107 protein-coding genes, 8 tRNA genes, 1 pseudogene and 1 riboswitch (2 of these 117 running past the window's edge) are annotated in these 115,343 nt (G+C 40.1%); of the genes and pseudogenes, 73 read left to right on the plus strand and 43 right to left on the minus strand.

The genetic code is table 11. The annotated features are described in order from the left end of the window. The 4 genes from thrC to xerD form a co-directional block, all read right to left on the minus strand. Nucleotides 1-253 carry the 5' portion of a threonine synthase gene (thrC, locus tag ACS125_RS05205; RefSeq protein ID WP_004795157.1) on the minus strand. The gene continues 887 nt to the left of window position 1, outside the view, so only the first 253 of its 1,140 coding nucleotides appear in the window; the start codon lies at nucleotides 251-253; its stop codon lies off the left edge, out of view. Between the two features lie 54 nt (nucleotides 254-307). Then, entirely contained in the window at nucleotides 308-1,609 is a 1,302-nt protein-coding gene (locus tag ACS125_RS05210) for a homoserine dehydrogenase (protein WP_443270919.1), read from the minus strand. Between the two features lie 243 nt (nucleotides 1,610-1,852). Further along, nucleotides 1,853-2,665, minus strand: a complete 813-nt coding sequence (locus tag ACS125_RS05215) for a DsbC family protein (RefSeq protein ID WP_004795153.1) — start codon at nucleotides 2,663-2,665, stop codon at nucleotides 1,853-1,855. Nucleotides 2,666-2,811: 146 nt separating this feature from the next. Next, entirely contained in the window at nucleotides 2,812-3,732 is a 921-nt protein-coding gene (xerD, locus tag ACS125_RS05220; protein ID WP_151964605.1) for a site-specific tyrosine recombinase XerD, read from the minus strand. Between the two features lie 143 nt (nucleotides 3,733-3,875). Between xerD and ACS125_RS05225 the strand changes: the two genes are divergently transcribed. The 5 genes from ACS125_RS05225 (at nucleotide 3,876) to ftsW (ending at nucleotide 8,989) form a co-directional block, all read left to right on the plus strand. Then, on the plus strand, nucleotides 3,876-4,139 hold the full coding sequence (locus ACS125_RS05225) for a FeoA family protein (RefSeq protein ID WP_013199126.1): 264 nt from the start codon (nucleotides 3,876-3,878) through the stop codon (nucleotides 4,137-4,139). Next, a complete protein-coding gene (gene feoB, locus ACS125_RS05230; protein WP_443270922.1) occupies nucleotides 4,136-5,989 on the plus strand; it encodes a ferrous iron transporter B in 1,854 nt (617 codons plus the stop codon). Before ACS125_RS05225 ends, feoB begins: the two co-directional genes overlap by 4 nt. Nucleotides 5,990-6,009: 20 nt before the next feature. Then, complete coding sequence (locus ACS125_RS05235; protein ID WP_443270924.1) at nucleotides 6,010-6,261, plus strand: DUF6587 family protein; 252 nt, start codon at nucleotides 6,010-6,012, stop codon at nucleotides 6,259-6,261. A gap of 160 nt (nucleotides 6,262-6,421) precedes the next feature. Next, nucleotides 6,422-7,768 (plus strand): UDP-N-acetylmuramoyl-L-alanine--D-glutamate ligase, encoded by a 1,347-nt coding sequence (gene murD / locus ACS125_RS05240; RefSeq protein ID WP_443270926.1) that lies wholly within the window; start codon nucleotides 6,422-6,424, stop codon nucleotides 7,766-7,768. 24 nt (nucleotides 7,769-7,792) lie between these two features. After that, the gene (gene ftsW / locus ACS125_RS05245) at nucleotides 7,793-8,989 is read left to right on the plus strand and encodes a putative lipid II flippase FtsW (protein WP_004795141.1); all 1,197 of its coding nucleotides are present in this window, start codon (nucleotides 7,793-7,795) and stop codon (nucleotides 8,987-8,989) included. A gap of 49 nt (nucleotides 8,990-9,038) precedes the next feature. Here the strand turns inward: ftsW and gluQRS are convergent, their stop codons facing one another. The 6 genes from gluQRS to ACS125_RS05275 form a co-directional block, all read right to left on the minus strand. Further along, complete coding sequence (gluQRS, locus tag ACS125_RS05250; RefSeq protein ID WP_443270929.1) at nucleotides 9,039-9,935, minus strand: tRNA glutamyl-Q(34) synthetase GluQRS; 897 nt, start codon at nucleotides 9,933-9,935, stop codon at nucleotides 9,039-9,041. Between the two features lies 1 nt (nucleotide 9,936). Next, entirely contained in the window at nucleotides 9,937-10,473 is a 537-nt protein-coding gene (gene dksA / locus ACS125_RS05255) for an RNA polymerase-binding protein DksA (protein WP_002121205.1), read from the minus strand. Between the two features lie 211 nt (nucleotides 10,474-10,684). Then, on the minus strand, nucleotides 10,685-11,497 hold the full coding sequence (cpdA, locus tag ACS125_RS05260) for a 3',5'-cyclic-AMP phosphodiesterase (protein ID WP_353157602.1): 813 nt from the start codon (nucleotides 11,495-11,497) through the stop codon (nucleotides 10,685-10,687). 4 nt (nucleotides 11,498-11,501) lie between these two features. Then, nucleotides 11,502-12,128, minus strand: a complete 627-nt coding sequence (locus tag ACS125_RS05265; RefSeq protein ID WP_004795135.1) for an NUDIX domain-containing protein — start codon at nucleotides 12,126-12,128, stop codon at nucleotides 11,502-11,504. 75 nt (nucleotides 12,129-12,203) lie between these two features. Further along, a complete protein-coding gene (thiC, locus tag ACS125_RS05270; RefSeq protein ID WP_443270932.1) occupies nucleotides 12,204-14,081 on the minus strand; it encodes a phosphomethylpyrimidine synthase ThiC in 1,878 nt (625 codons plus the stop codon). Nucleotides 14,082-14,169: 88 nt separating this feature from the next. Beyond that, nucleotides 14,170-14,304: riboswitch (TPP riboswitch) on the minus strand. 34 nt (nucleotides 14,305-14,338) lie between these two features. Continuing rightward, the gene (locus ACS125_RS05275) at nucleotides 14,339-15,424 is read right to left on the minus strand and encodes a hypothetical protein (protein WP_443270934.1); all 1,086 of its coding nucleotides are present in this window, start codon (nucleotides 15,422-15,424) and stop codon (nucleotides 14,339-14,341) included. A 107-nt stretch (nucleotides 15,425-15,531) separates the two neighbouring features. Between ACS125_RS05275 and ACS125_RS05280 the strand changes: the two genes are divergently transcribed. From ACS125_RS05280 to phoU, 4 genes are all read left to right on the plus strand, one after another. Next, nucleotides 15,532-16,113 carry a TetR/AcrR family transcriptional regulator gene (locus ACS125_RS05280; RefSeq protein WP_443270936.1) on the plus strand — a complete coding sequence of 194 codons (582 nt, stop codon included), beginning with the start codon at nucleotides 15,532-15,534 and terminating at the stop codon, nucleotides 16,111-16,113. After that, nucleotides 16,106-17,011 (plus strand): DMT family transporter, encoded by a 906-nt coding sequence (locus tag ACS125_RS05285; protein WP_443270938.1) that lies wholly within the window; start codon nucleotides 16,106-16,108, stop codon nucleotides 17,009-17,011. The genes ACS125_RS05280 and ACS125_RS05285 overlap by 8 nt, the downstream gene beginning before the upstream one ends. A 96-nt stretch (nucleotides 17,012-17,107) precedes the next feature. Further along, nucleotides 17,108-18,439, plus strand: a complete 1,332-nt coding sequence (locus ACS125_RS05290; protein WP_443273918.1) for a TolC family outer membrane protein — start codon at nucleotides 17,108-17,110, stop codon at nucleotides 18,437-18,439. A 105-nt stretch (nucleotides 18,440-18,544) separates the two neighbouring features. Then, complete coding sequence (phoU, locus tag ACS125_RS05295; protein WP_151964613.1) at nucleotides 18,545-19,267, plus strand: phosphate signaling complex protein PhoU; 723 nt, start codon at nucleotides 18,545-18,547, stop codon at nucleotides 19,265-19,267. Between the two features lie 306 nt (nucleotides 19,268-19,573). On the opposite strand, the gene ACS125_RS05300 is transcribed toward phoU, so the two are convergent. Beyond that, on the minus strand, nucleotides 19,574-19,843 hold the full coding sequence (locus ACS125_RS05300) for an oxidative damage protection protein (protein WP_004795121.1): 270 nt from the start codon (nucleotides 19,841-19,843) through the stop codon (nucleotides 19,574-19,576). A gap of 9 nt (nucleotides 19,844-19,852) precedes the next feature. Then, nucleotides 19,853-21,286, minus strand: a complete 1,434-nt coding sequence (gene argH, locus ACS125_RS05305) for an argininosuccinate lyase (RefSeq protein ID WP_034590825.1) — start codon at nucleotides 21,284-21,286, stop codon at nucleotides 19,853-19,855. Here argH and ACS125_RS05310 point away from each other — a divergent pair. From ACS125_RS05310 to ACS125_RS05455, 30 genes are all read left to right on the plus strand, one after another. Next, nucleotides 21,277-22,416 (plus strand): sensor histidine kinase, encoded by a 1,140-nt coding sequence (locus tag ACS125_RS05310; RefSeq protein ID WP_443270941.1) that lies wholly within the window; start codon nucleotides 21,277-21,279, stop codon nucleotides 22,414-22,416. The genes argH and ACS125_RS05310 overlap by 10 nt on opposite strands. A 60-nt stretch (nucleotides 22,417-22,476) precedes the next feature. Then, entirely contained in the window at nucleotides 22,477-23,217 is a 741-nt protein-coding gene (locus ACS125_RS05315) for a LytR/AlgR family response regulator transcription factor (RefSeq protein ID WP_443270944.1), read from the plus strand. 101 nt (nucleotides 23,218-23,318) lie between these two features. Continuing rightward, nucleotides 23,319-24,236, plus strand: coding sequence for a hydroxymethylbilane synthase (hemC, locus tag ACS125_RS05320; protein WP_035366533.1), 918 nt, complete (start codon nucleotides 23,319-23,321; stop codon nucleotides 24,234-24,236). A gap of 3 nt (nucleotides 24,237-24,239) precedes the next feature. Continuing rightward, nucleotides 24,240-25,007, plus strand: coding sequence for a uroporphyrinogen-III synthase (locus ACS125_RS05325; RefSeq protein ID WP_443270946.1), 768 nt, complete (start codon nucleotides 24,240-24,242; stop codon nucleotides 25,005-25,007). Between the two features lie 8 nt (nucleotides 25,008-25,015). Beyond that, the gene (locus ACS125_RS05330) at nucleotides 25,016-25,858 is read left to right on the plus strand and encodes a hypothetical protein (protein ID WP_004795115.1); all 843 of its coding nucleotides are present in this window, start codon (nucleotides 25,016-25,018) and stop codon (nucleotides 25,856-25,858) included. Between the two features lie 9 nt (nucleotides 25,859-25,867). Then, on the plus strand, nucleotides 25,868-27,061 hold the full coding sequence (locus tag ACS125_RS05335) for a heme biosynthesis protein HemY (protein ID WP_443270949.1): 1,194 nt from the start codon (nucleotides 25,868-25,870) through the stop codon (nucleotides 27,059-27,061). Nucleotides 27,062-27,068: 7 nt separating this feature from the next. Next, a complete protein-coding gene (locus tag ACS125_RS05340; protein ID WP_174759469.1) occupies nucleotides 27,069-27,509 on the plus strand; it encodes an acyl-CoA thioesterase in 441 nt (146 codons plus the stop codon). Nucleotides 27,510-27,703: 194 nt separating this feature from the next. Further along, nucleotides 27,704-28,030, plus strand: coding sequence for an H-NS histone family protein (locus ACS125_RS05345; RefSeq protein ID WP_002053185.1), 327 nt, complete (start codon nucleotides 27,704-27,706; stop codon nucleotides 28,028-28,030). Between the two features lie 331 nt (nucleotides 28,031-28,361). Next, on the plus strand, nucleotides 28,362-29,105 hold the full coding sequence (gene gspN / locus ACS125_RS05350; protein ID WP_151964617.1) for a type II secretion system protein N: 744 nt from the start codon (nucleotides 28,362-28,364) through the stop codon (nucleotides 29,103-29,105). Then, nucleotides 29,105-29,941, plus strand: a complete 837-nt coding sequence (locus tag ACS125_RS05355) for a type II secretion system protein N (RefSeq protein WP_004795111.1) — start codon at nucleotides 29,105-29,107, stop codon at nucleotides 29,939-29,941. The genes gspN and ACS125_RS05355 overlap by 1 nt, the downstream gene beginning before the upstream one ends. Before the next feature lie 41 nt (nucleotides 29,942-29,982). Beyond that, entirely contained in the window at nucleotides 29,983-32,253 is a 2,271-nt protein-coding gene (gene gspD / locus ACS125_RS05360; RefSeq protein WP_443270953.1) for a type II secretion system secretin GspD, read from the plus strand. A 40-nt stretch (nucleotides 32,254-32,293) separates the two neighbouring features. Next, entirely contained in the window at nucleotides 32,294-32,923 is a 630-nt protein-coding gene (locus ACS125_RS05365) for an FHA domain-containing protein (protein WP_443270955.1), read from the plus strand. 65 nt (nucleotides 32,924-32,988) lie between these two features. Then, nucleotides 32,989-33,657, plus strand: a complete 669-nt coding sequence (locus ACS125_RS05370) for a phosphoglycolate phosphatase (protein ID WP_151964621.1) — start codon at nucleotides 32,989-32,991, stop codon at nucleotides 33,655-33,657. Between the two features lie 109 nt (nucleotides 33,658-33,766). Further along, on the plus strand, nucleotides 33,767-35,260 hold the full coding sequence (trpE, locus tag ACS125_RS05375) for an anthranilate synthase component I (RefSeq protein WP_174731723.1): 1,494 nt from the start codon (nucleotides 33,767-33,769) through the stop codon (nucleotides 35,258-35,260). 98 nt (nucleotides 35,261-35,358) lie between these two features. After that, nucleotides 35,359-35,434, plus strand: a tRNA-Thr gene (locus tag ACS125_RS05380). Between the two features lie 52 nt (nucleotides 35,435-35,486). Then, a tRNA-Tyr gene (locus ACS125_RS05385) sits at nucleotides 35,487-35,570 on the plus strand. A gap of 37 nt (nucleotides 35,571-35,607) precedes the next feature. Then, nucleotides 35,608-35,683 (plus strand) — tRNA-Gly (locus ACS125_RS05390). Nucleotides 35,684-35,696: 13 nt separating this feature from the next. Next, nucleotides 35,697-35,771 (plus strand) — tRNA-Thr (locus tag ACS125_RS05395). A gap of 146 nt (nucleotides 35,772-35,917) precedes the next feature. After that, nucleotides 35,918-37,108 (plus strand): elongation factor Tu, encoded by a 1,191-nt coding sequence (gene tuf, locus ACS125_RS05400; protein WP_004794160.1) that lies wholly within the window; start codon nucleotides 35,918-35,920, stop codon nucleotides 37,106-37,108. Between the two features lie 60 nt (nucleotides 37,109-37,168). Continuing rightward, nucleotides 37,169-37,244, plus strand: a tRNA-Trp gene (locus ACS125_RS05405). Between the two features lie 75 nt (nucleotides 37,245-37,319). Beyond that, complete coding sequence (gene secE, locus ACS125_RS05410) at nucleotides 37,320-37,760, plus strand: preprotein translocase subunit SecE (RefSeq protein ID WP_004795106.1); 441 nt, start codon at nucleotides 37,320-37,322, stop codon at nucleotides 37,758-37,760. Between the two features lie 7 nt (nucleotides 37,761-37,767). Next, nucleotides 37,768-38,301 carry a transcription termination/antitermination protein NusG gene (gene nusG, locus ACS125_RS05415; protein ID WP_003654499.1) on the plus strand — a complete coding sequence of 178 codons (534 nt, stop codon included), beginning with the start codon at nucleotides 37,768-37,770 and terminating at the stop codon, nucleotides 38,299-38,301. A gap of 109 nt (nucleotides 38,302-38,410) precedes the next feature. Further along, the gene (gene rplK, locus ACS125_RS05420; RefSeq protein WP_001074682.1) at nucleotides 38,411-38,839 is read left to right on the plus strand and encodes a 50S ribosomal protein L11; all 429 of its coding nucleotides are present in this window, start codon (nucleotides 38,411-38,413) and stop codon (nucleotides 38,837-38,839) included. Between the two features lie 3 nt (nucleotides 38,840-38,842). Beyond that, nucleotides 38,843-39,538: a 50S ribosomal protein L1 gene (rplA, locus tag ACS125_RS05425; protein ID WP_004795104.1), complete on the plus strand. Its 696-nt coding sequence runs from the start codon at nucleotides 38,843-38,845 to the stop codon at nucleotides 39,536-39,538. 313 nt (nucleotides 39,539-39,851) lie between these two features. Then, entirely contained in the window at nucleotides 39,852-40,358 is a 507-nt protein-coding gene (gene rplJ / locus ACS125_RS05430) for a 50S ribosomal protein L10 (RefSeq protein ID WP_004699170.1), read from the plus strand. Nucleotides 40,359-40,406: 48 nt separating this feature from the next. Further along, nucleotides 40,407-40,772: a 50S ribosomal protein L7/L12 gene (gene rplL, locus ACS125_RS05435; RefSeq protein WP_004795102.1), complete on the plus strand. Its 366-nt coding sequence runs from the start codon at nucleotides 40,407-40,409 to the stop codon at nucleotides 40,770-40,772. Between the two features lie 305 nt (nucleotides 40,773-41,077). Further along, a complete protein-coding gene (gene rpoB, locus ACS125_RS05440) occupies nucleotides 41,078-45,166 on the plus strand; it encodes a DNA-directed RNA polymerase subunit beta (protein WP_004795100.1) in 4,089 nt (1,362 codons plus the stop codon). A gap of 86 nt (nucleotides 45,167-45,252) precedes the next feature. Beyond that, nucleotides 45,253-49,446: a DNA-directed RNA polymerase subunit beta' gene (gene rpoC, locus ACS125_RS05445; protein WP_013199106.1), complete on the plus strand. Its 4,194-nt coding sequence runs from the start codon at nucleotides 45,253-45,255 to the stop codon at nucleotides 49,444-49,446. Nucleotides 49,447-49,626: 180 nt separating this feature from the next. Continuing rightward, nucleotides 49,627-49,992 (plus strand): DNA transfer protein p32, encoded by a 366-nt coding sequence (locus tag ACS125_RS05450; RefSeq protein WP_151964102.1) that lies wholly within the window; start codon nucleotides 49,627-49,629, stop codon nucleotides 49,990-49,992. Nucleotides 49,993-50,207: 215 nt separating this feature from the next. Further along, nucleotides 50,208-50,564 (plus strand): hypothetical protein, encoded by a 357-nt coding sequence (locus ACS125_RS05455; protein ID WP_004795095.1) that lies wholly within the window; start codon nucleotides 50,208-50,210, stop codon nucleotides 50,562-50,564. A 44-nt stretch (nucleotides 50,565-50,608) separates the two neighbouring features. Here ACS125_RS05455 and ACS125_RS05460 read toward each other — a convergent pair whose 3' ends face one another. Beyond that, nucleotides 50,609-51,094: a DUF4442 domain-containing protein gene (locus ACS125_RS05460; protein WP_005301740.1), complete on the minus strand. Its 486-nt coding sequence runs from the start codon at nucleotides 51,092-51,094 to the stop codon at nucleotides 50,609-50,611. Between the two features lie 117 nt (nucleotides 51,095-51,211). Here ACS125_RS05460 and ACS125_RS05465 point away from each other — a divergent pair, with 117 nt between their 5' ends. From ACS125_RS05465 to htpG, 5 genes are all read left to right on the plus strand, one after another. Beyond that, on the plus strand, nucleotides 51,212-52,090 hold the full coding sequence (locus ACS125_RS05465) for an alpha/beta fold hydrolase (RefSeq protein WP_107880609.1): 879 nt from the start codon (nucleotides 51,212-51,214) through the stop codon (nucleotides 52,088-52,090). A 101-nt stretch (nucleotides 52,091-52,191) separates the two neighbouring features. Beyond that, nucleotides 52,192-53,616 (plus strand): Na+/H+ antiporter family protein, encoded by a 1,425-nt coding sequence (locus ACS125_RS05470; protein WP_312824180.1) that lies wholly within the window; start codon nucleotides 52,192-52,194, stop codon nucleotides 53,614-53,616. A 329-nt stretch (nucleotides 53,617-53,945) separates the two neighbouring features. Next, nucleotides 53,946-54,536 (plus strand): OmpW/AlkL family protein, encoded by a 591-nt coding sequence (locus ACS125_RS05475; protein ID WP_443270964.1) that lies wholly within the window; start codon nucleotides 53,946-53,948, stop codon nucleotides 54,534-54,536. A 189-nt stretch (nucleotides 54,537-54,725) separates the two neighbouring features. Beyond that, nucleotides 54,726-55,079, plus strand: coding sequence for a lysozyme inhibitor LprI family protein (locus ACS125_RS05480; RefSeq protein WP_174730281.1), 354 nt, complete (start codon nucleotides 54,726-54,728; stop codon nucleotides 55,077-55,079). A gap of 102 nt (nucleotides 55,080-55,181) precedes the next feature. Beyond that, on the plus strand, nucleotides 55,182-57,101 hold the full coding sequence (htpG, locus tag ACS125_RS05485; protein WP_443270966.1) for a molecular chaperone HtpG: 1,920 nt from the start codon (nucleotides 55,182-55,184) through the stop codon (nucleotides 57,099-57,101). Nucleotides 57,102-57,184: 83 nt separating this feature from the next. Here htpG and ACS125_RS05490 read toward each other — a convergent pair whose 3' ends face one another. The 3 genes from ACS125_RS05490 to ACS125_RS05500 all read right to left on the minus strand — a co-directional run bounded on the left by ACS125_RS05490 (nucleotide 57,185) and on the right by ACS125_RS05500 (nucleotide 60,414). Beyond that, nucleotides 57,185-58,087 (minus strand): selenocysteine synthase, encoded by a 903-nt coding sequence (locus ACS125_RS05490; protein WP_443270968.1) that lies wholly within the window; start codon nucleotides 58,085-58,087, stop codon nucleotides 57,185-57,187. Between the two features lie 122 nt (nucleotides 58,088-58,209). Continuing rightward, entirely contained in the window at nucleotides 58,210-59,352 is a 1,143-nt protein-coding gene (locus ACS125_RS05495; protein ID WP_443270970.1) for a hypothetical protein, read from the minus strand. Between the two features lie 360 nt (nucleotides 59,353-59,712). Beyond that, a complete protein-coding gene (locus ACS125_RS05500) occupies nucleotides 59,713-60,414 on the minus strand; it encodes a DsbA family oxidoreductase (protein WP_004795074.1) in 702 nt (233 codons plus the stop codon). A gap of 177 nt (nucleotides 60,415-60,591) precedes the next feature. On the opposite strand from ACS125_RS05500, the gene ACS125_RS05505 reads away from it, so the two are divergent. After that, on the plus strand, nucleotides 60,592-61,350 hold the full coding sequence (locus ACS125_RS05505) for a hypothetical protein (RefSeq protein ID WP_443270972.1): 759 nt from the start codon (nucleotides 60,592-60,594) through the stop codon (nucleotides 61,348-61,350). Nucleotides 61,351-61,371: 21 nt separating this feature from the next. On the opposite strand, the gene ACS125_RS05510 is transcribed toward ACS125_RS05505, so the two are convergent. Continuing rightward, nucleotides 61,372-61,737 (minus strand): MerR family transcriptional regulator, encoded by a 366-nt coding sequence (locus ACS125_RS05510; protein ID WP_443270974.1) that lies wholly within the window; start codon nucleotides 61,735-61,737, stop codon nucleotides 61,372-61,374. Between the two features lie 71 nt (nucleotides 61,738-61,808). Here ACS125_RS05510 and ACS125_RS05515 point away from each other — a divergent pair, with 71 nt between their 5' ends. Further along, nucleotides 61,809-62,453 carry an RBBP9/YdeN family alpha/beta hydrolase gene (locus ACS125_RS05515; RefSeq protein WP_443270976.1) on the plus strand — a complete coding sequence of 215 codons (645 nt, stop codon included), beginning with the start codon at nucleotides 61,809-61,811 and terminating at the stop codon, nucleotides 62,451-62,453. Between the two features lie 69 nt (nucleotides 62,454-62,522). On the opposite strand, the gene ACS125_RS05520 is transcribed toward ACS125_RS05515, so the two are convergent. Continuing rightward, nucleotides 62,523-63,239: a hypothetical protein gene (locus tag ACS125_RS05520; protein ID WP_174730305.1), complete on the minus strand. Its 717-nt coding sequence runs from the start codon at nucleotides 63,237-63,239 to the stop codon at nucleotides 62,523-62,525. A gap of 279 nt (nucleotides 63,240-63,518) precedes the next feature. On the opposite strand from ACS125_RS05520, the gene ACS125_RS05525 reads away from it, so the two are divergent. Continuing rightward, nucleotides 63,519-64,010: a hypothetical protein gene (locus tag ACS125_RS05525; protein WP_217487664.1), complete on the plus strand. Its 492-nt coding sequence runs from the start codon at nucleotides 63,519-63,521 to the stop codon at nucleotides 64,008-64,010. A gap of 44 nt (nucleotides 64,011-64,054) precedes the next feature. Here the strand turns inward: ACS125_RS05525 and fadA are convergent, their stop codons facing one another. Further along, nucleotides 64,055-65,227, minus strand: a complete 1,173-nt coding sequence (gene fadA, locus ACS125_RS05530; RefSeq protein ID WP_004795064.1) for an acetyl-CoA C-acyltransferase FadA — start codon at nucleotides 65,225-65,227, stop codon at nucleotides 64,055-64,057. Between the two features lie 12 nt (nucleotides 65,228-65,239). After that, nucleotides 65,240-67,393: a fatty acid oxidation complex subunit alpha FadB gene (gene fadB, locus ACS125_RS05535; protein ID WP_443270979.1), complete on the minus strand. Its 2,154-nt coding sequence runs from the start codon at nucleotides 67,391-67,393 to the stop codon at nucleotides 65,240-65,242. 572 nt (nucleotides 67,394-67,965) lie between these two features. On the opposite strand from fadB, the gene lpxO reads away from it, so the two are divergent. The 9 genes from lpxO to ACS125_RS05580 all read left to right on the plus strand — a co-directional run bounded on the left by lpxO (nucleotide 67,966) and on the right by ACS125_RS05580 (nucleotide 76,096). After that, entirely contained in the window at nucleotides 67,966-68,880 is a 915-nt protein-coding gene (lpxO, locus tag ACS125_RS05540; RefSeq protein ID WP_004795061.1) for a lipid A hydroxylase LpxO, read from the plus strand. Nucleotides 68,881-68,969: 89 nt separating this feature from the next. Continuing rightward, the gene (locus ACS125_RS05545) at nucleotides 68,970-69,092 is read left to right on the plus strand and encodes a hypothetical protein (RefSeq protein ID WP_080645777.1); all 123 of its coding nucleotides are present in this window, start codon (nucleotides 68,970-68,972) and stop codon (nucleotides 69,090-69,092) included. Next, entirely contained in the window at nucleotides 69,089-70,132 is a 1,044-nt protein-coding gene (locus ACS125_RS05550) for a DUF1311 domain-containing protein (RefSeq protein ID WP_151964092.1), read from the plus strand. Before ACS125_RS05545 ends, ACS125_RS05550 begins: the two co-directional genes overlap by 4 nt. A 293-nt stretch (nucleotides 70,133-70,425) precedes the next feature. Then, nucleotides 70,426-70,956, plus strand: a complete 531-nt coding sequence (locus tag ACS125_RS05555; protein WP_443273920.1) for a CHAP domain-containing protein — start codon at nucleotides 70,426-70,428, stop codon at nucleotides 70,954-70,956. 133 nt (nucleotides 70,957-71,089) lie between these two features. Beyond that, nucleotides 71,090-72,889, plus strand: coding sequence for an excinuclease ABC subunit UvrC (gene uvrC, locus ACS125_RS05560; protein WP_443270981.1), 1,800 nt, complete (start codon nucleotides 71,090-71,092; stop codon nucleotides 72,887-72,889). A 118-nt stretch (nucleotides 72,890-73,007) separates the two neighbouring features. After that, nucleotides 73,008-73,802 carry a thioesterase family protein gene (locus ACS125_RS05565; protein ID WP_443270983.1) on the plus strand — a complete coding sequence of 265 codons (795 nt, stop codon included), beginning with the start codon at nucleotides 73,008-73,010 and terminating at the stop codon, nucleotides 73,800-73,802. A gap of 118 nt (nucleotides 73,803-73,920) precedes the next feature. Continuing rightward, nucleotides 73,921-74,508, plus strand: a complete 588-nt coding sequence (pgsA, locus tag ACS125_RS05570) for a CDP-diacylglycerol--glycerol-3-phosphate 3-phosphatidyltransferase (protein WP_004795051.1) — start codon at nucleotides 73,921-73,923, stop codon at nucleotides 74,506-74,508. A 125-nt stretch (nucleotides 74,509-74,633) separates the two neighbouring features. Then, nucleotides 74,634-75,488 carry a methylated-DNA--[protein]-cysteine S-methyltransferase gene (locus ACS125_RS05575; RefSeq protein ID WP_144733872.1) on the plus strand — a complete coding sequence of 285 codons (855 nt, stop codon included), beginning with the start codon at nucleotides 74,634-74,636 and terminating at the stop codon, nucleotides 75,486-75,488. Then, nucleotides 75,485-76,096 (plus strand): alpha-ketoglutarate-dependent dioxygenase AlkB family protein, encoded by a 612-nt coding sequence (locus ACS125_RS05580; RefSeq protein ID WP_004795047.1) that lies wholly within the window; start codon nucleotides 75,485-75,487, stop codon nucleotides 76,094-76,096. The genes ACS125_RS05575 and ACS125_RS05580 overlap by 4 nt, the downstream gene beginning before the upstream one ends. Nucleotides 76,097-76,280: 184 nt before the next feature. Here ACS125_RS05580 and ACS125_RS05585 read toward each other — a convergent pair whose 3' ends face one another. Continuing rightward, the gene (locus tag ACS125_RS05585) at nucleotides 76,281-77,054 is read right to left on the minus strand and encodes an IclR family transcriptional regulator (RefSeq protein ID WP_004795045.1); all 774 of its coding nucleotides are present in this window, start codon (nucleotides 77,052-77,054) and stop codon (nucleotides 76,281-76,283) included. Nucleotides 77,055-77,421: 367 nt separating this feature from the next. Here ACS125_RS05585 and ACS125_RS05590 point away from each other — a divergent pair. The 4 genes and pseudogenes from ACS125_RS05590 to ACS125_RS05605 all read left to right on the plus strand — a co-directional run bounded on the left by ACS125_RS05590 (nucleotide 77,422) and on the right by ACS125_RS05605 (nucleotide 80,884). Next, a pseudogene (locus ACS125_RS05590) lies at nucleotides 77,422-77,554 on the plus strand (hypothetical protein). Then, on the plus strand, nucleotides 77,545-79,644 hold the full coding sequence (locus ACS125_RS05595) for an FUSC family protein (protein WP_443270987.1): 2,100 nt from the start codon (nucleotides 77,545-77,547) through the stop codon (nucleotides 79,642-79,644). Before ACS125_RS05590 ends, ACS125_RS05595 begins: the two are co-directional and overlap by 10 nt. Further along, complete coding sequence (locus ACS125_RS05600; protein WP_004795042.1) at nucleotides 79,637-79,843, plus strand: DUF1656 domain-containing protein; 207 nt, start codon at nucleotides 79,637-79,639, stop codon at nucleotides 79,841-79,843. Before ACS125_RS05595 ends, ACS125_RS05600 begins: the two co-directional genes overlap by 8 nt. A gap of 39 nt (nucleotides 79,844-79,882) precedes the next feature. Next, nucleotides 79,883-80,884 carry an HlyD family secretion protein gene (locus ACS125_RS05605; RefSeq protein ID WP_443270989.1) on the plus strand — a complete coding sequence of 334 codons (1,002 nt, stop codon included), beginning with the start codon at nucleotides 79,883-79,885 and terminating at the stop codon, nucleotides 80,882-80,884. Between the two features lie 56 nt (nucleotides 80,885-80,940). On the opposite strand, the gene ruvX is transcribed toward ACS125_RS05605, so the two are convergent. The 3 genes from ruvX to recN all read right to left on the minus strand — a co-directional run bounded on the left by ruvX (nucleotide 80,941) and on the right by recN (nucleotide 83,728). Beyond that, a complete protein-coding gene (gene ruvX / locus ACS125_RS05610; RefSeq protein ID WP_004795038.1) occupies nucleotides 80,941-81,381 on the minus strand; it encodes a Holliday junction resolvase RuvX in 441 nt (146 codons plus the stop codon). Then, nucleotides 81,381-81,935: a YqgE/AlgH family protein gene (locus ACS125_RS05615; protein WP_003654562.1), complete on the minus strand. Its 555-nt coding sequence runs from the start codon at nucleotides 81,933-81,935 to the stop codon at nucleotides 81,381-81,383. Before ACS125_RS05615 ends, ruvX begins: the two co-directional genes overlap by 1 nt. A 125-nt stretch (nucleotides 81,936-82,060) precedes the next feature. Further along, nucleotides 82,061-83,728 (minus strand): DNA repair protein RecN, encoded by a 1,668-nt coding sequence (gene recN, locus ACS125_RS05620; protein WP_111855652.1) that lies wholly within the window; start codon nucleotides 83,726-83,728, stop codon nucleotides 82,061-82,063. A 114-nt stretch (nucleotides 83,729-83,842) separates the two neighbouring features. On the opposite strand from recN, the gene ACS125_RS05625 reads away from it, so the two are divergent. From ACS125_RS05625 to ACS125_RS05640, 4 genes are all read left to right on the plus strand, one after another. Continuing rightward, entirely contained in the window at nucleotides 83,843-85,153 is a 1,311-nt protein-coding gene (locus tag ACS125_RS05625; RefSeq protein WP_443270992.1) for a tetratricopeptide repeat protein, read from the plus strand. 76 nt (nucleotides 85,154-85,229) lie between these two features. Beyond that, entirely contained in the window at nucleotides 85,230-85,556 is a 327-nt protein-coding gene (gene ppnP, locus ACS125_RS05630) for a pyrimidine/purine nucleoside phosphorylase (protein WP_004795031.1), read from the plus strand. A 102-nt stretch (nucleotides 85,557-85,658) separates the two neighbouring features. Further along, entirely contained in the window at nucleotides 85,659-86,408 is a 750-nt protein-coding gene (gene rlmB / locus ACS125_RS05635; protein ID WP_004795029.1) for a 23S rRNA (guanosine(2251)-2'-O)-methyltransferase RlmB, read from the plus strand. 35 nt (nucleotides 86,409-86,443) lie between these two features. Continuing rightward, nucleotides 86,444-87,358 carry a DMT family transporter gene (locus ACS125_RS05640; RefSeq protein WP_004795027.1) on the plus strand — a complete coding sequence of 305 codons (915 nt, stop codon included), beginning with the start codon at nucleotides 86,444-86,446 and terminating at the stop codon, nucleotides 87,356-87,358. Here the strand turns inward: ACS125_RS05640 and coaE are convergent. Genes coaE through pilB form a run of 4 tightly spaced genes read right to left on the minus strand, consistent with a single transcriptional unit; the run spans nucleotide 87,355 to nucleotide 91,779 of the window. Next, on the minus strand, nucleotides 87,355-87,951 hold the full coding sequence (coaE, locus tag ACS125_RS05645; protein WP_151964083.1) for a dephospho-CoA kinase: 597 nt from the start codon (nucleotides 87,949-87,951) through the stop codon (nucleotides 87,355-87,357). The genes ACS125_RS05640 and coaE overlap by 4 nt on opposite strands. A gap of 1 nt (nucleotide 87,952) precedes the next feature. Next, entirely contained in the window at nucleotides 87,953-88,813 is an 861-nt protein-coding gene (locus ACS125_RS05650; protein WP_443270996.1) for a prepilin peptidase, read from the minus strand. Then, nucleotides 88,813-90,039: a type II secretion system F family protein gene (locus tag ACS125_RS05655; RefSeq protein WP_151964081.1), complete on the minus strand. Its 1,227-nt coding sequence runs from the start codon at nucleotides 90,037-90,039 to the stop codon at nucleotides 88,813-88,815. Before ACS125_RS05655 ends, ACS125_RS05650 begins: the two co-directional genes overlap by 1 nt. 27 nt (nucleotides 90,040-90,066) lie before the next feature. Continuing rightward, nucleotides 90,067-91,779, minus strand: a complete 1,713-nt coding sequence (gene pilB, locus ACS125_RS05660) for a type IV-A pilus assembly ATPase PilB (RefSeq protein ID WP_174726996.1) — start codon at nucleotides 91,777-91,779, stop codon at nucleotides 90,067-90,069. 291 nt (nucleotides 91,780-92,070) lie between these two features. Between pilB and tpiA the strand changes: the two genes are divergently transcribed. From tpiA to ACS125_RS05705, 9 genes are all read left to right on the plus strand, one after another. Then, nucleotides 92,071-92,865, plus strand: coding sequence for a triose-phosphate isomerase (tpiA, locus tag ACS125_RS05665; protein ID WP_312824127.1), 795 nt, complete (start codon nucleotides 92,071-92,073; stop codon nucleotides 92,863-92,865). A gap of 12 nt (nucleotides 92,866-92,877) precedes the next feature. Beyond that, entirely contained in the window at nucleotides 92,878-93,207 is a 330-nt protein-coding gene (gene secG / locus ACS125_RS05670) for a preprotein translocase subunit SecG (RefSeq protein WP_004795012.1), read from the plus strand. Nucleotides 93,208-93,263: 56 nt separating this feature from the next. Next, a tRNA-Leu gene (locus ACS125_RS05675) sits at nucleotides 93,264-93,348 on the plus strand. A gap of 38 nt (nucleotides 93,349-93,386) precedes the next feature. Beyond that, nucleotides 93,387-93,463: transfer RNA gene (locus ACS125_RS05680), tRNA-Met, on the plus strand. Between the two features lie 88 nt (nucleotides 93,464-93,551). Further along, nucleotides 93,552-93,628: transfer RNA gene (locus ACS125_RS05685), tRNA-Met, on the plus strand. A gap of 215 nt (nucleotides 93,629-93,843) precedes the next feature. Next, complete coding sequence (rimP, locus tag ACS125_RS05690; RefSeq protein WP_004795010.1) at nucleotides 93,844-94,371, plus strand: ribosome maturation factor RimP; 528 nt, start codon at nucleotides 93,844-93,846, stop codon at nucleotides 94,369-94,371. A 36-nt stretch (nucleotides 94,372-94,407) separates the two neighbouring features. Then, nucleotides 94,408-95,892: a transcription termination factor NusA gene (gene nusA / locus ACS125_RS05695; RefSeq protein WP_003654584.1), complete on the plus strand. Its 1,485-nt coding sequence runs from the start codon at nucleotides 94,408-94,410 to the stop codon at nucleotides 95,890-95,892. Nucleotides 95,893-95,902: 10 nt separating this feature from the next. Beyond that, entirely contained in the window at nucleotides 95,903-98,602 is a 2,700-nt protein-coding gene (gene infB, locus ACS125_RS05700) for a translation initiation factor IF-2 (protein ID WP_005301836.1), read from the plus strand. Next, entirely contained in the window at nucleotides 98,602-99,003 is a 402-nt protein-coding gene (locus ACS125_RS05705; protein ID WP_004795004.1) for a ribosome-binding factor A, read from the plus strand. The genes infB and ACS125_RS05705 overlap by 1 nt, the downstream gene beginning before the upstream one ends. 54 nt (nucleotides 99,004-99,057) lie before the next feature. Here the strand turns inward: ACS125_RS05705 and ACS125_RS05710 are convergent, their stop codons facing one another. The 15 genes from ACS125_RS05710 to ACS125_RS05780 form a co-directional block, all read right to left on the minus strand. Beyond that, a complete protein-coding gene (locus ACS125_RS05710; RefSeq protein WP_004795003.1) occupies nucleotides 99,058-99,462 on the minus strand; it encodes a Na+/H+ antiporter subunit G in 405 nt (134 codons plus the stop codon). Between the two features lie 12 nt (nucleotides 99,463-99,474). Then, nucleotides 99,475-99,750, minus strand: a complete 276-nt coding sequence (locus tag ACS125_RS05715; protein ID WP_004795001.1) for a monovalent cation/H+ antiporter subunit F — start codon at nucleotides 99,748-99,750, stop codon at nucleotides 99,475-99,477. Further along, on the minus strand, nucleotides 99,747-100,274 hold the full coding sequence (locus ACS125_RS05720) for a Na+/H+ antiporter subunit E (protein WP_004794999.1): 528 nt from the start codon (nucleotides 100,272-100,274) through the stop codon (nucleotides 99,747-99,749). The genes ACS125_RS05715 and ACS125_RS05720 overlap by 4 nt, the downstream gene beginning before the upstream one ends. A 2-nt stretch (nucleotides 100,275-100,276) precedes the next feature. Continuing rightward, a complete protein-coding gene (locus ACS125_RS05725; RefSeq protein WP_238612043.1) occupies nucleotides 100,277-102,088 on the minus strand; it encodes a monovalent cation/H+ antiporter subunit D in 1,812 nt (603 codons plus the stop codon). Next, complete coding sequence (locus ACS125_RS05730; RefSeq protein WP_003654595.1) at nucleotides 102,088-102,456, minus strand: Na+/H+ antiporter subunit C; 369 nt, start codon at nucleotides 102,454-102,456, stop codon at nucleotides 102,088-102,090. Before ACS125_RS05730 ends, ACS125_RS05725 begins: the two co-directional genes overlap by 1 nt. Next, nucleotides 102,453-105,305 carry a monovalent cation/H+ antiporter subunit A gene (locus ACS125_RS05735; protein WP_174727008.1) on the minus strand — a complete coding sequence of 951 codons (2,853 nt, stop codon included), beginning with the start codon at nucleotides 105,303-105,305 and terminating at the stop codon, nucleotides 102,453-102,455. Before ACS125_RS05735 ends, ACS125_RS05730 begins: the two co-directional genes overlap by 4 nt. Nucleotides 105,306-105,622: 317 nt before the next feature. Next, nucleotides 105,623-107,014 carry an AAA family ATPase gene (locus ACS125_RS05740; RefSeq protein ID WP_443271003.1) on the minus strand — a complete coding sequence of 464 codons (1,392 nt, stop codon included), beginning with the start codon at nucleotides 107,012-107,014 and terminating at the stop codon, nucleotides 105,623-105,625. A 23-nt stretch (nucleotides 107,015-107,037) separates the two neighbouring features. Further along, complete coding sequence (locus ACS125_RS05745; protein WP_005301860.1) at nucleotides 107,038-108,540, minus strand: UvrD-helicase domain-containing protein; 1,503 nt, start codon at nucleotides 108,538-108,540, stop codon at nucleotides 107,038-107,040. A 9-nt stretch (nucleotides 108,541-108,549) separates the two neighbouring features. Further along, nucleotides 108,550-109,323, minus strand: a complete 774-nt coding sequence (hisIE, locus tag ACS125_RS05750; protein WP_107880640.1) for a bifunctional phosphoribosyl-AMP cyclohydrolase/phosphoribosyl-ATP diphosphatase HisIE — start codon at nucleotides 109,321-109,323, stop codon at nucleotides 108,550-108,552. Between the two features lie 174 nt (nucleotides 109,324-109,497). Then, a complete protein-coding gene (locus tag ACS125_RS05755; protein ID WP_443271005.1) occupies nucleotides 109,498-109,884 on the minus strand; it encodes a VOC family protein in 387 nt (128 codons plus the stop codon). Nucleotides 109,885-109,910: 26 nt separating this feature from the next. Beyond that, entirely contained in the window at nucleotides 109,911-111,224 is a 1,314-nt protein-coding gene (locus ACS125_RS05760) for an FAD-dependent oxidoreductase (protein ID WP_443271007.1), read from the minus strand. 122 nt (nucleotides 111,225-111,346) lie between these two features. Further along, entirely contained in the window at nucleotides 111,347-112,966 is a 1,620-nt protein-coding gene (locus tag ACS125_RS05765) for an ABC1 kinase family protein (RefSeq protein ID WP_443271009.1), read from the minus strand. Between the two features lie 12 nt (nucleotides 112,967-112,978). Next, the gene (locus ACS125_RS05770) at nucleotides 112,979-113,647 is read right to left on the minus strand and encodes a ubiquinone biosynthesis accessory factor UbiJ (protein ID WP_005065906.1); all 669 of its coding nucleotides are present in this window, start codon (nucleotides 113,645-113,647) and stop codon (nucleotides 112,979-112,981) included. Between the two features lie 11 nt (nucleotides 113,648-113,658). Beyond that, nucleotides 113,659-114,606: a bifunctional demethylmenaquinone methyltransferase/2-methoxy-6-polyprenyl-1,4-benzoquinol methylase UbiE gene (gene ubiE, locus ACS125_RS05775; RefSeq protein ID WP_174727016.1), complete on the minus strand. Its 948-nt coding sequence runs from the start codon at nucleotides 114,604-114,606 to the stop codon at nucleotides 113,659-113,661. Between the two features lie 147 nt (nucleotides 114,607-114,753). After that, nucleotides 114,754-115,343, minus strand: the 3' portion of a protein-coding gene (locus tag ACS125_RS05780) for an FFLEELY motif protein (protein ID WP_151964069.1). It continues 118 nt past the right edge of the window; 590 of the gene's 708 nt are visible here — the last part of the coding sequence; the start codon falls outside the window, past its right edge — the gene reads right to left on this strand; its stop codon occupies nucleotides 114,754-114,756.

A 115,343-nucleotide genomic window follows, 5' to 3' on the forward strand; every position in this document is an offset into this window, starting at 1 on the left:
TCGCTTTAGAGCCTTCTTCAACCGCTTTGGTTACAGCCATGGTCATACCACGGTCTTTAAATGAACCAGTTGGGTTTAAGCCCTCATATTTCACATAAATTTCAACATCTTTGCCAATAATACGTGGAATATTCTCAAGTTTAATGAGTGGGGTGTTGCCTTCACCCAAAGAGATAGCACGAGTAGTTGCCGAAACTGGCAAACGGTCACGATAACGATCTACAAGACCAGTATAACGATTGGCATTAGACATGATGGTGTTCCAATTAGAGGTGAAGCGGGAGAGGGAATCTTTCCCTCAACCTGATTAACTATCGAGCGATTCTAAACGAATTCTTACGATTTCGCCACGAATTGCAGGTAATGCTTGGATTTGTGCAAGAGCATCATCCATTTTAGATTCAACGATTGGATCAGTTAGAATCACGATTGGAATAAGGTCTTTTAAACGGGATTGTTGCATGATGGCATCAATACTAATTCCAGCGCGGCTTAAGATGGTAGTAACATCTGCAAGTACGCCAGTTTGATCTTCTGCATTTAAGCGGATGTAATAACCGGTAGTCATTTCTTCACGGCTTAAAATTGGCACATTTGTTAATGCTTCAAAAGCCAACTGAGGAATTGTTCCTGCACCGTCTTCGGTATAAGAGATGTCACGAACAATATCAATAACGTCGGCAACAACCGCAGAAGCTGTTGGACCAGCACCAGCACCAGCACCGTAATAAAGTGTAGGGCCTACAGCATGCGCTTGAACTAAAACAGCATTTTTAACGCCGTTTACATTCGCAATAAGCTGCTCATCTGGAATGAGCGTTGGGTGAACACGTAGTTCAATACCCTTTTCAGCGCGACGTGCAATTCCTAGGTGTTTAATGCGGAAACCAAGTTCTTCTGCATATTTCACATCTTGTGCAGTGATTTTACTGATACCTTCGGTATAGACCTTATCAAACTGAAGAGGAATACCAAACGCACAAGACGCTAAAATTGTAAGCTTGTGCGCAGCATCAATACCTTCAACGTCAAAAGTTGGATCTGCTTCTGCATAACCGAGTTGTTGAGCTTCTTTTAATACATCATCAAATGCACGACCTTTTTCACGCATTTCAGTCAGAATAAAGTTACCTGTACCATTAATAATGCCAGCCAACCATTCGATATGGTTTGCAGCAAGACCTTCACGGATCACTTTAATAATTGGAATACCGCCAGCAACTGCTGCTTCATAAGCAATTTGCACAGCATTGTCTTCTGCTGCTTTAAATAGTTCATTGCCATGTTCAGCGAGTAACGCTTTGTTTGCAGTCACGACTTGTTTGCCGTGTTTGATCGCTTCCATGATAACTTCGTAAGCAGGGTGGATCCCACCCATAACTTCTACAACTACATCAACGTCTGGTTGACGAACGATGTCAAGTAAATCGGCGCTTTGTTTAATCCCTTCCAATTCAAGATCTGGACGAGGGCGGCGTGTTCCAACGTGGGTAATTTGAATTTCTCGACCGGTGCGACGTTTAATTTCAGCGGCATTTTCTTGTAGTAGTTTAAGGGCTCCTCCACCTACGGTTCCTAGACCGAGTATTGCCAGGCGAACTGGTTTCACGTCACACTCCATTCATCATTTAATCATTTAGTTGAAGCTAGATCATAGCTAAAAAAAACGCCAGACTCTAGCGCTTTTAGTGCTTGTTCAATGAATTAGAGTGCGATGTTTGGAAAAGAAGAGTAGATCAGTCTTTAAACGGAGGTTGTTTAAATATTAATTATTGAAAAAACAAAGCGCTGCAATGAGAGCAGCGCTTTTTGTAAGAGATAGATGATTAATCATTCATCAACTTTAAGTGGATTATTTATTCAGACGTTTAATTAATTCATCAGGTGTTAGATATCCACCTAAGTACTCGCCATCAACACTATAAATAGCAGGGGTACCATTTACACCCATGTTTAAGCCAAGTTGATATTGTTCACGAACAGGGTTTTTACATTGAGCAGGCGGAATATTGACGCCTTGTACTGCTTGGCTAAAGGCAGCTTTACGATCTGCACTACACCATACAGCTTCCATGGTCGGCATAAATTGCTCACCACGTGGCCAAGCGATATAGCGTACTTCAATACCCTTTTCATTAATTTCAGGAATGTGTTCATGTAGTTTATGGCAATAAGGACAACTTGCATCAGTAAACACATAAATCACATGTTTAGCCTTACCTTTTGCAGGGTAGACAATGAGATCTTCATTTTTTAAAGCAGCAAGATGCTTTTTATTTTCCGAAGCTTGAAGATTATCTCCAATATTATGAAGCTCTTTGCCTCCTAATCGGATTACATCACCCTGAATTAAATATTTTCCATCACTGGTTGTATAAATTGATGTCATTCCTTCGAGATTTACCCAATACAAATTAGGAACTTCTGTCGGCTTGATATCTAAAATTTTGGCGTTGATGTTTGCATTTTTAAATTGTTTCTGCAAAGTTTCGATCAAACGTTGCTTATCATTACGTTCGATAATGGTTGAAGCTTCCCCAGTAGCAGGTGCAGTCGCTGTGAGCGCATCTTCTTTTTGTGGTTTGTTTTCTTTAGAACAAGCACTGAACAAAAGGCTAGATGCCAGAGCGCAGGCAAGAAAAATTTGAGAGCGGGTAAAAGACATAGATAACCCTTATTTCATCAGTATTTATAGTCAGAAGCTGCTAAGCATAACAAAAAATCTAATGTGTATTGTTAAAACTTTCTTAACCTTTGTGAACGAAATCAAACGATTGATATGAAATGCTTGCTTGGGGCTTTAAAGCTTTATCACCCTCTAGGGTGATGTTTTTCATGTAATTGTTGCATTCGTACTTGTGCAACATGCGTATAGATTTGTGTAGTAGATAAATCGCTATGACCCAGTAACATTTGTACTACGCGTAAATCAGCGCCATGATTGAGCAGATGCGTTGCAAAGGCGTGACGTAAGGTGTGAGGTGAGAGTTCGGCTTGAATATTGGCTTGAAGCGCATAGCGTTTAATGGCATACCAAAAGTTCTGCCGGCTCATAATTCCGCCATGTTGGGTCAAAAAAAGATAGTCAGTCGAGCTTTTGTAGAGCTGAGGCCGAGCATTACTCAAATAGCGTTCTACCCATTCACAGGCGAATTGTCCTAACGGAACTAAACGTTCTTTATTGCCTTTACCTGTAACACGTAAATAGCCTTGTTTTAAATTAATAAGCTCTAATCGCAAGTTAAGTAGTTCTGAAACACGTAAACCGCACGCGTAAAGTACTTCAAACATTGCCCGATCACGTAAGCCAAGTGCCGTATTGATATCAGGTGCTTGAATCAGTGCTTCAACATCCTCTTCAGATAGATCTTTAGGTAAGGCTCGTCCAATTTTTGGAGAATGGTGGGTTGCTACAGGATTATCACTTCGTAATTTCTGTTCACGTAAAAATTTGTAAAACTGGCGTAGAGCAGATAAGCAACGGGCAATCGAGCGGGGGCTTTTCCCAACTTTGGTCAACTCAATCAAAACATCAGCAATATCATCACTTGTCCACTGTGGAAGGGCTGTTTTTTTATGAAGTTCACTGCATTGAATAAGGTCTGATAAATAAGCATTTCGTGTATGAGGACTTACTGTCTGTGCAACTAAATAGTCGCGAAAACCTTGTAAAAAGCTTAAATGTTCAGGAATTTGAACTGGGCTTGGAATACGCGGTTTTTTATTCAACATACACTAGATCCTCTAAACCTCTGTACTGTAAAAGAAACTTTAAGGTTTGTCGATTAAACTGAATAAGAAGTGAAATTTAACCTTATTTGGTAATTATTCTCATTTATATGTATACTAGAAAAAAAGGTTTAGGATCGGATGCGGTGCGTTTATCAGCTTTAAAAGTGAAGCAAGCGGCGACCATCACCAAAGTGAATCGGATAGAAGTAGAGTCCGAGCAGCAAGATTTGGTCGCAATTCGTTTGGAAAGTCTGGGCTTTGTACCAGGCACACGAGTGGAAGTGATTACCAAAGGTATTTTTGGTGGTGATCCGATCTTGATCCAAATTGGCTTTACTCGTTTCGCTTTACGTAAAGCAGAAGCGGAAAAAATTGAAATTCTAGTAGAAGAAGGAGTACCCGCATGAGTGATGCGTTACGTATTGCCCTTGTGGGAAACCCTAACTGCGGTAAAACCTCTCTTTTCAACCATTTAACTGGAACTCGACAAAAAGTTGCAAACTATGCGGGCGTAACTGTTGAGCGTAAAGTAGGTCATTTTCAGTTACCGTCAGGTCGAGCAGTGCGTGTACTCGATTTACCGGGTACATATAGTCTAAATGCAACTAGTCCTGATGAAGTTATTACCCGGGATGTTTGCTTAGGTAAGATTGCCGAAGAGGGTCAGCAAGATGCCTTTTTGTGTGTGGTTGATGCGACTAACTTAAAATTGCATTTAGGACTAGTGCTCGAAATGATCGGGCTAGGCCGTCCGATTTTACTTGTACTGAATATGATGGATGAAGCGCGTCGTCGTGGCATTCAAATCAATACTCAAAAGTTGTCTCAACGTTTGGGCGTACCCGTTGTTGAAACAGTTGCTGTCCGTAATGCGGGTATTGAAAATCTATTACATGCTCTTGATCAAGAAAAATACAGTGTGCCACAGACAGAACTGAGTGGTTTAACTGGAACTCATCATCAAAAAATCGATATGATTTTTAAAGATGTTGTTCAATATGTCGATCAGGGAGATAAGCGTACTGATTTTCTAGATCGAATTTTCTTACACCCAGTTCTAGGCCTGCTTAGCCTTGCACTCATGATGTTTATTGTGTTTCAGGCAGTTTTTGCTTGGGCAGCTCCGTTCATGGATGGCATTGAAGGCTTCTTTGGCTGGTTAGGTGAAGTCGTGGGAACTGTGATTACACAGCCTCTAATGCATAGTTTGGTTGTTGACGGAATTATTGCAGGTGCAGGTAGCGTAGTTGTGTTCTTGCCACAAATTCTTATCTTGTTCTTCTTCATTTTAGTATTGGAAGAATCTGGCTATTTACCGCGTGCAGCATTTTTGCTTGATAAATTAATGTTTCAAGCTGGTTTAAGCGGCCGTGCCTTCATTCCTTTACTGTCAAGCTTTGCTTGTGCAGTACCGGGAATCATGGCAACGCGTAGTATTAGTGACCCTCGTGATCGCTTTACAACCATTATGGTTGCGCCGTTAATGACGTGTTCGGCACGTTTACCTGTATATGCCTTGCTGATTGCTGCATTTATTCCAGAGAAAATGGTCTGGGGGCTTTTCAACTTACAAGGTCTGGTGTTATTTGGTCTGTATATGGCTGGTATTGTGAGCGCTCTTTGTGTTTCATTTTTAATGAAATTTTTGCAAAAAGATAAGTCACAGCATGCTTTATTGCTAGAGCTGCCAAGTTATCGTTTTCCTGATTTAAAAAGTGTGGGAATCGGTTTGCTCGACCGTGCAAAAATCTTCTTAAAACGCGTCGGCGGAATCATTTTTGCGCTCTCTATTTTGCTCTGGTTTTTGTGTACTTTCCCACAACCACCAGAAGGGGCGACATTACCTGCTATAGATTATAGTTTTGCCGGTATGCTCGGACACCTTATTCAACCTTTATTTGCTCCAATCGGATTTAACTGGCAAATCTGTATTGCTTTAATTCCAGCAATGGCAGCGCGTGAAGTTGTGGTTGCAGCATTAGGTACGGTTTATGCCTTGTCTGCAACGAGTGACGATGCTGTAGCTCAAGGTTTGTCACATCTGATTAGTGCAGATGGCACAGGTTGGTCTTTGGCAACAGGATTGTCGCTTTTAGTGTGGTTCATTTATGCCCCACATTGTTTGGCTACGTTGGCAACAGTACGACGTGAAACAGGTTCATGGAAACATGTTGCTGCCATGACTGCATATCTGTTCGGTTTGGCTTATTTGGCATCGTTTGTTACCTATCAAATTGCTTCCCACTATTGGGGTTAAAGCAAGAAAGGAGGTTGTATATGATTCAATATCTGATTATTGCGGTTTTAGTGAGTTGGAGTGCAGTTGTTGTTTTTAAGAAAGTATTTCCAAAAACAGCAAATTCAGTCTTTTCTTCACTCTCTGTATTTTGTGAAAAGCAGGGTTGGACAACCTTGGCAAAATGGCTTAAACCAAAAATAACCTTTGGTTGTGCTGGTGGTTGTGGTTGTTCAAGCGAAGATAAACCTACCAATACAGTTCAAGAAATCAAGCCGATTAAATGGCAATAAATTTAGTATTTCCTGTTTCGTTTAAAAAGCCATCATATTGATGGCTTTTTTACGCACTGACACAAAAAAAGATGAATAAAGTTCAAACTGAAAAAGCATTCAAAACAGCAAAGTGCTAACATTTTTGCCATTCTGTCGATTGATAAATTGTGGGGCAAAAATGTTAATACAACGTGGTGGATTAAAAGTTGTCGCAGGCTTAGGAATATCAGGCGTTTCTGCTGTTAATTTCCTGTATGAACAAGGCTACCAAGTTGCAGTAACGGACTCTCGTCCAACCCCTCCTGGTTATGACCAGATTCCAGCCGGCGTTAAAACCAGTTTTGGTCAACTTGACCAGGAATTATTATTACAAGCAGAAGAAATTATTTTAAGCCCAGGCCTAGCACCACAATTACCAGAAATTCAGGCAGCTATTGCTCAAGGGATTTCAGTGGTAGGCGACATTCAACTATTACGCCGTGCGACCGAAGTGCCTATTGTGGCTATTACAGGTTCTAATGCCAAAAGTACAGTAACGACTCTAATTGGTTTAATGGCTAAAGATGCAGGTAAAAAAGTTGCTGTGGGTGGAAACCTAGGACGCCCAGCTCTAGATTTACTAAAAGACCAACCAGAGTTGCTTGTACTTGAGCTATCAAGTTTTCAGTTGGAAACTACCTCACATTTAAATGCTGAGGTTGCTGTAGTTCTTAACATGAGTGAAGATCACCTAGATCGTCATGGCGATATGTGGGGTTATCACCAAGCAAAACACCGTATTTTCCAAGGCGTTAAAAAAGTAATATTTAACCGTGATGATGCTTTAAGTCGCCCTCTTGTTCCAGATACAACACCAATGCAGAGCTTTGGTCTAAATGCACCAGACTTAAACCAGTATGGTGTTTTAAGAGATGGTGATGGCACGCTTTGGCTTGCACGTGGTTTGCAGCGTTTAATTAAAAGCTCAGATTTGTATATTCAAGGCATGCACAACGTAGCCAATGCTTTAGCGTGTTTGGCATTAGGTGAAGCAATTGGTTTGCCTATGGAATCTATGCTTGAAACGTTAAAACAATTTAAAGGATTAGAGCACCGCTGTGAGTATGTGAGAACGGTACATGATGTACGTTATTATAATGACTCTAAAGGGACTAACGTTGGTGCTACACTTGCAGCAATTGATGGTTTAGGTGCTGCAATTGAGGTTAAAAAAGGTAAGGTTGCCTTGATTTTAGGTGGGCAGGGTAAAGGTCAAGATTTTGCTCCATTACGTTCTTCTATCGAAAAATATGCCAAAGTTGTGGTATTGATTGGTGAGGATGCACCTGTCATCGAGCAGGCTATTCAAGGCGCAACCAAAATTTTGCATGCAGCAACGCTTAAAGAAGCTGTAGAGCTGTGTCAACGTGAAACACAAGCTGAAGATGTGGTGTTGTTATCACCAGCCTGTGCAAGTTTTGATATGTTTAAAAGTTATAATGACCGTGGTCAGCAGTTTGTTGCCTGCGTCAATTCGTTGGTTTAAAGAAAACATGATTAGGAATGTAGTATGGCAGGCTTAGCTCAGACCACAATCCAGAAAATCAATCATTGGTATGAACGGATATTGCCTAAATGGCCAGCGGAAGTGACGCCACGTAATGTCCTGATTTTCTGTGTCGTTGCATTGTTGTGTATCGGTTCAGTGATGGTGGCGTCTGCTTCGATGCCCTATGCTGAATATATGCATGAAAACCCGTTTCACTATGTGATTCGTCATGGTATTTCAATTGTTGCTGCGGCTGTGGTGGCTTATTTGACCTATCGGATATCACTCAATACGTGGTTTAAAAATACTTTCCCGCTGTGGCTGTTGACCATGGTTCTGTTGCTTGCTGCTTTGGTGGTAGGTTCAGAAGTGAACGGTTCTACGCGTTGGATTAAGATCGGTGGTTTTACCTTACAGCCAACCGAGGTTGCCAAAGTTATGATGGCAATCTTTACAGCAGATTACGTGGTGCGCCGTGCCAAAGAGGTTCGTACTCATTGGAAAGGTTTATTGCGTTTAAGTGGTGTCATGGCAATTACGGTTGGTTTGATTATTGCTGAGCCTGACTTGGGTGCTACGATCGTAATTGTATTGATGATGGTCGGGGTATTCTTTTTAGCTGGTGCGCCGCCAACACAGTTCTTAATTATGTTAGGTGCGATTGTAACCGGTATCGTGTTTTTGATCTTATTTGAGCCGTATCGTTTCCAGCGTTTGATTTCGTTTACCGACCCATGGGCAGATCCATTAGGGGTTGGGTATCAGTTATCAAATGCATTAATGGCCTTCGGCCGTGGTGAATGGTTTGGTACAGGCTTAGGGCACAGTGTCCAAAAGTTATCTTATTTACCTGAAGCGCATACTGACTTTATGTTGGCGGTGTTAGGTGAAGAGTTTGGTTTCTTTGGTATTTCTATTGTCATTGGTTTGTCTTTCTTGATGTTGGCATGCTGTATCAAAATTGGTCATCGTGCATTGAAACATCATTACCTTCGCGCAGGTTATTTGGCTTATGGCATTAGTATTATTTTCTTGCTCCAGATCTTGGTAAATGCGGGCATGAATATGGGTTTGATGCCAACTAAAGGTTTGACTCTGCCATTTATTAGTTATGGTGGTACATCTTTAATGATGTGTGCTGCGATGATTAGCTTGATCTTAAAGATTGATGCATCAACTCAAGAAGTGAACCCAGAAAGGGAAGAATCAAACTTCTAGTTAAGTATTTAGGCGAGAGAAAACCCGATTTGATATCGGGTTTTTTTATTTATAGGTATATTCCGCCGAGCTCTTGTCCATGTGGAATTAAATCAACATTCCACTGTGCTACAGCTTGCTTGAGCATAACTTTAGGCTGGTCTAAATCAACATGAGGTTGTCCCAAGGCTTGTACTGCTTGTTGCAACAATTCAGGCGCTTTAGATAAATCGAGTGCTTGAGCAAGGTTTTGTTTAGAGAGCTTTTGCCCTTGATCATTCATGGCGAGAGGGAGGTGCATATAGCTCAGTTTAGGGTATCCTAAAAGCTCGCCAAGCCAGATCTGACGTTCGGTGTTATCTAATAGGTCTGAGCCTCGAACGACATGGGTGATGCCTTGTAGATAATCATCCACGACGACAGCAAGTTGATAGTTAATAATCCCATCACGGCGTTTAAGAACAAAGTCTCCAAGGTCATGTTGTAGATTAGAACAATGAAGTCCTTGCAGTCGGTCATCAAAACAGATCTGTTGATCTTTAACTTTTACCCGAATTGCTTGGTCTTGAAAATCAAGATTCAGATTGCGGCATGTGCCCGCATAGATGGCATTTGAACCCAGCATTTTGCGTGTACATTGACAAGCATAGATTAGACCCTCTTTTTTAAGTTGATCTAGTACACTTTCATAAATGTCTAAACGGTTTTTTTGAAAGATGATTTCTGCATCGGGTTCGAATTGGAAGGCTTCCAGTGAAGTGAGAATATGCTCTTCACTGCCCGGATAAATACGAGGGATATCTGTGTCTTCGACACGAACCAGCCATTTGCCTTGGTGAGCTTTAGCATCACAATAACTGGCGACAGCGGTAATGAGTGATCCAAAATGCAAAGGGCCGGTTGGCGAGGGCGCAAACCGACCTGAGTATGAAAAGCTAGGCTTTTCTTGAGTAGCTACAGCGGTCATATTAACCGTTATTTTGCTTCTCTTTAATTTCTGCCAAAGTTTTGCAGTCAATACATAACGTTGCAGTTGGACGTGCTTCTAAACGACGTAAACCGATTTCGATACCACATGTTTCACAGAAACCGTAGTCTTCGTTTTTAATTGCTTCCATAGATTGTTCGATTTTACGAATTAACTTACGTTCACGGTCACGTGTACGCAATTCAATTGCAAACTCTTCTTCTTGGGTGGCACGGTCATTTACATCTGGCAATGCAGTTGATTCGTCTTGCATCGTATTCAACGTACGATCAACTTCAGACATTAATTCAGCTTTCCATGCTTGCAGAATTTGTCGGAAATGCTCGAGCTGTCCTTCAGACATGTACTCTTCATTTTTCTTAGGTTGATAAGGTGCAATACCAAATAAACTTGCAGTTGTGCCTATGTCAGAAGTTTTAGGTTTCACTTTACGTGCACGTTTTGCAGAAGCTTTGTCACCTTCCACTACAACTTCTGTATGTTCATCCAAAACTTGGTTGTGGTTGTCATTCGCCATAATAGGGCATTCCTCATCATACACGTATTATCTATACGCAAAAAATATGGTGATATGCAAGTGTTTTTATAGAAAACCATCGATGGGATTTTCCCATCGGGTCGTCATCATATAGATTTTTCCTGCAAGATGATAGTCATTCCGCCTCGTAAATAATTTCAAAACGTGTTTACCCTAGTCATAATTGCATATAAGCATATATAAAATAGAGCTAATAGCCTGAAATATTGGTATTTATAAGACCCTGAAAATTTTCAAGACGGAAGACTTCTGTTTCAAAACTACCATCGTTTTTTAGACGAATGTAACGGTAGCCGGGAGCATTTTGGTCTAGGGCAAACTCATTACTAAACGGTTTAAACTGAACGCTTGTTGAGGGGGTCGAGAAAAATTCGATCCCTTGCCAAGTGTTTAATGAGTCTTGGTGAACGTGCCCGCAGAGTAAAGCTTTTACATTTTTAAATGGACCTAATGTGGTAAGCAAAGCATTAGAGTTTTGTAACTTGTGATGATCAATCCATTTGGACTTCATGGCAAAAGGATGGTGATGACAAGCCAATAAAACCGGGTGATCTGAAAATTCTTCGAGTAATGCCGCTAAATTTTGTAGTTGTTCTGGCGACAGGTGCCCATTAATCTGACCTTTTACTGCACTATTTAATAAAATAACGCGCCAGTTTCCTAAACAAATGACCACAGGTTCCTGATGATTTTCTTTATGTAATGGAAAATGATCAACGTTATCATGATTGCCCAGTGTCTGAAAAAATGGCAGACCTAAGGTTTGCATATATTGAATATAACGTTTGTAGGTAATAGGCGTTGGTGCTTGAGCCAAATCTCCAGTGTGGATAATGGCATCAGTTTCAGGATGTTTTTTTAGGATCTGTTGAATAATGGCATGAAAACTTTCTTCAGGATTCATCCCCACAAATTCTAAATGCGGATACTCCAATAGGTGGGTATCGGTAATTTGTATAATGACATGGTCTTTTTGTGAAAGTGTTGAGACTTGAAAAGTCACCGTCCTACCTCTTCGGGTTTATTATCGTTTTGCTGTGTTGGGCCAGCCATTGTAATGCCATAATGACAGGAGCATTTCTTAAACGTCCGCTGTCGAGTAGAGTCTGGATTTCACTATAATTAAATAAGTGCAGTTGAATATTTTCCCCCTCATCATCTACGCCAAAAACACCCCCTTCAGCGGGTAATTCAGTTTCGGCAACATAGAGATGAAATAACTCTGAGCAAGCACCAGCAGATGGATAAAAGCTAAATAGATGCTCTAAATTTTGAACTTCGCAACCTGATTCTTCAAGGCTCTCTCGTCGAATACAACTTTCTGGTGATTCATCACCATCTAACACGCCTGCAATTATTTCCAGCTGCCACGGTGATTGAGGATCATCTAAAGCCCCAACACGGAACTGTTCAATCAATGCAAACTGTTGTTTTTGATCGTTGTAGAGTAGTACACCAGCTGCTTCAGGCCGATGAACGAGTTCACGCTGCAATACATGAGTATATTCAGATTGATTAAATAGACGATGTCGAAGGCTGACTTTTTCAACTTGAATAAAACCACGGAATAGAGATTCACGTGATGTTACTTCGACATCTTTAGATGTATAACTTGGACGTTCAACAATACTCATGATTCGGTCAGGACGAAATCTATTTATTTCATCCTAACCGAGAATCATGGCTAGGCAAGTGTTTTTTTTGAATATTTACACTTTGTGATACAGTTTTTGACCTTGCTCTTGATAAACCTCTTTCATCGCTTTGAGGCCTTCTTCAACCTCTGAATTGCTATTAGTGAGGTTGTTGGCATAGTCACGAACATTCTGGGTGATTTTCATCGAACAGAATTTTGGTCCACACATTGAACAGAAGTGAGCAGATTTATGGGCCTCTTTGGGTAAGGTTTCATCATGCATGCTACGTGCTGTGTCTGGGTCTAGACTTAAGTTGAACTGATCATCCCAACGGAATTCAAAACGAGCTTTTGACAAGGCATTATCGCGAACTTGAGCACCCGGATGTCCTTTCGCAAGGTCAGCAGCATGTGCCGCAAGCTTGTAGGTAATAATTCCGTCTTTAACATCTTTTTTGTTTGGTAAACCTAAGTGTTCTTTTGGTGTCACATAACAAAGCATCGCTGTACCATACCAACCAATCATAGCTGCACCAATTGCAGATGTAATATGGTCATAACCCGGAGCGATATCAGTCGTTAAAGGCCCAAGTGTATAGAATGGTGCTTCTTTACATACTTCTAGCTGAAGGTCCATGTTTTCTTTAATCATGTGCATTGGTACGTGACCAGGGCCTTCAATCATGACTTGAACATCATGTTCCCATGCACGATGAGTAAGCTCACCTAGTGTTTTAAGTTCGCTGAACTGCGCTTCGTCATTTGCATCTTGAATACAACCTGGACGTAAGCCATCACCTAAGCTAAATGAAACGTCATAAGCTTTCATGATTTCACAGATTTCATCGAAATGAGTGTATAAGAAGTTTTCTTCATGATGCGCTAAACACCACTGTGCCATGATTGAACCACCACGAGACACAATACCTGTTAAACGGTTTGCTGTAAGTGGAACATAGCGAAGCAATACACCTGCGTGAATCGTGAAGTAGTCAACGCCTTGCTCAGCTTGTTCAATCAGTGTGTCTTTAAAGATTTCCCATGTTAGGTCTTCTGCAACACCATCAACTTTTTCAAGCGCTTGATAAATTGGTACAGTACCGATTGGAACAGGTGAGTTACGAATAATCCATTCACGAGTTTCATGAATATTTTTACCTGTCGACAAATCCATAATGGTGTCGGCACCCCAACGGGTTGCCCAAGTCATTTTGGCAACTTCTTCGTCAATTGAAGAACCAAGCGCTGAGTTACCAATGTTGGCATTAATTTTAACCAAGAAATTACGGCCAATAATCATTGGCTCAAGTTCTGGGTGGTTAATGTTTGCAGGAATAATTGCGCGACCTTCAGCAACTTCTTGGCGAACAAATTCAGGTGTAATTTCTTTTAAGTTTTTTGCACCGAAATTTTGTCCAGCATGTTGACGCATATCAACACCTTCACGCTGGCGCTGATTCTCACGAATTGCAATATATTCCATTTCAGGTGTGATAATACCTTGCTTGGCATAGTGCATTTGAGTGACATTTTTGCCAGCTTTGGCACGGCGTGGATTTTGAATGTGGGCAAAGCGAATATCTGCGGTACGGATGTCTTTTAAACGTTCTTGACCAAACGTTGAAGTTAAACCAGAAAGTACGTCAGTATCGTTACGTTCTTCAATCCAGTTTTGGCGAACTGAAGGTAAACCTTTGTCTAAATCAATTTGAACATTTGGGTCGGTATAAACACCTGAAGTGTCATAGACCATTACAGGGGGATTATGTTCACCACCAAGTCCGGTTGGGGTATCGGTGAGAGAAATTTCCCGCATTGGAACCTGAATGTCAGGGCGAGAGCCTTCAATATAAACTTTTTTTGAAGCGGGTAAGATGCGAGTTAAATCTTTTGCATCTTGTTCATGTTGCGCTGAAATTTCAACAGAAGAGAGATTCGTTAACTGGTTCATTACATGATCCTTATGAATAACATCAACGAATCAAGCACGACCAAAAACGATGGCGGATTTATCTTTGCTAGATAAATTTAAGGCTTAAGTTTTCAGATGGCTTGATTCCTACGCAGGTCTTAACCTGATCAGGTTCAACGGTACTCATGTTCAAACTTGTGTTGCGACAACACGAAATTTACACAATCTCAGCGAGCTATTACTCGCGCTCCGTCAAGCGAATTACAGACTAACATGATTTAGGTTGGCTGGCATTGTCAATTTGTATCTATACAAACGGCATCTATATGGCAGTCACGATAGACTTCAGTGTTCCATGGCGAATCAAATTTTAATAGCTGCTCAAGTTGTTCATGAGTAATCTGATAATTTGATTTTTTATCGCCATTCTTTTCAGTTAAATCTATTTTAAATTGCTTATTGCGCTCTTCTACAGGCGTGGCAATAAATTTAAGAAATTGCTGGGCAGGTTTCGCTAAACTCGACTCATTTTGTGTAGATAGAAACTGAATTTGTTGAAGCGCATCTTTATCAAACCATGTGTTCGGCGCATATTCATCTGACACAGGCGTATTATCGAGACCAAAGAAAATAAAATAGCGATATTCGTTAAAGAGTAGTTTTGCATCACCAATAAAGTGGCTTTTTGGATACTTTTGAATAAACTTTTCCCAAAATAATGCACGTTCAGTGAGCTCTTTCCATGAAATAGCCAACGCACCATCGTTATAAAAAATATTTTGATTGTCTTTCGCCATACGAATTAAAAACTCTTTTTGGTCAGCAGGTAAGGCTTTAGAAAAAACATCAACTAAATAGTTTGGCTGACGTCGATAGGTAAACATGCCTTCGCCTTGATAGAGTAGTTCAATATAGGCTTGACCTTCATGTTGAAGTAAATATTGATCACGTGGGCTGAGTTGGTTGAAGAGCTTTTTCTGACTTTGGATGACTTTTTTAAGGTCTTGTTGTTTATGTTCTAAAACAGCATAGCCAAAAGCTTCAAACGCTCTACCTGTTTTTTCAGTGTAGTCTTGTTTTAGGAAACGCTGATACATGGCTGTTGATGCATCAATCAGCTTAAGCTGTTCATCATTTTTTAAAGACGAAACACAGGTTTTAAGCTTTTCATTAATTTGATTTAAGTCTTCTATTTTGCTGTTTTGATTAATCGTGTGCATAGCTACCATAATTTGTAAGCAGCTACTGTCTTGTTTTTGAGTGGTCTTTTGCTCAATTGATTTTTGATCTTTAGATACGGTCTGATTTTGCTCTGATGTTTTATTACATCCAGCTAAAAGTAGTGCACTGCACATACTCATCATTAGAACTTTTTTCATCATTGTATTTTTATCAAAGTGAATATTGCTCAAATTATAACTCGGAAAAAGATTGGATCATTGTTAGAAATCTTTATTATTAGGTAGGTCGGTCTACTTAAATTAAAGCTATGAATGATAAAACAGCAAGACAGAAAATTCTTGATGCCGCTTCAACTTTGTTTTATAACGATGGCATTACTGCAACTGGAATTAACTCGGTTACGGCTAAAGCAGATGTTGCTAAGATGTCGCTTTATAATAATTTTTCTTCAAAAGGTGAGCTTGTCGATGCCTACATTGCTGCACGTCATCAAGAGTGGCTTGATCTCTACCAAAAGCGTTTAGAAAAAATAAAAACAGCTAAAGAAGCCATTTTGGCCGTATTCGATGCCTATCAAGACCATGCGGAATTTGCCTATGAAAAAGGCTTTCGAGGTTGTGGGTTATTGAATGCTGCGGCTGAGTTTCCAGCAAATAGTGTAGGGCGCAGTTCGGTAAGACAGCATAAAGAAGAAGTCGAGGCTATTGTTGCTGAGCATTTAAAGAAATTAATACCAGAGTCACAGCGTGTTAACTATGTGGCTACGCAGCTTTCTTTTCTTTTAGAAGGTTCTATGGCACGAGCAGGGTTGGAAGGTAACAGTCGTCAACTCCTCTTGGCAAAACAAATGGCAGAAGACATTTTAAATAGAGAATGCCCCCATGATTAGCCTCATTAAAAATAGTAGTTATGGAGGCACAATCGCGATTTTAGTTGCCTCTGTTTTGTGGGGAACAACCGGTACTGCGGCCGCATTTGCTCCGACACTTGGTCCACTCGCTATTGGCGCTGTAGCGATGGGCGGTGGAGGTCTTTTACAAGCTTTGGTTGCATCACGAGCGATACGTGAAAACCGACAATTTATAAGAGAAAATCTTTTCATATTGCTTTTGGGGGTAGCCGCGGTTGGTATTTATCCTTTGGCCTTTTATTCCTCGATGCATTATGCAGGTATTACGATTGGCACCGTGGTCTCAATTGGTATTGCTCCATTGATCGCAGCAATTTTAGAGCGATTCTTTGATCGCAAAGCCTTATCAGCTATCTGGTTTCTAAGTTTTGTGTGCGGTGTGCTTGGCGTAACAATGTTGTCGATGGGTGAAAGTCATGTGGTTCTAGAGAGTACAAATCAATGGAATAAATACTTTGGTATTTTTCTTGGGCTTGTCGCAGCTACAACTTATTCGCTTTATTCATGGGCTGCAAAAAGATTAATCGATCGCGGTATTGCCTCTAAAGCTGCAATGGGCATGATTATGGGTGGTGGGGCAGTTATTTTGCTTCCTACTTTGTTGGTTACAGGTGGTGGGTTATTACAAAGCTCAACCAATTTACTTGTGGCTGGCTATATGATGCTGATTCCTATGTTTTTGGGTTATTTACTTTTTGGATTTGGTCTAAAAACAGTAAATGCCAGCAAAGCGACGACCTTAACTTTATTTGAACCTTTAGTTGCTGCGATTTTTGCGATTGTGTTGGTGGGTGAGCATGTTTCATGGTTGGGTTGGATAGGCATGCTTTTGATTTTTATTTGTATTTTAATATTGTCAAAAACTGAGAACGCTTAAAAAAACTAAAACTTTTAATGGCTTGAGTTTGATTCGAATTTTTCTTAGTCTTAAAGGCAAGTTTTATCGTTGATTTGAACAATGAAAATAAAATTAATGGTCGCTGTTGGCCTTTGGAGTTTTGCATCTTCGAGTTTTGCTCTAGATTTGGTTGAGACTTATGAGCGCGCAAAACAAAATGATCCGACATGGCAAGCCAATCAACAACAATTTGAAGCAGATCAACTTAATTTAGGCTTGGCAACGGGAGCGTTATTACCCACCGTTACACTGTCTGGAAACATTACTCGTAATCGACAAACTGTAAAGCGTTCAAACTTTCCGGGTGTTGACCAAGAAGGCCTGTCAGATGCCTTAGTGAGTAATACCTCAACAACTCGGCAAGCGACTTTAACAGCACGTCAGCCATTGTTTCGAATGGATGCTTGGGAAGGTTATAAGCAAGTTAAAACTTCGGTTGCCTTAAGTGAAATTACCTTAAGACTGCAAAAACAAGATCATGTTTTAAATGTAGCAGAAGCCTATTTTAATGTACTGCGTCAGCAAGCACTCAGTGTTGCATACCTACAAGAAGAAAAAGCGTTGCTTGAGCAGCTTAATATGATGAATGCCAAACTCAAAGAAGGTTTGGTGGCACGTAGTGATGTGAGTGAAGCAAATGCTCAATATCAAAATGCCAGAGCCAATCGTATTTCAACCAATGTTCAATTACTTTTGGCCCAAGAGCAGCTTTCTGAATATATTGGTTCTTATCAAGATAAGCTTGCTGTATTACGAAGTGACTTTAGTTTTCAAAAACCTTATCCAGCAGAACTTAATGATTGGATTTCTTTGGCCCAGCAAAAAAATCTAAAGATCCAGCAAGCACGTTTACAACAACAATATAGTGAAGATCAGCGCCGTGTAGAAAAAGCCGCGCTTTATCCTCAAATAGATGCTGTGGCAAGCTATGGCTATACCAAACAAACACCAGAGACGCTCATTTCGACTGATGGAAAATTTGATCAGATTGGGGTAGAAATGAACTGGAATTTATTTAATGGTGGGCGCACTCGAACATCAATTAAAAAAGCGACTGTAGAAGCCAGTAAAGCGCAGGCACAACTTGATGCGGCCATCCGCCGTGCCAATGTCGATGTGAAAAGTGCATTTATGCAGGTCGATACAGACCAAGCCAAACTCGAAGCAAGAAAAGCTGCAATGGATTCATCTTCTTTAGTTTCTCAAGCCTCGAAAGCAAGTTATAACGAAGGCCTAAAAAGTATGGTTGATGTTTTATTGGCCCAGCGTAATGCTTTTTCTGCAAAACAGGATTATCTTAATGCTCAATATGACTATTTATTAAATGTGCTTCGTTTAAAAGCTGCAGTAGGCCAATTAGGTGAAAAAGATCTGGTTGAGCTCAATAGCTGGTTAACGTATCAGTAATAAAATGCTTTTATCTGAAATTTAATTTTGTCATAAAAACTTAATGATTGCTGTGTTTTAATGCTCAATCATTTTATTCCTGCGCCATCATGTTGGAGGCTTCCCTTGAGTCCAAGTAATCCGGTGTTAACCCATCATATTTCTTCTCAATTTAATGAAGATTTGCAAGATGTAAACACAAAGTTTATGACCATGGGTGGCTTGGTCGAGCAACAGGTTGCCAATGCAATTCATGCTTTACTTGATACAGATGCAAATTTAGCGATTGATGTTCAATTTAAAGATAATGCAGTCAACCAATATGAACGTGATATTGATGAAGGCCTGACGCTAATTTTAGCTCGTCGTCATCCAGCAGCGATTGACTTGCGTATGGTTATTGCCATGAGTAAAGCCAATACTGACCTTGAGCGTATTGGTGACGAAGCTGCAAAAATTGCCCGTATTGCACAGAACCTTTGTGAAGAGGGTGGTTCGCCTCGTGGCTACATGGAAACACGTCATATTGGTAACCAAGTTCGTGTCATGATTCATGATGCTCTTGATGCTTTTGCACGTTTAGATGCAGATCAAGCTTTACGTGTACTTTTAGCCGATGCTGACATTGACCGTGAATATCAGTCAGCAACGCGCACATTAATGACCTATATGATTGAAGATCCACGCCATATTGCTCGTGTGATTAACGTGATGTGGGTTTTACGTTCTTTAGAGCGTATTGGTGACCATGCACGTAACATTGCTGAGCAAGTCATTTATATGGCAAAGGGCTTTGATGCTCGTCATACCAAAATTGAAGAAATTGAAGCTAAAGTCCACGAAAAGTAATTTTGAGCTGAAATATTTAAAAGCCTTGTTTAAAACAAGGCTTTTTTATTTTTAAAAATAATAGATAAAAAAATGTCCCGAACTTTGGGGGGAAGTTCAGGACAGAAAATCAAGTGCTTAAACACGACAGGGATCGTGTTCTTCTTGCTATGAATTGATATTAAGTTTTTTGCTTTTTGATGTCATGTAGAGTCCTGTTCGCTCTATGTAAGGCTTTTTATGCTTGTGTAAGTTTCACGTAAAAAAAGGCGGGTCTATGTGTATAGGACCCGCCTTTTTAATGATGAAGAAGCTAAAACAAACCGATTATTCTGGTTTCCAGCCTTCAGCTTTTTCTACGCTTTCATCATTGTTAAAGAACTTCTCACGTTGTTCTTCAAGGAACTTCTTGGCATCTGGTTCAAACACGTTTAAGCGTTTTTCATTAATCAGCGTAGTTTGGTGTTTTAACCATTCTTGCCATGCTTGCTTAGAAACATTTTCAAAAAAATCTTGGCCTTTAGCACCCGGGAAAGGAGCGAAGTCTAGACCTTCCATTTCCTTTTGATATTTGCGGCAAAATACTTGTCGACTCATGGTTTATCCTTAAGCGTATAACTGTTCTAAACGTGTATGGGCACGAGCAATCGCAGCTTCAACCTGTTTTGGTGAAGTTCCGCCAATATGATCACGTGCATTTACAGAAGCTTCTAGTGTTAAGGCTTTATCAAACACATCTGCTGTAATTAAGTCCGAGAATTGTTGTAATTGCTCAAGTGTTAACTCGGATAAATCTTTTTCTTCTGCAACACCTAATGCAACAGCTTTACCTACAATTTCATGAGCATCACGGAACGCAACGCCTTTTTTCACTAGGTAGTCCGCAAGATCGGTTGCAGTTGAGAATCCACGAAGTGCAGCTTCACGCATGATTTCAATATTTGGAACTAATGCAGGAATCATATCTGCGAAAGCCATGAGTGAACCACGAACCGTATCGATTGCATCAAATAAAGGTTCTTTGTCTTCTTGGTTGTCTTTGTTGTACGCCAATGGTTGACCTTTCATGAGCGTAAGCAAGCTAATTAAGTCACCAAATACACGGCCAGATTTACCACGAATAAGTTCTGGAACATCCGGATTTTTCTTCTGCGGCATGATTGAAGAACCAGTACAGAAGCGGTCAGGAATGTTCACAAATTTGAACTGTGCAGAAGTCCAAAGAATCAGTTCTTCTGACATGCGTGATAAATGCATCATGATCAGTGCAGCAGCAGCATTAAATTCGATGGCAAAGTCACGGTCAGATACAGCATCAAGAGAGTTTTCAGATACTGCTTCAAAACCTAAAAGTTCTGCTGTATAAGCACGATCAATCGGATAAGTTGTACCAGCAAGAGCAGCTGAACCAAGTGGCATGCGGTTAACGCGCTTACGACAATCTTGAAGACGTTCAGTGTCACGAATCAACATTTCAAACCATGCTAACAAGTGATGACCAAAAGTCACAGGCTGAGCAGTTTGTAGGTGGGTAAAGCCAGGCATAATTGTATTTACATTTTTGGCAGCCAAGCCTAACAAGCCTTTTTGTAAACGTTCTAATAATTTTAAAATATCATCAATTTCGTCGCGCAGGTAAAGACGAATATCAGTTGCAACCTGATCGTTACGGCTACGACCTGTGTGTAATTTTTTACCTGTAATGCCAATACGTTGAGTCAAACGTGATTCAATGTTCATGTGAACATCTTCAAGATCGATGCGCCACTCAAAGTTTCCAGCCTCAATTTCTGAGCGAATGGTGCTTAAACCTTCAATAATGTCATCGCGTTCTGCTTCTGTGAGTACGCCAACTTTCGCAAGCATGGTAGCATGCGCAATCGAACCAGCGATGTCTTGCTTATAAAAACGTTGGTCAAACTGAACAGAGGCGGTAAATTCGGCTACAAAAGCGTCCGTCGCTTCAGAAAAACGACCACCCCACATACCTGAGGTTTGGTCTGGGGTTACTGAATTAGGGGGATTTGAAGATGTGGTCATGGTGGCTCAGTAAAATAAAAAAGAGTATATCACTTGCCGAAGCTCAACAAACAAAGTTGTTTCCTACAGCATACCGAAATCAAAATTCCTCCTATTTTTTTACGAAAAGTGGGCGTTGGCAACACTTATTCGAATTAATTATCGCAAGTAATGTTTTGGCACTGGTCTTAGCATTGGCTGAAGCGCAGTCTTGGCAAGCCTTGAGCGGCGGAAGGCTTTTTCAATACATCGTTTTTATTAATTGGGTAATATTGTCATTTTTTGCCTTGGTTGAGCGTTTTCAAGCTTTTTTTAGCACTTTACGTCAAGAATTTGCCTTGGCTATTGGCTTTGTCATGTTGCAAGGTATTGTTGTTTTAACCACTTTAATAAGTAATTTTTTTCAGTTTGGTCTTTTAAATAAACATGCTTCTTTAATGCAGGGCTGGAGCATTTATTTTACCAATGTGCCTTTATATCTAAGCTATGGAATATTACTCGGGGCTTTCTGCCTACGTTATTTATATGTCAGAGAACAATGGTTACATCAGCAATATGCAGAATTAAATGCCCGTATTCAGGCCATGCAAGCGCGAATTCATCCTCATTTTTTATTTAATAGTCTAAATAATGTAGTCAGTTTAATTGCGATAGATCCCGATAAAGCAGAAAGCATGCTCATTAGCCTGTCACGTTTATTTCGTGCGAGTTTCCAAGAATTAAAGTTGGTGAGTCTGCATGAAGAAATCGAGCTAAGTAAACAATATTTAATGATTGAGCAGGTGCGTTTGGGGGAGCGTTTAAAAGTAGATTGGAAAATAGAGCTTTCACCTGTGCAACTCAAACAGATCACTATTCCTTTATTGACATTACAGCCCTTGTTAGAGAATAGTATTTTTCATGGGGTAGAACCGATGATGGGTAAAGCAACTATAGGGGTATTGGTTGAAATATTGCAAAATCAAGTCAGTATAGTCATTACCAACCCATATACAGACGATACAATAAATTCAAGGAAAGGGCATGGAATCGCCCTTGAAAATGTAAAACAGCGCCTGAAAGCATATTATGGGAACACCGTTAGATTTCAGGTTTATAAAGGTGAAGCCTTATATACCACTATTATGAGCTATCAATATCAAACAAAATAATAAGTCAGTCAGAGTTAACCATAAAAAAATGGATCAAGTTAACGGTGACAAGGAGGATGAATGAAGGTGCTAATTTGTGATGACGAACCACTTGCAGTGGAGCGATTATCACGTTTAGTTTCAAAGATGGGACATGAAGTTGTATCAACGGCTCATCATGGACAAGAAGCCTTGGAACAGGCACGGCTTCATCAACCGGATGTAATTTTACTTGATATTCAAATGCCAGGTATGAATGGTCTTGTCTGTGCGGAACAGCTAAGTCAGTTAAATCCTCGACCTGCGATTGTATTCTGTACGGCCTATGATCAACATGCATTGGAAGCATTTAAGTCTCAGGCTCAAGCTTATCTTCTTAAGCCAATTGATCCTCTAGAACTTGAACAAGTTTTTAGTCAATTGACTCAGCTTACTCAAGCACAGCTCAATGCTTTACCACAACATGATTTTTTACATGATCTGAAAACACAGCGACATCAAATTGCTGCAAAAACCTATCGTGGGGTTGAGCTAATTCCAGTTGAAAATATCTATTATTTTCTAGCCGATCAAAAATATGTCACTGTGCGTCATCAAAATGGCAGCGTATTAATTGATGAAACTTTAAAAGAGCTTGAAACCGAATTTGCAGATCAATTCATTCGTATTCATCGAAATGCATTGGTTGCAGTTGCATATTTAGATGGACTGGAGCTCGTTAGCTCTGGGCAATATCAGGTTCGTTTACGTGGCTTAGATGAGCGACTTTCAGTGAGTCGTCGACATTTATCTATGCTTAGAGAGCGGATCCATCAGCTCTAAACTTAAAAAGAGTTATCTTGGGTGTGCGAGATTTTACTTGCAATTTTAAGGGATCAAGTTAAGTTTAGGGTGTATCGTTTGACCAGCCCATGCTTGAATTTATGAAAACCTTGAAAATTGCTACACGACAAAGCCCACTTGCTCTTTGGCAGGCAGAATATATTCGTGCCCGATTACAGGAGCTTCACCCAGATTTAACGGTGGAGTTGGTTAAATTTGTCACGCAGGGCGATAAAATCTTAGATACGCCTTTAGCAAAAATTGGTGGGAAAGGACTGTTTGTTAAAGAGTTAGAAGCAGCACTTTTAGATGGGCGTGCAGATTTAGCTGTACATTCAATGAAAGATGTCCCGATGGCTTTGCCAGAAGGTCTAACCTTGGCAGTAATTTGTGAACGTGAAGATCCATTAGATGCTTTCGTTTCAAATCAATTTGAAAAATTTGCCGACTTACCTCAAGGTGCAAAAGTTGGTACCTCAAGTTTACGTCGTAAATCTCAAATTTTAAAACAACGTCCTGATTTGCAAATTATTGACTTGCGTGGAAATGTTGGCACACGTTTAGCGAAACTAGATGATGGTCAATATGACGCTATTATTTTAGCTAGTGCTGGTTTGAAGCGTTTAGGATTGTCAGAACGTATCCGTCATTGTTTAGCACCAGACATTAGTTTGCCTGCGGTGGGTCAAGGTGCGTTGGGCTTGGAATGCCGTGCAGCTGACCAAGATGTATTAGCTTTAATTCAACCGTTATTACACGAAGAAACCGATGTTTGTGTACGTGCTGAGCGTGCTTTTAATGCCTATCTTGAAGGTGGTTGTCAGGTTCCAATTGCAGGTTATGCCACGCTACAAAATGGACAAATTCATATTGAAGGCCGTGTCGGAAGTCCTGATGGGCAAACATTATTACGTGCTGAACTGACAGATGAAGCTAGCAATGCTCATCAACTGGGTGAAAACCTTGCTCGAAACTTACTTGATCAAGGTGCGGGCGAGCTATTAAAGGCCCTCTACTAAACCATGTTGTTTATTAATACTCGACCTGATTCTCGTGCAGCTGAATTAACAGAAGCTTTGCAAAATGAAGGTTATCAGGTTGAGTCTTTACCTCTTTTAGAACTCGTTGCTAAACCCTTTTCGGAACAATTACTTCAGCTTTACCAGCAATTAAGAAAAGCTCAAGCTATTGTTGTGGTCAGCCCAACTGCTGTTGAGGTGGGCATGACGTATTTAGAAAAAAGCGGTCTAAAGCTCAGTGATTTAAAACATATTCAGTGGATTGCGGTAGGACAAGCAACAGCCAATCGTTTAAATGAATATGGAATAGAAGCACATATTCCAGATGTGGAAACTTCTGAAGGGATGCTCAATCTGCCTATTCTGCATAATATGAAGCAGGCCGGTAGTGTTGCTTTCTGGCGAGGAAAGGGTGGCCGTCAATTTATGATGGAAACTTTGCAGCAGCAAGGCATTCAGATTTTAAATTTCGTTTTATATCATCGGCAATGCCCAGAAACCTCATATTCTACATTCAAACATCTGACACAGAATTCAAATTATAATTTACACAAATGGCTGGTCTTAATTACCAGTGAGGCCAGCTGGAAATATTGGTTAGAGCTTTGTTCAAAAAATAATGTACAACCTGATTGTGTATATCTGGTTTTAGGACCACGCCTTTTTCAAATTGTTAAAGAATATCGCGATCAACAACAGGCTCATTTTCACATTATTCAACTTGAAAATTTATCGCCTTCGGGGATGATTCATCACATTCAGGCATTATAAGGATTCGTATGAGAAAACTTGTTTCTATCATCATTTTACTGGGCATGGCTTGGTTGGCTAAGCTCAGTTACGATATGTGGCAAATTTCTCGTACTGTTCCTGAGCTTAAGCAAAGTCTGCTTCAATCAGAACAGCACTATGCCAATTTAAATGATCAATTGGTTGCTTTACAGCGACAATTACAGAATCAACCTGTAAATACAGGCGATAAACTAAGTTCGGTAGCTCACCCAGATGCTCCACCGACAGGTATTGCTCCTACAGTTTTAATTAAACAAAAGTTAGATTTAATTCAATTTGCAATTGATCAGCAGCAATTGATTTATGCAGTTGATCAATTAAATCAGTTGCAGCTATCTCTCGTGCACTATGAAATTGCTCCAGCATTGCAACATAGTTTGAGCCAATCGCTTGAGCAGGATAAGCAAGCAGTTCAACAATTCACTTTGGCTCAAAATCAGCGCCATCAATTGATCGATGATTTATTACAGACAATTGATAAAAATATTCAGCAAGCTTTAGCTCAGCCTAAGCTTGAAATGGATCAATCCGAGTCTGTATCTTGGTGGAAAAAATGGTTCCGCATAGAAAAAGTAGAAACGCCGTCTATTAATTTGATGAATCGAAGTGTGGTGCTCAAAGAAGTGCAATTAAGATTATTAATTGCTGAACAGGCACTCAATCAAGGCAAAATGACAGAGTACCAAAACGAGTTGCAATCTGTGATGCAAAAGCTAGATGAAATGCCTGATGCAACGAGTCAGCAGTTAAAAAAACGTATTGCTAAAGTGGCACATTTATCTGTCGTGCCTGTTCCTAAATTATCTACACTTGGTCTAATTGGCTCATAAGGAGGAGATATGAAACACCTCCTGTCGGTTTATTTCGTAATTAGTTTAATACTCTTTGCCGCTTTAGCTTTATTGAGTTATGGCTATGGAATGGGGTATGTCTACATTTACTGGCGACAATTGCAGTTGCAAACAAATGTCTGGGGATTAACCCTTTCTTTTGGGGTCATGAGTTTTATTGCTCAACTTATATGGCTTTGGGTTAAACGTTATTCCTCTCGCGAGCAGAGGAAAAGTGAAAACATTTTTCAGTTTAAAAACCTTCACCCCTATGAACAATTAGGTATTGTTTGGTTATTAGAGGCCGCTGAAGATCAACGTGTATTTATTGAACGCGTGTTTACTCAGTCAGCGCTTTTAAAAAATATTATTGATGCCAAATTTTTGGTTTTAAGTGGGGACTATCCGAAAGCATTGGCTGCTTTAGATCAATCACCGCCTATGGCATTTGAATTGGCAGAGTTAGAGCGAATCGAAATCTTTTTAGCCCAAAACGAAGCTGAACGTGCATTAACTCATCTTGAGTTTTTATATCAGCATCAGTTGTCGCCTTGGCTTCAGGAAATAGAAACTGCCTACCAGCAAAGATTAACCGCGTTATGGGGGCAATTGGCGCTGCTACACCCATGGGTGTATTTACGTTCAATGAAGTATGGTCTGCTAGATGCTGAGCACCGTGATTTATGGTTACAGCAACTTCTTCAGCAGTTTGATGAAGCTTCTGTTGATGATCTGCATGCTTTGCAACAACGTTATCTGGATTTAGAGTCTGAAATTCAAACTCGACCTTATAGCAGTAAGTTGTTATGGCTTAAACTATTGGCGCGTATGCCTGATATGAGTATGCAGCACGCATCCCTAACACTACACTTATTAAAAGAACAGTTCGATCCAGAAGTGTTTTATCTGTGGTTTCAGCAACAACTGCTTAAACAAGTCCCAGACTATGCAGATGTCGAAGAAAAAATTATCGAGTTTGAAAATCAATATATGAATTTACCTGTTTTAACGTTTGCAAAATGGCATGTCTATATGGCAACTGGACGTCAAGCAGAGGCTGAAACATTATTATCATTATATCCAGATAATATTTTAATGAGCTATTTGCGTATTAAGTCTACGCTTAATGAAGATGAAGTGTTAATCAAACAGTTAAACCTAATCTTTGAAAATGATGCGAATTTTTTAAAATTTAAAATATGAGGCAAAAATGAAAGAACTGTCTGTCTACCCGATAATATATGAACAGAAAGTAGCGTGGGGAGATATGGACGCTTTCGGTCATGTCAATAATGTACAATATTATCGATATATTGAAAGCTCACGTATTTTATATATGGAAGCAATAAATATATTAACCGCTCAATTATATACCGTTGTAGCCTCAAGTCAGTGTAAATATTTAAAGCCAGTTTTTTATCCAGATGTATTGAAAGTCGGTGTTCGCGTGGAAGAGCTCCGTAATAGTGCATTCCGTATGGCTTATATATTATGGAGCGAAACACAACAACAAATCGTGGCTACTGGCGAAGCAGTTATGGTCTGCGTAGATAAATTAACAGAACGAAAATGTGAAATACCTCAGGAAATAAAACAAAAAATTATTGAGCTAGAAAAATCTGTTGGGCATGACTTAATACATTTATCTTAAATAAATATTAATAAAATATATTTCATTTATAATTGATAATGTAAATAAAAGGTAATTTTTTTAGTTATTCTGATGAACACGGCTTTCAAACTATTGCTTATTTAATAGATTATAAATAATATTGGTCTTGATTTTATGTTTTTAAATTTTGTCTGTATTATTTTGAATTGTCTGTAAGACTGGAGTATTTATTAATGAAACCGGATATCAGTGAATTATCTGTTGAAGAGTTAAAACGCTTACAAGAAGAAGCGGAAGCTTTAATTGCAAGTAAAAAAGATCAAGCAATCGAAGATGCTTATAATCAAATTATCGAGATCGCTGAAAATGTAGGTTTTAGTGTTGAACAACTTCTTGAGTTTGGCGCTCAAAAACGTAAGAAAACAACACGTAAATCTGTTGAGCCACGTTACCGCAACAAAAACAATTCTGAAGAGACTTGGACTGGCCGTGGTAAACAACCACGCTGGTTAGTTGCTGAAATTGAAAAAGGCGCAAAACTTGAAGATTTCTTAATCTAATCGTATTGCCGATTTAAAAAGCCAGGCAGATTTGTCTGGTTTTTTTATGCATAAAATATCTAAAGCGTGCTGTAAATATTATTTAAGAAATTGATTGTTTAAATTCATCTTTAAATACATTGTTGAGATCAAATTTGCATTTAGTTCTTTTAGCATTAGGTTTTCATGATTTTGTCATACGTTCAACTTATAGTCTTAATACCGAAGCCAAGCCCGATTGCTTGGTTTTTTTATATGAAGTGAATTGGCGATGTTGAAAAAGTATGCATAATGTCAGACTAGGGAGCTACTCTCAAAATAAGGATGATAATTTGCATGTTGGTAAGGCTGAATGAAGAAAAAGTCTAAGCAATGGAAGTGGTGGTTATTTGCACTCATTGCATTTTTAATTTTTATTATTTTACAGATCCCGGCGACGTGGCTAATTTCTAAATTTTCAAAGAATAATCAAACTCTACACAATGTAAGTGGAAATATCTGGCAAGGCCAAGCAGATTGGCGGCGTGGTACTTTGAGAGGCTCGATTCATTGGAAAACTAGACCTCTTGACCTGTTTTTATTACGGTTCGCTGCTGATGTAGATATCCATAGTGGAAATACCCAATTATCTGGGGTAATGGGCTATGGCGTAGGTAAAAAAGTAATTGTAAAAGCTATGAATGGTCAGATTGCGCCTGAAACATTAAAACAAATTGTGAACTGGCAATGGCCTGTGAATAGTATCCAGTTAAAAGATATTAATTTTAGTTATAAAAAAGAGCAGGGTTTCGCCGCAGTTGACGGTCAATTGCATTGGGGTGGCGGTGCTTTAATTTATAATATTGGTGATCGTCAAGATCGGATGAATATGCCTTCTTTAACTGGCCAACTAACAGATCAAAACGGTCAACTACAAGTTGATATACGTGATCAACGCAGTCAAAAAATGGCGAATCTTTTATTAGATGCCAACATGATGCTTGATGTGCAGCTTACGCAAAGATTATTACTGAATATTCCATCTTATGATGGAAAAGCTGGTTTAGATACATTTGTCATTAGTTCTCGTCAGCCCTTAATACAAGGGGGTAACTAATGAAAGTGTGGATTGAGAAATTACAGCATCTACAATGGCAAAAATTAGATCGGTTAAGTGTGGTTGTATTTGCCGTTTTAATTCTATGGCTGTGCTGGAAATTGGCTTCATTATTTTGGTGGGTGATTGCACCTCCTCAAATGATGCAGTTTGATCGGGTAGAGTTAGGATCACAGCAACCACAAATTCCTAACATTAGTACTTTTTCGCTTTTTAATGAACCTTCAGCCAATGCAGCTCAGGAAAATGTCAACCTAGAATTACAAGGCGTGATGCTGGGTTATCCGAACCGTTTTTCTTCGGCTGTTATTAAGCTTGATAATACTGCTGACCGGTATCGGGTGGGAGAAACAATAGGTTCTACCTCTTATCAGTTGGCAGAAGTTTATTGGGATCACGTGATATTACGTCAAGGTAATGGAAGTACGCGTGAACTTCAGTTTAAAGGCTTGCCAAACGGTTTATATCAACCTATGACGCCAGATGCCTCACAACCAGCTGCTACTGCGCCTCAGTCATCGGCACCTGTTAATACGACTCAAGAGGCGTTAGGACAGGCTATTCAGCAAATGCAGGGGAACCGTGAACAATATCTACGTGATATGGGTGTAAGCGGGAACTCAAGCGAAGGTTTTGAAGTTACAGAACGTACACCCACTGCGCTTAGAAATAAGTTAGGTTTAAGGCCGGGTGACCGGATTGTTTCCTTAAACGGTCAAACGGTTGGGCAAGGACAAACGGATGTGCAGTTACTTGAACAGGCTCGTCGAGCTGGACAAGTGAAATTAGAAATAAAACGTGGTGATCAAGTGATGACCATACAACAAAATTTTTAGTGATAACACGTCACCATAAGAGTTAGGAATTATCGCAAGTTATGGCTTTATTGAATCATCAACGTCCACTTTGGGCATTACTTGCAGCTGCCCCATTGATTGCGACAGTGAGTAGCAGCGTTTATGCCCAGACATGGAAGATCAATTTACGTGATGCTGACTTAACTGCATTTATTAATGAAGTTGCAGATATTACGGGGAAAAACTTTGCAGTAGATCCGCGAGTGCGTGGCAATGTCACAGTAATATCGAATAAACCCCTTAATAAAGATGAAGTTTATGATCTGTTTCTTGGGGTCTTAAATGTAAATGGGGTAGTGGCAATTCCTTCAGGGAACACTATCAAGCTTGTACCAGATAGTAATGTTAAGAATTCGGGAATCCCTTACGATTCTAGAAATAGATTGCGTGGTGATCAAATTGTCACTCGAGTTATTTGGCTTGAAAATACGAATCCAAATGATTTAATTCCAGCACTTCGCCCTTTAATGCCGCAATTTGCACATATGGCTGCGATAGCAGGGACTAACGCGCTGATTGTTTCGGACCGAGCTGCAAATATCTACCAACTTGAAAATATCATTCGTAACCTCGACGGTACGGGGCAAAATGATATTGAGGCAATAAGTCTCCAATCGAGCCAAGCGGAAGAAATCATTACTCAACTTGAGGCAATGAGCGCTACGGGAGCATCTAAAGATTTTAATGGGGCCCGTATCCGTATTATTGCAGACAACCGAACGAATCGTATTTTAGTAAAGGGCGATCCTGAAACGCGTAAACGTATTCGCCATATGATTGAAATGTTGGATGTGCCTTCAGCAGACCGTTTAGGTGGCTTAAAAGTTTTTCGATTAAAATATGCAAGTGCAAAAAACTTATCTGAGATTTTGCAAGGCCTCGTAACAGGACAAGCTGTTTCTTCGTCAAATAATAGTTCTTCTAACTCATCGAATCCGATCAATAATTTGATGGGTAATAACCAAAATTCCAGTTCAAATACCTCTGGTTCAAATGGTAGCTCAATTTCTACGCCATCTATTAACCTAAATGGTAATTCAAATAATAGTAATCAGAACAGTATCTCTAGCTTTAGCCAAAATGGTGTGAGTATTATTGCGGATAATGCCCAAAACTCGTTAGTGGTTAAGGCCGATCCTCAATTAATGCGTGAAATTGAATCTGCGATTCAGCAGCTTGATGTTAGACGTCAACAAGTTCTGATTGAAGCTGCAATTATTGAAGTTTCAGGGGATGATGCGGACCAACTTGGAATCCAATGGGCGCTAGGTGATTTATCTAGTGGGATTGGTTTACTTAGCTTTAGTAATGTTGGTGCTAGTTTATCTTCTATTGCTGCTGGTTATTTATCGGGTGGTTCGGCTGGGGCAGCATCCGCTATTGCTGGGGGAGCCAATAAAGGTAATGGGGCAACTTTGGCTCTGGGTAATTTTGAGAATTCCCGTAAGGCTTACGGCGCATTAATTCAAGCGCTTAAAACCAACACCAAATCAAATTTGCTTTCGACACCATCTATTGTGACGATGGATAATGAAGAGGCTTATATTGTTGTCGGTCAGAATGTGCCCTTTGTAACAGGGTCAGTCACTACGAATAGTACAGGTATTAATCCCTATACAACTGTTGAACGTAAAGATGTGGGTGTGACATTAAAAGTTGTTCCGCATATCGGTGAAGGTGGTACAGTGCGTTTGGAAGTAGAGCAAGAAGTCTCTGCTGTTCAAGACAGTCGCGGGCAAGCAGCTGACTTGGTAACAAGTAAACGTGCTATTAAAACTGCTGTTTTGGCCGAACATGGACAGACAGTGGTCCTTGGTGGTTTGGTGTCGGATGATACGTCACTTTCAAGACAAGGCATACCTGGGTTGAGCAGTATCCCTTATGTTGGGCGATTGTTCCGATCAGATAATAGAAGCAATGTAAAACGCAACCTTCTCGTTTTTATCCACCCAACGATTGTAGGTGATGCAAACGATGTGCGCCGTTTGTCTCAGCAGCGCTATAGTCAACTTTATAGCTTGCAATTAGCGATGGATAGAAATGGCAATTTTGCCAAATTGCCTGAACAGGTTGATGATGTCTATAATCAAAAGATGACACCGCCAAGTATTAGCTCTCAGCCAAAAAATTATCAGCAAGTTCCTTCAGGTGGCAAAAGCTCGACAGTAACAACACCTGTAGCTGTAGAGCCATCGGTTCAAAGACAAACCTTACAGTTGCCTGAACCTGAAGTTAATCGTACTAAAAATACCGTAACAACAACGACACTGCGTCCAAGCACAGCACCGTAGTAGCATGTTATGATTGATAAAAAATGAATAGGACATACGCATGACTTGGAAATTACAAGCAATTACTGGCGAAATTACTGGCCAAGAAATTAATGTTGATCGTGATATGTTAGTTGGGCGCCATCAAGATGCTGATGTATTATTGCAAGCCGCTGAAATTTCACGTCGCCATGCTGCATTGCTTCTAAAAGATCAAGTGCTATGGGTGCAAGACCTTAATTCATCGAATGGCACATTTGTAAACGATATTCGTATTGAACAAGAAAAGCAGCTGCATGATGGTGATATTGTTCAATTTGCTAGCTTTAAATTTTCTGTATTAGCGCCTGCAAAAGAAATATTAGAGTTACCCGAAATCGAAGCAGAACCAGTGCAAACTGCTGCACTAACACAAGACTTAAGTGATCAAGGAATGCCAAGTCTTGCAGAGCGTGCTGCAGAAACAGAAGTTTGTCGCGATGGTATGCCACAGAATGTTTCTATACCAAAGCCTGCACCTATTCCAGAGGGTGTGGATGTCAATGTAAAACAACCATCACCTGTTGCCTTTGAGGAGCCTGTTTCTCGTGTTGCTGAAGAAAAAGAGCAACAGAAGAATGCCTCAGTTGGTTTAATCACTATTATTATTTTAGTAATTTTAGCTTTATTAGCATGGTTATTCTTTAAATAATCCGTTGCTGCTTTTACAATCAAGGCATGCTAAACGCATGCCTTTTAAATTTTGAGAAGAAGAAGATGTCTGTTGCACAATTAAGTAAGCGCGATTTAATTTTATTTGATCTAGATGGAACACTAGTTGATTCTGCTGCTGATTTATATAGATCAATGAATTTAAGTTTACAAGAATTAGAATGGCCTTTAATAACAGAAGCCCAGATCCGAGCATGGGTGGGTAAGGGAGTGTCTAAACTCTGTGAAAGTGTTCTGCTTCATATTTTTGGAAAATTAGATGCTGAACAGCATAAAGTTCTCTTGCAGAAATTTGTTGACATATACGGTGCGGAACTTTGTGTGAATACTCAAATTTATCCGGGTGTAACTGAGTTTTTAAAGCATTGTAAAACTTTGAATATACATATGGCATGTGTTACCAATAAGCCTGTGCAACTTGCTCAAGGGTTACTTGATGCATTAGAACTTTCTTCTTATTTTCAAGTTGTACTTGGAGGCGATAGCTTGCCAGAGAGAAAGCCACATCCCTTGCCTTTGTTGCATTGTATGCAAAGTCTAAAAATATCTGCGTCACAATCATTAATGATTGGCGATTCAAGTAATGATATTGAGGCTGCGCGTCGTGCGGGAATTGATTGTATTGTGGTTAGCTATGGCTATAATCATGGAGAAAATATTTATGATTGCAAGCCTCAGCAAGTGGTTGATAGTTTGGCTGAGTTAATTATCTAATGAGTGAAATGGAGATCAGCATGAATAAGCGTATGGTTTTTCGATGGCGTGTCTAAATCGAAACTAGAAAAACACACTTTTAAATCGAAACCATATTAGAGAAAAATTCATGACTACTTTAGCGCAATTTGAACAGCTTAAAGCATCAGGTTACAACACTATTCCAGTTTATCGTCAGCGTTTGGCAGATACGGAAACACCTTTATCTGTTTTTGCTCGTTTTAAGGAGCAAAAACAAGCTTATTTATTTGAATCGGTTGAAGGGGGTGAAAACTGGGCGCGTTACTCCATGATTGGTTTGGGTGAATCGACAGTTTTTTCATGCAATGCAGGCGTTTTATCGATACAGCATGCTGATGGTTCGATCACACAAGAAGATTGTCTAGATCCATTTGAATATATTCGTGAATTTCAGAAGCAATTTAAAGTTCCACCAGCTGAGTTTTTACCAGACTTACCAAGTTTTACGGGCGGGCTGGTTGGTTATTTAGGCTATGATGCGGTTCGCTATATAGAGCCACGGTTAAAGAACGTTCCTGCGGCTGATCCAATTACATTGCCGGATTTATGGTTAATGCTATCAAAAACGGTCATTGTCTTTGATAACCTTAAAGATACTCTATTTTTAATTGTTCATGCCGATACAGCACAGCCAAATGCTTATGAAGATGCGCAGCAAAAGTTAGATCAATTGGAACAGTTGTTGGCTACACCAGTTAGTTTGCAAGCTAAGCCGCATACACCCCCACATTTTGAATCGATTACAGGTAAAGCGAAATTTCTTGAGACCATAGAAAAGGTTAAAGAATACATCCGTGCAGGCGATGTTATGCAGGTTGTTCCTGGTCAACGTATGGTTTCCGACTTTGATGGGGAGGCTTTACAGGTTTACCGTGCTTTACGCCATTTAAATCCTTCGCCTTATTTGTTCTTAGTACAAGGTCAAACAATTACGGATCAAAAACCATTCCATATTGTAGGGTCATCACCTGAAATTCTCTCTCGTCTTGAAAATGGTATTGCGACAGTTCGCCCGTTGGCTGGTACGAGACCACGCGGAAAAACTAAAGAAGAAGATATTGCTTTAGAAAAAGACTTACTTTCTGATGAGAAAGAAATCGCAGAACATTTAATGTTGATTGACCTTGGTCGAAATGATGTTGGGCGAGTTTCTAAAATTGGTAAGGTCAAAGTGACTGATCAAATGGTGATTGAACGCTATTCGCATGTCATGCACATCGTTTCAAATGTACAAGGTGAGGTGCGTGATGATATCGATGCACTAGATGTATTTAAGGCAACTTTCCCAGCAGGTACTTTATCTGGTGCACCGAAAATTCGTGCAATGGAAATTATTGATGAAGTGGAGCCTGTAAAAAGAGGTGTTTTTGGTGGGGCAGTGGGATATTTAGGATGGCATGGTGAAATGGATATGTCGATTGCAATCCGTACGTGTGTAATCCGTGATAAAAAAGTGTATGTACAGGCTGGAGCGGGCTTAGTTGCTGACTCAAATCCTGAATCAGAATGGAATGAAACCCAAATAAAAGCTCGCGCAGTGATCAAAGCGGTTGAATTATCATCAAACGGATTGATTTTATGAGTTTTTAGCAGTTTTTTTTAAAAAACTGCTTGCATCGTTTGGAAGTTTTGCTAAACTGCACACCGTTCCGATACGAAACGTACGAAACACTAAGAAACGCCGGCATAGCTCAGTTGGTAGAGCAACTGACTTGTAATCAGTAGGTCCACAGTTCGAATCCGTGTGCCGGCACCATCTAAAGTGTGAAGTTGTTAAGTGTAGGATAACACTGAAATAAGTGTGATATGGTGAGATTCCCGAGCGGTCAAAGGGGGCGGACTGTAACTCCGCTACGAAAGTTTCGAAGGTTCGAATCCTTCTCTCACCACCATTAACTTCGATTGAAGTGCTAAGTATACCAGCATCGTGCGGGAGTAGCTCAGTTGGTAGAGCGGCAGCCTTCCAAGCTGCATGTCGCGAGTTCGACCCTCGTCTCCCGCTCCATCGAAGGATAATCGCTCTTATAGCTCAGTGGTAGAGCACTCCCTTGGTAAGGGAGAGGTCTCGAGTTCAAATCTCGATAAGAGCTCCAGATACAGTTTAGTAGATTTTCTACAAAGATTTAAAAAGCAGGCTTATTAGTCTGCTTTTCAAGTATTGGGTGTTTGATTTTTTAGGCGATATGTCGATGCTGAGTCTTGCTCAGAATTGTGTTCGACGTAAACGAGGACTATAAACATGGCTAAGGCTAAGTTTGAACGTAATAAGCCACACGTAAACGTGGGCACAATTGGTCACGTTGACCATGGTAAAACAACTTTAACTGCTGCGATTGCAACTATTTGTGCAAAAACTTACGGCGGTGAAGCGAAAGATTACTCACAAATCGACTCAGCACCTGAAGAAAAAGCACGTGGTATTACAATTAATACTTCACACGTAGAATACGATTCTCCAATCCGTCACTACGCTCACGTAGACTGCCCGGGCCACGCCGATTATGTTAAAAACATGATTACTGGTGCTGCTCAGATGGACGGCGCGATCCTTGTATGTGCTGCGACTGATGGTCCAATGCCACAAACTCGTGAACACATCCTTCTTTCTCGTCAGGTTGGTGTACCTTACATCATCGTATTCTTGAACAAGTGTGACCTTGTTGATGATGAAGAATTACTTGAATTAGTAGAAATGGAAGTTCGTGAACTTCTTTCTACTTATGACTTCCCAGGTGATGACACTCCTGTTATCCGTGGTTCAGCTCTTGCTGCTCTTAACGGTGATGCTGGTCAATATGGTGAGTCTTCAGTTCTTGCTCTTGTTGAAGCGCTTGATTCTTACATTCCAGAACCAGAACGTGCTATCGACAAAGCATTCTTAATGCCAATCGAAGACGTATTCTCAATTTCTGGTCGTGGTACTGTAGTAACAGGCCGTGTAGAAGCTGGTATCGTTAAAGTTGGTGAAGAAGTAGAGATCGTTGGTATTAAAGATACAGTTAAAACAACTGTAACTGGCGTAGAAATGTTCCGTAAACTTCTTGACGAAGGTCGTGCAGGCGAGAACTGTGGTGTTCTTTTACGTGGTACTAAGCGTGAAGACGTACAACGTGGTCAAGTACTTGCTAAACCGGGTACAATCAAGCCGCACACTAAATTCGATGCAGAAGTATACGTACTTTCTAAAGAAGAAGGTGGTCGTCATACTCCATTCCTTAACGGTTACCGTCCACAGTTCTACTTCCGTACAACTGACGTAACTGGCGCAATCCAATTACAAGACGGCGTTGAAATGGTTATGCCAGGCGACAACGTTGAAATGTCAGTAGAATTAATCCACCCAATCGCAATGGACCCAGGTCTACGTTTTGCGATCCGTGAAGGTGGTCGTACTGTAGGTGCTGGTGTTGTTGCGAAAGTAACTGCATAAGCATAATATAGTGACGGATTACGTCTCAAGTTGAGGGCTTTGGCTCTCAACTTGCATTATAGGTCAGTAGTTCAATTGGTAGAGCGTCGGTCTCCAAAACCGAATGTTGGGGGTTCGAGTCCCTCCTGACCTGCCATATTTTGAAATAAAAAGCTTGATGCTGGCTTAGTTGTTCATATAATAAGTCGCGAGTTCTACGACGAGTACAAAAATGTCGAATGATAAATCGCGTGACGCATTGAGCGACGCGCCAATTCCTCAAAGAAATAATTCTGCTGAAGTTGTTCGTTCTGGTTCGCCTTTAGATATTGTTCTATGGGTGATTGCAATTGCATTCTTGCTTTTAGCTACTATGGTGAATCAGTATTTACCAGCGTATTGGGCGCCTGCAAATAATATTTGGGTGCGCGTTGGGGCAATTTTTGCTTGTATCGTTGTGGCTTTAGGTTTATTATACGCCACCCATCAAGGTAAAGGCTTCGTTCGTTTGCTAAAAGATGCACGAGTCGAATTGCGTCGAGTAACTTGGCCAACAAAACAAGAAACAGTCACTACATCGTGGCAGGTTCTATTGGTTGTAGTTGTTGCATCATTGGTTTTATGGTGCTTTGACTATGGTTTGGGTTGGTTAATTAAGTTGATTATCGGGTAAAAGAGCTATGAAACGTTGGTACATTATTCATGCCTACTCTGGCTATGAAAAACAAGTGTTGCGTTCGCTTACAGAACGAATCCAGCGTAGCGCTGTTGCTGATAGCTTTGGTGATGTCCTTGTTCCTACCGAAGAAGTGGTAGAAATGAAGGATGGTAAGAAACGTAAATCTGAGCGTAAATTCTTTCCTGGCTATGTGTTAGTCGAAATGGAAATGAATGATGATACTTGGCATATCGTTAAAGAATGTCCAAAGGTTCTAGGTTTCATTGGTGGTACACCTGAAAAACCAGCACCAATCACTCAGCGCGAAGCAGATGCGATTCTTGCGCGTGTACGTAATACAGGTGAAGCACCACGTCCTAAGACGATGTTTGAGCCTGGTGAAGAATTACTTGTTATTGACGGTCCATTCACAGACTTTAAAGGTGTGGTGGAAGAAGTTCAATACGAAAAGTCACGTTTAACGTTGACGATTAATGTATTTAATCGACCAACTCAGGTTGAACTCGAATTTCGTCAAGTCGAAAAAACGATTTAATCTTAATTGGTTGAAAAGCGCCCGATTTTATCGGGCATTGTTGTTGTAACAGTAGTGTTGCGTAAAGATTGGGGAGCCTAGCGGCGTTCGTACCCAGAGGTATTTTAAAATGGCTAAGAAGATTGACGGCTATATCAAGCTGCAAGTTCCAGCTGGTAAAGCAAATCCATCTCCACCAATTGGTCCTGCATTAGGTCAACGTGGTGTAAACATCATGGCATTCTGTAAAGAATTCAATGCTGCTACACAAAAAGTTGAACCAGGTCTTCCAATTCCTGTAGTGATTACTGTGTACAACGACAAGTCGTTCACATTTATCATGAAAACTCCTCCAGCTTCTATTCTTCTTAAGAAAGCTGCTGGTATCCAAAAGGGTTCATCTGTACCAAACAAAACTAAAGTTGGTAAGTTGACTCGTGCTCAGTTAGAAGAAATTGCGACTACTAAAGAACCAGATTTAACTGGTGCTGATTTAGACGCACGTGTACGTACCATTGCTGGTTCTGCGCGTTCTATGGGCTTGGAAGTGGAGCTATAAGACATGGCAAAGTTAACTAAACGTCAAAAAGCCATTGCTGCTGCTGTTGAAGCAAACAAAGTTTACACTTTGGAAGAAGCAGTGCAAGTTCTTAACAGCCTACCTGCTGCAAAGTTCAAAGAATCTTTGGATGTAGCTGTAAATCTTGGTGTAGACCCACGTAAATCTGATCAGGTTGTTCGTGGTGCGACTACATTACCTGCTGGTACTGGTAAAACTGTACGTGTAGCTGTGTTTGCTCAAGGCGCGCAAGCAGAAGCTGCTAAAGAAGCTGGTGCAGACATCGTAGGTTTTGATGACCTTGCTGAAAGCATTCAAGGCGGAAACCTTGACTTTGATGTTGTAATCGCTGCTCCTGACGCTATGCGTGTTGTTGGTAAGCTCGGTACAATTCTTGGTCCACGTGGTTTAATGCCAAACCCTAAAGTTGGTACTGTAACTCCTGATGTAGCGAATGCTGTTAAAAACGCTAAATCTGGTCAGGCTCGTTACCGTGTAGACAAAGCGGGTATTATCCATGCTGCGATCGGTCAATTAGGCTTTGAAGCTGCTGCTATCCGTCAAAACGTTGAAACCTTAGTTGCTGACTTGAAAAAGTTAAAACCTGCAACTTCTAAAGGTGTATACATCAAAAAGATCACTTTGAGCTCAACTATGGGTCCTGGTCTTACTGTTGATGTAAGCAACGTTTCTAACTAAGTTTGAAACTTAGTCAAGAATTTTAAAGTCCTGATTGAGGGCAGAGTATAAAAATTATAGGTTTTTATACTCATTCAAAGTATTGCTTTGTTTCCTCACTCATCAGGCGGACTTTGAATTGATAAATGTAAATTTATCAGCGTCAAAGACCACAGGCGAAGAGACTTCTTTTGAATATCTTCTTAATAACCCAGCCTGCGTAGACGCGGTGGTGTGATTTATTCCTCCTCCGCGTGCAAGTCAAATCCTTATTGACTTGCGAATTGGGAGTGTACTTTTTTGAGTACATAAATCACCGTTAGGAGGTTTTACAATGGCTCTTCTTATTGAAAGCAAAAAACAGATCGTTGCTGAAGTGGCTCAAACTGCTTCTACAGCGTTCGCTGCCGTTGTTGCTGACTATCAAGGTTTAACCGTTGAGCAATTAACTACTCTTCGTGTTGAAGCTCGTAAACTAGGTGTTGCTACACGCGTTGTACGTAACACTTTGGCTAAACGTGCTCTTCAAGATACGCAATTTGCAATCTTGAATGACAACCTTGTTGGCCCAACAATCTTAGCATTCTCAACTTCTGAAGACGATATGGGTGCAGCTGCACGCTTGTTTGAAGAATTTGCTAAAACTAACAAAGCATTTGAATTAAAAGCTGCTGCATTTGATGGCAAACTTTATCAAGGTGCTGATGTTAGCGTTATCGCAAACCTTCCAAACCAAGAAAAAGCGCTTACTATGCTCGCATCTGTTCTTCAAGCTCCTATTTCGAAATTGGGTCGCTTACTTACAGCGCTTCAAGAGAAAAACGAGTCAGAAGCTGCTTAAGCTTAAATCTACTTCCACACCATTCAATACCCATTTGGAGTTAATCTCATGGCTTTAACAAACGAAGAAATCCTAAACGCAGTTGCTGAAAAAACTGTTCTTGAACTTGTTGAACTTATTTCTGCTTTTGAAGAAAAATTCAACGTATCTGCTGCTGCTGTAGCTGTAGCTGCTGCTCCTGCTGCTGCTGCTGCTGAAGAACAAACTGAATTCAACGTTGAGTTGACTTCTTTTGGTGCTAACAAAGTAGCTGTAATTAAAGCAGTTCGTGAAGCAACTGGCCTTGGTCTTAAAGAAGCTAAAGACCTAGTTGAAGGTGCTCCACAAGTTCTTAAAGAAGGCGTTTCTAAAGAAGAAGGCGAAGAACTTAAGAAGAAACTTGAAGAAGCTGGTGCTACAGTTACACTTAAGTAATTGTAAAAGGAGTCGGTTTTTAAATCGGCTCCATAAAATGGCTGATGGCTCTTGGGTCATCAGCCTTTTTGCGTTACAATAATCGGCTCGATTTTTGTTTGTTCTGTACAATAACTGTTATATTTCAGAAGAATCAAAGTAATTTCAAATGCTTACCAATATTTTTCTTTTTAAAAAATATTGTTAAGCGTTTTAATACCACTAAAAATTGCAGCATTTGTAAACAGTGGTGGCCATATCGGCCTGTGTAATTCCTTCTGAGCCCGTTCTGCAGGCGGGCTTGGTTTACTTTCCGAGGACTCCAGATGGCATACTCATATACCGAAAAGAAACGGATCCGTAAGAATTTTGGTAAATTGCCCCAAGTAATGGAAGCACCGTACTTACTTTCGATTCAGGTCGATTCGTATAGAACGTTCTTGCAAGGTGGCAAATCTCCAAAAAACCGCGAAGATATCGGTCTCCAAGCCGCATTTCGTTCAGTTTTTCCTATAGAAAGTTATTCTGGCAATGCTGCTTTAGAATTTGTTGAGTATAGCCTTGGTAAGCCTGAGTTTGATGTGCGTGAATGTATTTTACGTGGTTCGACTTATGCAGCACCAATGCGCGTAAAAATTCGTTTGATTATTAAAGATCGCGAAACTAAATCTATTAAAGACGTACGTGAACAAGAAGTCTACATGGGTGAAATGCCACTCATGACAGACAATGGTACCTTTGTTATCAATGGTACTGAGCGTGTAATTGTATCTCAATTACATCGTTCACCTGGTGTGTTCTTCGATCACGATAAAGGCAAAACACATTCAAGTGGTAAAGTACTTTATTCTGCACGTATTATTCCTTACCGTGGTTCATGGTTAGATTTCGAATTTGATGCTAAAGATTTAGTTTATGTACGTATTGACCGTCGTCGTAAATTATTAGCAACTGTTGTGTTGCGTGCATTGGGTTATAACAATGAACAAATCTTGAATTTGTTCTATGAGAAAGTGCCTGTATATCTTGATATGGGTAGCTATCAAATTGACCTCGTTCCAGATCGTCTGCGTGGCGAAATGGCGCAATTTGATATTGCTGACAATGACGGTAAAATCATTGTTGAACAAGGTAAACGTATTAATGCACGTCACGTACGTCAAATGGAAGCTTCTGGTTTAGCTAAGCTATCAGTTCCTGATGAGTACTTGTATGAGCGTATCACTGCTGAAGATATTACTTTACGTAATGGTGATGTGATTGCTGCAAATACATTGTTAAGCCATGAAGTTATGGTGAAACTGGCAGAAGGCGGCGTTAAACAATTCAATATCTTGTTTACGAACGATATTGACCGTGGTTCATTTGTTGCTGATTCATTACGTGCTGACACAACATCTGGTCGTGAAGAAGCATTAGTTGAAATCTATAAAGTAATGCGTCCAGGCGAGCCACCAACAAAAGAAGCTGCTGAAAACTTATTTAACAACTTATTCTTCTCTTCTGAACGTTATGACTTATCTCCAGTAGGTCGTATGAAGTTCAACCGTCGTTTGGGTCGCCCATACGAAGTTGGTACTGATCAGAAGTCACGTGAAGTAGAAGGTATTTTATCGCACGAAGATATCATCGATGTATTACGTACATTAGTTGAAATCCGTAACGGTAAAGGTGAAGTCGACGATATCGATCACTTGGGTAACCGTCGTGTACGTTCTGTTGGTGAAATGACTGAAAACCAATTCCGTGTTGGTTTAGTTCGTGTTGAACGTGCTGTTAAAGAACGTTTAAGCCAAGCAGAAACAGATAATTTGTCTCCACAAGATCTCATTAACGCAAAACCAGTTGCAGCTGCAATCAAAGAATTCTTTGGTTCAAGCCAATTGTCTCAGTTTATGGATCAAAACAACCCATTATCTGAAATTACACATAAACGTCGTGTTTCAGCGCTTGGACCTGGTGGTTTAACGCGTGAACGTGCGGGCTTTGAAGTACGTGACGTACATCAAACTCACTATGGTCGTGTATGTCCAATTGAAACGCCTGAAGGTCCAAACATTGGTTTGATCAACTCGCTTTCTGTATATGCAAAAGCGAATGACTTCGGTTTCTTGGAAACACCATACCGTAGAGTAGTAGATGGTCGTGTAACTGATGCAGTTGAATATTTATCTGCTATTGAAGAAGTGGGTACTGTTATTGCACAGGCCGACTCTGCTGTAGATAAAGATGGCAACTTAACAGAAGAATTCGTTTCTGTTCGTCATCAAGGTGAATTCGTACGTATGCCACCTGAAAAAGTGACGCATATGGATGTATCTGCACAGCAGGTTGTATCTGTAGCTGCATCGCTTATTCCATTCCTTGAACACGATGACGCGAACCGTGCATTAATGGGTTCAAACATGCAACGTCAGGCAGTTCCTACTCTACGTGCGGATAAACCGCTTGTAGGTACAGGTATGGAAGCGAACGTAGCACGTGACTCTGGTGTATGTGTGATCGCAAACCGTGGTGGTGCGATTGAATATGTAGATGCTTCTCGTATCGTTATTCGTGTAAACGAAGATGAAATGATTGCAGGTGAGGCTGGTGTAGATATTTATAACCTCATTAAATATACACGTTCTAACCAAAACACTTGTATTAACCAAAATATTATCGTGAATTTGGGCGACAAAGTTGCTCGCGGTGACATTTTGGCAGACGGTCCGTCAACAGATATGGGTGAGCTTGCGCTTGGTCAAAACATGCGTGTAGCGTTCATGACGTGGAATGGTTACAACTACGAAGACTCGATCTTATTATCTGAGCGTGTACTTCAAGAAGACCGTTTAACTTCTATTCATATTCAAGAATTATCATGTGTAGCGCGTGATACTAAGTTAGGTGCAGAAGAAATTACTGCCGATATTCCTAACGTAGGTGAAGCTGCACTTTCTAAACTTGATGAATCAGGTATCGTTTATATCGGTGCTGAAGTTACTGCTGGTGACATCCTTGTTGGTAAAGTAACGCCTAAAGGTGAAACTCAGTTAACTCCTGAAGAAAAATTGCTTCGTGCAATCTTTGGTGAGAAAGCAGCCGACGTTAAAGACTCATCTTTACGTGTTCCATCTGGTACTAAAGGTACAGTTATCGATGTTCAAGTCTTCACTCGTGATGGCTTAGAGAAAGATGACCGTGCGTTAGCAATTGAAAAAGCACAGCTTGACTCTTACCGTAAAGACTTGAAAGAAGAATACAAGATCTTTGAAGAAGCAGCACGTGAGCGTGTAATTCGTTTGCTTAAAGGCCAAGAATCTAACGGTGGTGGTTCGACTAAACGTGGCGACAAACTTGTTGAAGATATGTTGTCTGGTTTAGAGCTTGTTGACTTACTTGAAATCCAACCTACAGACGAAGCAATTGCTGAACGTTTATCTCAAATTCAAGTGTTCTTGAAAGAGAAGAGTGCAGAAATTGATGAGAAGTTTGCAGAGAAGAAACGTAAGCTTTCAACTGGTGATGAGTTAACAACAGGCGTTCTGAAAGTTGTTAAAGTTTACCTAGCAGTTAAACGTCGCATTCAGCCTGGTGATAAAATGGCTGGTCGTCACGGTAACAAAGGTGTTGTATCTAACATTTTACCCGTTGAAGACATGCCACACGATGCGAACGGTGTACCGGTAGATATCGTATTGAACCCATTGGGTGTACCATCTCGTATGAACGTGGGTCAGATTCTTGAGACTCACTTGGGTATGGCGGCTAAAGGGCTTGGCGATAAAATCGAAAAAATGTTGAAAGAACAGCGTACAGTTTTAGAACTTCGCGAATTCTTAGACAAGATTTATAACAAAGTTGGTGGCGAGCAAGAAGATCTTGATAGCTTAACTGATGCTGAAGTTTTGGCTCTTTCTGGCAACTTACGTGCTGGTGTGCCTTTAGCTACTCCTGTATTTGATGGTGCTGAAGAAAGCCAAATTAAAGACTTACTTGAATTAGCTGACATTTCACGTACTGGTCAAACAGTATTGTTTGATGGTCGTACGGGTGAACAGTTTGATCGTCCTGTAACTGTAGGTTACATGTACATGCTCAAATTGAACCACTTGGTTGATGACAAAATGCATGCGCGTTCAACTGGTTCTTACTCACTTGTTACACAACAACCGCTTGGTGGTAAAGCACAGTTCGGTGGTCAGCGTTTCGGTGAGATGGAGGTCTGGGCACTTGAAGCTTACGGTGCAGCATATACTCTTCAAGAGATGTTAACTGTTAAGTCGGATGACGTTGAAGGTCGTACACGCATCTATAAGAATATTGTAGATGGTAACCATTATATGGATCCGGGTATGCCTGAATCGTTCAACGTATTGACCAAAGAGATCCGTTCTTTAGGTATCAACATTGAACTGAAAAATGGTGACTAAGTCGTAAGACTCACGATTTTTTAGGAAAAAACAATATTTGTGACCCAGTCGGGTAAGCGTTGCTTCCCGACACACGGAGAAAAAAATTGAAAGACTTGCTCGATATCATGCGTAAGAAAACGGACTCAGATGGTCATGCACCAATTGAGTTTGACCGTATCCGTATTGGTCTTGCGTCACCAGAAATGATTAAGTCATGGTCTCATGGTGAAGTTAAAAAACCTGAGACAATTAACTACCGTACGTTTAAACCAGAACGTGACGGTTTGTTCTGTGCCAAAATTTTTGGTCCAGTAAAAGATTACGAATGCTTGTGTGGTAAATACAAGCGTATGAAATACAAAGGCGTCATTTGTGAAAAATGTGGCGTTGAAGTAACTACAGCGAAAGTTCGTCGTGAACGTATGGGTCACATTGAACTCGCTTCTCCAGTTGCACATATCTGGTTCTTAAAATCGTTACCATCTCGTATCGGTTTATTACTTGATATGACGCTTCGTGATATCGAACGCGTATTGTATTTCGAATCATACGTTGTAACTGATCCTGGTATGACTCCGTTTGAAAAGTATCAACTTTTAACAGACGAAGAATACTTCAATGCACTTGAAGAGCACGGTGATGAGTTCACTGCGAAAATGGGTGCAGAAGCGATTCAGGACTTATTAAAAGATATCGATCTTGAAGCTGAAATCGCACGTTTACGTGAAGAAATTCCTCAAACAACTTCTGAAACGAAGTTGAAAAAAGCGTCTAAACGCTTGAAATTGATGGAAGCATTCAACGATTCAAACAACAAGCCAGAATGGATGGTGATGAATGTACTTCCTGTACTTCCACCAGATTTACGTCCATTAGTTCCACTTGAAGGTGGTCGTTTCGCGACTTCTGACTTGAACGATTTATATCGTCGTGTCATTAACCGTAACAACCGTTTGAAGCGTCTTCTTGATCTTGCAGCACCAGACATTATCGTACGTAACGAAAAACGTATGTTACAAGAGTCTGTAGATGCATTACTTGATAATGGTCGTCGTGGTCGTGCAATTACCGGTTCTAACAAACGTCCATTAAAATCTTTGGCAGATATGATCAAAGGTAAACAAGGTCGTTTCCGTCAGAACTTACTTGGTAAGCGTGTTGACTATTCTGGTCGTTCGGTAATTACTGTAGGTCCTACTTTACGTCTTCACCAATGTGGTCTTCCGAAGAAAATGGCACTTGAATTATTCAAGCCATTTATTTTTGCGAAACTACAAGCTTCAGGTCAAGCAACAACCATTAAAGCTGCGAAGAAAATGGTTGAACGCGAGACTCCAGAAGTTTGGGACGTTCTTGCTTCTGTAATTCGTCAACATCCCGTAATGTTGAACCGTGCGCCAACACTTCACCGTTTAGGTCTTCAAGCATTTGAACCTATTCTTATTGAAGGTAAGGCAATCCGTCTTCACCCACTCGTTTGTGCTGCGTTTAACGCCGACTTCGATGGTGACCAAATGGCGGTACACGTTCCATTGACACTTGAAGCACAGTTAGAAGCTCGTGCATTGATGATGTCAACAAACAACATCTTGTCACCAGCGAATGGTGAGCCGATCATCGTTCCTTCTCAGGACGTTGTCTTGGGTCTTTACTACATCACGCGTGATGCAGTAAATGCTAAAGGCGAAGGCATGGTGTTTGCTGATACTCACGAAGTAAACCGTGCGCTTGCAACTGGTCAGGTTGCGATCCATGCTCGTGTTAAAGTACGTGTGCATCAAACTGTTATCAATGAAAATGGTGAACGTGAACACGGAACTATTATTGTTGATACGACACCAGGTCGTTGTTTGCTTTGGGAAGTTGTTCCACAAGGCTTAAGCTTTGACATGATCAACCTTGAGATGACTAAAAAGAATATCTCGAAGTTAATCAACTCTTGCTACCGTAAACTTGGTTTGAAAGATACTGTTATCTTTGCTGACCAATTAATGTACTTGGGCTTCCGTCAAGCGACTCGTTCAGGTGTATCTGTAGGTATGGAAGACATGTTAATTCCACCTACTAAACACACAATTATTGATAAAGCTGAAACAGAAGTTCGTGAAATCGAACAACAGTTCGAACAAGGTTTCGTAACTGCTGGTGAGCGTTATAACAAAGTTGTCGATATCTGGGCGCGTACAAACGACCAAGTTGCTAAAGCGATGATGGATAACTTGTCTTATACACTTGTGAAAAACAAACAAGGTGAAGACGAGAAACAAAAATCATTCAACAGCATCTATATGATGTCTGACTCTGGTGCCCGTGGTAGTGCGGCGCAGATTCGTCAGCTTGCTGGTATGCGTGGCTTGATGGCAAAACCGGATGGTTCGATTATCGAAACACCGATTAAAGCGAACTTCCGTGAAGGTTTAACAGTACTTCAGTACTTTATTTCAACACACGGTGCGCGTAAAGGTTTGGCCGATACAGCATTAAAAACTGCGAACTCAGGTTACTTGACTCGTCGTCTTGTAGACGTAGCGCAAGATTTGGTAATTACCGAACCTGACTGTGGTACAGCTGGTGGTCTGGTGATGACTCCATTCATTCAAGGTGGTGATGTCATCGAGCCATTACGTGACCGCGTATTAGGTCGTGTAACTGCTGAAGACGTACGTCGTGCATCTGATGATGAAGTTGTATTACCTCGTGGTACGTTAATTGACGAAAAAATCGCAGCTCATCTTGAAGAAGCGGGTGTGGATGAAGTCAAAGTACGTTCAGTAATTGCTTGTGAATCTGCTTTTGGTGTATGTGCTAGATGTTATGGCCGTGACCTTGCACGTGGTCACTTGGTTAACCCAGGTGAATCAGTTGGTGTAATGGCAGCACAATCTATTGGTGAACCAGGTACACAGTTAACGATGCGTACGTTCCACGTTGGTGGTGCTGCGAGCCGAACTTCTGCTGCGAACAGTGTTCAAGTACGTAACAAAGGTACTGTACGTTTCCATAACGTGAAAACTGTACAACATGCAAAAGGCCACTTGGTTTCAGTTTCACGTTCAGGTGAAATTGGTATTGCCGATGATTTAGGTCGTGAGCGCGAGCGTTATAAGCTTCCTTACGGTGCAAGCATCTTGTTGAAAGATGGTGAAGCTGTTGAAGCTGGCGGTATCGTAGCGACTTGGGATCCGCATACACATCCATTAGTAACAGAAGTTGCTGGTAAAGCACGTTTCAGCCAAATCGCTGATGGTGTAACTGCAACATCGAAAACTGATGATGCAACTGGTATGACTACTGTTGAAATCTTGCCTGTAACAGCTCGTCCTGCTTCTGGTAAAGATTTACGTCCTGCAATCGTGTTGGATACAACAGATGGCGGCGAACAGTTCTACTTCTTGCCACAAAACACAATCGTAACTGTTCGCGATGGCGAAACGATTGGTGTCGGTGACGTAATTGGTCGTGTACCACAAGAAACATCACGTACTCGTGATATTACCGGTGGTCTTCCGCGTGTAGCTGACTTATTCGAAGCACGTAAACCGAAAGAACATGCAATTCTTGCTGAAGTTTCAGGTGTTGTAAGCTTCGGTAAAGAAACTAAGGGTAAAAACCGTTTAGTAATTACCCCAGATGATGGTTCTGAGATTTACGAAGAATTGATTCCAAAATGGCGTCAAATCAACGTGTTCGAAGGCGAGCATGTGAACCGTGGTGAAACAGTTTCTGATGGTCCACAAAACCCGCACGACATCTTACGTTTGAAAGGTGAAGTTGCATTAACTAACTACATCGTGAACGAAGTTCAAGACGTATACCGTCTCCAAGGTGTAAAAATCAACGACAAACATATTGAAGTTATCGTACGTCAAATGTTGCGTAAAGTTGATATCACTGATGGTGGTGATACAAGCTTCATCAAAGGCGAGCAAGTGGATTACATCCGCGTTGTTCAAGAGAACCAAGCTGTCTTGGCTCAGAACAAGTTCCCTGCGAAGTTTGAACGTCAATTGATGGGTATTACGAAAGCATCGCTTTCTACAGACTCGTTCATCTCTGCTGCATCGTTCCAGGAAACAACTCGTGTGTTAACTGAAGCTGCTGTAACAGGTAAAGAAGATGATTTACGTGGCTTGAAAGAAAACGTTGTAGTGGGTCGCTTGATTCCAGCTGGTACTGGTCTTGCATACCACTTAGAACGTCGTCGTCAAGAAGCAGAAGCTGCTGAACATGAGCTTCACAATGACTTCAGCGAAGTAGACCAAGCATTTAGCCAAGCATTAAACTCAGAACAATTCTAAGTTTAGACTGGCATTAAAAAAGGCACCTCAGGGTGCCTTTTTTATTTATATTTATTTATAACAATTAAAAGTGGTAATTACATAAACATATTAAAGAGCCATTATTTTATTACTTAAGCGGGATAAACGCTCCACAAAAACAGATTAGGCTACATGCTTATGGAGACTGGAGTAAATCTAATGAAAAAAATGATGACGATTGTTAGTGTTGGCCTGATGTCAACAACTTTGTTTGTTGGTTGCCAGAATGCGAGCCCAGAGAGTAAACGTATTGGTTCGGCTGCGATCGGTGGTGGCGCAGGTGGTGCTGTAGGTAAACATGTGGGCGGTAATATTGGCGCAGGTTTAGGAGCGGCTCTCGGTGCCGGCGTAGCAGCTAATGCAAAAGGATCTAGTAGTAAAACCGTGCGTAATAGTGCAATTGGTGCCGGTGTTGGTGCGGTGTTAGGTGGCGCAATCATTGGTGGTGATGCTGGTGCTGCTACAGGTGGTGCTCTGGGTGGTAGTGCGGGCGCAGCTTATGAAGAGAAGAAAGGGAAGTACTAAAAGTATTCCTAATAATGTTTAAACCTAGAAGTCTTTAACCTGTTAGAGGCTTCTTTTTTATGTCTTTTTTATAATTAAAATTTTGTTTGATGAGTATAAATAGAAGAGCTTTACAAAATATCAATCGATTAGGACAGATGAATAACACAATCTGATCAAATTCCTCATAAAAGAGGATTATTCTTTTTATTAAAACAGGTAGTAGGAGTAGGGCCATGAAAAAAACAATAGGATTAGTTTCTGCTTTAATGTTGTCTACGCTTATGATTACGGGTTGTCAAAATATGAGTCCGTCTGACCAGCGTATTGGTGCAGCAGCAGCAGGTGGAGCACTAGGTGGTGGCTTAGGTAACCATGTAGGCGGTGGTGTTGGTGCAGGCTTAGGTGCAGCAGTAGGTGCTGGTGTTGGTTCAAATAGCCAAGGCGGTAGTAAACAAACCACGACTAAGAGTGCGATCGGAGCTGGTATCGGTTCTGTGGTAGGTAAAGCAATATTGGGTGGTGACTCTGGTGCTGCAATTGGCGGTGCGATAGGTGGTGGTGCTGGTGCAGCGATTGAAGAAAAAAGATAACACAGTATTGATTGAATAAAATAAGCGCTTTTTAGCGCTTATTTTCATTGTGGGAAAGGTTTTGCTTTTTTACGTCGGATATAAAGCGTTTTTTTAACTTCAGCAATTCTTACCCCCGATTCATCAAAAATATTTAGATGATAAGTTCTTAAAACAGGGTCATAGTTTTCAGCAAGCTCACGTATTTGCTCAATCTCAGCTAAATCTACTCGAATGTCTGCATGTACCGTACTTCGACCCGGGGAAAGAAAATTAATTTCAGCAGCTTTATCCCAAACAATATATTTTGATCCGAGATGATGCAGCAGAATCATCATGTAAAATGGATCAACCATTGAATAAAGACTACCTCCAAAGTGTGTTCCGACCAAATTTTGGTTTTTCCAGGTCAGAGGCATTTTCACACGTACATGGCAAAGTTCTAAATTCATGATTTCAATATAAATCCCTGCACCACGATAAGGTGGGTAGTGATTAAATAGAAATTTTGAAATCGTAGGATTGTTCTGAAGTCTTCTTAAAATAGCCATAATAGTCAATTTTTTTTATTGAAACAGTATTCATACTAGATAAGTATCATCTTTTTTATATTGATGGCAATGCTCTATCCGACTAACGACATGATCGATTGAAAAACAAGATAGGAAATGATTATGCAGCCAAAAGTTCATACAGTAACAACAAGTGACCAACAAACGCTTTGTGCCAAAACATGGGGCGACGAAAAAAATACACCGTTGGTTTTAGTACATGGTTATCCTGATAATCAAGAAGTATGGGAATCAATCATTGAAAATTTAATCAATGACTTTTACATTGTCACCTATGATGTACGTGGGGCGGGTTTGTCGTCTATACCAAAACGTATACGTGATTACCGTTTAGAGCGGTTATCTCTAGATTTACAAGAAGTAGTTGATGAATTATTACCAAATCGTCAATTCCATATGGCTGCACACGATTGGGGTTCAATTCAATCTTGGGAGTCGGTAACTGAGCCTAAATTTAAAGGGCGGTTATTATCATATACAACCATTTCTGGGCCATGTCTTGATCATGCAGCTTTATTTTTGCGTGATAAATTTAAATCTTCACCAGCTCAGATCCTAAAAATATTAACCAAATCTTGGTATATCGGTGCATTCCATCTTCCTTTGTTAGCACCAACAGTATGGTCTCTTTTTAGCCCTGAAAAATGGGGGAAAGTCCTGACTCAGCTGGAGAGAAAAAGTAATTTACCTTTAAATAATAATATTAATGCAGATGGTAAATATGGCATTAATTTATATCGGGCAAATTTTATTCCTCGTTTAACTGGCCCTCGTCAGCGTTATGCTCAATGTCCAGTTAAAGCCGTTATTTTAAAATATGACACTTTTGTGAGCCCTGAATATATTACTGAGGCTATGCCAAAGTGGGTAGAAAATTTTGAATATGTAGAGCTTGAAGCAAATCACTGGGCAATTCTAAGTGAGCCGGCAAAAATTGCGGATCATATTCGTCAGTTTATTAAGGCCCAAGCTTAATCATTGAGTGACTGCATAAAACTGTTAATTAGGCGATATTTTCGGCTTCATAGGTCTGAATCTGATAGAATGTCGCCTTTTGTTTTGCTCTGAATTTATTCATGAATGCTGTTGTTATTGCGATTGCAGTGATGTTTTTATTATCACTGGCGCGCGTTTCTGTCGTACTGACTTTAGTGGTTTCTGCCATTGTAGGTGGCCTCGTAGCAGGTTTAAGCCTTTCTCAAACCGTTGATGCTTTTAACGCTGGTCTTGGTGATGGTGCTGAAGTTGCACTTGCCTATGCTGTGTTAGGGGCATTCGCTCTGGCACTTTCAAAATCTGGTTTACCTGATTTACTTGCCCATAAACTGATTGGTTTGTTGGGAATGGAAGCTGGAAAAAGCCGCGAAACGAAAGTGAAATATCTACTGTTAGGTATTTTACTCATCGCTGCTATTTTCTCTCAGAACCTTATTCCGGTTCATATCGCCTTTATTCCCGTACTCGTTCCGCCATTATTACGGGTAATGAACCATTTAAAGTTAGATCGTCGAGCAGCAGCCTGTGTTCTTACGCTAGGTTTAGTCGGAACTTATATTTTTCTTCCGGTTGGATTTGGTGCAATTTTCCTTGAACAAATTTTGATGGGGAATATCAACAAAGTTGGCGCAGCGTATGGCTTACATGTCGAGCGTGGCATGATGTCAATTGGCATGGCTATTCCTGTTTTGGGAATGGTTTTAGGTACCTTGGTTGCTGTATTTATTAGCTACCGTAAACCAAGAATTTATGCTGATCGTGCTATTACACCAACTACAACGATTGATTTAGATAAACCTCTTCGTGCAACAGCGCAAGATGAAACAGCTGACTTAAAAGCAGATGCAGAAGAGTTAAAGCATGAGGCAGAGCAAGCGCCCGTAATTGCAAAGAAAACGATCTATATGGCATTGCTTGCAATTGGCTTGACACTCGCTGCACAGCTCTATTCAGGCTCAATGATTTTGGGTGGTTTAGTCGGTTTTGCTGTTCTATCTACTGCCGGAATTTTTAAATGGCAAGATGCAGATGATGTCTTTGTACAAGGCATGCGAATGATGGCCTTGGTAGGTTTCATTATGATTTCTGCTGCGGGCTTTGCATCGGTCATGACGCATACTGGGGATATCAATCAACTAGTAAAAGGTGTGGTTGATATTATTGGAGACAATCGAGCACTTGCAGCTTTCTTAATGCTTTGTATTGGTTTATTTGTCACGATTGGTATTGGTTCATCTTTCTCAAGTGTACCTGTATTAGCCGTTATTTATGTGCCTTTATGCGTACAGTTCGGGTTTTCACCATTAGCGACGATTGCCCTTATTGGGACAGCAGCAGCATTAGGTGATGCAGGCTCACCAGCCTCTGATTCAACTTTAGGGCCAACAGCTGGTTTAGGTGTGGATGGGCAACATGACCATATATGGGATACGGTTGTACCTACATTTATTCATTTTAATATCCCTCTACTCATTTTTGGCTGGATTGCTGCAATGGTTTTATAGATTTTTTATAAAATATTAAATTATTAACCTTCTTAATGATGATCTTTAGATTTAAATTAAGAAGGTTTTTTATTGATTAAATAAAAGATGTATTTAAAATAAATTATATTAAAATACTCAGGATTGAAAAGTATATTAAAATAGTTGGTAATATAAAATAATCTTGATTAATAAAGTTGGAATAAAAACCAATTAAAATAGTTGGTTAATATATAATTTTATTTAAAACAGTTATTTAAAAATAAATGATAAATTAATTTTATAATGTGTATTGCATGATTTTAAAATACATGTTTATTATAAATATAAATAAGTTTGGAGATATTAAAGTGTTCAAAAAAGCTTTGGTTATTGCATTAATGGGGATGTCTTCTTTTACTTTTGCTGGTAACTGGCAAGTAAAATTTGGTGGTAGTGTTATTGCACCATCAGAAGATACAACAACACCTTTAGGCGTGGTAAAAGCAGACCATGAATATGCTTTTACGCCATCAGTTGAATATTTTTTTGGACAATCTCCATTTTCAGCAGAATTGTTATTAGCAGCGCCAGTTAACCATGATGTGTTGCTAAATGGAAATAAGGTAGCGCGTATTAAACAGTTACCACCAACCATTACAGCAAAATATCATTTTAAAAACTCAACTCGTTTCACACCATATATTGGTGTTGGTGCTACAGCATTTATTCCTTGGGATGAACAAGGGGCTGCTGTAAAAGTTAAAGAAGATTTTGGTGTAGCAGGGCAAGTTGGTTTTAATTTCCAACCTGCAGATGCTAAAGATTGGGGTGTATTTGTAGATGTCCGTTATATGGATATTAGCCCTGAAGTAACAATTGATCCATCAGTTGCTAACTATAAATTTGATTTAGATATTAATCCGTTTGTTTACACTTTAGGTTATAGCTATAAATTTTAAGCATAATAATAAATAGAAAAAATATAATAATAAACCTAGACTCAGGCACCTCACATATATTTTATGTGAGGTTTTTTTATGGATTTTATTTGCACTAAAAAAAGCATAAAACAGACAGTTTTATACATATCTTATGCAATTTTTTTTCTAAACTAATTTCTATTCATTACAAAACATGGGAATAAAATCATGAACAAAAAATTAGCGATGTGTTTGGCTGTTTTTAGTGGTATCGCTTTTACACAGAGCTTGCAAGCTGCAAGTTTCTCATGTGATGCTGCAAAAACCAAAACGGAAAAAAGTATTTGTAAAAACCGCTCTTTAAATGATGCAGATGTGAAAATGGCAACAACCTATCAAATTGTTCTACATGCATTGCCGATGGGTGGACGTGATAGTCAGAAAGATGCTCAATACCAATGGCTGAAAAAAAGAAATGCTTGTGCGGCTGGGGTAAGTTGTCTTAGCAAAGCTTACCAACAACGACAACAGCAGTTGGACTCTATCTTGCAAGATAGAGTGTTAAGCCATGGTCCATTTTAATTAGAGTAAAAATTTTTAATATTCAGGATTGAAAAATTCTAGAAGTACTCCATTCATAAAGCATTCGAGAACAAACAGACTTCAAAATTTAAGGAGTGATTTATGAGTGAACAAGCATCACAAAATTATAGTTTCCAAGCGGAAGTTGCACAGCTTTTACATTTAGTGACGCATTCTCTCTATTCTAACCCTGAGATTTTCTTACGCGAGCTGATCTCTAATGCATCAGATGCATGTGATAAGTTGCGTTTTGAAGGAATTAATCATCCTGAATATTATGAAAATGATCCAGATTTACATGTACGAGTTATTTTAAATAAAGAAGATAAAACTTTAACCATTTCTGATAATGGTATTGGTTTAAGCGAACAAGAAGCAATTGATAACTTAGGTACGATTGCAAAATCGGGTACTAAAGATTTCATGTCAAAATTGACTGGCGATCAAAAAGCAGATGCTCAGTTGATTGGTCAATTTGGTGTTGGATTTTACTCAGGTTTTATTGTTGCTGATAAAATTACCGTGGAATCACGCCGTGCGGGTCTAGATGCATCTGAAGGGGTGCGTTGGATTAGCGGTGGTACAGGCGAGTTTGAAGTTCAACAAATTGATAAGGCTTCACGTGGTACCGACATTATTCTTCACTTGCGTGATGACGCGCTTGATTATTTAGAATCTTATAAAGTTAAGCAGATCGTTAATAAATACTCTGACCACATTAGTTTGCCAATTGAAATGCAAAAAGAAGTTTGGCAAGAAGAAGAGGTTGCTGAAGGTGAGGAGCCTAAAGGCGGCCAAATGGTCAAAACTGGCGAGTGGGAAGCAATTAACTCAGCCAGCGCTTTATGGACACGTAGCAAGAGCGAAGTGACTGAAGAGCAGTACGTTGAGTTCTATAAAAACTTAACGCATGACTTTGAAGCACCACTGGCTTGGGCGCATAACCGTGTTGAAGGTAGTACTGAATATACGCAGCTACTTTATATTCCAAGTAAAGCGCCACATGACATTTTTACTCGTGAAGCAAAAGCGGGCATTAAGCTCTATGTAAAACGTGTCTTTATTATGGATGATGCGGATAACTTAATTCCAAATTATCTACGTTTTGTTCAAGGTGTCGTGGATAGTGCGGATTTACCGCTTAATGTCAGCCGTGAGTTGTTGCAAGAAAGCCGTGATGTCAAAACAATTCGTGAAGGTAATGCACGCCGTGTATTAACTGTACTTGATGGCTTGGCCAAATCGGAAGATGAAAAAGACCAAGAAAAATTCAAGATATTCTACAGTGAGTTTGGTTCAGTACTTAAAGAAGGCTTGGGTGAAGACTTTGGTAACCGCGAACGTATTTTAAAATTATTACGTTATGCGACATCGACAAATGATGAAGTGACGACTTCTTTTGCCGATTATAAGGCACGCATGAAAGAGGGCCAAAAAGCCATCTATTATGTGACTGCTGATAGCTTAGCGGCAGCGAAAAACTCACCACAGCTAGAGTTGTTCAAGAAAAAAGGCATTGAAGTATTATTAATGGCAGAGCGTGTTGACGAATGGGCAATGAACTTTGTTCAAGAGTTTGACGGTACACCATTAAAGAATGTCTCTAAAGGTGCGGTTGATTTAGGTGACTTGCAAGATGCTGAAGAGAAAAAAGCACTTGAGCAAGCCGCTGAACAGTTCAAACCTGTTGTTGAGAAACTAAGTGACTCATTGAAAGCTAAAACTAAAGAAGTACGTGTAACTACGCGTCTAGTTGATTCTCCTGCATGTTTAGTAACAAGCGAAGGTGAGTTATCGCCTCAACTCATCCGGATGCTAAAACAAGCGGGACAAGAAGTACCTGAAATCAAACCAATCTTAGAAATTAACCCTGAGCATCCTTTAGTGAAAAAACTTGAAGGTTCAGAGCAGTTTGATGACTTGGCAAACGTGATTTTCGATCAGGCTGTTATTGCTGAAGGTGGTTTACCTGAAGATCCAGCAGCTTATGTGAAGCGTATTAATAGCTTATTGCTGAAGTAATTCAGCGTAAAAAAAGCCTCTGAACTTTCAGGGGCTTTTTTTGTGGATAAAGAAAGAGTTATCCACAATTTGATAATTTTTGATTAAAAATTAGCTTCAAGATTCATTCGAACGCTGAGCTGATGTTTCGAATCATCATCAATATGGTTAAAAAAGTTAAGGTCATTTTGCATAAAAAGCCAATCTCGCCACACAGGCTGGCGCCATGAAATATAAGGCCCCCAACTATTTAGTCGAATGTCATTTTTGGTATATACGCCACCACTATACACACCATAAGTAAGATGATTATCCTTTAAAAATTGATACTGCTGGAAAGTCCAATTTCCCCAACTATAATCTTCATTTTCACTCTTATTCACATTAAATTTATTAGCGAAAAGAGTGTTATCTTGCATTTTCTGCGTTAAGTTTAGCGTTGTCTCGGTGTAGTTCCGGCTAGTAGAACCGTAGCGAAATACCTGTTCGGTATCCAAACTAATGTTATGTCTTAAATTCCATTTTTTCTTTGCCAAAAATTGTACATAAACATCGTTTTCTGAGTTTGAACCTAAATCAAGATTATTTTCAAAAGGCATCCAAGTTGAAATGGTCGCCCAGCTTGCACTCAGTGGATTAGTTGTCGAAACCTGAGCTGAAGAGTTCTTCTTCTTTTTCTTACCAAAGGCCTTATAAGTTTGTTCAGGCTGAGTCACTCGTCTCCACAATGTATCATTTCCAAATACAGCCATTAGTTCTTGAATTAAGGCGACATCGGGTAAGCCATTATTTGTCTCTATTTCACAAGGAGAGATTGAAAATGGCAAAGATTGTCTGTTTGATTTGCTGAATTGGTTCAATGAGTAGGAATGTCTTCTTGAACGTTGGTGCTTTAAAGAATTATAAAAAAATTGAGTGTGCGGAAGTAAAGCCAATACGCCCAGACTATAAATACAAACTAAGGCAGCCGATCTGTATTGAAATGAAAAAGGAGAGAATTGATTCATCGTTCAAAATAATAAAGAATCAAAAATTAGAATAATATTTTAAGAGGCCAAGCTTAAATTTTTATTTAAAAGTATTTTATTATTCATCACCTTGGATGGGTTCCAAGGTGATGTTTGGCAGCTTAAAAAAGAGCTTCTAAGCGCAAGAATGTACTGACGAAATGGTTGCGATCTTCACGGTGATCATTAAAGTAATTTACATCTCCTTGAACAAAGAACCATTCACGTAAAACAGGTTGGCGCCACGAAACAAATGGTCCCCAACTGTTTAAGCGTAAGTCATTGTCGTTGTAATAACCGCCTGTGTAAATACCATAGTTAAAACGGTTGTTTGCAAAGAAACTATGTTCACGGAAAACCCTGTTTTCCCAACTTAGATCATCATCTTGGTCATCAGCATAGGTCAGGCTGAACTGATTCGATAAGATGGGTTGGTTTGGTCTGGCATGGGTCAGTTCAAGATTGGTACGTAAGTAGTTTTCACTGTCTATGCCGTAACGATAAATTTGTTCAGCATAAAACTTAAAATCATTACGGAGTTGCCAATCTCTTGATGCTTTTAAACGAACATAAATATCGTCTCCAGAACGAATACCTAAGTCAGCATCTGTTTCAAAAGGCAATTTTTTCGAGAAATTTGACCAACGTAAAGCAATCGAGCTGTTGTCATCTCGCGTTTGTTTACCATTTAGCTTCTTATTGGAGTCTTGATTTGGGTTTTGGTTAATATTGGCCGGGCTGTTATTAAATTCATTATCGAGAGAGTCATCACCAAACACCACGCTGAGCCGTTTTTCTAGCGTTGGTAATTTAATCTTGCCTCGTATTCTGGGCTTAATTTCAAAATTATCATATTCATTCCAATAGTTATCGACCATTACGCGAATGGTTGCAGTAGCAGGTTTCTGTGGATCGACTTCTCCAAACCAGTTATCAATTTTTTCAGAAGTACGATCGGCCCAATTACGAATTTTCTTTTGCTTACGGTCAACCCACGTTTGATCTTCTGTTTGTTCGGTAGGAGGAACAATAGGTTGACTAGACTGCTCTGGAAAAATGGTTGGGGTCGCATCTACCCAACGGGGTATCTGATCTAACAGATTTTCATCTGTTGTAGCTTCGGTTTGAACTCCAGATGACAAACCTTCTACTTGTTGGTTTTGAGAGGAAGAGGTTGTTTCTGCATGAGCAATGCATACCGAACCGAATCCAAGAGTTAAAAGTGCAAAAAGCTGCCGATAAGGCATTACATGAAATGTTTTCATATCTATCTTTATGTTTTGTTGTTGTTTCCACTTTTGTTGATTTTTCTAATAAAATCAAGAGGACGACACAAAAGTTAAGTAAATTTAACTTTTTTTACATATTTGAAATAAATGAAAAAGTTTATGCTAGTAGCGATTATTTTTAACCAAAAAAAATCCCCCAATTAAGGGGGACGATAGATCAAGGAAACTTCAAATTCCGATCATTAAACACATAAAAAACAGAACATTACAGCGCGAATATTCTAAGAAGCAATCATAAACTGATTTTAAACAATTAGATAGTTCTTTTTTTAGAACGCTCTATTGCTAAAATGGTGATAAAACATACGATTTCATCACATTTTCAATTGTGTTGATTTATTTCTGTGGAATATCACATGATTCATCATTACAAACAGCAGCATCATCTTGCTCGACTGCTTCAGCATTTGCTTTAAGTTGTGCTTGCTCTAAGACTTTTAAAAAGACGTCACGTGGTTGAGCACCAGCGAGAGCAATTCTTTGATCAAATACAAAGAATGGCACACCCGTAACATTTAACTGCTCTTTAGCAATCTTTTCGTCATGACGAACAAAGTCAGATAGCTCATTGGTATCTAATACAAATTCAACTTCCGCATTATCAAGACCAATACGAGAAGCAATTTCTTCTACAACCTCACGTTCACCAATTGCCAGACCTTCGGTCATATAAGCATGGAAAAAAGCTTCTTTTGCTTGGTTGCCTAAGCCTTTGCTTTGCGCAAGGTGAATAATACGGTGTGCATTGAAACTATTGCCAGAATTCGCTTTTTGCCATTGGAAATCAATACCTTCAGAGGCAGCCATGGCAGCAATATTGCGCTCCATTTCTTCCATCTCTTCATAGGTACGGCCATATTTTTTAGCTAAACGTTCTGTATTTGATGTGTCATGTTTTGCTGGCGCATCAGGATCTAATTCAAAACTATGCCAGTGAATTTCAAGCTCAATACCTGCTTCCGCAGCTACATGTTCAAGGCGTTTTTTGCCGATATAACAAAAAGGGCAAACTACATCAGACCAGACATCAACACGCATGGGAGAATCTCATAAATTTTAATTACCCATCATAATAAGGATGATGCACAAGGATTTAAAGCTTTGAGTAGCGAATACAGTGTTGCGTATTGTGAAATAAATGGCATATAAAGAAGAATAAGCTCTATTTTATAACTATAAAGAGCAAAACTATAAGAAGGGAAATAGGAGGTGTGTATGCGCCGAGTTTTGATTGCGATAGCAAGTTTGATTGTTATCACAAGCATTGTTTTTTTCACCTATCAACATATCAAACAGCAGCAGGCCAAAGACAGTAGTCAAATGTTTGATGTGGTCATGACTGAAAAAATGAATCAGCTTTATGAACAAGCACAAGACTGGTCTAAACCCGTCGAGCTTAATATTCACGATAAACGTTTGGCAGGACACTATAAGCAAATTTCAGAATTTCTTTTAATTTATTGGATTCAAAATATTAATGCACGAAATGCATATTTAAGAGAGTTAAAGGCGGCAAAATGGGATACTTTTTTAAATGTTGACCGTTTAGATCTTGATAAAAAGCAAAAGTTTGTAGAAACCGAAAAGATGCTAGCTGATGTCCGTATGGCTTCAGATAAATATCAAACTGAATATGAAAAAATTCATAAAACTTTCTTAGCAAAGGTTCAAGAATTATCTGTTGATGCAGAGATGAGACAACTCCTTGAAATGAAATTAGGAACTCAGCAAAAAGCTGATCAAGATCATGCAATTTTTATGATTGAGCTACAAATTTTAGATAAAGCAGAAGAAATGTTTAAGCTTCTAAAAAATTATGAATGGCAGAAGAAAGATCAGATGATTCTTTTTCATGAAAATGCTCAGGTCAAAAAGTTTAATGGGCTTTACCAAGATGTTCTAAAACTAAATGCAAAAATTGAAAAAATTAAGAAAAAGAATGTAGCTGCACTCGAAGGAGATTTAAAAGAATAAGCGTAGCATGAGCATCAAAAATTATGGTTTGGTGCTCTCGGCTTTTCCTTTAGTTAAAAAAGATTGTAATAAACTTTGAGAAGTTTGTAGTTTGTTTAATTGTTCAGCCACATGCATGAGTTCAGTTTGCAGTTTTTCTTGAACCACTGAGCACAGCGTAAATACGCGTTCATCTAAATCAAAACAAGGCAGCAAGGCTTGAATGTCTTTTAAGTGCATGCCCGCATCATTTAATATTTTAATTTTCTTAATATTTTCAATATCTTTTTGTGTGTAGCTTCGATAGTTATTACTTGCTCGATGAGGATGTATAAGTCCTAAACTTTCGTAATAACGCAGCATACGCGGGCTAACTTTCGTGAGTTCGGCAACTTTGGCAAGGTTCATAAAATGGGGTTGACCTTAACAGTGGTGTCATAGTTTAGCATGTTTGTATATTTCAAAATGGTACTTGTTCCATGATCAGAAAACTCATTTTATTGGTGTTATTCGGATTAATGTCATTTGTTGCAAATGCCAAAACACTTGAACTTCAGGAGAAGAACATGCGTCAAATATTTGTGCTCCATGGTTACTCTGCTTCTATAGATGATCACTGGTTTTTAGATTTAAAACATCAAATAGAAGACGAATATACAACGGTTACCTTAATCCCATTTCCAGATTCTGAGCATCCAGATGTGGATGCTTGGCAGAAGGTTTTAGATCAACAGATCCCTAAGGTGGATGAGAATACCTATTTTGTTGCGCACAGTTTAGGGGTGATTACGTTACTGCACTTTTTGCAAAGACATGATTACCAGAATATTGGTGGAATGATTTTAGTATCTGGATTTTCTGGCCCAATTTCAGACTTTTCTCCACTCGATGCCTATATAACAAAAAGCAAAGTCGATACGAACTACTTTAAGGACATAAAGAAAAAGCTGGTGTATTTATCTGATAATGATGATTTGGTTCCGCCAAAACTGACGATTCAATTGGCGAAAGAAATTGATGCGCCGTACATTACGGTTCCTAATGGTGGGCACTTTTTGGGTAGAGAAGGTTATACGAAATTTCCGCAATTAGTTGATTCTTTAAAAGAGATGTTAAATGATTAATAAAAATCCCCGCTTAAGACGGGGCTTTTTAATCTTTACTGAAAGTTTGTAATTTTTATTCGTAGTCTATTAAGGTTGGTAAATGATACCCATGACTTTCGCAGGTAAAGCGATAATATCGAAAGTTAAGGTAAACGGAAGCAGTGGTAAATTTGCTAGCTTCTCCTTAGTGGATAAGGGCACTTTTCCGCTCTTATCGTGAAGATATTGGATTTTAACGTGATATGGCTTAGATAAAGGGGTTATTGTTTTAAGATTGTTTACAGCAGGATAAACAGTTCCTTCAAGATTTAAATCAAATTTATGTGATTCTAATTTCTTTGCACAGCCACATGGAACTACACCATATTGTTTAAATAAAGCTGATTCTTTCTCGTTCAATTTTCCATTAGGTGGGGTGTAAGAAAATCTAATATGTCCGTAAAAATGGTTACTATTTGAAGCTGGGGCATTAAAGTCTAACTCATTACTTATTTGAATATATTGTGGATTTAGCTGGCTAATTAATTTAATGAAATCGTTACCACCTTTATTAATGACATAACTATATTTTTTTCCTGCGATAACAATACTATCTTCAGGTTCATTGGGTAAGGATATGGATGGTTTACCGAATGAGATTACATCATCTTCAACTAAAGTGATCCATTGATGGCCTGAGTCATATTTTGTAAAAAGCTCTCGTGTATTTTCACCAATAATTCGATTACTCGCACAACCAGTGAGAAAGAAACTGACTAGTAAACAGCTCATGATAATGTTCTGATTTAATATTTTAAAGTTCATTATTTCTTTTGAATTCAATCGATTTATAAAAGGCTGACTATAAACAAAAAATCTTAATATTTAAATCTAACAGTATCATCTGACTTAGCCACATTCAGACTAATTCTAAAATATTTTTATGAAGTCTCTTACTATTACTTTAAAAAATTTAATTATATTTACCGTTTATCTGAGCCTTACTGAATCAAATTCGATTTTGTTGTAGCCTATTTATAGATACTTTTAATTTAATCATCATCTTTTTAATTTGAATAGGATGACTGATTTTTGGAGCAAGTTATGAACTTTCTAAAACAATCAGCCTTCATTGCTGCATTTGCTTTTATGGGTTTACCGACTGTTCAAGCAGAAGAGGTGGCTACCTTACCTACAATTCGCGTTATGGCTGAATCTGAGCTACGTGAAGAGGTGGGCTTTGTACCTTTCCAAGAAGATAAAAAAGTGCGTCAGGCGCTACAACATCATGAGTATAAAACTCATTACGATATACAGAATGCTTTAGTCCCTGAAGGCATGACGACAGTAGATTATCAGCCAGTTATGGCTCAGCCTGATTTATCTCAACTTTCTCCGTTCTTACAACAATACATTTTAGCGGTAGCCGGTGGAATACAGTCTTCTGATCCAACCAATGGTATCTTTGTAATGTTAAAAGATTTGAATATTAATCGAAGTAATGTCGATGCTTATCGTGAGGGTACGATGAAAGTAAACCTTAATGACATTATGGATTTACAGAAGAAAATCGAAAATGGATTAGCTGGTCGATAAAAAAATCCCCGCATTGAGCGGGGATTTTTTTATCTTGGTGTTAATTAAACACGTTCGATTACTGTTGCAATACCTTGACCAAGGCCGATACACATGGTCGCAAGACCAATTTGAGTATCTTGTTGTTCCATTACGTTCAACAACGTAGTGGTGATACGTGCACCAGAACAGCCTAGTGGGTGACCCAAAGCAATCGCACCACCATTTAAGTTAATGATGTCTTGCTTGTCATAAATACCTAAGCCTTTCATTACTGATAAGCCTTGAGCCGCAAATGCTTCGTTTAACTCGATAGTTTGAATATCAGCCATCGTTAAACCAGCACGTTTAAGCGCTTTTTGAGTTGCTGGAACTGGACCGTAACCCATGATTGCAGCATCACAACCTGCAACTGCCATAGAGCGAATTACAGCACGTGGTTTTAAGCCTAATGCCTGCGCGCGCTCAGCAGACATAAGTAACATTGCAGAAGCACCGTCAGACAACGCTGAAGATGTAGCAGCAGTTACCGTACCGCCTTTTGGATCGAATACAGGACGTAGTGCTTTGAATGATTCAAGGTTTGCATCTGGACGAATTACTTCGTCGATGTCGCAAAGGATTTTAAAACCATTTGCATCGTGACCTTCAACACCAACGATTTCGTTTTTGAAACGACCTTCTTGAGTTGCAGCCCAAGCACGGCGGTGAGATTCAACACCAAAAGCGTCTTGCTCTTCACGGCTAATGCCATTCATGCGACCTAACATTTCAGCAGTTAAGCCCATCATGTTAGATGCTTTAGCATAGTGTTTAGATGCTTCCGGGTTTAGGTCGATGCCGTGCATCATACCTACATGGCCCATGTGCTCTACACCACCAATAATGAAGATATCACCTTGGTTAGTTGCAATCTGTGCAGCAGCAGTATGAAGTGCTTGCATAGAAGAACCACAAAGACGGTTTACAGTTTGACCTGCTACAGTTTTTGGTAGGTCAGCCAATAAGCCGATGTTACGACCAATGTTCATACCTTGTTCTAAAGTCTGGTTTACACAGCCCCAGATCAGATCTTCAACTTCATTGGTGTCAAACTGGTTACGAGCAACGAGTGCACGAACCAACTCAGCAGATAAGCTGTCAGCACGTACATTGCGGAACATACCGTTTTTGGTTTTACCCATTGCAGAACGTACGCCATCAACGATGACAACGTCACGTGGATTTAAAGTAGCCATTCACGTTGCTCCTTAACCGTAGAATTTTTTGTTGTTAGCAGCCATGTCACGCAACATTTGTGGCGCTTCATAAGCCTTACCTAAGTGTGCATATTTGTTGCAAAGCGCAACATATTCAGCAACACCTGTCTGGTCGATATAACGACATGGACCACCACGGAATGGAGGGAAACCTACACCCATAATCATTGCCATGTCTGCTTCAGCAGCAGTTGCAACGATGTTGTCTTCTAAGCAACGAACTGTTTCATTACAGAAAGCAAGCATCATGCGGTCAATGATTTCTTGGTTATCAAACTCGCGTTTTTCACCCGTTACGAAAGGAGCAATGATTTCATACGCTGTTGGATCAACAGTTTTTGCTTTCTTGCCTTTCTTATCGAGTTCGTATTTGTAGAAACCAACATCATTCTTTTGACCAAGACGTTTAGCTTCGTACATTGCTTGGATTGAACCTTTGTAGTCTGGCTTCATACGGTCTGGGAAACCTTCAGCCATGACTTCTGCACCATGAACACCCGTGTCGATACCAACAACGTCGATGAGGTAAGCAGGACCCATTGGCCAGCCAAACTTAGACATTACATTGTCAACTTGCTGGAAGTCTGCGCCGTCTTTTACAAGAAGGTCAAACGCACCAAAGTAAGGGAACAATACACGGTTAACCAAGAACCCTGGGCAGTCATTTACAACGATTGGTGTTTTACCCATTTTTTGAGCAAGAACAACAGTAGTTGCAATCGCTTCTTCAGAAGTCTTTTCACCACGAATGACTTCTACAAGCGGCATCATGTGAACTGGATTGAAGAAGTGCATACCTACAAAGTTTTCAGGACGCTGTAATGCTTTCGCTAAACGTGTAATTGAAATTGTAGACGTGTTAGACGCAATAATCGTGTTTTCACGAACATGCTTTTCAGTGTCTGCAAGAACAATTTCTTTAACTTTTGGATTTTCTGTAACTGCTTCGATCACGATGTCGACTTCTTTAAACTCATCGTAGCTTAAAGTAGGGCGGATACGTGCAAGGGTTTCACCCATTTGTGCAGGTTTCATTTTCTTACGTTCAACTTGTTTAGTTAACAAGCTGTTCGCTTCTGACATACCTAGTGCAAGTTGTGGGTTACCAATATCTTTCATGATGATTGGTGTGCCTTTGCTTGCTGCTTGGTAAGCAATACCACCACCCATAATACCAGCGCCAAGTACAGCTGCTTGATTTACAGGATGAGCACCTTTTTCATGTTTTTTAGCAGTTTTCTTAACAACTTGGTCATTGAGGAATAAACCAATCAATGCACCAGCTTGTGGAGTAATCGCAGCTTTAGCAAAACCTTCAGCTTCAGCTTTTAATGCTTCATCACGCGCAAGGCTTGCACCTGCTTGTAATGAATCAAGTAATAATTTTGGAGCAGGGTACTGAGCAGGATTTGCTTTAGCAAGTACAGCACCTTTTGCTGTGTTGAACGCCATCATTTGTTCAAGTGGGTTCAATTTTACAGCATCAAGTTTTTCTTGGCGTTTCGCTTTCCAGTTCAAACGACCAGAAATTGCTTGCCTAACTAAGTCAGTTGCAGCTTCAAGTAATTTATCAGCAGCTACAACCGCATCTACAGCACCGTCTTTTAGGGCAGCAGCTGGTTTTTTAGGAGCAGCCATTGCCATCCATTCAACCGCGTTGTCGATACCGATAAGACGGCTTAAACGTACGCTACCGCCAAAACCTGGGTAAATACCAAGTTTAATTTCTGGTAAGCCCACTTGTGCAGCTTCTGACATCACACGATAGTCACACACTAAACACATTTCAAAACCGCCGCCTAACGCCATACCGTTAATAGCAACAACTTTTGGAATTTCTAAATCTTCAAAGCTATTGAAGATTTCGTGAACAGGCATAAGCCAGTCAACAATCGCTTTTTCGCCTTGAGCGAAGTTTTCACCAAATTCGGTAATGTCTGCCCCAACAATAAATGTTGATTTGCCCGACGTAACAACTAAGCCTTTAATATCGTTATTTGCTTTTACCGCAGCAATAGCAGCTTGGAAATCTTCAATTGTTGCACGGTTAAATTTATTGACCGACTCACCTTGTAAGTCAAAGCGGAATTCTGCAATTCCGTCCGAAAGCATTTGGACGGTAATGGCATTGCCAGCGTGGATCATGCCTGATCTCCTTGGTTTTGGAGGACTTCTAAGTTGATGTTATGAAGCGTGTGCACAGCTTTGGTACACATTTATGCTTCGCTAATCTTACGATAACTATATCTAAAAAAAACCTGACAAGTTGTATCAAGCCGTGACGCAAGGGTCATCTTATTTATTATTCAATTCATCTGTATTAAATGCATAAAAGAAATCATAAAGATAGCTGCTAATCCAAGGCTTTTGTTTTGCTTTAAATTTTTCTTTATAAAGCTCTGGAATTATCAAGCCTTCTTGTAAAAATTATGAAAATTCAAAAGTTAATTTTTTGTCAAAAAAGTCAATTGTTCAATTTTTATCTTAAACAAGTGAATAGAAATAACAACAAATTTTAACTTCTTAAGGTACTGAAAAAATACCGAGGGCTCTTTTATTTCTTATAAAAATATGAGACCTATTATTTGACTTATTTTTTTACATTCGCTTTTTATAAGTCAATTTTGTTAAAATTTGTGCCAATTAAATAAACTTCCGGTTTCTATTGCCTTAAATATAAGGTGAAGTTGCCCCTAATCTTTTGAAAGAGTAGCAATATGATTAAGTGGATCATATTAGCGATTTTTGTGATATCAGCATTGTATATCCAGCATCGCGGCAAAGTGCGTCACTCGTTTTATCGTCAATTTTTTGACCATTCAACCTTGCTCGCACCGATTAACTTTTTAATGTACATCTTTTCAAAGGTGCCGAATCAACCTTATATCGACACCCAGCATTTTAAAGATTTAAAAGTGTTGGATGAAAATTGGGAAATGATTCGTGATGAAGCAAAAGCTTTATATGACCAAGGTGGGATCAAAGCTTCAAGTACATATAACGACTTAGGTTTTAACTCATTCTTTAAAACAGGTTGGAAGCGTTTTTACTTAAAATGGTACGAGTCAAGCCATCCGTCTGCTGCTGAGCTTTGCCCAAAAACCACAGCTCTTCTTAAAACATTGCCGACAATTAAAGCAGCAATGTTTACCGAGCTTGCACCTGACAGCCGTTTGGTAAGACACCGTGACCCATATGCAGGTTCATTGCGTTATCACTTGGGTTTAATTACGCCAAATGACGATCGTTGTTTTATTGATGTTGATGGTGAAAGATACTCTTGGCGAGATGGTCAAAGTGTCGTGTTTGATGAAACCTATATTCACTATGCTGAAAATAAGACTGATCAAAACCGCATTATTTTCTTTGCAGATGTTGAACGTCCAATGAAAGTGAAATGGATGGAACGTTTCAACCATTGGTTTGGTCGTAAAGTGATGACTGCTGCAAGTTCACCGAATGAAACAGGTGACCAAACAGGTGGCTTAAATAAAGCTTTTGGTTATGTTTACCAAATTCGCATTAAAGCCAAAGCATTAAAAGCTAAAAACCGTAAGTTGTATTACTTCTTAAAATGGTTATTAATGCTTGGGATTTTCTTCCTGATTTTTGTCCGACCATATATATTTTAATTAAAACGCCCGAAAGGGCGTTTTTATTTTGATTATTTAAATAGTTTGCATTTATTTTTCTGCACTTAAAAAGATGATTATTAGAGCGGATAGTATTTTTATTTAAAATTTTAGGTGAATTTTATATTAATTATTGGGATGATAATGCGACTGGTAAATATATACCTTTCTTGTGCTTGATAAATTTAAAAAATTGTGTGGAATATAAATGAATACGGTGATGAAACAAGCTTTAGTAATAACTACATTCAATGCAGCATTAATATTGACTGGATGTGGGAAATCTAAGCCAGAACCAAAATCAAAAACAGATAAAGTTGAGACAATTTCGGATTGGAGCTGTACGCATCCTGAGAATTTGAATCAGATTCAAACCTCATTAAAAAAAGAGTATTTGAAACAAATCGAACGCAGTTTAAGACAAAGTCAATATCAGGTTGATGCGGACATCCTTAATAAAATTAATCAAGGTTTGAAGTTTGAAATTAAAAGTATTCGCACTTTACCCTTAGAAGACGATAGTCAAAAAAATACACAACTAAGTTGTGAAAGCCAATTGGTCGTTTCATTTCCTAAAGGCTTACAAAAGCGTGCGGAAAAAGCATATATTGAAGAACAGCGCTATTCTGATGAAGAATCGGATGTACTCAATGACTATTTTTCTAATAATGATTCACCTTTGACCCTTGAAAATGATCAATTGAAAGGTGATTTTTTCTATAACATCACAAAAACAGATAAAGAGGGCTTGGTATTTAATTTGCCAAGTCAAAATACTGTGATTGAAGGAGTGGTTTTTGTTGCCACTAAAGCTGTGCAATATGCGGCTTATGTTGAAGAAAATCAACGTTATGAAAAAAGTCGTGTAGAGGATGATAAACAATCGGCAGAAAATTATAATGCACAGACTGAATTGGCACAGAAAGCCATGGATGTCCGTAAAAAAGAATTGGATAGCGACAAAGCTAAGCAAGTAGAACGCTTAAATCAGACTTGGGATAAATTGAATGCTGAGAAAAAAACTCAATTTAAACAAGATCAATCCGATTGGTTTGAAAAACGTGATGTTGAATGTAAGGTACTTGCACAAAAAAGTGTTGATGACATTGCTGAAAAAGATTTAGAAACTTATCAAAAACAATCGAATTACTGGACTGCTGAAATGAGTAAGCAAAACCAAGAGATGCAATATACACAATGCTTTACCCAAAAAACTATAGAGCGAACGGTTTATTTAAATAATTTAAATTAATCTGAAACTCTCTATAAATACTTGGTCAATCATATTTAAAATCGATGGGATTGATCAAGTATAGGTAATTACTCTGACTTTATAAGTGAGAGTTTTAACCCAGTAATGATAGATAAATAAGTATTTTTATTACGCCCGAAAGGGCGTTTTTTATGCTCTACAGTACTTAATAGATTTTGTGACTCATTTCACAGTGCTGGCAATTTGTTACAACTATTAAAAACCAAAGAGCAATTTTGATTCTACAATGGCGCGGTTTTTTCGAAGACTGGTTAGCGGAAGTAGGTTTTAAAATGGCTCATGCTCATCACGCAGTTCATGCACATGTTCATCATATCGAAGAGAGAAAAGAAGAAAGCTCTCAAGATGATTTAAAAATGAAAGTGATGTTAAGACAAGCAGCTTCGACGACTGAAAAACATAAAAAATCTGATGTTAAAAGACAGCCATCTGAAGATCAAAATATTAATTTGCATAAGTTCTCAAGTAAGCTTGAAAGTATATCTGCCAACCATAGTAAAGAGAAATGCGCCAAAAATATTCGCATTGCTTTACAAGCAGCAGGTGCCGATGTTTCTAAGCATCCAGTAGCAGCTTCAGACTGGGGGCATACACTCGAGAAGAACGGTTATAAGAAAATTAAACCTGCTTTTAATCGTCCTCAAGAAGGCGATATTTATATTATTGAGCGAACAAGTGGCCACACATATGGTCATATTGCGGGATATACAGGGAATGGTTGGTTCTCAGATTTTCGCCAAAAAACCTATGCGGTCTATAAAGAAAAAGATGTGAAATATAGCTACTATCGTCTCGATTCTTAAGCGAGTACGACATAGTTTGTCGGGGCATATCCAAATCTGTTTCCAAATTTGGCTTGTGGCACAGTAAAGCACTTGAAAACTCAGGTTGAAAACATCACATTAGGTATTCAGTATTAAGCCATGTCTGCCGATAGTGAATCAAAACGCTCGTCCCCATATTGAAAAAATTTTAGCCCACATGACCCAACTTCCAGGTGTTTATAAAATGCTAGGGAAAGAGGGAGAATTGTTATATGTCGGCAAAGCGAAAAACCTAAAGAATCGGGTATCGAGTTATTTTGTTAAAACCATTGAGCATCCTAAAACTCAGGCTTTAGTTGCCAGAATTTATGATATCGAAACTTTAGTCACTCGTTCAGAAACTGAAGCACTACTCCTTGAGCAAAATTTAATTAAACAGCATCGTCCACCTTACAACATCATGCTGCGGGACGATAAGTCTTATGTCTATATTTTTGTATCGGCAGATAAGCCGTATCCTCGGCTTGCTAGTGGTCGCGGCAAAGGGAAGCATCAAATTGGTAAGTTCTTTGGGCCTTATCCAAGTGCCTATAGTGCCCGTGATACTTTACTCGTTCTACAAAAGCTTTTTAATGTACGTCAGTGTGAAAATAGCTACTTTGCACAGCGCAAGCGCCCGTGTTTGCAATATCAGATCAAACGTTGTTCTGCACCTTGTGTAGGGCTGATTTCACCTGAAGATTATAAAGAAGACATTAATAATAGTATTCGCTTTTTGCAAGGTGATACGAAGGAGCTCAATCAAGAGCTCATTGCCAAAATGGAACAAGCAGCAGCTGAACTTGAATTTGAAAAAGCTGTTTTTTACCGTGATCGACTATCTTTACTTCGTGAAGTCCAAGCCCAACAAGCTGTGTTTAAAGTTAAAGGTGAGGCGGATATTCTGGCCATTGCATATCAGGCTGGCGTGACATGCGTACAGATTATGTATGTGCGCAATGGGCGAATGCTAGGTGGAAAAAGTTATTTCCCTGACATGCTTGGTGATGATCTTGGGCAAATGCTCAGTGACTTTATGGCAAACTTTTACTTTCAAGTTGCAGATGAAGTACCCAATGAATTGATTGTGAACATTGCATTGCCAAACCGCAAAGAATTAGAAGAAGCGTTGGCACAGCAGTTTGGCAAAAAGGTTCAGATTAAGAGTAATGTTCGAGAAACTCGTGCCGAGTGGCTAGAGCTAGCTGAAATGAATGTTCAACATGCAATTAAGGGGCAGTTGAGTAACCATTTAGAGCTTAATGAACGTTTCCATCAGTTAGAGCAAGTGATTGGAAGGCCTGTCGATCGTATTGAATGCTTTGATATTAGTCACACCATGGGTGAAGCTCCAATTGCGTCATGTGTGGTGTTTGATCAAGGAGGTGCTCGTAAGCGTGATTACCGCCAATTTGCCATTCAAGATATTACTGGTGGCGATGATTATGCTGCCATGCGCCAAGCCTTAACACGACGTTATAAAAAAGCCATGTTGCCTGATCTGTTGTTGATTGATGGTGGTAAAGGTCAACTCCACATGGCGATGGATGTCATGCAAGAGCTTGGGCTAGATGCTTTTATGGTGGGGGTATCGAAAGGTGAAGGACGTAAACCGGGTCTTGAAACCCTACATTTTACTGATGGCACTAAAATTCAATTACCAGAAGACAATAAAGCATTGCACTTGATTCAACAGGTGCGTGATGAAGCACATCGCTTTGCAATTACTAAACACCGAGCTAAACGTGATAAACGTCGTAGTACATCAGTTTTAGAAGCAATTCCTGGGCTGGGGCCGAAACGCCGTCGAGATTTATTGACTCATTTTGGTGGGATCCAAGGTGTTTTGAAAGCTTCGGAAAAAGAGCTCACACTTGTGCCTGGTTTTGGTGAGATGATGGCCAGAACAATTTATAAAATTCTCCATGAATAATCATGCGAATAATGTGAGTGACAAAATAATTCGCCAATTACTAAATGATTGACCATTCACATTCCAATCAAAATGATGAAAGATATTTTCTAACAACACTTTCGTTTTAGGGAAAGGAATGTCATTACTGCGAATATTTGAAGAAATAAAAGAAAAGGAATGGATTGAAATACCTGAAGGATGGTTGCAAGGCCGCACGGTTTTTGGTGGTTTTGTTGCAGGGTTATTGATGCAAAAAGCTTGTTCAAATATTCACGACCCAAATAAAAGATTATTAAGTTGTAGTATTACTTTTGTTGGCCCTGTACAGCAGGGACCTGCCCAATTGACTATTGAAATTTTAAGGGAAGGAAAGTCGGTCACTACGCTTGAAACCCGTTTATGGCAAGATGGCGCGGTACAAACTATTTTGGTCGCAAGCTTTGGTGTGCCTCGTACTTCGAATATTGAAGTACGCCAAGAACCTATGGTTCCAGTTTATGCACCACCAGAAGACTTAAAACCTCTTCCTTTTGCTAGACAAATGCCAGAATGCTATCAACATTTTGATGTATGCTGGGCAGAAGGTCATCATCCTGTTACAGGAAGTCAGTATGCTGACTTTGGAGGATGGTCAAGGTTCTCCCCAGAGAAGCATGAAAATCGTCAAATGACATTGCCAGATTTAATTGTTTTGATGGATATTTGGCCGCCTGGAGTATTGCCGATGTTTAAGCAAGTTGCACCTGCAAGTTCTTTAACTTGGCACATTACCTATGTCCATCCATTTCCACATCAATTATGTGACTGGTTTAAATATAAAGTGGTGACTGAATATGCTGGTGAAGGTTATTCCACGGAATATGCCCATCTTTGGGACCAAAATGATCATTTAATTGCAATTTTACGGCAAACTGTTACGGTATTTACCTAAGCAGTCCACTTCCTCGATTCGTATATTTCGTATAAAGTGGCTGTTACAGATAGATACAATATTGAAGAATGTATTTTTGTCTGTTACAAGATGCATGAAGACTAAATTGGCGGTGTTTATGACCACAGGGCGAATCCTGAATATCCCAAATATCCTAACGTTGGCGCGTATCGCGCTTATTCCTGTATTTTTGGTGATTGCGTATTGGCCGCCTGCAATGGGTATTGGTGAGCAAGCAGGAAATATGAGTCGTCATATTATCTTGACGGCTATTTTTGTGTTGGCTGCTATTACCGATTGGTTTGATGGCTATTTGGCACGAACTTTAAACCAGACTTCAGCATTTGGCCGTTTTTTAGATCCAGTTGCAGATAAGCTCATGGTGGCGGCAGCACTTATTGTTTTGGTGCAGTGGAATCCAACCATTTCAATGGCTTTTGCGGCAATTGTCATTATTTCACGGGAAATTACAGTTTCTGCTTTACGTGAGTGGATGGCAGAACTTGGCGCAAGAACGAGTGTGGCTGTATCGACAGTAGGCAAATATAAAACAGCTTTTCAGATGATTGCCATTAGTGTGTTCTTACTCAATTGGCAACCTTTAGAAATGTTGGCTTACGCGTTGTTATATACAGCAGTCATTTTAACTTTATGGTCAATGTTTATTTACCTTAAAGCAGCTTGGCCGTATTTAAAGCAACCTTAAGCTCAGATTGAATGATTAAGCCTTTCTATAATGAAAGGCTTTTTTATTTTCAAAAGTGCAAGAATCGGGTCGTCATAGGGCTTTAGCTACTTTAATGTAAGATATGAGAGCTAAGGAGGTGACACATGCAAATGCTTTCTTCTCGGCAATTTGCTGTAATTGCCAATGTAATTGAATATTTATATGAACATCTAGACCAGCAACCGAGTCTAGACGATGTTGCGAGCCATATGAATTTAAGTTCAGGTTATATCCAACGTCAGTTTCAGGAATGGGTGGGTATTAGCCCGAAAAAATTTGTTCAATATATGAGTTTGCAGCAGGCTAAATATTATCTGCTACAAAAGCGAAGCTTATTAGAAACCGCTTTAAACACAGGTTTGTCGGGTACTGGTCGTTTGCATGATCTGTTTATTCAGCTCGAAGGGATGACACCTGGTGAGTATAAACAGCAAGGCGAAGGCGTTATTCTTAATTATTCGGTTGAGACCAGTCCATTTGGTGAGTTGTTAGTGGTAAGTAGTGAAAAGGGCATATGTTCTATAAGATTTATCGAAACTCACGAGAATATTGAAGATTTAATTAAACAGTATTTTCCAAAAGCCCAATTGAAAAATCAGTCACCGATTTGGCATCAACAAGTTGCAGAATGGTTCGAACAAGATTTTTCAGAACACTTACAGCAGAAACTTCCTCTTAATTTGGCTGGAACCCCATTCCAGCTGCAAGTTTGGGAGGCTTTACTGACCATTCCAGAAGGTCAATTACGAACCTATCAAGATATTGCAGAGCAAATTGGCAAACCTAAAGCAGTTCGAGCCGTTGCTACAGCAATTGGACAAAATCCGATTGCATATTTGATTCCTTGCCATCGAGTGATTCGTGCAACTGGAATGGTTGGAGAATATCATTGGCAAAAGGGGCGTAAATTGGCATTGTTAGCTTGGGAGATGTCAAAGCAACACGGAGAGACCGTATGACTTTGGATTTATTTTCTCCAGAGCCTTGTGAGAATTTATTACCCTACGATGGTGAAGTTCAGGACTATGGTTGTATTTTAAGCCCTGAAGAAGCTGAACAATATTTTCATTATCTTTACCAGCACCTCGCGTGGAAACATGACGAGGCTAAGTTGTATGGCAAGCACTTTATTACAGCTCGAAAAGTTGCATGGTATGGAGATGATTACTATCAATATAAATATTCAGGTGTCGCACGTGATTCTTTGCCGTGGGACAAAGCACTCGCCAAACTAAAACAACAGGTAGAGCAAATACTTTCAGAGAAATTTAATTCTTGCTTAGCAAATCTCTATGAAGATGGAACTCAGGGTATGGCTTGGCACAGTGATTCGGATGTGTCTTTGGCAAAAACCACAACAATTGCTTCTTTAAGCTTTGGTGCTACCCGAAAATTTTCTTTTAGACACATTCAAAGTAAAGAGAAAGTTGAATTGTGGCTACAGCCAGGCCAACTCATTGTGATGCGTGGTGAGACTCAACAATATTGGCAACACCGTTTAAATCGTTCGACAAAAATTTTACAGCCACGTATTAATCTTACTTTCCGGCAATTTCAGTTCTTATAAAAATTGGACAAGAAAAAAGCCCATGATGGCAACATGAGCTTATTCCTCTGAGGGGGATGCTTCTATTGATGAGCTGCTGATGAAAAGAATCACCAATAGGAGCTAAAATCATAATATGAGAATATTATGAGATATTCAATATTTTAAAGTGTAAGAAAAGGTTAAATTATCATAAGCTGGAGTTTTAGATTTCACCTTTTTCAGATAACTCCATAAAACGCTGCTCAATAAGTGCTGCATTTTCTTGTAAAATTTCGATGAGCTTTTCAACATTTAAAAAATCAAAACGATTTTTAGAAGCAACTAGGGTTAAAGCTAAAGGCACTTCTTTGTTCGAAAAACGTACTGGAACGGCAAGGCCAGAAACATTCGGGTCAATCTCACCTTGTGAGAAATAGAAGCCTTGTTTTTTAATTTTTCGCATACGCTGAATAAAGCTCGGTTCATCTTCAGCAAAACCTGATTGTTTTAATTCTTGCTGATAACGATGATAGTAATCTTGCATCCGTTGTTTACTTAAATGCGAAACCATCGTTTTTGGAGATGACCCAACATAAATAGGTCTTGGGCAGCCTCGGCCATATGAAAGTAATTCGGTGTCTTTAAATATTTCATGATGAATGTCAATGCAATAGTCATCATTTAAATAGGTAAGCAAGCAGCACAGTTCGGTGCGCTCTACAATATTTCGCATAAACGGTGTGCTGATTTGAACTAATGGGTCTGTTGTGCGAGATATATAGTCAAGAACTGCAATTTTTGAGCCTAAGGTATAATCGCCAGATGTCCCATTAATGCGTTTTAATAGATCAGTAGACACCAACTCTTTTAGGTAACGGTAACTGGTTGGTTTAGACAAGCCAAGTTCTTCGCAAATAATATCGACATTAATGACTGGACGCGAAACTGAAAATAGGTCCAGTACGGTTAAAATTTTGCCAAAACTTGAAATTGCCATAGTGTCTTGTTCGTATCCTTTAACAATGAGTCATCTTTGAGTTTTTATAACAGAAAAAAAGAGAATTTGTCTCAATTCTAAAATAAATGTCTGATTTGAGTATTTTACTCTGACAAAGAGAAAACTTCTCTTGGCTAATACATCATATACGATAATAAAAAAATATATCAAATTATCAAATAGAGATATTTTAGTTGACTAAATTGCTTTATTTTGAAAAAATTGGCAAACAAAATATCTAATTGAGAAATTAGTCCGTTCTAGGCGAATTTCTTGATACCTCTTCTTTCCAAAGTTTGGCCGTTTAAATAGCGCCCAAATTGAAATCATCTGGGCCAATCAGGCAGGATGTGGAAAAATCATTGTATTGAAGGATGCTCCTCATCTCATTTGCTTTTTAGGCAAATGGCAAAGTTTTGTTGTCTCTAGAAAGATAATTTAACATTGAAGGGCATGCTCATCAGTTCAAATCTGTATTTGAGATGAGTTCATGTTATTAAAGCAAATACTGGCATTTCGCCCGAGTAGGCTTGATCTGATCTTTGCAATAAAAACATTTATTGCCGGAATGTTGGCGTTATTTGTTTCATTTGAATTAGATCTGATTAACCCGATGTGGTCGATTGGTACAGTCTTGATTATTGCCAATCCTTATTCAGGAATGGTGTCCTCTAAGTGTGTCTATCGTGTTATAGGAACGATGGGTGGGGCAGTGGTTGCCTTAACGCTAACGCCACATCTCATTAATACGCCTTGGTTGTTTACTGTGGTGTTGTCGTTGTGGGTGGGCTTTGCACTTTATGTGTCTTTACTTGACCGGACTCCACGCAGTTATGCTTTTATGCTGGCGGGTTACTCGACAGCCATGATTGTCTTCAACTCGATTACTTATATTGATCAATACAATATTTTTGATATTGCTTTAGCCCGAGTCATAGAGATTTCGATTGGGGTAATTTCAAGTGCTGTGGTTTCTGCCACTATTCTTCCAATGCACATTGGTTCTGCGATTAAGCAGCGCGTTATCAAAACGCTTAAAGATACAGAGAATTTGTTTGCTAATTTATTAACTGCTGATCCTCAGCAGAACAATACTCAACTTTTAGCGACCATTACCCGAGATACCACAGATATTCATGCTTTGGCAGTACATTTGAGTTATGAGAAGGGTGAGTTGCATGGCATGACCAAGCCCTTACAGGAAATGCTTCATCAAATCTCAATGGTCGTTGCGAATCTGGTCGCTTTATCTGAACGTATTAAGCAGCTTCAGGAACTTCGGTTTATCGAAACTCATTCAGAAAAACTGCAACAGCTCTCAGCGCATGTTGTTCATTTTCTGGAGCAAAAAAATTTAATTATTGATGAAAATATTTTGCAGTTACCAGATGAGTTTGAAAGTGATTTCTTGAGTTTGATGGAATCGGCTTCGACACATCAGCAAGTTTTGGTCGCAGCTATGAAAATGGATGTACGTCATTTCATTAGTAATGTTTTAGCGGTTAAAGTTTTGTGGCAAAGAATTCAGCAAGGCAACAAAGAAATCCCTGACAATATTACGCCAATGACCACCAAATATCCAAGTTTACACCGTGACCATGGTGTGGCTATTCGAGGTGGTATTAGTGCAGTCCTTATTACATTTATTGTGACTGGGGTCTGGATTATTTCGGGATGGAAAGCTGGATTTATGATGGCGCAAATGGGTGCAGTAACAGCCTGTATTTTAACGGCCTTAGATAACCCTGTTCCGGTTTTGCGTATTTTTATCTGGGGCAGTATTGCTTCAGCAGTTTTAGTCTTTGTTTATGCATTTGGTATTTTCCCCCATGTCACCACATTCTGGGAACTTGGACTGGTTTTATTGCCGATGTTCCTGTTTGCTGTATCTATGATGGCCAACCAAATGCTTATGCCAGTAGGCATGGTCTTAGGTATTAATACCATGATGGGCCTGAATCTACATAATGCTTATAGCATGGATGCAGTGTCTTATCTTGATGGTTCTTTTGCCATGATCTTAGGTGTCTTAGTGTCTTTAGTTGTCATTGACGTTGTTCGTGCAATGTCTCCAGACACGAGTGCCAGCCGTATTCTGGCCTTGCATTATCGTGCCATGAGACAGGCGATCTATTTGCCTTATGGTCTTGATTTTAAAGTTCACCTGCGCAGTATGTTAGACCGAATTGGGATTCTTAACAGTAAAGTAGTGCAATCTAATGAGATTAAAACCTCAATTCATCAAGCTTTGATTGAGTCGAGCAGTATTGTCGATTTAAGTAGATTACAAGAACTGGCAAATCAGTCTCCCCAAAATTCAGAACTGGCTCATCACATCGGAAATTTGCAACAAAATCTGGATGAACTGTTTAGAGCTAAAGAAAATGATGTAGATAATACAGTGGCTTTGGTTGAGCAAATCCATCACGGTTTATTTGAATTAAAACAGCTTGCTTCAAATGTTGAAGATATGACGATGCGACAAAGATTACTCATTTCACTTAACAATATTGCTTATAGCATGTGTCATGTTTCATCAGATCAAATGAATGAGAACAGTGCCTTGAGAGGAGCGACAGCAAATGGGTGAGTTTAATGTTTATGGTATTTACGTGCCTTCTTTGCTCGTTCAAGCCCTCTTGGCATATATATGTTTTCGTGGGTTAAGTCCTTTGACCAACAAGTGGATTGCACAAGGCTGGATCGCATTACCTAGTATTTTCAATTTGTGCTTTTACCTTTTATTGCTTTTGGTAATACATCAAATTTTTGTTGGGGTGGGTGCATAGAGATGATTGCGAAATTAAAGATTGAGTTAGGTGAGTGAAATGAATCAGGTGGATTTGAAAAAGGTCATCCGTCCAGTAATTTTGATTGTCGCATTAATGTTGGCGGTCTATACCATTGTGCATTTGTGGAACTACTATAATGCAGCGCCGTGGACACGCGATGGTCGAGTGCGTGGTGATGTTATTCAAGTATCTTCGGATGTCGCTGGCCTTGTCACAGAAGTATTGGTTCAAGATAACCAGACTGTAAAAAAAGGTCAGGTGCTCTTTAAAATTGATGTTTCTCGTCGAGCTTTAGATGTAGAGCAGGCCAAATCGGATTTAGCAAAAGCAAACGCAGCCTTTGCTCAAGCGCAGGCGGGTTTGGCACAAGCAAAAGCGAACTTGATTAAATCGGCGAGTAATATCAAATTGGCCGAGAAAAATGCTGGTCGTTACTCGAACCTAATGGATGGCGCTATCTCTAAACAAGAACAAGACCAAGTGTTTGCCACACGTGATCAATCCCTTGCAGAGCATGAGCAACTCCAAGCAGCAATTCAGCAGGCTGAAGCAACTGTTAAGCAACAACAAGCCCTCATTGAGGTTGCAACGAGTAATTTGCATTTGGCCGAGCTTAATATGCATCGTGCCGCAGTCATTGCTCCAGCTGATGGTACGTTATCTAACTTTGATATGCGCCCAGGTAACTATGTTCAAGTTGGACAGGCTGTTGCAGCATTACTCGATCGTAAACAGCTCTATGTGGTGGGTTACTTTGAAGAGACGAAGTTAAATCGTATTCATGTAGGCGATCAGGCTACTGTGCAATTAATGGGGGATAACCAGAAAATTAAAGGTCATGTACAAGGTATTGCATCGGGAATTGAAGATCGTGAGCGCTCAAGCAGCTCCAAGCTTCTTGCTAATGTAAATCCAACTTTTAGTTGGGTTCGTTTAGCACAGCGCGTACCTGTGAAGATTGTATTAGATGAAACACCAAAGAATGAACTTGCTTTTGTTTCTGGACGAACTGCGACTGTGCATATCGTTGAAAAATAAAGTCGAAATGATTTAATTAAAAAAAGCATGTAGTTTTAATTACATGCTTTTTTGTTTTATGGCGTTAATCCAACGGGATTTCGATACCAACTCTGAATGAGTAGTGCAGCAGCAAAACTATCTGCCGAGAGCTTTTTTGCGCGGCCCTGTTCTTGGTAAAAACCTAGCTCTTCTCTCGCTTCACGTGTAGTTAAGCGCTCATCCACCATTAACGTTTCTATGTTGGTTTGATGACGTAAACGTCTCGCAAATTTGCGGGCACGTGTAGAGAGTTCAGACTCGCTATCATCCATATTTAACGGCAGGCCAACCAAAAATAAATTGGGTTGCCATTCTTTCACAATTTTTAAGAGTTGATCCCAATTGGGGATGCCATCTTTCATAACAAAAAGAGGGAGAGGGTTGGCACTTTCAATTGAAGACTGGCCAATCGCCATTCCCATTTTTTGAGTACCAAAGTCAAAAGCCATAATCGATTTTGATTGCGTTTCGGTCATTAAGCGTGTCCGATTTCAGAAGCTAACCACGCACGATCTACACCGATTTTTTTATAAGCTGCATCCCAACGGTCGTCATAAGGCAGGTTAAAAATTAGGTCCATATCGGCATCACAAATCAGCCAGTCACCACGCGTAATCTCATCTTCTAACTGATTTTTGCTCCAGCTCGCATAGCCTAGAGCAATCTGATATCGACCGACACCTTCATTATGGGCAATCGCATCCAGAATATCTTTACTGGTGGTAATACAAACATTTTCACCTACAGCAATAGATGAGTGCCATGTTGGTTGTCCGGTATGAAGAACAAATCCAGCTTCGGGACGTAATGGGCCACCTTGTAAAACCGCATGTGGGTTTACATTGTCTGCTTCAATGTCGAGATCATTGAGTAATTCTTTAATTTGGATACCAGAAGGACGATTAATAATAATGCCTTGAGCACCTTCTTCATCATGACGAGCAAGATAAATTACAGTGTTTGCGAAAAAGTCATCTGCCATTTCTGGCGGGGCAATCAGACAACGGTGAGTCAGATATTGTTTGGTCACCTAAGCGGTTCTCCCTCAAAAAATGTCACTAGAGGGCCTCGCGACCCTTTTATCTATATAGGTTCTTTTTATCAACATACAAGAGTTAATCGGATTTCGCCAATCTTTTTCTCTCATTTTCTTTATTAATTTGAAGAAGCCTGAAATTTAAGTTGGCGTAATTGTTTTGCGTGCTGCAAGGTTGTTTCATTAATTTCCACACCACCTGACATGCGAGCTAACTCAAAAATGATTTGATTTTCATCAAGTTCTACAATTGTACTGCTGGCTGGGTCAGTTTGTTGTTTTTTCACTAATAAATGCTGATCAGATTGTGCAGCAACTTGTGCTTGGTGAGTAATACATAAGAGCTGAACATGTTGTGCCAAGTCCGCAAGTAAACGTCCTACAACTTCTGCGGTGCCACCACTAATCCCGACATCGATCTCATCAAACACCAAAACTTCAGATTCAGTTTTTTCTGCATTCATGACTTGCATGACGAGTGCAATACGAGAAAGTTCACCACCTGAGGCCACTCGTGCCAATGGTTGTGGAGGAATACCTTTATTGGCAGTAAATAAAAGTTGAATAAAGCTTAAACCCTCTGCACCTGGTTGCTCTAATGGTTCGAACTTAAATTCGAAGTGTGCCTCTGGTAGGGCTAAAGGTTTCACTTGTTCAGTTAATTGTTTGGCAAGCGGAGCGGCAGCTTCACGACGAATATTATCTAAATGCTGAGCTTTTTCTAAAAACTCCTCATGCGATTTTTCAACTTGTTCTGCCAATGTTTCTGGATCTTCAAGTTGATGCAATTGCTCAAGCTCACTTTGCCAAGCTTCATATTCTTCTTTAAGCGTTTCCGGTTGAGTGCGGTATTTACGTGCCAGACGATGGAAAACTTCCAATTTGGAATTTAGTTCTTCCATCCGCTCCGGATCAAAACTTTGGCGATCAATAAATTGACGCAAGTTTGCCGTTGCATCGTCTATTTCACTTTGAGCATTTAGTAGAGAATTATAGATCTCAGAAAGTTGTTCGCTGCGCCCCGCATGGGACTCTAATCTGCGAATAATCGAAGATATTTCTTGAGTAATGTTCTGCTCAGCCTCATCTAAGACATTTAAGCTAAAACTACAGTCTTGCATGATATGTTCATGATGACTAAGTCGATCAAACTCTTGCTCAATTTCTTTATAGTCGGTTTGAATGACTTCTTCGAGTTCTTCAATTTGGTGCTCTAAAGTACCAATCCGTTGTAGACGGGTTGCTTGTGCGTCTAGAGCTGCTTGATGCAAACGAATGGTACGTTGCCATGAGCTATAGGCTTCACGTACATCATTCGCTTCAGCATAAAAATTGTTATAACGGTCTAGCCAATGCTTTGGATAAGGCGGTTCAAGTAGCTGCTGCTGGCTGTGTTGACTATAGAGTTGAACCAGCAAACGCCCTAACTCTTTAAGTTCAGATAGACTGCTCGGGCGCCCATTAACCCATGCTTTACTACGTCCGGTTGCAAAAATAACACGACGTAAATGAATTTCCCCAGAATCATCATCTAGCTCATGGTCTTGGAGCCATTTTGCTTCAGGACTATTATTCTGATAGGTGAAAACCGCGGTAATATCCGCTTTGTCCGAACCATAACGGACATAATTTGTATCTGTACGTTCCCCGAGGCAGGCAGAGAGTGCATCCAGTAATAATGATTTTCCGGCACCTGTTTCGCCTGTTAGAACATTAAATCCTTGTTCTATATCAATAGCTAAATGATCAGCTAATGCAAAATTAATTAAAGTTAAATGTGTGAGCATAAACGCATCCAACGCGCCAAATTATGGGTTAAAGATAGAGAAGTTTTGAATTTGCTACAAGTGATCTATTATTCTAACTGAAATTATAGAACAGCAAGATTGCGGATATTTACAATGAAAAAAACATTAAGCTTACCGAAACCACCCATAGGGATGGTCAATCGTCATAAAAAAAACAATCCTGCGGAAATGAATAAAATTTTAAATCAACATTTTAATGCATTTAAACAAGCAGCTGCACAAGGTAATTATGCCAAAGCTTATCAACATGTTAAACAAGCTGTTAGCTTAGTTCCTAAGCATCCGGGAGCTTTATCTGACTTGGCTTATACCGAATTGCGCTTAGGCCGTTATAACGAGGCCTATCAACATTATTTGCAAGCGATTCAGGTGAGTGGAACTAATGTAAATACAAACTTATATGATGGACTCACAGAGGTTTGTCATCATTTAAATAAAAAAGAAGAAACGATCAAATTTGGACGCTTAGCAATTACAACAAAAAAAGAGCTAGCGAAGAGCGAACCTATTTTATCGATTCCAGATCATGCACCACCAGCATTTAGTACAAACCCTGAAGAAAATATTATTGCCTTCTCATTATTTGGGGCAAATCCTCGCTATTGTGAAACCTCTATTTTAAATACTCAGCTAGCCAAACAGATTTATCCAGAATGGACGTGTCGATTTTATGTCGATGATAGTGTGCCAGTACTGGTACAACAGCGGTTAAAAGAAAAGGGCGCTCAAGTCATCCAAGTTACAGATTCTCAAAAACAACTATCTGGACTGTTTTGGCGTTTTTTTGTGATGGATGATCCTACAGTTAGGCGCTTTCTAATACGTGACGCCGACTCTATTGTGTCGCACCGCGAAAAGGCGGCTGTAGATGCATGGCTCAAGAGTGATAAATGGTTTCATTTAATGCGCGATAATTATTCTCATACTGAGTTGATTTTGGCTGGAATGTGGGGCGGGTGTACAGGGATTTTTCATAATATTGAAGCACATATCAGAGATTATGTTGCCACCGGACGTTATCTGGATAATCGGGTGATGGATCAGCATTATTTGCGTTATTGTATTTGGCCGACTCTAAAACAAAGTGTGCTGATACACGATAGCCAGCAATTCGATTCAGATGCTATCGATTTTCCAGCTTATGATCTGGTGTTAATGCAAAACGACAGTGAAAATTTTCATGTAGGAATGAATGACGGTTCACCGGTAATTGCTACAGCAGTTGTCCATCCAACGGCGCAAAAAGTGTGTTGGATACTCCTAGATGAAAATCAGGTCGAAGTTTGCAGATACGATGCAATTGTGTCGAATAGTCGAAATATTGAGATTAACTTACCTTATGCTTTTGCCAAAAAAATTCAGGCACAGCAGTGGAAATTACAAGTCTATCCGTATGAAAACTGATTGATTAGTTATTTAGGCACAATTAAACTACATTCATCATAATTTATATAAATACGGCATTATCTGGAGAATCTGCATGAGTTCAACCCAATTTGATCATGTAACGGTCATCAAAAAATCAAACGTTTATTTTGGTGGAGCATGTATCAGCCATACCGTGCAATTTGAAGATGGAACTAAAAAAACATTAGGTGTTATTTTGCCGACTGAGCAAGCTTTAACTTTTGAAACGCATGTTCCTGAGCGTATGGAAATTATTTCAGGCGAATGTCGCGTAACAATTGCGGACAGCACTGAAAGTGAGTTGTTCCGTGCAGGCCAATCATTTTATGTACCGGGCAATAGTCTTTTTAAAATCGAAACTGACGAAGTACTCGATTATGTATGCCATTTAGAAGGCTAAGAAATTCCTGTTCAAATCGGGTACACTATGCCCAAAGAAATCCTGTGAAGTTGGCTTTGCAGGATTTTTATTTTTTTGCTCAAACGTTGTTAGAGGTCATGCATGGCAAAACAGGAATATTATTATGGCGTTCATTCAGTGGAGTCATTGTTAGAACTTGAGCCGGAGCGTGTGCTAACCCTGTTTACTTTAAAAGGACGGGATGATCAGCGTTTGCAAAAGATTTTGCAATTGGCAGAGCCTTTTGGAATCAGTGTACAAAAAGCAAGCCGCGATAGTCTTGAGAAACTTGCAGGTCTACCATTTCATCAAGGTGTAGTTGCTGCAGTACGTCCACATCCTGTCTTGAATGAACAAGACCTCGATCAAATTTTAAGAGAAACTCCGGATGCATTGTTGTTGGCATTGGATCAGGTGACAGACCCGCATAATTTAGGGGCTTGTATTCGTACTGCCGCTGCGATGGGCGTGCAAGCTGTTATTGTGCCTCGTGATCGTTCGGCTAGTTTGACACCAACTGCTCGTAAAGTTGCAGCAGGTGGAGCCGAGAAAGTTAAATTTATTCAAGTCACTAATTTAGCTCGTACATTGGCTCATCTTAAAGAAACAACTCATGTACGCGTAATTGGCACTATGCTTGATGAAAGTGCGTTGCCACTTCAAAAGTGTGATTTCTCTGGCGCAGTTGTAATTGTAATGGGAGCTGAAGATACTGGTTTACGTCCTATTACACAGGCGCAGTGTGATCATAAAGTTTATATTCCGATGTCAGGAAACCTACAAAGTCTAAATGTCAGCGTAGCGACAGGTATGGCACTTTATGAGGCTTGCCGTCAGCGTTCTGAGGTATAATCTCACTGCCTTTCTAGTTTTTAAGTCATCTTGATATGTCTCCCCGTAAGCAAGGTTATTTCTTTGTATTGGTGACCATGTGCATTTGGGGCGGGTTTACGCTTTTTGCCCGTTTAAATGCACAGTGGCATATCAGTGCTTGGGACATAGCTGCATTGCGTTTCGCTATAGCCTTTCTAATTTTAATGCCTATTCTAATCTATAAAAAAGATCTCGCTTTTTTATGGAGTAAGCATGCGGTAATTTTGGCCTTGATTGGCGGGGTCATTTATTGTCTCACTGTCTATACCGCTTTTCTCTATGCTCCCGCTGCGCATGCTGCAATTTTCTTAAATGGTTGTATTCCAATTTGTACTGCGTTTGCAGCATACATTTTATTTAGACAGCCGTTTGATAAGCATACCTGGGTGAGTCTGGTAATTATGATTACTGCCTTGACTCTCATGAGCGTGTTGATGTTGCAAAGTAATGCTTCTGCTTTTGGCGTGGGTGATTTACTTCTTTTTATTAGTGCGATTTGGTGGGGTATTTTCACTGTATTACTTAAACAGTGGAAACTTTCTGCATGGCACTCTATGGCAAGTGTTGCGATTTGGTCTGCAATTATTTACTTACCCATCTATGCTCTATTTTTACCAAAGCATTTCATGGAAGTTAGTCCTATCCATTTAGCGATACAGGGCATTTTCCATGGTGTGTTTGTGGTTATTATTGCAACTCTGACTTATGTGGCAGCGATTCAGCGACTTGGCGCTTTTAAAACAGGAAGTATTGTAACTTTAGCGCCATTTATTGCTGCCATTTTAGCTGTACCTTTACTCGGTGAAGCATTAAGCCCATCTATTGTTGTAGGTTTGGTTGGAATGGGAATCGGCGCCTTACAACCTTGGCGATGGTTCCGACCAGATAGCTTGGCACAACAAATTAAGCAGCAAAATAAATCAAATTAGTTTGTACGCTTCAAATAGCTTTGATGTAACGGCTCTAATTGCTGATGTAAATGTTCGAGTAATCCATCATTAAACACAATGTCATTGGCAAGTTCGCGTTTACGTTCGCGTGACATTTGCGCTGCAATAATTTTCTGAATTTGTTCTTGGTTTTGCCCATCGCGTTGGCTGGCACGCTGAATTTGAGTTTGTTCACTCGCATCAACTAATAAGGTGTGGTTTACCAATTCATGTTGGTTGGTTTCAAAAAGTAGTGGTGAAACTAAAATCACATAAGGACTCTTTGGGTTTTGCAACTGCTGAATAATAGATTGGCGAATGGCTGGATGCGTGATTTTCTCGAGTGTTTGTCTTGCTTCAGGATTTTGAAAAATATATTCGCGTAGGGCACGACGATCTAGATTACCATCGGATTGAAGCACCCAGTCTCCAAAAGTTTGTTGGATTTTTTGCAGGGTAGGTTGGCCTTTCTCAACCACTTCGCGAGCAACGATGTCGGCATCGACGACTTGTATTCCTTGGGATTCAAACCATTGTGTTGCAGCAGATTTTCCACTGCCAATACCACCTGTGACTCCCAGAATAAAAGCCATCTTAACCTCCCAAATAGATTTTCATAATCTGGTCACCCCATAGAAAGGCAACCCAACCTGCAATGGCAATGTAGGGCCCAAAGGCAAAGGGCTGATTGTCATTGCGTAATTTTAATAAAATGATGCCAATAATTGCACCTAGTAAAGATGACAATAACACAATTAATGGCAGCATCAATGGCCCCATCCACGCGCCTAATGCGGCAAGCAATTTAAAGTCGCCGTAGCCCATGCCTTCTTTGCCTGTAATCACTTTAAATAAGTAATACACAATCCAAAGACATAAAAAACCAATCAGGTAACCCCAAATGGCTGAGTTAGGCGAGGTGTAAATATTAAAGGTGTTAATGCCCAACCCAAGCGCAGCTAAAGGCAGGGTAAAACGGTCGGGTAGTAGCTGAGTATCAAAGTCTATAAAGGTGAGGGCAATCAGGACCCAAGTCAGGACTAGCCCCAAAAGCATTTGAATGGTTGGGCCAAACACCATGACTACTACTAATGAACATAGCATGGTGAGTAGTTCGATGGCTGGATAGCGAATACTAATAGAATGCTGGCAATGTCCACATTTACCTTTTAAAACCAACCAACTAATGACAGGAATATTTTGATACCAACGGATGGGCTGATGGCACTCTGGACATGATGAAGAAGGCTTACTTAATGTTAGTTTTTCATGCTCAATGATGGGTTGCTCAGGGTCGAGTAGCATTTGACATTCTTGCTGCCAATCTTGTTCCATCATTTTTGGGGTGCGATAAATCACCACATTAAGAAAGCTACCAATACATAGGCTCAATAATGCAACTGCAATATAAAGTGCAGTTAAGTTTTGAATAAAATAAGCAATAATTTCTTGCATTATACAACTGAGCCCATTTGGAAAATTGGAAGATACATAGCAATCACCAGACCGCCTACAAGTACCCCTAAAATTGCCATAATTAAAGGTTCCATCATTGAAGTTAAGCCATCAACGGCATTATCAACTTCATTTTCATAGTACGTTGCAACTTTATCTAGCATGCTGTCTAGTGCACCAGATTCTTCACCAATTGCGACCATTTGTATAGCCATAGATGGAAAACGATTTGAAACGCGCATTGCAAATTGGAGTTGTTGACCTGTAGCAACATCTTCACGAATTTTCATGACGGCTTGTTCATAAATGACATTGTTAGTTGCACCAGCTGTTGATTCAAGCGCATCAATGAGAGGAACACCAGCTGCAAAAGTTGTTGCTAAAGTACGGCTGTAACGGGCAATAATCGCCTTATAAACCAGATCACCAAAGATGGGTAGTTTCAGGGCAAGTTTGTCTAAACCATCGCGGAATTTTTTACTACGCTTTTTAGCTTCCAGAAATGCCGCAATGATTGCACCGATCACAATAATCAGAATGAACCAGTATTCCTGCATCCATTTCGACATATTTACGACCATTTGTGTAAAAGCAGGTAGATCTGCGCCAAAGGAAGAAAACAGATCTTGGAAAACGGGAACGACTTTAACCATCAAAATAATGGTAACAACCACAGCAACCACAATAACCGTTGCCGGGTATTTCATAGCCTTCTTGATTTTCTGCTTGAGCAATTCACTTTTTTCTTTGTAAATTGCCACACGGTCCAGCATGGTTTCAAGCGCACCAGACTGTTCGCCAGACTCTACAAGAGAGCAAAACAGTTTGTCGAAGTGTTGAGGGTACTTTCTTAAAGCTGAGGCAAAAGTGCTACCACCTTCAACTTCACCTTTAATACCGAGTACCACCTCGCGCATAGCTGGGTTTTCTAAACCTTCTGCCACAATTTCAAAGCCTTGTACTAGTGGGACGCCGGCTTTCATCATGGTTGCAAGTTGTCGTGTGAAAATCGTGATATCGAGCGTTGATACTTTTTTCTTAAATAAACCTTCAAGAATATTTTTACGCTTTTCTCGAATATTACGAACAGTCACACCTTGTTTGCGTAGGGTGACTTTGGCTAAAGCCATATTTTTAGCCGGAAGTTCCCCCTTAATTTTTACGCCTTTACGGTCAACCCCTTCATAAGCAAAAGTCGGCATCAATTGTGCCTTTTTGACAGTCATGACATTATCCTTATTTTAAATTGTCTTTTATTCACTGGTTACGCGGTTGACTTCTTGTAAAGAAGTAACACCTTGCATAACTTTCTTTAAACCTGAGCGACGCAGATTATTAAACCCCAGTTTTTCAGAAGCGGCAGCGATTTCTAACGCATTGCCATCTTCCATAATAATCTTGGAAATCTCAGGTGTGACTTTCATTACTTCATAAATACCAACTCGACCTTTGTAGCCCTCACGACATTCTGGACAACCGACTGGTTGAAAAACTTGAAAATCGGGATGCGTCAGATCTTGTTCGGTAAAACCCATTTCCAATAGGCTTTGTTTAGGAATGTCAGTAGGTACTTTACATTGAGAACATAGTCGACGTGCCAAACGCTGAGCAATGACCAGATTGACTGATGTTGCAATATTGAAAGACGGAACGCCCATATTGCGTAGACGAGTCAGTGTTTCAGGAGCACTGTTGGTATGTAGCGTGGACATCACCATATGACCTGTCTGAGCAGCTTTAATCGCGATTTCAGCTGTTTCTAAATCACGAATTTCACCGACCATAATAATGTCAGGGTCCTGACGTAAAAATGACTTAAGTGCAGCTGAAAAAGTTAGACCTACCTTAGGGTTCACATTAACCTGATTAATGCCTTCAAGGTTAATTTCGACTGGATCTTCGGCAGTAGAAATATTGGAACTTTCAGTGTTTAAAATGTTGAGGCCTGTATATAAAGATACAGTCTTACCAGAACCTGTCGGACCTGTGATTAAAAGCATACCTTGTGGCTTATCTAAGGCTTCCATAAAGAGTGCTTTTTGCTCTTCTTCATATCCTAGTGCATCAATTCCCAGCATGGCACTCGATGGATCGAGAATACGTAGAACTAACTTTTCACCAAATAAGGTCGGAAGAGAGTTCACACGAAAATCAATTGCTTTAGATTTTGATAGCTTGAGCTTGATACGACCATCTTGAGGGACACGCTTTTCAGAAATGTCCATTTGAGACATCACTTTTAAGCGTGAAGCCAAACGATTAGCCAGTTGCAAAGGCGGATTTGCAATTTGACGCAAAACGCCATCGACCCGATAACGGACCCGATACGATTTCTCATAAGGTTCGAAATGTAAATCAGAAGCCCCCATACGAATCGCATCAATCAATAACTTGTTAATATATTTAACAATAGGTGCTTCATCGCCTTGCGGAGTATCTTCATCCTCTTCTGGAGCAGCTGAGGTATCAAGATCTACATCTAGATCAAACTCTTCATCGCTAAACTCGAAACTACTTTCTTCAGTAAATTGCTGTACCAGAATTTTCTCGAGTTTATGATGCTCGACAATAACCGGCTCAACCATAAGCTTGCTGTTGAAGCGAATAGCATCAATAGCATCAATATTGCTAGGATTACTGGTTGCAACATATAAAATCTGTCCTTTTTTTACGAGAGGCAAGATCCGATGTTTTAAAATCAGTTTCTGGTCGACCAAATCTTTAGGAATCTGGCTGACATCGTAAACGTCCAGATCAAAATATGGCTCAGCAAATTCAATAGAAATTGTTTCAGCTAATAAAGAAGGGGAGAGATTAACCTCTTCAATCAGGTACGCAACAGTATCCTGTTTAGCTCTTTTTGCTGCATCTAGTGCTGCTTGCATGGTCGCTGCCGACACATGTTTTTCTTCGACTAATCGTCGAAAAAACCCCGAAAATTTTGGAGATGTATGTATGACTGACATCTGCCTACCTGTGCTCATATGTTTATAATTGGTATATAAAAAATTATACTTTTGTTATCTAAAATTACTACCTGAGAAAATGATGCTCTCGTCTTGATCCATATATTAAAGCTTGAACCAGTCGAAGTTTTTATTCATTAATTTTTAAAACGCGGAGCTTTAGTCTTAATAAAGTTTTATGACTGTTTTCAAATAGTAGAAAAGATATGAGCAAAGCCGTTAAAGAAAAGTATCTGAAATTTGTAGAAATGCGTGTAGAATGTGCTGCATTTTTGATGAAAGGTGAGCCGTATGTCGGGTTCGACGATTACGCCTTGGGTAGTTGGCAACTGGAAAATGAACCCAATGCGTGCCAATGCCAAACAACTTATAGAAGAATTTAAACAACTATTGCAACAAAACGAAATTGCAGATGAAAGCTGCCATGTCGGAGTTGCTCCGGTTTCTATTGCACTTACAATGGTACAAACCCAATTGCAAGATGCTGCAAAAACAGTATATACAGTTGCACAGGATGTATCGCGTGTAGCAGGTACAGGCGCCTATACTGGTGAAGTCAGTGCAGAATTATTAAAAGATAGCCAAATTAATTTTGTATTGGTGGGTCACTCTGAGCGCCGTGATTTGTTAGGTGATAACGTTGAAATTTTGAAGGCAAAACTCCAAAATTCTTTAAATGCAGGCTTAACTGTCATTTATTGTGTGGGTGAAAGTCTCGAACAGCGTGAACAAAATTTGGCAGAGCAGGTTGTATTGCAACAGATCTGTGATATAGCACCTGTAGTGACTGCAGAGCAATGGCAAAAGCAAATTGTAATCGCTTATGAGCCAATCTGGGCAATTGGTACAGGTAAAACTGCTTCACCACAAGATGCACAGGCAATGCATGCTAAAATCCGTGAAGGTTTAAGTCAGATTACTTCTGCGGGTCCAGACATTGCGATTTTATATGGCGGTAGTGTAAAAGCTGAGAATGCAGTCGAGTTGGCAGCATGTCCAGATATTAATGGCGCGTTGGTTGGAGGTGCTTCGTTAAATGCAGCATCTTTTTATCAAATCGTACATGCCTTTGCACAAAGTAAATAACGAGGATAGGGTATGCACTCTTTTGTACTGATCGTACATATTATTTTAGCGGTACTGATGATTGGCTTGATTCTAGTCCAACACGGTAAAGGTGCGGATGCTGGTGCTTCTTTCGGTGGTGGCGGAGCAGCAACTGTATTTGGCGCATCGGGTTCAGCTAATTTCCTTACTCGCCTTACTGCTATTTTAACGGCACTGTTTTTTGTGACGAGTTTAACCTTGGCTGTTTTTGCAAAAAAACAGACGACTGAGGCATATAGTTTGAAATCTGTACAAACAACAGCACCAATTCAAACAACATCGCCTGAAACTTCACCAAATGCACCAAAAACGGGTCAATAATTCGAAATAGGGCTTTCCTTTTATAGTTGGAAGGACTAGAATGCGTCCCACAAGCTGCGGTGGTGGTGGAATTGGTAGACACGCTACCTTGAGGTGGTAGTGCCTTCGGGCGTGGGGGTTCAAGTCCCCCCTTCCGCACCAACTTTGAACCAGAAAGTTGAGTGCAAGCAGTTTTTTGATGCGGGATGGAGCAGTCTGGTAGCTCGTCGGGCTCATAACCCGAAGGTCGTTGGTTCAAATCCAGCTCCCGCTACCAAATTGATTAAGGTGCAACTTAATCAGACAGTATCTAGAAAGTTTACATTGACTTTATTTGATATTTGTATATAATTTTTGCACGTTGATGCGGGATGGAGCAGTCTGGTAGCTCGTCGGGCTCATAACCCGAAGGTCGTTGGTTCAAATCCAGCTCCCGCTACCAAGTTTCTTAAAAGAGGCTCACAGACAAGTGGGCCTTTTTGCACAGTGGACTATTGTTTTCTGTGCTACATAGGGGCGATTAACGCCCTTTTTTATTGGTTATCGTATCGCTATCGTGTAGTTTCGACATCAATTGGTCAAATAGTCATGCTTCACTATAGTAGGTCTGTGTCGGTTAAAACAACCGATTGAATCGCACGAGAATGACGAGAGTAAATGAAATTATCAAATAAATCCCAAGCATTGCATGACTTAATTGTTCCTGCAGTACAAGCATGTGGTGTCGACCTTTGGGGAATCGAGTTTCTCCCACAAGGTAAACGTTCATTATTGCGTATTTATATCGATAAAGCGGTAAGTGAAGAAGATGCTGAGCCAGTACTTAATGAGGATGGTGAAGTAGAACTAGGCCGTGGTATTGGTGTACAAGATTGTGTGCGTGTAACACAACAAGTTGGCGCAATGCTGGATGTTCATGATCCAATTTCAGGTGAGTATTCATTAGAAGTTTCTTCACCAGGTTGGGATCGTCCATTTTTTCAACTAGAACAGTTACAAGGCTACATCGGACAACAAATTGCTTTGCGTTTGATTGCAGCAGTAGAAAATCGTCGTAAATTTCAAGCAAAGCTTATTGCAGTAGACCTTGAAAATGAAGAAATTCAGGTTGAAGTTGATGGGAAGCACGTGCTTGAGATCGACAGCAACAATATCGATAAAGCAAACTTGATCTATCAAGATTAAATTTATTAAATTTTATAAGAAATCGGTAGGTGACTTATGGGCCGCGAAATTCTTACCGTTGTTGAAACGGTTAGTAATGAAAAAGGTGTTAGTCGTGAAGCGATCTTCGAGGCTTTAGAACAAGCTCTAGTTGCTGCAACGAAGAAAAGATTTTACGAAGGTACGCATGCTGAAGAAGCTCAGCTTCGTGTAGAAATTGATCGTAAAACTGGTGATTACAGTACATTCCGTCAATGGACTGTTGTAGCAGATGAAGATCATGAAATGCCAGCTTGCCAAGATGCGATTTCTGACCTTGACCCATCTAAATGGTCAATTGGTGATGTTCGTGAACTCGAAGTAGAATCTATTGAGTTTGGTCGTATCGCTGCACAAATTGCAAAACAAGTTATCGTACAAAAAATTCGTGAAGCTGAGCGTGCTTTAGTTGCTGATGCATACGAGTCTAAAGTTGGTGAGTTAATTTACGGTGAAGTGAAAAAACAAACCAAAGATGGCTTTATTATTGATTTAGGCGACAACGCTGAAGCTTACCTTGCGCGCGAAGAAATGATTCCAAAAGAAATTCTTCGTCCGAAACAACGTATGAACGCTATTTTATACAATGTGAACCGTGAAGGTCGTGGCGCTCAGTTGTTGTTATCACGCGCTAAGCCTGAAATGTTAATTGCTTTAATGAAAAAAGAAATTCCTGAAATTTCTGAAGAAATTATTGAAATTAAAGCAGCGGCACGTCAACCGGGCGTTCGTGCTAAAATTGCAGTAAAAACAAATGACCATCGTATTGACCCTGTAGGTGCATGTATTGGTATGCGTGGTACGCGTATTCAAGCAGTACAACAAGAGTTAAACGGTGAACGTATTGATGTAGTGGTCTGGTCTGATGATCCAGCTCAGTACATTGCAAGTGCATTAGAACCAGCTGATGTTTCAGGCATCGTGCTTGATGAAGATGCAAGAAGTGCCGATATTATTTTTGCAACCAGCGATCAATTGGCTCGCGCGATTGGCTCACAAGGCCAAAATGTTCGCTTGGCTTCTGATTTAACTGGCTACAAACTCGACATGATGCTTGAAGAAGAGTATCGTGCTCGTCAGCAAAATGAAGCTCAGCAATATCTTGATATGTTTGTATCACGTCTCGATATTGAAGAAGATTTAGCAATGGCATTGGTGGAAATGGGCTTTACCTCTTTAGAAGAGATTGCTTATGTTCCAGCTGAAACTTTTGACGAAATTGAGCTTGATGCTGAATTGGTTGAGTTATTGCAAAGTCGTGCAAAAGAAGCAGCACTTACTGATGCTTTGAAACAGCAAGAAAATATTCAAGAACCGAGCGCAGACCTTCTCACTATGGAAGGCATGACTTCTGAGATCGCTTACTCGCTTGCCGCTCGCGGTATTATTACTGTCGATGATTTGGCAGATCAGGCTACTGACGATATCTCTGATATTGAAGGACTTGATCATGAAAAAGCAGGTCAATTGATCATGAAAGCTCGCGAATCATGGTTTAACTAGGAGATGAAATATGACGGACAAGTCGATTAAAGAGTTAGCTCTCAGTGTAGAACGTCCTGTTGAGAAGCTCCTAGAACAGGCTCGTGAAGCAGGTTTGCCTCAACGTACAGCAGACGACATTATTACCACTGAACAACAGGATACTTTAGTCAATCATTTGAAAAAAGTGCATGGTCAGGAAAGTGGTAACACAGGAAAAATTGCGTTGAAACGTAAAACAACCAGTACCGCTAAAGTTGCAAGTACTTCAGGTAAAGCAAAAACAATTAACGTAGAAGTACGTAAAAAACAGGTTTTTGCTAAACCAAACCCTGAACAAATTGCAGCTGAAGCTAAAGCACGTGCAGAAGCTGAAGCTAAAGCACGTGTAGAACAGCAAACGCGTGACACTGCACAGCAAAACGCGCGTCTTCAAACAGAGCAAAAAGCAAAAGCAACTTTAGATGCTATGCGTGCTGCTCATCAACAAGATAGCGCTGCTCAGACAGCTCCTAAAGCTGCTGTAGTAGTGAAAAAACGTGGTGGTGGTACAGTAAAACCTGCACCAAAACCAGCAGAAACATTAGAGCAAAAGAAAGCGCGTGAAGCACAAACAGCTCAGTTGAAAGCAACTGAAGAAGCTGCGCGTCGTAAAGCGGCTGAAGAAGCTCAGCAACGTACACTTGAACAAATGCGCAAAATGGCGTCTAAGTATTCAAGTGACGAAGCTACTACCACAATTCGTGTGATTGATGATTCTCCACTTGCTTCAGGTCTTGTAGGCCAAGCTTATGAAGATTCATTCAAGCAAGAAGACCGTGAAATTAAACGCGGTGGCGCAACCACTAACCCTCGTGCGGGTAAAAAGGGTGGTCGTCGTGGTCAAGAAGAGCAAAGCTTTGTTAACCATAACAAACGTGGTTTAAAATCAAGCCAAGCGAATAAGCATGGATTTGAAAAACCAGTTAAAAAGCAAGTTTATGATGTAGAGATCGGTTCAAGCATTGTTGTTGCCGATCTTGCTCAAAAAATGGCGATTAAAGTACGTGAAGTTATCAAAACACTTATGAAAATGGGTGAGTTGGTTAATCAGGAACAAGCTATTGACCAAGATACAGCAGCACTTGTTGTTGAAGAAATGGGTCATAATCCTGTTTTAGTTTCTGATACACAAGCGGAAGATAACTTGCTTGAAGCGGCTGAAGAAGCACGTGGTGAGCAAACAACTCGTCCGCCAGTTGTTACCATTATGGGTCACGTTGACCATGGTAAAACATCATTGCTTGACCGTATCCGTCGTTCGAAAGTGGCGGCAGGTGAAGCAGGTGGTATTACCCAGCATATTGGTGCATATCACGTTGAGACAGACAAAGGAATTATTACATTCCTTGATACACCGGGACATGCTGCATTTACTTCAATGCGTGCACGTGGTGCTAAAGCAACGGATATCGTTGTATTGGTTGTTGCGGCAGATGACGGTGTAATGCCACAAACTGCTGAAGCAATTGACCATGCGCGTGCAGCAGGTACTCCAATTATTGTTGCAATCAACAAAATGGATAAAGAATCTGCTGATCCAGACCGTGTGTTAAATGAATTAACAACGAAACAAATCGTTCCAGAAGAATGGGGTGGTGATGTTCCGATTGCTAAGGTTTCTGCACACAGTGGACAAGGTATTGATGAACTCCTTGATTTAATTCTTATTCAATCAGAATTGATGGAATTAAAAGCATCTGCTGAAGGTGCTGCACAAGGTGTTGTTATTGAAGCGCGTGTTGATAAAGGCCGTGGTGCAGTAACTTCTATTCTTGTTCAAAACGGTACATTAAACATTGGTGACCTTGTTCTTGCAGGTTCGTCATATGGTCGTGTCCGTGCAATGTCTGATGAAAATGGTAAGCCGATTAAATCAGCAGGACCATCTATTCCAGTAGAAATTCTGGGTCTTCCAGATGCTCCAATGGCAGGTGATGAAGTTCTTGTTGTAAATGACGAGAAGAAAGCGCGTGAAGTTGCTGATGCTCGTGCTGACCGTGAACGTCAAAAACGTATTGATCGTCAAAGCGCAATGCGTCTTGAAAATATCATGTCGTCAATGGGCAAAAAAGATGTTCCTACAGTGAACGTTGTTTTAAGAACAGACGTACGTGGTACTTTAGAAGCATTGAATGCAGCTTTACATGAATTATCTACTGATGAAGTAAAAGTTCGTGTAATTAGTTCGGGTGTTGGCGCGATTACTGAGTCTGATGTGATTCTTGCTGAATCTTCAGAAGCTGTATTGTTAGGCTTTAACGTTCGTGCTGATACGACTGCTCGTCAGAGAAGTGACCAAGACGGTATCGATATTCGTTACTACAGCATCATCTATGAATTAATTGATGATGTGAAAGATGCCATGAGCGGTAAACTTGCTCCTGAACATCGTGAAACTATCTTGGGTGTTGCTGAAGTACGTGAAGTATTCCACTCAAGTAAGTTTGGTGCAGCAGCAGGCTGTATGGTACTTGAAGGTGTATTGCATCGTAATAAACCGATTCGCGTATTACGTGATGACGTGGTTGTGTTCCAAGGTGAGCTTGAATCTCTTCGTCGCTATAAAGAAGTGGTTGAAGAAGTTCGTGCCGGTATGGAATGTGGTCTTGCGGTGAAAGGTTATAAAGACATCAAAGTGAAAGATAAAATTGAAGTCTATGATGTTCAATTGATTAAACGGAGTCTTTAATGGCGGGTAGCCAACGCTTAAAGCGCATGGCGGATTCAGTTCAACGCGAGTTGTCTGAGCTGATTCGTCAAGAGCTTAAAGATCCTCGCTTAGGTGGTCTAGTGACCATCTCTGCGGTGAAAGTCAGTGCAGACATGGGTTATGCTGAAGTTTATGTCACCGTAATGGGGCGTGAGCTTGGCGATGAGCAAAGTGAAGCAGCGAATAAAGAAACTTTAGAGGTATTAAATAAAGCTTCTGGTTTCTTGCGTCATGAATTGAGCCGTCGTATCAAGACACGTATTACGCCAAGATTGCGTTTCCATTATGACAAGACGAATGCTTATGGTAACTATATGTTTGGTCTGATCGAAAAAGCGGTAAATGATTTGCCGAAACGCGATTCAGACGACGAACAGTAATATAAAAAATAAAAAAGCCACCTTCGGGTGGCTTTTTTATTGGTGGGCTTTTTCCTAGTCTTTAGGAGGGTCCATAGGCGGTTTATTTTGCGAGAAACGCTGTCCAATTTTATAACGGTCCCACGGCAAGGGGCGTTCAATTGACTCAGGAACTTCTCCACTCAATGAGCGCAAACGTAAATGTAGCGCAGCTTGAGCAATTAAATTTGCTGAAACTGGTGCGGTAATAAAAGCTAAAAGTGTGATCAGTAGCTCGGCAAAACCAAAGCGGCCTTGAAAAGCAAAAAAGATCATAGACGCAATCAAAAAGCTGCCTAATCCTAATGTACTCGATTTTGTGGGTGCATGTAAGCGCATGAATAAGTCAGGTAAGCGCACCATGCCAATCGAGCCGACTAACATAAAGAAAGCACCAAAAACCAGAAAGACTGAAACAATAACTTCCATTACGAACTGCATTTTGATCTCTCCTTAATCGATTACGTGACCAGTTGTGAAGTAACGTGCTAAGGCTGCCGTAGATACGAAACCTAGCATCGCAACCAGTAGGGCTCCTTCAAATAAAGAGGTCGTCATCCAATAAATGCCTAAAACAACAATGAGACAAGTTGCATTTAAGAAGAGAGTATCGAGTGCTAAAAGCCGATCTACAATTGATGGACCTATGACCAATCTGAAGAGACAAAGTAGCATAGAGATTGTAATGGCAATTGAGCTAATACCTAGAGCATAAGGTAGGATCGTCATGCACTTGCCTCCGTTTTACTTTTCACATCAAAAATTTCCATAAGTGGAATTTCATAACGTTGTTTGATGTCTTGAATATCAGATTCGGTATTATCTGTGCTCAAAGCATGAACCAGAATATCGCCACGTTCCTGATCAATACCCGCAGAAACCGTACCTGGTGTTGTGGTAATGATCATCGCTAGTAAGGTATTGACCTGCTCATGTTCTGTCTCTAAAGGTACACGATACCATTTAGGGTGTAATTTTTTAGTAGGCCCTAAAACAAGTTTTGCGACCTTAAAGTTAGAAATAATAATATCCCAAAGAACCACAAAACATAGTTTAACCGCAGGTTTCCAGTGAATATGCGGTGTACGGGTAATAAATGGTTTGACTAAACGAGGGATGATTAAGCCCAAAAGCATTGCAGTCAAAAGATCACTCGCATCAAGACTATGCGCCAGCATCAACCAAAATAAAATGATCAGAACCGAAACAAATGGATGTGGAAACCAACGTTCAAGCAAATGAGATAACTGCATTGTTATGGCTCCATAGGTTTCAATTGACTTTCATCAACAATGGAAGGTGTTTGCAGTTTGTCCTGTTGCTGAATTTGTCGTTGTTTATATTCAGAAATATGTTCACCATTGAACATATCTTTCGAAATAATATCGGGAATAAGATAAGCATTATGATCTTCAACTTCTCCCCCATATTTAGTTTCTGGCAGATAAGCGGGATCAAATGGCTGTACGCTGATAACTTCCCCATTTTTATCTACTTTAAGAATAGTGCGTTGGTAAAGTGCATGGTCTTGAATCTGTTGTGCGGTGCTTAATGTGTAATGCTGAATTGGTGCAGCAAAGACAACATAAGCGATTAAACCAGCCAGTAATAGATAAATGACTTGATCGTTACGTGGTGGTGCGCGTTCCGGCAAAGCACGATAAAGAATATAAGCTGGATGGATTGGATCTTCTTCTGGAGGAGATGCACGCCAGAATAAGATAAAACCAACACGTGTGAGTGCAATAATACTTAATAAGCTCACAACAAGCACAACACCAATAATCCAGCCTTGATAGCTAGCTTCAACTGTCGCTTGTAAAATGAATACTTTTCCAAGAAAACCACTAAAAGGCGGTAACCCAGCAAGCATCATGGCAATCAAGAAATAAGTCACCATAGCCGCTTTTTCTTGTTTGATTCTTGGGGCAACTTTTAAATGATCTTTGAAATCTCCACGTTGTGAAGTGATCCATCCACAAAATAGATAAAAAGCTGCACCGATTAAGGTACTGTGCACTAAGTAATATAAAGCACCAGACCATGCCTGCGTATTAGACATGGCAATTGCGGTGAGCAAGGTACCAATTGAAGAAAGTACCATAAAGCCGACAAAGCGACGTAAACGATCTGCTCCAATTGCTGCAATCACACCATAGAGTGAAGTAATTAAACCAATAGGCAATAACCAGCTTTTTAAGATTTCTTGGCTAAGCGCATCGTCAAATACTGTTCCATTTACACGTAAAATAGAATAGATCCCGACTTTGGTCATAATGGTGAAAATTGCAGCTACAGGCGTACTTGCAACGGCATAGGTTTTTGGCAGCCAAAAACCGACAGGAAGCATTGCTGCTTTAATGCCGAAAACAACAAAAAGAAGTAAGGAACCAGCGACTGCTAATTTGTGTTGATCTGCTTCAAGTGTTGGTATAAGACGTGATACATCCGCCATGTTGAGGCTACCCACACTGCCATAAATCATACCAAGCCCAATTAAGAAGAGGGCAGAGGCTAAAAGGTTGATAATGACATAGTGAACGCCAAGCTGAAAACGTGGTTTGCCTTGCCCATGTAAAAGCAAAACATACGAAGCCATCAACAAGATTTCAAAAAAGACGAAAAGGTTAAATAAATCGCCTGTTAAAAATGCTCCGCAGATACCCATTAATAAGAAATGCACCATGGCATGGAAATAGCGACCACGGGTATCCCAATTGTCGCTTGCATACCATAGAACTGGTACTGCTAATGCGTAAGTCAGCACCAGCATAAAAGCAGAAAGGCGATCTAACACAAGCACAATACCAAATGGCGCTGACCATTCGCTCAACTGGTAAATGGTAATCTGTCCAGTGCTGGCAAAGCTTAAATATATAATTGCGGTAATTAATCCAGCAATTGCAGAAACAAGACTAATGCCACGACGCCATGGTTGTCGCCAGTCATCTTTTAAAGCACCTGCTCCCGGGTTGCCAAGCAGTAATAATATAAAAGCAGTAAATGCTGGAATGAGAATGCTAAAAATCGGCGCATGTTCTTGCCAGAAAGATAAAAAATCAAACATTACGGCTCATCCTCGCGTGGGTCGTATGTCGGAGAGATGTCTTCTTTAGCATCAACATGATCACTACCTGATTCATAACGGCTACGCAGTGCCAGTTGTACAATAAAAGCGGTGGTTGCAAAACCGATCACAATGGCTGTTAACACTAGCGCTTGAGGAAGTGGATCGGTTATTTTTGTTGTTTCAGTTAAAATTGCGGGTGAGCTAATTTGTAATCGACCCATAGCAAATAAAAATAGGTTTACAGCATAGCCAATTACAGCTAACCCAAGCACAACAGGGAAGGTACGAGCACGTAAAATCAGATAAATACCTGTGGCAACAAGTAAACCAATTGCAGAAGCCAATAAGAATTCTAAACTGATCATGATGATTCCTCCCGATGTGGTACTACAGGACCAGCCATGCTTGAGTGGCGAGAGTCTCCTAATACCGAGATAAGTAACATCGTTGCACCAACAACGGTGATATAAACCCCTAAGTCAAAACTCGCAGCTGAAGCCAGATGTAGTTTTCCTAAAATTGGTAATTCAACATATACGTGTGCACTAGTCAGGAATGGGCGTAACCAGAACCATGCAGCTACACCAGTAAGCCCAGCAATCGTTAAACCTGAACCAATCCAGACTTCGTAAAGACGGCCTGATTTTGCTTTGAGTAATTGTTCTGTTTGGTCTTGACCTAGCGCAATATATTGAATGATTAAAGCCATTGAGGTGATTAGACCTGCAATGAAGCCACCGCCCGGATAATTATGGCCACGCATAAAAATATAAACACTTACGACAAGTGCTAACGGTAATACCCAAGAAGCTGTAATACGGAACATGAGCGGAGATGGATTAAAACGGTAGGTGAGGCCTTGGGTCATGGTTGTACCATGGACACGCATACCATCCATAAGACATAGCGCACCAATAGCAGCAATGCCTAATACAGTAATTTCACCGAATGTATCGAAGCCACGGAAGTCAACCAAAATGACATTTACAATATTTGAGCCGCCGCCAAGTGGTAAAGACTGCTGCGCAAAGAACCATGAAATCGAATTATGATCACGGGTTAAAATCAGCCATGCAATCCAGCCTATCCCTAAACCTCCAATAATCGCTAAAGCAGCATCTCTTAAGCGTCTAGAACGAAGAGATTCATATGGCGTTAGCTGTGGAAGTAAAGATAAACTCATTAGTAAAAGAACAGTGGTTACAACATCCACGGTAATTTGAGTTAGTGCCAAATCTGGAGCTGACATGGTGACAAATACCATTGTTACCACTAGACCAATTGCACCGCTAATAAGGACTGCTTTAATACGTTCATGATGGAACCACAACATCATCCAGCAACCTGAGAACAGGGTTAGCCAGAGAACGATAGCAATCCATGGGGCATGAGTAAGTTCACGTGTGCCTGTAGTGAGCCCTTGATTAAGTAGCGGCATAGTTACCATGATGACGCTAAAAGCAATGATCAAGAACAAGTAACTTTGCAATGAGCCGTTTTCAGTTTTTTGTTTAATTTTTCGGCTGGTGAGCAACAGGTGTTTTAAAAATAAATCAAATAAAATGCGGCCTTGCAATCTGCCAAGATGTGGGTCAAGGTCAATTTTACGAATCATGCCATCTTTTGCCAAAGCAAAATAGAACAGTGAGCCACCGACTAAAGCAATAATACTCATCACAAGAGGAGCATTGAAACCGTGCCAGATCGCAAGATGAGTTCCTGCAAATTCTGGTTGCATCAAGCTTGCTCTGGTTACGCTATTTACCAGTGGTTCTACCAACAAAGAAGGTAAAACGCCGACTAGGATACATAGCACAGCAAGAAGAAGGGCTGGTGCGCGCATGCCCATAGGCGGTTCATGTGCATTTTTATTTGGCACTTGCTTACCAATTGGACCGTCAAAAAACACGCCGTGTGCTAAACGAATTGAATAACTCACTGCAAAAATACCAGCAAGTGTTGCAATGATGCTGGCAAAGATAACTGCTGAACCTGAAAGATTCGCCAATAGCTCGGTAAAGAACATCTCTTTTGAAATAAAGCCATTGGTGAGTGGCACACCTGCCATAGAGGCAGCGGTGATCATGGTTAATGTGGCAGTGAAAGGAAGTAATTGCCAAATACCACTGAGTTTTCGAAGATCACGTGTACCCGTTTCATGGTCAATGATCCCTGCAATCATAAAGAGTGCAGCTTTAAATGTTGCATGGTTAATAATATGAAAAATAGCAGCAGTAACTGCTAAAGGCGAACCGATACCAAGTAAACAAACAATGAGCCCTAAATGACTAATCGTTGAATAGGCTAACAGTCCTTTTAAATCTTCTTTAAAAATGGCAAAACATGCGGCCATGCAAAGTGTAAACAGGCCGATAAATGTCACAATATTGTGATAAAGCGCGGCGCCTACAAAAATTGGCAGTAAACGTGCGAGCAGGAAAATACCTGCTTTTACCATGGTCGCAGAGTGTAGGTAGGCAGACACCGGTGTTGGTGCAGCCATTGCGTTTGGTAACCAAAAATGAAATGGAAACTGAGCACTCTTCGTAAATGCACCAAGCAAAATAAGCAATAGCATTGGAATAAATAGAGCATGGGCTTGAATGGTGTCTCTCATGCCCATAATGTCACTAATTTCATAGGTTCCGGTGATTTGCCCTAATAGAACAAATCCACCCAATAACGCCAAACCACCCATTCCTGTAATAGTGAGCGCCATTCGAGAGCCACGTTGAGCAGCTTCATAATGACTCCAGTAACCCACTAACAAGAAAGATGAAATACTGGTCAGCTCCCAAAAGACTAATAAAATAATAAGATTATTAGAGAGCGAAATACCCAGCATTGCTGCCATAAACAGCATGAGCAAAGCATAGAGTTTGCTTAAAGAATTTTTAGGGCCAAGATAGTAATAGGCGTATATGTAAATGAGGGTACCGATACCGGTAATAAGTAAAGAGAATAGTAAACCAAGGGCATCGAGCCTGAAGCTAAGATTAATCCCCAATTGAGGTAGCCAATCCCAGCTTTGTTGAATGCTTGCACCACCAAGCACAGTTTTAGCTTGAGTCAGTAATAAACCAAAACTGGTTAAACTGACTCCAATTGCCCCTAAAGCCGTTACTCCACGCGAGAACCGTTGAAGCAATGAAACAAGGGTGGTGCCTAATATTAACGGTAATAAGATAATTATCGGTAGCACACTCGTATCCATATGTGATTTAGGCCGAAACCTAAAGGTGAATTTTTAATTTCAGAATAGATAGGAATTCAAAGAGAGTTCCAAGGCTTTGTTATTCTGAAAACCCAACCAAATTAGAAAATAAAGCGAGAAACAAGTTGTATTGCGCAACTTGAAGAATAAAAACGCAAAATGAAATTTATTGTACACTAAAAAAGCATTAAAAATCTGATGTTATTACATGTAGTAACAACATCTAGTGATTTTTAATGCCTAAAAATTTTAATGAAGCGGTATATTTTGTAAGAGCGCTTTTTATTATAAAAATAGAGCTAAAAGTGGCATACAATTTAAACAGAAGGGCTTTCTTCTGGTGTGTCTCCTGCATGAATCATTCGTAGCAATTCATTTTTTTGTTGTTCATTTAAACCCTGAATTTGCTGAAATAAAACTTCAACCTGTGCTGGAGAGGGAGTAGGGTCTATTAAGCTTGGAAGCTGTGCTTCTATGTGTGGAACTAATGACTCGCTTCTTTGGAGTAATGTATAGATGTGTTCAAGCTGTTGTTTGGTGGTATTTAAATCAAGATGGCTAATTTTACCATGCTCTAATTTTAAACATTGATAGGCCGAGGCATGTTCTAGTAACTCTTCACGACTTCCCGTTGCAATAATTTGTAAGCGCGGAAATGCTTGATGGAGTTTGTTTAAAATTTCTGAACAATGCTGTGCATCGAGTTGCGCATCAATCTGATCAATTAATAAAATTCCTTCACCTTCAAGGCAAGGATTTAGGCTTAACGGATTGAGTAAACAGAGCCTGCGGGCAATATCGCCTACTAAAGCAATCCATGTTTTTGTGGTGTTGGAAAGTTGCTGAAAAGGTAGGGTTTGGCCATCATAGTCAGCCATAAGTTGAAGCCGAGGCTGATATTGCAAATACAAGTCTTTGAGCTCTGGCAGAACGATATTTAATGCATTTTTAAGAGCGTAGAGGTTAGGTGTGGTGAGCTGTTTAGGCTGCCCAGAGAACTCTTTTTGAAGCTCATTTAATAGTTCTGTCTGATCTTCTGGATCTAATTGCTTAGATTTAATGCGTTGTACGAGATGTGCAGCTTGAGCATTTTCGATATCGCTAATTTCACGTAACCATTCAAAAAAACGAGTGAAGGTTGTGAACGGAACTGGACTAATATCATAGGCTGAAATGGCTTGAGTGATGCCGGGTAAATTTTTATTGAGCAGATTAATATCATTTACAAATCGCTCGGCTGGGTAGTAAGCGATTAAGGGTAATCCTTGTAATGGATCTTTTTTGATGACTTGTTGATAAAGGGCCATAGTCTGATCAAGTTGCTGAGTTTCAACTTGGCTGATTCCAATGCCACTTGAATTTAGGGTCTTAAAAAGTTTCCAGCTACACAGCGAAGAATCTACCTCTTGTGCAGAAGTACTTTCTGGCAAAGAGCCAATTTCTGGTGGAACTTGAAGGGTCACTTCGATTTTTGACTGTAGACGCGATTGAGTAATGTCTTGGTCAGGCATAACAATACCGGGACTACGTAAATCTTTAAAACGGGCAGGGAACCAAGTTAGAGCATGGTAAGTATGTTTGAGCAACATACTTTTACCCGTTGCTTGTTCACCTAAAATTAAGGTAATCGGCTGTTTTTCATATTGAAACTGTATTTTAAGATCGTGAAACAGAGCAATATGTTTAAATTGGATAGATTCAAGTTGCATAGGCTCACCTAATTATGAGCGCTTCAACCAACCGATTGACGAAGACTTAAAGGCGCCCTTAGTTTTAATTGTTGTATCAGATCATAAAGATGATGGATATTTAGACTTACTTTAGCACGAGTACAGGCAACGTAAAGTAATCTTAACTCTTCATCACTAATCTTGTGTTCTAAGCCATTAATTTTAAATTGATAGTCATCTTCAATATGAACGCGATTCCATTCTAGCCCTTTCGCTTTATGAGCTGTGGAGATGACATAATCAGCTTGCTCAAGTGGAGTAATCTTTGCAAGTGCTTTTTTTAGCGGGTCAGTGCCGTGATCATCAACCAGTTTAACCAATGGCTTAATGTCACTACCTTCATTGGTTTCACAGTACTCATGTACATCGTGCCATGAGTTAAACCATGCTAATTCAGGAACGTCAGTAACTCGTTTTCCTTGTTTTAAGAGGCTTGCGGCGTCTACAAAACGGTTTAGTTTTTGATGGTCCGCCTGCAAACTCACTTTATCGCCGTGAACTAAGCCTGCCAGTAAAAGCTCCATTGCACGAGCATTGGTACGGCATAAAATCGCATCACGCATTTTGGTATGCGGTTTATTCACTACACTTGATTTCTGGTTTGGATTACCAAGCAAGGGAACAGTTTCATTTAAACCGCCCAGCAGTGCATTGGCCACATCGGCAATCGTTTCGCCAAAACGAAAAGAAGTGGTTAACCGAGATTCTGGCAAGGGCAATTGTTGCATGGCATTAATTGCACCACGCCAAGCGTAGATTTGTTGATGTGCATCACCGACATAAATAACTTGAGTATTTTTTTGGCGAAGCAGAATACCTAGCATTAGTGGGTCAGCATCTTGTGCTTCATCAAATAATACGTAGTCAGTAGGAATGTTTGGCTCAGACAATGCCCAAAGTTTGAGGTAAATATCATGTCCAATACCAGCTTGATGGTTTTGGTCAATCGATTCTAACCAACGTCGTTCCACAGCAGGGTAAAGGTGATTTTGTAATTCGATAATATCGTCTGGATGTAACCAGTTAGGCGCCTGAATATGTCGAGGTGCCGGATATTGTGAGCTGGTCGAGCAAAAATAGCTGACAGCATTTGCGACAAGACTCGCTAGACGGCTTGGCATTAAGACATATTTCTCGTAACGCCCACCCATCATACGTCGTAGCGTAATCGGTTCTAGTCGATATTCTTTAGCAATAAAGCTTGGACTTAGTCGTGGTAGACGTAATTTATCAGTCACACCACGTGGCACACTACGAAACGCAAGTGAGTGAAAAGTACGGCAGTCTACATTACGATGGAATTTGTTTTGTGCTTCACCAGCAATAGCTTTGTTAAATGCTAGATACATACCACGTCGTTCAGGCATGGCATCGCTAATCATTTGTAAAGTGGTGGTTTTACCTGTGCCAGCATAGGCAATCACTTTAAATGATTGCCCAAGACGTGCATTATCTATGGCAATGGCTTGCTCATAGGTGGCTTTAGGTTTTTCAATATTCGACACTGAGTGATTTTAAACCTTGTTGCGGTTAGCTTTTTCAACTAAACCAGATAAACCCTGACGACGAGCTAATTCGTCAATAATAAGTTGTGGATTAAGATCGAAATAACCCAACATCACAATAGTATGGAACCACAAATCTGCTGTTTCATAAACGAGATCGTTTAAGTGAGCTTCTGAATCCTGTGCAGCAAAATCTTTAGCAGCAATAATTGCTTCTACACTTTCTTCACCCACTTTTTCTAAGATTTTATTGATGCCTTTTTTGTAGAGGCTTGCAACATATGAAGTATCAGCTTCAGCTTGCTTACGCTCTTGCATCAATTGCCCTAAGTGAGCAAGTACATCGACTTGTTCTGTGGTGTGAGCATGATCGTGTGCTTCAGTTTTAGCTTTGTCACCATAAATTGCAGTAGGGTCTTTTAATTGTGCGTCTACAATTTCCCAACCCTGTGGCGTGAGTTTACGATAGAAACAAGACTCACGACCCGTATGGCATGCAATACCACCGTGTTGTTCAATTTGTAGAATAATTACGTCGCCGTCACAGTCCAGACGAATTTCATAAACTGTTTGGAAATGGCCTGATTCTTCACCCTTGTGCCAAAGTTTTTGGCGAGAGCGAGAGAAATAAACAGCCTGATTTTTTTCTGCTGTGAGCGCGAGTGCTTCACGGTTCATCCACGCCACCATCAAAATACGTCCGGTTTGATGATGTTGAGCAATGGCAGGGATAAGACCTTGTTCGTTAAATTTTACTTCATCGAGCCATTGCGTGTTATTCATGAGGAATCACCAGAGAAATATGAACTATAAATTGATTTCAATCAGATGCTAAAAAATAGCTTGTATAGTGTACGGCATCAGCGTCGCTTTGCGGAAAAATTCTTTCTCCTTTTTGTCTTTGTCAGCGTAATGAATAGCTTGTAACACTTACCAATCTGTATATTATTCAAATGACTAAGGCGTGAGGATATTTGAAATCTCAATCAAATTTTGATCTGGATCTCGAATATAAACTGAAAGAATAGGATGCATTACACCGGTACGTTCAACTGGGCCTTCTTCAATTTGAATATTTAACTGATTAAGGTGCGCAATCACTTCGGAAATGGGAGTTTCTAAAATAAAACACAGGTCGGCAGATCCAGGAGTCGGCTGTAATGCCTTAGGTTCGAACTCGTTACCTTGCTGGTGTAAATTTATTTTTTGATTTCCAAACTGTAGAGCCTTTCTATCACCTTTAAAAGTGATGACCTCAAACCCTAATACGGTTTGATAGAAATTACATGTAGTTTCAATATTCGAGACAGTTAAAACAAGATGATCAAGATGGCTGATTTTCATGTGTTACTCACTATCATTTAGTTGGGTTAATAGTCAGACAAAGATTCGCTTTTTAAATTAAAAGTGCTGCTTTCTTTAGGTAAGTGAGCCACTCGATCATAATCAATTTGCTGAAATGGACCAGTCTTTAATCCCGAAATTGTGATTGCCATTTCTTTTCGGAAATAGGGGATTTGATACATCCAAGGGAAAACAATATCTCTTAAACCTCCAGCCCACCAATGGTCAGATTGATAAAGGGGTGTCAGTAAGCGACTGAGGAACTGATAAAACTGAGTAGATGAACGGCGAAGCTGGTGGTAGTGCTGCCAGAGTAGTGACCAGTCAATATTTTGATTCTTTTGGGCATGTTGCAATGATTGCGAAAAAGCCCAAGCATCCAATAATGCCATATTTGCACCTTGTCCCAACTGTGGGCTCATTGCATGAGCGGCATCTCCAATCACACCAATTCGACCTTGACCAAATTGAGTCATGACGACATCACGGTAGTTTGCAGATAGCCATTTAGGTTGAGTTTGACTGTCGTATAAAATTTCTTTGAGCCATTCTGCAACTTTGGGCCATCGCTCTGAGACTTGCTTTAACCAAGTTTGTTTGGCTTGTTCATCTTGCAGAAAGCTTTGTAATTGCGGAGTAGGCAAGCTCCAGAAGATACTTGAAAGGCGCTGTTGAGGTTTTGTTGGAATCGCTCCTGTAGGAAGAATTCCCATCATAATTTTCGAGCGATCATAAAATTGATGCAGAATTTCAGAATCGAGAACTTGGCACTCAGGCACTATACTCCACGCCGCACCCCAAGGGTAGGCTTGGTCAACCTTTACCCATGCTTTGGGGCGTAATTGGCTACGAGCACCATTGGCAATAAGGACGGAGTCAAACCGAGCATCAAACTTCTGATTTTGATGAGTTCCGAATAGTCGAACTTCATCATTATGTTCTTCAAAACTCTCAATAGAGTGGTTCATGCGCCAAGTAATTTGGCTCGAATACTCACTAAGCTTTTGGGTGAGTACATGACATAAAGTAGCTCGGTGTATACCTAAACCATAGAGATTTGTAGATGCTTCATGATAATGGCTGTTGACTAAAAGACGCTTGTTGGGAAGTTGCCCCTCTAAACCTGTTACTTTTGCTCCTAATATTAGAGCCTTATCGAGCACACCTAAATGTTCAAAAACTGCTAAGCCCGCAGGTTGTAGTAATAAGCCTGCACCTACTGGAGATAACTCATCAACTTGTTCAAAAATAGTAACGTTATTACCTTCACGGGCGAGCAAAATCGCAGTGGCTAAACCTGCGGTACCGGCACCGATAATCGCAAAATGAGGTGTTTTCATTGTTTGTTCTTTTGATGCATTTATGAATGCTAATTTAGCAATCAACGAATAAGCGATCTATATTTTTTTAAATTAAAGTTTAGCCATAAAAAAATCCCTTGCGCGGGCAAGGGATTTAAAACTTATTTCAAGATGCGCCAAAGTGCCAATAAACTACTCAGCACAATTAAAATAATAGAAACAAACCAAGGACTAATAATCGCGATGGTGAGTAAAATCAGCATGCTACTACCGAACAGCCAACTGCGGCGTTGTTGATGTTCCATTTGCAAACGAAGTTGCTGCATTTCGCGTAACTGACGGTCTTGCCAAGCAGACTGATTTTTTAAACCATTTAAACTATCGACAATTAAGCTTGGGAAATCTTGAGCACCTAAAAGCAGGTCAGGTAGTTGCTGTCCTAACTCTTTTATATTTTTGACTGGGTTCATGTTGGCTTTGACCCATTCAGTCAAAATTGGTTTTGCCAATTTCCAGATGTCGAGCTGCGGGTAAAGATCGGTCCCTAGGCCTTCGACATGCACTAAAGTCTTTAGCAACAACATAAGTTGTGGTGGAATCTCTAAATGGAAGCGACGGGCAATATCCATCACTTGAATCAAGATGCCAGCAAAATCAAGTTGATCCATTGGTTTAGATACCATTGGGCCAACGGTGCGACGCATTTCACGCGATAGCGCATCTTGGTCTGTACCCGGTGGAATCCAACCAGCTTGATGCACTATTTGAATGAGCTGCATAAAGTTGCTGTTCATTACAGCAAGTAACATGCGGGCAATGGTCATCTGGTCATGCTTAGATAACTCACCCATAATTGCACAGTCGAGTGCAATAAAGCGTGGATTGCTTGGATTAATTGTTTCTACAAAGACATTGCCAGGGTGCATGTCGGCATGGAAAAAGTTATCGCGGAATACTTGCGTAAAGAAAATGGTTAATCCTTTTTCTGCAAGTTGTGCGCGGTCCATGCCTAGACGGTCAAAGGTTGCCGTATCTGAAATAGGAACACCTGTAATGCGCTCTGCTACCATGACATCTTTGGTGTCCATGTAGACTTCAGGCACATACATCATGGTTGAGCCAGTAAAATAATGGCGCATACGACGGGTGTTATCTGCTTCGATACTCAAGTCCAGCTCGTTTAAGATAATCTGACGGTAGTCTTGAATAATTTCAGAGAGATGTAAGGCACGAGCAGCTTCAAGGCGACTTTCTAATGTGTTGCCTAACCATGCCAAAATCTCAAAGTCTTGCAAAATTTGGTTGCGAATGTCGGGGCGAGTCACTTTAACAACAACTTCTCGACCGTCGTGCAAAGCAGCAGTATGAACTTGTGCAATTGAAGCAGCTGCTAATGGCTGGTCATCAAATCGTGCAAACAAGGTATTTACGTCAGCTTTTAATGATTCTTGAATACGTTGTTTGGCAACATTGCTATCAAAAGGTTTTACCTGATCTTGAAGTAAGACCAATTGAGCGAGTATTTCAGGTGGAATCAAATCACGTCGAGTTGACAGTAATTGTCCAAGCTTAATTGCAAGAGGCCCCATCTCTTCCAAAGCTTCTTTGAGCTTTAAAGGATTTTTACGTTCGCGACTAGACCATGCAGCTGGGTGCATTTTAATAACACTTAATGCACGTTGAGCTTTAACTGGTAATTCATCCGCAGGGAACAACGTATCGAGTCTATAGTGCGCTGCAATACGCCAAAGTTCGAGTAAACGTGAAACGTGCGGAATCATATACAGTCTTACCTAGTCTTGAGAGGGTTGTAGTTGTGTGTTGAGTTGCTGCAATCTTGCTTCTAGACGGTCAATGTCTTGATTAAGCTTGCGAGTTGCTTGAGTTAAATCATCCATTTCCCAACGAGGGGCAAATAGACCACTATCTTCTTTTAATGCGTCTTCTGCAAAAAATAGATGACTTTGAAGAGAGCGTTTTAAATGTTTTGGTGCAAGTTGAATCTTGCCAATTTCGTGGGCGAGTTGAGGACCGACCCATCTTGATAAGTGCGAAGCTAAATCTGGTTCAGCTTGCTGCATAATCTTTTGAATATCCTGTAGCAGGTGGTAATCACCTTGCAATGGAATATTGCCAATCTGATCTGGATCGCTGACCAATAATTTAATCAGTTCGACGACATCTTTAACATGCAAAGTTGCTGTTGCTTCAGAAATTTTGAATTGCGCATCAAAAGGGCGTTGTTCAAAAATAGAAGGCTTTTCGCTATGTCCTGTTGCAGTAGGTTCAAGACGTACTTTTTCTTGGTCAAAGAATACATCGACAGAAAGCTGCGGGCTATCAATCACAACACGCAGCATTTTGCCCTGTAACTGATTAAGCTGAATGCGTGTAACCGCATCCAGATCGATCAGATGATGAATGATACGTTCGACTGCACCGAGTGCCAGAATCGACCACATATCTTTATCCCTTACAGTTTGAAGCCACGGTGAACGGCAACGATACCAGCAGTAAGGTTGTGATAGTCACAGTTCTGGAAGCCAGCATTTTCCATCATACCTTTTAAGGTGCGTTGGTCTGGATGCATACGAATTGATTCAGCCAAATATTTATAACTTTCTGAGTCATTCGCAACCAATTTACCCATAATCGGTAAAGCAGTGAATGAATAGAGGTCATAAAGTTTTGAGAATGGCTCAAATACAGGTTTAGAAAATTCAAGAATAAGTAAACGGCCACCTGGCTTCAACACACGGAACATAGAAGCAAGTGCTGCATCTTTATCTGTCACGTTACGTAAACCAAAGCTAATGGTGAGTAAGTCAAAGCTGTTATCTGCAAAAGGTTCTAAAGTTTCTGCATTGGCAAGTACGAAATCAACATTGGTACAGCCTGCGTCAATGAGGCGGTCGCGACCAACATTAAGCATAGATTCGTTAATGTCCGAAAGAACGACATGGCCTTGAGGACCAACTTCACGGCTAAATACTTTTGCCAAGTCGCCTGTACCACCAGCAATATCTAGCACGTGTTGACCACGGCGTACGCCAGACATGTTAATTGCGAAGCGTTTCCAGAGGCGGTGAATACCAAATGACATTAAGTCATTCATCAAGTCATATTTGCTTGCAACCGAGTGGAATACTTCTGCAACTTTTTGAGCTTTATCTTCAGTTCTAACAGTTGAATAACCGAAGTGGGTGGTTTCACCAACGTTGCCAGTATTGCCAGCACCACGCGGTAAATTATATTTCGGTACAGAACCATTAACAGGTGTGTCGGTTAAGGTTTGTTGTAAAGATTGTTGTTGCCCTTGAGGGGTACCTTGCGGTAAAGGTGAGCTTAGGAATGGGCTAACTTTGTCTGAACTTTGTGCCTGCTCAGTTGGAGATGTTGGCTTTTGGTTTTCGTTAGACATATTGTCTCTCCTAGACTCAAACTCAAGTGAAACGGAATAAGTTCTGCATGATGACAGATTTTGTCTATTTTTACAGGCATCATCATGCAAATATAATGAATAAAATCTCAACTTCGTAAGGTTGATTTTTTCTCTGTGCCGACCTTATCACACTCTAAACGGATTCGGATGCCCTGAATGTACATTTTCAATAATTTGGCGTTCTTTTTCAGTAAAAGTCTTGATAAAGTTCTCGGCTGATTTTAACGGTTTCATCGCGCTAAAACCATCTTGAATGAAATCATACATCAATTCGAAGTGATATTTTTGGGCAATGCCTTTACACATTTTAAAAGCTGTAAACATCATAAATGAGCGCATGTATTTATCGAGAGCTGCGCCTAAATCATCAAGAAGAGCAAGCTGTTGATAACGCGCTTCTGCCTGATCAAGCTTGATTAAGGTTAAACGCATAATCTCATCAGTGAGTACTGTATCTGCTGGATAGTCCTCAAGAAGCTGCATAGCTACTTGTTCATCAAGTTGTGTGGCAAGCACAGCTAAACTTACCGATTTAGTGCCAGTTTTAATTGCATTTTCAGGCAATACTTTTTCGGCTTTATGGGCATATTTCAATAAGCGTTCAATTTGAGCCGCCAGAGCATCAAACTCTGGACCACCATATAAGCGATTTAAAAAATACTCTGACATGAGTTTATGTTCAGGCAGATTAAAAAAGTCGTGATGCGTATCTTTCA

Origin of the sequence: Acinetobacter sp. PFS20, from assembly GCF_052261015.1 — a bacterium.
Classification (GTDB): domain Bacteria; phylum Pseudomonadota; class Gammaproteobacteria; order Pseudomonadales; family Moraxellaceae; genus Acinetobacter.

Coding starts and splice junctions, on each gene's coding strand:
- ACS125_RS05580 (WP_004795047.1), top strand. CDS start 75,485: ATGACTTTGGATTTATTTTCTCCAGAGCCTTGTGAGAATTTATTACCC.
- ACS125_RS05480 (WP_174730281.1), top strand. CDS start 54,726: ATGAACAAAAAATTAGCGATGTGTTTGGCTGTTTTTAGTGGTATCGCT.
- ACS125_RS05510 (WP_443270974.1), bottom strand. CDS start 61,737: ATGAACCTTGCCAAAGTTGCCGAACTCACGAAAGTTAGCCCGCGTATG.
- ACS125_RS05735 (WP_174727008.1), bottom strand. CDS start 105,305: ATGGATACGAGTGTGCTACCGATAATTATCTTATTACCGTTAATATTA.
- ACS125_RS05280 (WP_443270936.1), top strand. CDS start 15,532: ATGAATGATAAAACAGCAAGACAGAAAATTCTTGATGCCGCTTCAACT.
- pilB (WP_174726996.1), bottom strand. CDS start 91,779: ATGTCAGTCATACATACATCTCCAAAATTTTCGGGGTTTTTTCGACGA.
- recN (WP_111855652.1), bottom strand. CDS start 83,728: ATGCTCACACATTTAACTTTAATTAATTTTGCATTAGCTGATCATTTA.
- feoB (WP_443270922.1), top strand. CDS start 4,136: ATGAGTGATGCGTTACGTATTGCCCTTGTGGGAAACCCTAACTGCGGT.
- ACS125_RS05725 (WP_238612043.1), bottom strand. CDS start 102,088: ATGTTTGATTTTTTATCTTTCTGGCAAGAACATGCGCCGATTTTTAGC.
- infB (WP_005301836.1), top strand. CDS start 95,903: ATGACGGACAAGTCGATTAAAGAGTTAGCTCTCAGTGTAGAACGTCCT.
- ACS125_RS05355 (WP_004795111.1), top strand. CDS start 29,105: ATGAAAGTGTGGATTGAGAAATTACAGCATCTACAATGGCAAAAATTA.
- ACS125_RS05275 (WP_443270934.1), bottom strand. CDS start 15,424: ATGATGAAAAAAGTTCTAATGATGAGTATGTGCAGTGCACTACTTTTA.
- rplA (WP_004795104.1), top strand. CDS start 38,843: ATGGCAAAGTTAACTAAACGTCAAAAAGCCATTGCTGCTGCTGTTGAA.
- ACS125_RS05310 (WP_443270941.1), top strand. CDS start 21,277: ATGTGGTCATGGTGGCTCAGTAAAATAAAAAAGAGTATATCACTTGCC.
- ACS125_RS05730 (WP_003654595.1), bottom strand. CDS start 102,456: ATGATCAGTTTAGAATTCTTATTGGCTTCTGCAATTGGTTTACTTGTT.
- fadA (WP_004795064.1), bottom strand. CDS start 65,227: ATGGCTACTTTAAATCCACGTGACGTTGTCATCGTTGATGGCGTACGT.
- tpiA (WP_312824127.1), top strand. CDS start 92,071: ATGTCGGGTTCGACGATTACGCCTTGGGTAGTTGGCAACTGGAAAATG.
- ubiE (WP_174727016.1), bottom strand. CDS start 114,606: ATGTCTAACGAAAACCAAAAGCCAACATCTCCAACTGAGCAGGCACAA.
- ACS125_RS05450 (WP_151964102.1), top strand. CDS start 49,627: ATGAAAAAAATGATGACGATTGTTAGTGTTGGCCTGATGTCAACAACT.
- ACS125_RS05495 (WP_443270970.1), bottom strand. CDS start 59,352: ATGAAAACATTTCATGTAATGCCTTATCGGCAGCTTTTTGCACTTTTA.
- ACS125_RS05770 (WP_005065906.1), bottom strand. CDS start 113,647: ATGTGGTCGATTCTGGCACTCGGTGCAGTCGAACGTATCATTCATCAT.
- ACS125_RS05285 (WP_443270938.1), top strand. CDS start 16,106: ATGATTAGCCTCATTAAAAATAGTAGTTATGGAGGCACAATCGCGATT.
- dksA (WP_002121205.1), bottom strand. CDS start 10,473: ATGGCGAATGACAACCACAACCAAGTTTTGGATGAACATACAGAAGTT.
- nusA (WP_003654584.1), top strand. CDS start 94,408: ATGGGCCGCGAAATTCTTACCGTTGTTGAAACGGTTAGTAATGAAAAA.
- ftsW (WP_004795141.1), top strand. CDS start 7,793: ATGGCAGGCTTAGCTCAGACCACAATCCAGAAAATCAATCATTGGTAT.
- ACS125_RS05760 (WP_443271007.1), bottom strand. CDS start 111,224: ATGAAAACACCTCATTTTGCGATTATCGGTGCCGGTACCGCAGGTTTA.
- htpG (WP_443270966.1), top strand. CDS start 55,182: ATGAGTGAACAAGCATCACAAAATTATAGTTTCCAAGCGGAAGTTGCA.
- rlmB (WP_004795029.1), top strand. CDS start 85,659: ATGGCAAAACAGGAATATTATTATGGCGTTCATTCAGTGGAGTCATTG.
- secE (WP_004795106.1), top strand. CDS start 37,320: ATGTCGAATGATAAATCGCGTGACGCATTGAGCGACGCGCCAATTCCT.
- gspN (WP_151964617.1), top strand. CDS start 28,362: ATGAAGAAAAAGTCTAAGCAATGGAAGTGGTGGTTATTTGCACTCATT.
- ACS125_RS05300 (WP_004795121.1), bottom strand. CDS start 19,843: ATGAGTCGACAAGTATTTTGCCGCAAATATCAAAAGGAAATGGAAGGT.
- ACS125_RS05325 (WP_443270946.1), top strand. CDS start 24,240: ATGTTGTTTATTAATACTCGACCTGATTCTCGTGCAGCTGAATTAACA.
- ACS125_RS05575 (WP_144733872.1), top strand. CDS start 74,634: ATGCAAATGCTTTCTTCTCGGCAATTTGCTGTAATTGCCAATGTAATT.
- ACS125_RS05585 (WP_004795045.1), bottom strand. CDS start 77,054: ATGGCAATTTCAAGTTTTGGCAAAATTTTAACCGTACTGGACCTATTT.
- argH (WP_034590825.1), bottom strand. CDS start 21,286: ATGACCACATCTTCAAATCCCCCTAATTCAGTAACCCCAGACCAAACC.
- murD (WP_443270926.1), top strand. CDS start 6,422: ATGTTAATACAACGTGGTGGATTAAAAGTTGTCGCAGGCTTAGGAATA.
- rplK (WP_001074682.1), top strand. CDS start 38,411: ATGGCTAAGAAGATTGACGGCTATATCAAGCTGCAAGTTCCAGCTGGT.
- rimP (WP_004795010.1), top strand. CDS start 93,844: ATGAAATTATCAAATAAATCCCAAGCATTGCATGACTTAATTGTTCCT.
- ACS125_RS05740 (WP_443271003.1), bottom strand. CDS start 107,014: ATGCAACTTGAATCTATCCAATTTAAACATATTGCTCTGTTTCACGAT.
- ACS125_RS05460 (WP_005301740.1), bottom strand. CDS start 51,094: ATGGCTATTTTAAGAAGACTTCAGAACAATCCTACGATTTCAAAATTT.
- ACS125_RS05720 (WP_004794999.1), bottom strand. CDS start 100,274: ATGCAGTTATCTCATTTGCTTGAACGTTGGTTTCCACATCCATTTGTT.
- ruvX (WP_004795038.1), bottom strand. CDS start 81,381: ATGACCGAAACGCAATCAAAATCGATTATGGCTTTTGACTTTGGTACT.
- ACS125_RS05265 (WP_004795135.1), bottom strand. CDS start 12,128: ATGAGTATTGTTGAACGTCCAAGTTATACATCTAAAGATGTCGAAGTA.
- rpoB (WP_004795100.1), top strand. CDS start 41,078: ATGGCATACTCATATACCGAAAAGAAACGGATCCGTAAGAATTTTGGT.
- ACS125_RS05765 (WP_443271009.1), bottom strand. CDS start 112,966: ATGATTCCGCACGTTTCACGTTTACTCGAACTTTGGCGTATTGCAGCG.
- ACS125_RS05650 (WP_443270996.1), bottom strand. CDS start 88,813: ATGCAAGAAATTATTGCTTATTTTATTCAAAACTTAACTGCACTTTAT.
- ppnP (WP_004795031.1), top strand. CDS start 85,230: ATGAGTTCAACCCAATTTGATCATGTAACGGTCATCAAAAAATCAAAC.
- rplL (WP_004795102.1), top strand. CDS start 40,407: ATGGCTTTAACAAACGAAGAAATCCTAAACGCAGTTGCTGAAAAAACT.
- ACS125_RS05470 (WP_312824180.1), top strand. CDS start 52,192: ATGAATGCTGTTGTTATTGCGATTGCAGTGATGTTTTTATTATCACTG.
- xerD (WP_151964605.1), bottom strand. CDS start 3,732: ATGTTGAATAAAAAACCGCGTATTCCAAGCCCAGTTCAAATTCCTGAA.
- gluQRS (WP_443270929.1), bottom strand. CDS start 9,935: ATGACCGCTGTAGCTACTCAAGAAAAGCCTAGCTTTTCATACTCAGGT.
- ACS125_RS05640 (WP_004795027.1), top strand. CDS start 86,444: ATGTCTCCCCGTAAGCAAGGTTATTTCTTTGTATTGGTGACCATGTGC.
- ACS125_RS05715 (WP_004795001.1), bottom strand. CDS start 99,750: ATGACGATCCTACCTTATGCTCTAGGTATTAGCTCAATTGCCATTACA.
- ACS125_RS05655 (WP_151964081.1), bottom strand. CDS start 90,039: ATGACTGTCAAAAAGGCACAATTGATGCCGACTTTTGCTTATGAAGGG.
- fadB (WP_443270979.1), bottom strand. CDS start 67,393: ATGATCCACGCTGGCAATGCCATTACCGTCCAAATGCTTTCGGACGGA.
- ACS125_RS05705 (WP_004795004.1), top strand. CDS start 98,602: ATGGCGGGTAGCCAACGCTTAAAGCGCATGGCGGATTCAGTTCAACGC.
- ACS125_RS05215 (WP_004795153.1), bottom strand. CDS start 2,665: ATGTCTTTTACCCGCTCTCAAATTTTTCTTGCCTGCGCTCTGGCATCT.
- ACS125_RS05335 (WP_443270949.1), top strand. CDS start 25,868: ATGAAACACCTCCTGTCGGTTTATTTCGTAATTAGTTTAATACTCTTT.
- ACS125_RS05315 (WP_443270944.1), top strand. CDS start 22,477: ATGAAGGTGCTAATTTGTGATGACGAACCACTTGCAGTGGAGCGATTA.
- ACS125_RS05505 (WP_443270972.1), top strand. CDS start 60,592: ATGCGCCGAGTTTTGATTGCGATAGCAAGTTTGATTGTTATCACAAGC.
- ACS125_RS05625 (WP_443270992.1), top strand. CDS start 83,843: ATGAAAAAAACATTAAGCTTACCGAAACCACCCATAGGGATGGTCAAT.
- ACS125_RS05595 (WP_443270987.1), top strand. CDS start 77,545: ATGTTATTAAAGCAAATACTGGCATTTCGCCCGAGTAGGCTTGATCTG.
- ACS125_RS05365 (WP_443270955.1), top strand. CDS start 32,294: ATGACTTGGAAATTACAAGCAATTACTGGCGAAATTACTGGCCAAGAA.
- tuf (WP_004794160.1), top strand. CDS start 35,918: ATGGCTAAGGCTAAGTTTGAACGTAATAAGCCACACGTAAACGTGGGC.
- ACS125_RS05465 (WP_107880609.1), top strand. CDS start 51,212: ATGATTATGCAGCCAAAAGTTCATACAGTAACAACAAGTGACCAACAA.
- ACS125_RS05525 (WP_217487664.1), top strand. CDS start 63,519: ATGAACTTTCTAAAACAATCAGCCTTCATTGCTGCATTTGCTTTTATG.
- ACS125_RS05345 (WP_002053185.1), top strand. CDS start 27,704: ATGAAACCGGATATCAGTGAATTATCTGTTGAAGAGTTAAAACGCTTA.
- rplJ (WP_004699170.1), top strand. CDS start 39,852: ATGGCTCTTCTTATTGAAAGCAAAAAACAGATCGTTGCTGAAGTGGCT.
- hemC (WP_035366533.1), top strand. CDS start 23,319: ATGAAAACCTTGAAAATTGCTACACGACAAAGCCCACTTGCTCTTTGG.
- ACS125_RS05605 (WP_443270989.1), top strand. CDS start 79,883: ATGAATCAGGTGGATTTGAAAAAGGTCATCCGTCCAGTAATTTTGATT.
- ACS125_RS05550 (WP_151964092.1), top strand. CDS start 69,089: ATGAATACGGTGATGAAACAAGCTTTAGTAATAACTACATTCAATGCA.
- ACS125_RS05455 (WP_004795095.1), top strand. CDS start 50,208: ATGAAAAAAACAATAGGATTAGTTTCTGCTTTAATGTTGTCTACGCTT.
- nusG (WP_003654499.1), top strand. CDS start 37,768: ATGAAACGTTGGTACATTATTCATGCCTACTCTGGCTATGAAAAACAA.
- ACS125_RS05565 (WP_443270983.1), top strand. CDS start 73,008: ATGTCATTACTGCGAATATTTGAAGAAATAAAAGAAAAGGAATGGATT.
- trpE (WP_174731723.1), top strand. CDS start 33,767: ATGACTACTTTAGCGCAATTTGAACAGCTTAAAGCATCAGGTTACAAC.
- lpxO (WP_004795061.1), top strand. CDS start 67,966: ATGATTAAGTGGATCATATTAGCGATTTTTGTGATATCAGCATTGTAT.
- ACS125_RS05600 (WP_004795042.1), top strand. CDS start 79,637: ATGGGTGAGTTTAATGTTTATGGTATTTACGTGCCTTCTTTGCTCGTT.
- ACS125_RS05515 (WP_443270976.1), top strand. CDS start 61,809: ATGATCAGAAAACTCATTTTATTGGTGTTATTCGGATTAATGTCATTT.
- ACS125_RS05330 (WP_004795115.1), top strand. CDS start 25,016: ATGAGAAAACTTGTTTCTATCATCATTTTACTGGGCATGGCTTGGTTG.
- pgsA (WP_004795051.1), top strand. CDS start 73,921: ATGACCACAGGGCGAATCCTGAATATCCCAAATATCCTAACGTTGGCG.
- ACS125_RS05755 (WP_443271005.1), bottom strand. CDS start 109,884: ATGAAAATCAGCCATCTTGATCATCTTGTTTTAACTGTCTCGAATATT.
- hisIE (WP_107880640.1), bottom strand. CDS start 109,323: ATGAATAACACGCAATGGCTCGATGAAGTAAAATTTAACGAACAAGGT.
- ACS125_RS05500 (WP_004795074.1), bottom strand. CDS start 60,414: ATGCGTGTTGATGTCTGGTCTGATGTAGTTTGCCCTTTTTGTTATATC.
- gspD (WP_443270953.1), top strand. CDS start 29,983: ATGGCTTTATTGAATCATCAACGTCCACTTTGGGCATTACTTGCAGCT.
- ACS125_RS05490 (WP_443270968.1), bottom strand. CDS start 58,087: ATGAATCAATTCTCTCCTTTTTCATTTCAATACAGATCGGCTGCCTTA.
- secG (WP_004795012.1), top strand. CDS start 92,878: ATGCACTCTTTTGTACTGATCGTACATATTATTTTAGCGGTACTGATG.
- thiC (WP_443270932.1), bottom strand. CDS start 14,081: ATGAACCAGTTAACGAATCTCTCTTCTGTTGAAATTTCAGCGCAACAT.
- ACS125_RS05340 (WP_174759469.1), top strand. CDS start 27,069: ATGAAAGAACTGTCTGTCTACCCGATAATATATGAACAGAAAGTAGCG.
- coaE (WP_151964083.1), bottom strand. CDS start 87,951: ATGGCTTTTATTCTGGGAGTCACAGGTGGTATTGGCAGTGGAAAATCT.
- ACS125_RS05520 (WP_174730305.1), bottom strand. CDS start 63,239: ATGAACTTTAAAATATTAAATCAGAACATTATCATGAGCTGTTTACTA.
- ACS125_RS05370 (WP_151964621.1), top strand. CDS start 32,989: ATGTCTGTTGCACAATTAAGTAAGCGCGATTTAATTTTATTTGATCTA.
- ACS125_RS05710 (WP_004795003.1), bottom strand. CDS start 99,462: ATGCAGTTCGTAATGGAAGTTATTGTTTCAGTCTTTCTGGTTTTTGGT.
- ACS125_RS05235 (WP_443270924.1), top strand. CDS start 6,010: ATGATTCAATATCTGATTATTGCGGTTTTAGTGAGTTGGAGTGCAGTT.
- ACS125_RS05290 (WP_443273918.1), top strand. CDS start 17,108: ATGGTCGCTGTTGGCCTTTGGAGTTTTGCATCTTCGAGTTTTGCTCTA.
- ACS125_RS05555 (WP_443273920.1), top strand. CDS start 70,426: ATGGCTCATGCTCATCACGCAGTTCATGCACATGTTCATCATATCGAA.